At 65.7% G+C, this 110,278-nt stretch carries 114 protein-coding genes and 1 tRNA gene (1 of these 115 cut by a window edge); 76 read left to right on the forward strand and 39 right to left on the reverse strand.

Annotation, left to right across the window (positions count from 1 at the left end; all coding sequences use genetic code 11):
- Positions 1-129: 129 nt before the first annotated feature.
- From RBB46_RS07225 to RBB46_RS07270, 10 genes are all read left to right on the forward strand, one after another.
- Positions 130-1,269, forward strand: coding sequence for a transporter substrate-binding domain-containing protein (locus tag RBB46_RS07225; protein ID WP_306028235.1), 1,140 nt, complete (start codon positions 130-132; stop codon positions 1,267-1,269).
- 62 nt (positions 1,270-1,331) lie between these two features.
- Positions 1,332-1,991 carry an ANTAR domain-containing response regulator gene (locus RBB46_RS07230; RefSeq protein ID WP_306028236.1) on the forward strand — a complete coding sequence of 220 codons (660 nt, stop codon included), beginning with the start codon at positions 1,332-1,334 and terminating at the stop codon, positions 1,989-1,991.
- A 267-nt stretch (positions 1,992-2,258) separates the two neighbouring features.
- Positions 2,259-3,500: a transporter substrate-binding protein gene (locus RBB46_RS07235; protein WP_306028237.1), complete on the forward strand. Its 1,242-nt coding sequence runs from the start codon at positions 2,259-2,261 to the stop codon at positions 3,498-3,500.
- Positions 3,501-3,578: 78 nt separating this feature from the next.
- Positions 3,579-4,448 carry an urea ABC transporter permease subunit UrtB gene (gene urtB / locus RBB46_RS07240; RefSeq protein WP_306028238.1) on the forward strand — a complete coding sequence of 290 codons (870 nt, stop codon included), beginning with the start codon at positions 3,579-3,581 and terminating at the stop codon, positions 4,446-4,448.
- A gap of 4 nt (positions 4,449-4,452) precedes the next feature.
- Positions 4,453-5,601, forward strand: coding sequence for an urea ABC transporter permease subunit UrtC (gene urtC / locus RBB46_RS07245; protein WP_306028239.1), 1,149 nt, complete (start codon positions 4,453-4,455; stop codon positions 5,599-5,601).
- Positions 5,598-6,350 (forward strand): urea ABC transporter ATP-binding protein UrtD, encoded by a 753-nt coding sequence (gene urtD, locus RBB46_RS07250; protein WP_306028240.1) that lies wholly within the window; start codon positions 5,598-5,600, stop codon positions 6,348-6,350. Before urtC ends, urtD begins: the two co-directional genes overlap by 4 nt.
- Complete coding sequence (gene urtE, locus RBB46_RS07255; RefSeq protein ID WP_306028241.1) at positions 6,343-7,041, forward strand: urea ABC transporter ATP-binding subunit UrtE; 699 nt, start codon at positions 6,343-6,345, stop codon at positions 7,039-7,041. The genes urtD and urtE overlap by 8 nt, the downstream gene beginning before the upstream one ends.
- A 53-nt stretch (positions 7,042-7,094) precedes the next feature.
- A complete protein-coding gene (locus RBB46_RS07260) occupies positions 7,095-8,135 on the forward strand; it encodes an aliphatic amidase (RefSeq protein ID WP_306028242.1) in 1,041 nt (346 codons plus the stop codon).
- A gap of 122 nt (positions 8,136-8,257) precedes the next feature.
- Entirely contained in the window at positions 8,258-9,055 is a 798-nt protein-coding gene (locus tag RBB46_RS07265) for a CbbQ/NirQ/NorQ/GpvN family protein (RefSeq protein WP_306028243.1), read from the forward strand.
- Positions 9,056-9,064: 9 nt separating this feature from the next.
- Positions 9,065-10,852, forward strand: coding sequence for a nitric oxide reductase activation protein NorD (locus RBB46_RS07270; RefSeq protein ID WP_306028244.1), 1,788 nt, complete (start codon positions 9,065-9,067; stop codon positions 10,850-10,852).
- Positions 10,853-10,874: 22 nt separating this feature from the next.
- Here RBB46_RS07270 and RBB46_RS07275 read toward each other — a convergent pair whose 3' ends face one another.
- Positions 10,875-11,498, reverse strand: coding sequence for a TetR/AcrR family transcriptional regulator (locus RBB46_RS07275; protein ID WP_306028245.1), 624 nt, complete (start codon positions 11,496-11,498; stop codon positions 10,875-10,877).
- Positions 11,499-11,694: 196 nt separating this feature from the next.
- On the opposite strand from RBB46_RS07275, the gene RBB46_RS07280 reads away from it, so the two are divergent.
- The 14 genes from RBB46_RS07280 (at position 11,695) to RBB46_RS07345 (ending at position 26,078) form a co-directional block, all read left to right on the forward strand.
- Positions 11,695-12,540 (forward strand): xanthine dehydrogenase family protein subunit M, encoded by an 846-nt coding sequence (locus tag RBB46_RS07280; protein ID WP_306028246.1) that lies wholly within the window; start codon positions 11,695-11,697, stop codon positions 12,538-12,540.
- The gene (locus RBB46_RS07285) at positions 12,533-13,045 is read left to right on the forward strand and encodes a (2Fe-2S)-binding protein (protein ID WP_306028247.1); all 513 of its coding nucleotides are present in this window, start codon (positions 12,533-12,535) and stop codon (positions 13,043-13,045) included. Before RBB46_RS07280 ends, RBB46_RS07285 begins: the two co-directional genes overlap by 8 nt.
- Positions 13,042-15,417, forward strand: a complete 2,376-nt coding sequence (locus RBB46_RS07290) for a xanthine dehydrogenase family protein molybdopterin-binding subunit (protein ID WP_306028248.1) — start codon at positions 13,042-13,044, stop codon at positions 15,415-15,417. The genes RBB46_RS07285 and RBB46_RS07290 overlap by 4 nt, the downstream gene beginning before the upstream one ends.
- A gap of 72 nt (positions 15,418-15,489) precedes the next feature.
- Positions 15,490-16,548, forward strand: coding sequence for a C4-dicarboxylate TRAP transporter substrate-binding protein (locus RBB46_RS07295; protein ID WP_306028249.1), 1,059 nt, complete (start codon positions 15,490-15,492; stop codon positions 16,546-16,548).
- A 106-nt stretch (positions 16,549-16,654) separates the two neighbouring features.
- The gene (locus RBB46_RS07300) at positions 16,655-17,215 is read left to right on the forward strand and encodes a TRAP transporter small permease subunit (protein WP_306028250.1); all 561 of its coding nucleotides are present in this window, start codon (positions 16,655-16,657) and stop codon (positions 17,213-17,215) included.
- Positions 17,212-18,537, forward strand: a complete 1,326-nt coding sequence (locus RBB46_RS07305) for a TRAP transporter large permease (protein ID WP_306028251.1) — start codon at positions 17,212-17,214, stop codon at positions 18,535-18,537. Before RBB46_RS07300 ends, RBB46_RS07305 begins: the two co-directional genes overlap by 4 nt.
- Positions 18,538-18,728: 191 nt before the next feature.
- A complete protein-coding gene (locus RBB46_RS07310) occupies positions 18,729-19,541 on the forward strand; it encodes a class II aldolase/adducin family protein (RefSeq protein WP_306028252.1) in 813 nt (270 codons plus the stop codon).
- A 166-nt stretch (positions 19,542-19,707) separates the two neighbouring features.
- Complete coding sequence (locus RBB46_RS07315) at positions 19,708-20,625, forward strand: LysR family transcriptional regulator (RefSeq protein ID WP_306028253.1); 918 nt, start codon at positions 19,708-19,710, stop codon at positions 20,623-20,625.
- Between the two features lie 125 nt (positions 20,626-20,750).
- Positions 20,751-21,119, forward strand: coding sequence for a DUF2946 family protein (locus RBB46_RS07320; protein WP_306028254.1), 369 nt, complete (start codon positions 20,751-20,753; stop codon positions 21,117-21,119).
- Positions 21,120-21,208: 89 nt separating this feature from the next.
- Positions 21,209-22,633, forward strand: a complete 1,425-nt coding sequence (locus tag RBB46_RS07325) for a PepSY domain-containing protein (protein ID WP_306028255.1) — start codon at positions 21,209-21,211, stop codon at positions 22,631-22,633.
- A gap of 109 nt (positions 22,634-22,742) precedes the next feature.
- Positions 22,743-23,210, forward strand: a complete 468-nt coding sequence (gene queF, locus RBB46_RS07330) for a preQ(1) synthase (RefSeq protein ID WP_306028256.1) — start codon at positions 22,743-22,745, stop codon at positions 23,208-23,210.
- A 28-nt stretch (positions 23,211-23,238) separates the two neighbouring features.
- A complete protein-coding gene (locus RBB46_RS07335; RefSeq protein WP_306028257.1) occupies positions 23,239-23,691 on the forward strand; it encodes a TspO/MBR family protein in 453 nt (150 codons plus the stop codon).
- A gap of 210 nt (positions 23,692-23,901) precedes the next feature.
- Positions 23,902-24,306, forward strand: a complete 405-nt coding sequence (locus RBB46_RS07340) for a cupin domain-containing protein (protein WP_306028258.1) — start codon at positions 23,902-23,904, stop codon at positions 24,304-24,306.
- Positions 24,307-24,347: 41 nt separating this feature from the next.
- A complete protein-coding gene (locus tag RBB46_RS07345) occupies positions 24,348-26,078 on the forward strand; it encodes a peptidase M14 (protein WP_306028259.1) in 1,731 nt (576 codons plus the stop codon).
- A 13-nt stretch (positions 26,079-26,091) separates the two neighbouring features.
- On the opposite strand, the gene RBB46_RS07350 is transcribed toward RBB46_RS07345, so the two are convergent.
- The 5 genes from RBB46_RS07350 to RBB46_RS07370 form a co-directional block, all read right to left on the reverse strand.
- Positions 26,092-27,783, reverse strand: a complete 1,692-nt coding sequence (locus RBB46_RS07350) for an ABC transporter permease subunit (RefSeq protein ID WP_306028260.1) — start codon at positions 27,781-27,783, stop codon at positions 26,092-26,094.
- Complete coding sequence (locus RBB46_RS07355; RefSeq protein ID WP_306028261.1) at positions 27,780-28,823, reverse strand: putative 2-aminoethylphosphonate ABC transporter ATP-binding protein; 1,044 nt, start codon at positions 28,821-28,823, stop codon at positions 27,780-27,782. Before RBB46_RS07355 ends, RBB46_RS07350 begins: the two co-directional genes overlap by 4 nt.
- A gap of 261 nt (positions 28,824-29,084) precedes the next feature.
- A complete protein-coding gene (locus RBB46_RS07360; protein ID WP_306028262.1) occupies positions 29,085-30,092 on the reverse strand; it encodes an ABC transporter substrate-binding protein in 1,008 nt (335 codons plus the stop codon).
- Between the two features lie 136 nt (positions 30,093-30,228).
- Positions 30,229-31,023, reverse strand: coding sequence for a DeoR/GlpR family DNA-binding transcription regulator (locus tag RBB46_RS07365; RefSeq protein ID WP_306028263.1), 795 nt, complete (start codon positions 31,021-31,023; stop codon positions 30,229-30,231).
- 188 nt (positions 31,024-31,211) lie between these two features.
- On the reverse strand, positions 31,212-32,222 hold the full coding sequence (locus tag RBB46_RS07370; protein WP_306028264.1) for an AraC family transcriptional regulator: 1,011 nt from the start codon (positions 32,220-32,222) through the stop codon (positions 31,212-31,214).
- Positions 32,223-32,401: 179 nt separating this feature from the next.
- Between RBB46_RS07370 and RBB46_RS07375 the strand changes: the two genes are divergently transcribed.
- The 5 genes from RBB46_RS07375 to RBB46_RS07395 all read left to right on the forward strand — a co-directional run bounded on the left by RBB46_RS07375 (position 32,402) and on the right by RBB46_RS07395 (position 36,783).
- Positions 32,402-32,842 (forward strand): cupin domain-containing protein, encoded by a 441-nt coding sequence (locus tag RBB46_RS07375; RefSeq protein ID WP_306028265.1) that lies wholly within the window; start codon positions 32,402-32,404, stop codon positions 32,840-32,842.
- A 30-nt stretch (positions 32,843-32,872) separates the two neighbouring features.
- Positions 32,873-33,730, forward strand: a complete 858-nt coding sequence (locus tag RBB46_RS07380) for an alpha/beta hydrolase (protein WP_306028266.1) — start codon at positions 32,873-32,875, stop codon at positions 33,728-33,730.
- 35 nt (positions 33,731-33,765) lie between these two features.
- Positions 33,766-34,233, forward strand: a complete 468-nt coding sequence (locus tag RBB46_RS07385) for a cupin domain-containing protein (RefSeq protein WP_306028267.1) — start codon at positions 33,766-33,768, stop codon at positions 34,231-34,233.
- Positions 34,230-35,465, forward strand: coding sequence for a flavin-dependent oxidoreductase (locus RBB46_RS07390; RefSeq protein WP_306028268.1), 1,236 nt, complete (start codon positions 34,230-34,232; stop codon positions 35,463-35,465). The genes RBB46_RS07385 and RBB46_RS07390 overlap by 4 nt, the downstream gene beginning before the upstream one ends.
- A 136-nt stretch (positions 35,466-35,601) precedes the next feature.
- Positions 35,602-36,783, forward strand: coding sequence for an ABC transporter substrate-binding protein (locus tag RBB46_RS07395; RefSeq protein ID WP_306028269.1), 1,182 nt, complete (start codon positions 35,602-35,604; stop codon positions 36,781-36,783).
- 80 nt (positions 36,784-36,863) lie between these two features.
- Here the strand turns inward: RBB46_RS07395 and RBB46_RS07400 are convergent, their stop codons facing one another.
- Positions 36,864-37,457, reverse strand: coding sequence for a TetR/AcrR family transcriptional regulator (locus tag RBB46_RS07400; RefSeq protein WP_306028270.1), 594 nt, complete (start codon positions 37,455-37,457; stop codon positions 36,864-36,866).
- Positions 37,458-37,589: 132 nt separating this feature from the next.
- Between RBB46_RS07400 and RBB46_RS07405 the strand changes: the two genes are divergently transcribed.
- Positions 37,590-38,813, forward strand: a complete 1,224-nt coding sequence (locus RBB46_RS07405) for an MFS transporter (RefSeq protein WP_306028271.1) — start codon at positions 37,590-37,592, stop codon at positions 38,811-38,813.
- Positions 38,814-38,915: 102 nt separating this feature from the next.
- On the opposite strand, the gene lsrK is transcribed toward RBB46_RS07405, so the two are convergent.
- From lsrK to RBB46_RS07420, 3 genes are all read right to left on the reverse strand, one after another.
- Positions 38,916-40,481 carry an autoinducer-2 kinase gene (lsrK, locus tag RBB46_RS07410; RefSeq protein WP_306028272.1) on the reverse strand — a complete coding sequence of 522 codons (1,566 nt, stop codon included), beginning with the start codon at positions 40,479-40,481 and terminating at the stop codon, positions 38,916-38,918.
- Positions 40,482-40,512: 31 nt separating this feature from the next.
- Complete coding sequence (locus tag RBB46_RS07415) at positions 40,513-41,772, reverse strand: LVIVD repeat-containing protein (RefSeq protein ID WP_306028273.1); 1,260 nt, start codon at positions 41,770-41,772, stop codon at positions 40,513-40,515.
- Between the two features lie 87 nt (positions 41,773-41,859).
- Positions 41,860-42,096 carry a hypothetical protein gene (locus RBB46_RS07420; RefSeq protein ID WP_306028274.1) on the reverse strand — a complete coding sequence of 79 codons (237 nt, stop codon included), beginning with the start codon at positions 42,094-42,096 and terminating at the stop codon, positions 41,860-41,862.
- On the opposite strand from RBB46_RS07420, the gene RBB46_RS07425 reads away from it, so the two are divergent.
- From RBB46_RS07425 to RBB46_RS07455, 7 genes are all read left to right on the forward strand, one after another.
- Entirely contained in the window at positions 42,095-43,027 is a 933-nt protein-coding gene (locus RBB46_RS07425) for a sugar-binding transcriptional regulator (protein WP_306028275.1), read from the forward strand. The genes RBB46_RS07420 and RBB46_RS07425 overlap by 2 nt on opposite strands.
- Before the next feature lie 177 nt (positions 43,028-43,204).
- Positions 43,205-44,236, forward strand: coding sequence for an ABC transporter permease (locus tag RBB46_RS07430; RefSeq protein ID WP_306028276.1), 1,032 nt, complete (start codon positions 43,205-43,207; stop codon positions 44,234-44,236).
- Between the two features lie 41 nt (positions 44,237-44,277).
- A complete protein-coding gene (locus tag RBB46_RS07435; RefSeq protein ID WP_306028277.1) occupies positions 44,278-45,417 on the forward strand; it encodes a substrate-binding domain-containing protein in 1,140 nt (379 codons plus the stop codon).
- Positions 45,418-45,488: 71 nt separating this feature from the next.
- Entirely contained in the window at positions 45,489-46,214 is a 726-nt protein-coding gene (locus RBB46_RS07440) for an ATP-binding cassette domain-containing protein (protein ID WP_306028278.1), read from the forward strand.
- A 31-nt stretch (positions 46,215-46,245) separates the two neighbouring features.
- Complete coding sequence (gene rbsD / locus RBB46_RS07445) at positions 46,246-46,737, forward strand: D-ribose pyranase (protein WP_158193677.1); 492 nt, start codon at positions 46,246-46,248, stop codon at positions 46,735-46,737.
- A gap of 8 nt (positions 46,738-46,745) precedes the next feature.
- Entirely contained in the window at positions 46,746-47,057 is a 312-nt protein-coding gene (locus RBB46_RS07450; RefSeq protein WP_306028279.1) for an antibiotic biosynthesis monooxygenase, read from the forward strand.
- Between the two features lie 19 nt (positions 47,058-47,076).
- Positions 47,077-48,345, forward strand: coding sequence for a class II aldolase/adducin family protein (locus tag RBB46_RS07455; protein WP_306028280.1), 1,269 nt, complete (start codon positions 47,077-47,079; stop codon positions 48,343-48,345).
- A gap of 117 nt (positions 48,346-48,462) precedes the next feature.
- On the opposite strand, the gene RBB46_RS07460 is transcribed toward RBB46_RS07455, so the two are convergent.
- Positions 48,463-49,200 carry a GntR family transcriptional regulator gene (locus tag RBB46_RS07460; protein WP_306028281.1) on the reverse strand — a complete coding sequence of 246 codons (738 nt, stop codon included), beginning with the start codon at positions 49,198-49,200 and terminating at the stop codon, positions 48,463-48,465.
- Positions 49,201-49,415: 215 nt separating this feature from the next.
- Here RBB46_RS07460 and RBB46_RS07465 point away from each other — a divergent pair, with 215 nt between their 5' ends.
- The 14 genes from RBB46_RS07465 (at position 49,416) to RBB46_RS07530 (ending at position 62,428) form a co-directional block, all read left to right on the forward strand.
- Positions 49,416-49,928 (forward strand): TRAP transporter small permease, encoded by a 513-nt coding sequence (locus RBB46_RS07465; RefSeq protein ID WP_306028282.1) that lies wholly within the window; start codon positions 49,416-49,418, stop codon positions 49,926-49,928.
- The gene (locus RBB46_RS07470) at positions 49,925-51,199 is read left to right on the forward strand and encodes a TRAP transporter large permease (protein ID WP_306028283.1); all 1,275 of its coding nucleotides are present in this window, start codon (positions 49,925-49,927) and stop codon (positions 51,197-51,199) included. The genes RBB46_RS07465 and RBB46_RS07470 overlap by 4 nt, the downstream gene beginning before the upstream one ends.
- Positions 51,196-52,125, forward strand: a complete 930-nt coding sequence (locus RBB46_RS07475; RefSeq protein ID WP_306028284.1) for a 3-hydroxyacyl-CoA dehydrogenase NAD-binding domain-containing protein — start codon at positions 51,196-51,198, stop codon at positions 52,123-52,125. Before RBB46_RS07470 ends, RBB46_RS07475 begins: the two co-directional genes overlap by 4 nt.
- A 130-nt stretch (positions 52,126-52,255) precedes the next feature.
- Positions 52,256-53,224, forward strand: coding sequence for a TRAP transporter substrate-binding protein (locus RBB46_RS07480; RefSeq protein WP_306028285.1), 969 nt, complete (start codon positions 52,256-52,258; stop codon positions 53,222-53,224).
- Between the two features lie 71 nt (positions 53,225-53,295).
- Positions 53,296-54,159: a VOC family protein gene (locus tag RBB46_RS07485; protein WP_306028286.1), complete on the forward strand. Its 864-nt coding sequence runs from the start codon at positions 53,296-53,298 to the stop codon at positions 54,157-54,159.
- Complete coding sequence (locus tag RBB46_RS07490) at positions 54,156-55,037, forward strand: VOC family protein (protein ID WP_306028287.1); 882 nt, start codon at positions 54,156-54,158, stop codon at positions 55,035-55,037. The genes RBB46_RS07485 and RBB46_RS07490 overlap by 4 nt, the downstream gene beginning before the upstream one ends.
- Positions 55,037-55,729 (forward strand): class II aldolase/adducin family protein, encoded by a 693-nt coding sequence (locus RBB46_RS07495; protein ID WP_306028288.1) that lies wholly within the window; start codon positions 55,037-55,039, stop codon positions 55,727-55,729. The genes RBB46_RS07490 and RBB46_RS07495 overlap by 1 nt, the downstream gene beginning before the upstream one ends.
- Positions 55,726-57,180 carry a 2-hydroxymuconic semialdehyde dehydrogenase gene (locus tag RBB46_RS07500; protein ID WP_306028289.1) on the forward strand — a complete coding sequence of 485 codons (1,455 nt, stop codon included), beginning with the start codon at positions 55,726-55,728 and terminating at the stop codon, positions 57,178-57,180. Before RBB46_RS07495 ends, RBB46_RS07500 begins: the two co-directional genes overlap by 4 nt.
- A 15-nt stretch (positions 57,181-57,195) precedes the next feature.
- A complete protein-coding gene (hpaH, locus tag RBB46_RS07505) occupies positions 57,196-57,978 on the forward strand; it encodes a 2-oxo-hept-4-ene-1,7-dioate hydratase (RefSeq protein ID WP_306028290.1) in 783 nt (260 codons plus the stop codon).
- Positions 57,975-58,745 (forward strand): HpcH/HpaI aldolase/citrate lyase family protein, encoded by a 771-nt coding sequence (locus tag RBB46_RS07510; protein ID WP_306028291.1) that lies wholly within the window; start codon positions 57,975-57,977, stop codon positions 58,743-58,745. The genes hpaH and RBB46_RS07510 overlap by 4 nt, the downstream gene beginning before the upstream one ends.
- Positions 58,746-59,062: 317 nt before the next feature.
- Positions 59,063-59,953 (forward strand): helix-turn-helix domain-containing protein, encoded by an 891-nt coding sequence (locus RBB46_RS07515; protein ID WP_306028292.1) that lies wholly within the window; start codon positions 59,063-59,065, stop codon positions 59,951-59,953.
- Between the two features lie 194 nt (positions 59,954-60,147).
- The gene (locus RBB46_RS07520; protein ID WP_306028293.1) at positions 60,148-60,720 is read left to right on the forward strand and encodes an NADPH-dependent FMN reductase; all 573 of its coding nucleotides are present in this window, start codon (positions 60,148-60,150) and stop codon (positions 60,718-60,720) included.
- 71 nt (positions 60,721-60,791) lie between these two features.
- Complete coding sequence (locus RBB46_RS07525) at positions 60,792-61,742, forward strand: DMT family transporter (protein WP_306028294.1); 951 nt, start codon at positions 60,792-60,794, stop codon at positions 61,740-61,742.
- Between the two features lie 17 nt (positions 61,743-61,759).
- Positions 61,760-62,428 (forward strand): NAD(P)-dependent oxidoreductase, encoded by a 669-nt coding sequence (locus RBB46_RS07530; protein ID WP_306028295.1) that lies wholly within the window; start codon positions 61,760-61,762, stop codon positions 62,426-62,428.
- Between the two features lie 182 nt (positions 62,429-62,610).
- On the opposite strand, the gene RBB46_RS07535 is transcribed toward RBB46_RS07530, so the two are convergent.
- Positions 62,611-62,684: transfer RNA gene (locus RBB46_RS07535), tRNA-Gln, on the reverse strand.
- A 563-nt stretch (positions 62,685-63,247) separates the two neighbouring features.
- Entirely contained in the window at positions 63,248-63,466 is a 219-nt protein-coding gene (locus RBB46_RS07540) for a hypothetical protein (RefSeq protein ID WP_306028296.1), read from the reverse strand.
- 141 nt (positions 63,467-63,607) lie between these two features.
- On the opposite strand from RBB46_RS07540, the gene RBB46_RS07545 reads away from it, so the two are divergent.
- From RBB46_RS07545 to guaB, 3 genes are all read left to right on the forward strand, one after another.
- Entirely contained in the window at positions 63,608-64,918 is a 1,311-nt protein-coding gene (locus tag RBB46_RS07545) for a Ppx/GppA phosphatase family protein (protein WP_306028297.1), read from the forward strand.
- The gene (locus RBB46_RS07550) at positions 64,915-65,619 is read left to right on the forward strand and encodes an RlmE family RNA methyltransferase (protein ID WP_306028298.1); all 705 of its coding nucleotides are present in this window, start codon (positions 64,915-64,917) and stop codon (positions 65,617-65,619) included. The genes RBB46_RS07545 and RBB46_RS07550 overlap by 4 nt, the downstream gene beginning before the upstream one ends.
- Before the next feature lie 173 nt (positions 65,620-65,792).
- On the forward strand, positions 65,793-67,295 hold the full coding sequence (gene guaB, locus RBB46_RS07555; RefSeq protein ID WP_306028299.1) for an IMP dehydrogenase: 1,503 nt from the start codon (positions 65,793-65,795) through the stop codon (positions 67,293-67,295).
- Between the two features lie 186 nt (positions 67,296-67,481).
- Here guaB and RBB46_RS07560 read toward each other — a convergent pair whose 3' ends face one another.
- The gene (locus tag RBB46_RS07560; protein ID WP_306028300.1) at positions 67,482-67,712 is read right to left on the reverse strand and encodes a hypothetical protein; all 231 of its coding nucleotides are present in this window, start codon (positions 67,710-67,712) and stop codon (positions 67,482-67,484) included.
- 370 nt (positions 67,713-68,082) lie between these two features.
- Between RBB46_RS07560 and RBB46_RS07565 the strand changes: the two genes are divergently transcribed.
- Positions 68,083-69,381: an RsmB/NOP family class I SAM-dependent RNA methyltransferase gene (locus tag RBB46_RS07565; RefSeq protein ID WP_306028301.1), complete on the forward strand. Its 1,299-nt coding sequence runs from the start codon at positions 68,083-68,085 to the stop codon at positions 69,379-69,381.
- Positions 69,382-69,527: 146 nt separating this feature from the next.
- On the opposite strand, the gene RBB46_RS07570 is transcribed toward RBB46_RS07565, so the two are convergent.
- Positions 69,528-70,772 carry a lipopolysaccharide assembly protein LapB gene (locus RBB46_RS07570; RefSeq protein WP_306028302.1) on the reverse strand — a complete coding sequence of 415 codons (1,245 nt, stop codon included), beginning with the start codon at positions 70,770-70,772 and terminating at the stop codon, positions 69,528-69,530.
- Between the two features lie 250 nt (positions 70,773-71,022).
- Here RBB46_RS07570 and guaA point away from each other — a divergent pair, with 250 nt between their 5' ends.
- Positions 71,023-72,588: a glutamine-hydrolyzing GMP synthase gene (gene guaA, locus RBB46_RS07575; protein WP_306028303.1), complete on the forward strand. Its 1,566-nt coding sequence runs from the start codon at positions 71,023-71,025 to the stop codon at positions 72,586-72,588.
- 280 nt (positions 72,589-72,868) lie between these two features.
- Here guaA and RBB46_RS07580 read toward each other — a convergent pair whose 3' ends face one another.
- The 4 genes from RBB46_RS07580 to RBB46_RS07595 are packed head-to-tail and all read right to left on the reverse strand — an operon-like array spanning position 72,869 to position 74,858.
- On the reverse strand, positions 72,869-73,411 hold the full coding sequence (locus tag RBB46_RS07580; protein ID WP_306028304.1) for a nucleoside deaminase: 543 nt from the start codon (positions 73,409-73,411) through the stop codon (positions 72,869-72,871).
- Complete coding sequence (locus tag RBB46_RS07585) at positions 73,411-73,785, reverse strand: multidrug efflux SMR transporter (RefSeq protein ID WP_306028305.1); 375 nt, start codon at positions 73,783-73,785, stop codon at positions 73,411-73,413. The genes RBB46_RS07580 and RBB46_RS07585 overlap by 1 nt, the downstream gene beginning before the upstream one ends.
- A 54-nt stretch (positions 73,786-73,839) precedes the next feature.
- Positions 73,840-74,160 (reverse strand): multidrug efflux SMR transporter, encoded by a 321-nt coding sequence (locus tag RBB46_RS07590; protein WP_306028306.1) that lies wholly within the window; start codon positions 74,158-74,160, stop codon positions 73,840-73,842.
- A gap of 29 nt (positions 74,161-74,189) precedes the next feature.
- The gene (locus RBB46_RS07595; protein WP_306028307.1) at positions 74,190-74,858 is read right to left on the reverse strand and encodes a DsbA family protein; all 669 of its coding nucleotides are present in this window, start codon (positions 74,856-74,858) and stop codon (positions 74,190-74,192) included.
- Between the two features lie 136 nt (positions 74,859-74,994).
- On the opposite strand from RBB46_RS07595, the gene RBB46_RS07600 reads away from it, so the two are divergent.
- A complete protein-coding gene (locus RBB46_RS07600) occupies positions 74,995-75,909 on the forward strand; it encodes a LysR substrate-binding domain-containing protein (protein WP_306028308.1) in 915 nt (304 codons plus the stop codon).
- Here RBB46_RS07600 and RBB46_RS07605 read toward each other — a convergent pair.
- Positions 75,902-76,543 carry a transcriptional regulator gene (locus RBB46_RS07605; protein WP_306028309.1) on the reverse strand — a complete coding sequence of 214 codons (642 nt, stop codon included), beginning with the start codon at positions 76,541-76,543 and terminating at the stop codon, positions 75,902-75,904. The genes RBB46_RS07600 and RBB46_RS07605 overlap by 8 nt on opposite strands.
- A gap of 109 nt (positions 76,544-76,652) precedes the next feature.
- Between RBB46_RS07605 and RBB46_RS07610 the strand changes: the two genes are divergently transcribed.
- The 4 genes from RBB46_RS07610 to RBB46_RS07625 all read left to right on the forward strand — a co-directional run bounded on the left by RBB46_RS07610 (position 76,653) and on the right by RBB46_RS07625 (position 80,266).
- Positions 76,653-77,033, forward strand: a complete 381-nt coding sequence (locus tag RBB46_RS07610) for a RidA family protein (RefSeq protein WP_306028310.1) — start codon at positions 76,653-76,655, stop codon at positions 77,031-77,033.
- Between the two features lie 10 nt (positions 77,034-77,043).
- Positions 77,044-78,180 (forward strand): pyridoxal-phosphate dependent enzyme, encoded by a 1,137-nt coding sequence (locus tag RBB46_RS07615; RefSeq protein WP_306028311.1) that lies wholly within the window; start codon positions 77,044-77,046, stop codon positions 78,178-78,180.
- 202 nt (positions 78,181-78,382) lie between these two features.
- On the forward strand, positions 78,383-79,633 hold the full coding sequence (locus RBB46_RS07620; RefSeq protein WP_306028312.1) for a dicarboxylate/amino acid:cation symporter: 1,251 nt from the start codon (positions 78,383-78,385) through the stop codon (positions 79,631-79,633).
- Between the two features lie 237 nt (positions 79,634-79,870).
- The gene (locus RBB46_RS07625) at positions 79,871-80,266 is read left to right on the forward strand and encodes a GFA family protein (RefSeq protein WP_306028313.1); all 396 of its coding nucleotides are present in this window, start codon (positions 79,871-79,873) and stop codon (positions 80,264-80,266) included.
- Positions 80,267-80,585: 319 nt separating this feature from the next.
- Here the strand turns inward: RBB46_RS07625 and RBB46_RS07630 are convergent, their stop codons facing one another.
- The 11 genes from RBB46_RS07630 to RBB46_RS07680 all read right to left on the reverse strand — a co-directional run bounded on the left by RBB46_RS07630 (position 80,586) and on the right by RBB46_RS07680 (position 92,535).
- Positions 80,586-81,524 (reverse strand): nitronate monooxygenase family protein, encoded by a 939-nt coding sequence (locus tag RBB46_RS07630; protein ID WP_306028314.1) that lies wholly within the window; start codon positions 81,522-81,524, stop codon positions 80,586-80,588.
- Between the two features lie 37 nt (positions 81,525-81,561).
- Positions 81,562-82,356: an enoyl-CoA hydratase/isomerase family protein gene (locus RBB46_RS07635; RefSeq protein ID WP_306028315.1), complete on the reverse strand. Its 795-nt coding sequence runs from the start codon at positions 82,354-82,356 to the stop codon at positions 81,562-81,564.
- The gene (locus RBB46_RS07640; protein ID WP_306028316.1) at positions 82,353-83,735 is read right to left on the reverse strand and encodes an enoyl-CoA hydratase-related protein; all 1,383 of its coding nucleotides are present in this window, start codon (positions 83,733-83,735) and stop codon (positions 82,353-82,355) included. The genes RBB46_RS07635 and RBB46_RS07640 overlap by 4 nt, the downstream gene beginning before the upstream one ends.
- A 10-nt stretch (positions 83,736-83,745) precedes the next feature.
- Positions 83,746-84,954, reverse strand: a complete 1,209-nt coding sequence (locus RBB46_RS07645) for an acetyl-CoA C-acetyltransferase (protein WP_306028317.1) — start codon at positions 84,952-84,954, stop codon at positions 83,746-83,748.
- A gap of 45 nt (positions 84,955-84,999) precedes the next feature.
- Positions 85,000-86,805, reverse strand: coding sequence for a long-chain fatty acid--CoA ligase (locus tag RBB46_RS07650; RefSeq protein WP_306028318.1), 1,806 nt, complete (start codon positions 86,803-86,805; stop codon positions 85,000-85,002).
- A gap of 12 nt (positions 86,806-86,817) precedes the next feature.
- Positions 86,818-87,627 carry an ABC transporter ATP-binding protein gene (locus tag RBB46_RS07655; protein ID WP_306028319.1) on the reverse strand — a complete coding sequence of 270 codons (810 nt, stop codon included), beginning with the start codon at positions 87,625-87,627 and terminating at the stop codon, positions 86,818-86,820.
- 5 nt (positions 87,628-87,632) lie between these two features.
- Positions 87,633-88,802, reverse strand: a complete 1,170-nt coding sequence (locus RBB46_RS07660) for an ABC transporter substrate-binding protein (protein ID WP_306028320.1) — start codon at positions 88,800-88,802, stop codon at positions 87,633-87,635.
- 35 nt (positions 88,803-88,837) lie between these two features.
- Positions 88,838-89,881 (reverse strand): branched-chain amino acid ABC transporter permease, encoded by a 1,044-nt coding sequence (locus RBB46_RS07665; RefSeq protein WP_306028321.1) that lies wholly within the window; start codon positions 89,879-89,881, stop codon positions 88,838-88,840.
- Position 89,882: 1 nt separating this feature from the next.
- Positions 89,883-90,764: a branched-chain amino acid ABC transporter permease gene (locus tag RBB46_RS07670; RefSeq protein WP_306028322.1), complete on the reverse strand. Its 882-nt coding sequence runs from the start codon at positions 90,762-90,764 to the stop codon at positions 89,883-89,885.
- Entirely contained in the window at positions 90,761-91,630 is an 870-nt protein-coding gene (locus tag RBB46_RS07675; protein WP_306028323.1) for an ABC transporter ATP-binding protein, read from the reverse strand. The genes RBB46_RS07670 and RBB46_RS07675 overlap by 4 nt, the downstream gene beginning before the upstream one ends.
- 128 nt (positions 91,631-91,758) lie before the next feature.
- A complete protein-coding gene (locus RBB46_RS07680) occupies positions 91,759-92,535 on the reverse strand; it encodes a FadR/GntR family transcriptional regulator (protein ID WP_306028324.1) in 777 nt (258 codons plus the stop codon).
- Positions 92,536-92,844: 309 nt separating this feature from the next.
- Between RBB46_RS07680 and RBB46_RS07685 the strand changes: the two genes are divergently transcribed.
- The 3 genes from RBB46_RS07685 to RBB46_RS07695 all read left to right on the forward strand — a co-directional run bounded on the left by RBB46_RS07685 (position 92,845) and on the right by RBB46_RS07695 (position 95,097).
- Positions 92,845-93,852 (forward strand): hypothetical protein, encoded by a 1,008-nt coding sequence (locus RBB46_RS07685; RefSeq protein WP_306028325.1) that lies wholly within the window; start codon positions 92,845-92,847, stop codon positions 93,850-93,852.
- An 83-nt stretch (positions 93,853-93,935) separates the two neighbouring features.
- A complete protein-coding gene (locus tag RBB46_RS07690) occupies positions 93,936-94,406 on the forward strand; it encodes an Rrf2 family transcriptional regulator (RefSeq protein ID WP_306028326.1) in 471 nt (156 codons plus the stop codon).
- A complete protein-coding gene (locus RBB46_RS07695; RefSeq protein ID WP_306028327.1) occupies positions 94,390-95,097 on the forward strand; it encodes a class I SAM-dependent methyltransferase in 708 nt (235 codons plus the stop codon). Before RBB46_RS07690 ends, RBB46_RS07695 begins: the two co-directional genes overlap by 17 nt.
- 44 nt (positions 95,098-95,141) lie before the next feature.
- Here the strand turns inward: RBB46_RS07695 and RBB46_RS07700 are convergent, their stop codons facing one another.
- Together RBB46_RS07700 and RBB46_RS07705 are read right to left on the reverse strand one after the other, a co-directional pair.
- The gene (locus RBB46_RS07700; RefSeq protein ID WP_306028328.1) at positions 95,142-95,468 is read right to left on the reverse strand and encodes an antibiotic biosynthesis monooxygenase; all 327 of its coding nucleotides are present in this window, start codon (positions 95,466-95,468) and stop codon (positions 95,142-95,144) included.
- Between the two features lie 144 nt (positions 95,469-95,612).
- The gene (locus RBB46_RS07705) at positions 95,613-96,086 is read right to left on the reverse strand and encodes an Lrp/AsnC family transcriptional regulator (RefSeq protein WP_306028329.1); all 474 of its coding nucleotides are present in this window, start codon (positions 96,084-96,086) and stop codon (positions 95,613-95,615) included.
- 149 nt (positions 96,087-96,235) lie between these two features.
- On the opposite strand from RBB46_RS07705, the gene RBB46_RS07710 reads away from it, so the two are divergent.
- Complete coding sequence (locus RBB46_RS07710; RefSeq protein WP_306028330.1) at positions 96,236-97,237, forward strand: nucleoside recognition domain-containing protein; 1,002 nt, start codon at positions 96,236-96,238, stop codon at positions 97,235-97,237.
- A gap of 35 nt (positions 97,238-97,272) precedes the next feature.
- Here the strand turns inward: RBB46_RS07710 and RBB46_RS07715 are convergent, their stop codons facing one another.
- Positions 97,273-98,193, reverse strand: a complete 921-nt coding sequence (locus RBB46_RS07715) for a LysR family transcriptional regulator (RefSeq protein WP_306028331.1) — start codon at positions 98,191-98,193, stop codon at positions 97,273-97,275.
- A 117-nt stretch (positions 98,194-98,310) separates the two neighbouring features.
- Between RBB46_RS07715 and wrbA the strand changes: the two genes are divergently transcribed.
- From wrbA to RBB46_RS07745, 6 genes are all read left to right on the forward strand, one after another.
- Positions 98,311-98,949, forward strand: coding sequence for an NAD(P)H:quinone oxidoreductase (wrbA, locus tag RBB46_RS07720; RefSeq protein ID WP_306028332.1), 639 nt, complete (start codon positions 98,311-98,313; stop codon positions 98,947-98,949).
- The gene (locus RBB46_RS07725) at positions 98,946-100,124 is read left to right on the forward strand and encodes an MFS transporter (RefSeq protein WP_306028333.1); all 1,179 of its coding nucleotides are present in this window, start codon (positions 98,946-98,948) and stop codon (positions 100,122-100,124) included. The genes wrbA and RBB46_RS07725 overlap by 4 nt, the downstream gene beginning before the upstream one ends.
- Positions 100,125-100,270: 146 nt before the next feature.
- A complete protein-coding gene (locus RBB46_RS07730) occupies positions 100,271-100,687 on the forward strand; it encodes a MarR family winged helix-turn-helix transcriptional regulator (protein WP_306028334.1) in 417 nt (138 codons plus the stop codon).
- 122 nt (positions 100,688-100,809) lie between these two features.
- Positions 100,810-102,078 (forward strand): beta-ketoacyl-ACP synthase II, encoded by a 1,269-nt coding sequence (gene fabF, locus RBB46_RS07735; RefSeq protein ID WP_306028335.1) that lies wholly within the window; start codon positions 100,810-100,812, stop codon positions 102,076-102,078.
- A 138-nt stretch (positions 102,079-102,216) separates the two neighbouring features.
- The gene (locus RBB46_RS07740; RefSeq protein ID WP_306028336.1) at positions 102,217-102,975 is read left to right on the forward strand and encodes a glutaredoxin family protein; all 759 of its coding nucleotides are present in this window, start codon (positions 102,217-102,219) and stop codon (positions 102,973-102,975) included.
- A 275-nt stretch (positions 102,976-103,250) separates the two neighbouring features.
- Positions 103,251-103,523, forward strand: a complete 273-nt coding sequence (locus RBB46_RS07745; protein ID WP_306028337.1) for a hypothetical protein — start codon at positions 103,251-103,253, stop codon at positions 103,521-103,523.
- Here the strand turns inward: RBB46_RS07745 and RBB46_RS07750 are convergent.
- Both RBB46_RS07750 and RBB46_RS07755 read right to left on the reverse strand, forming a co-directional pair.
- Positions 103,520-104,440 carry a cyclase family protein gene (locus tag RBB46_RS07750; protein ID WP_306028338.1) on the reverse strand — a complete coding sequence of 307 codons (921 nt, stop codon included), beginning with the start codon at positions 104,438-104,440 and terminating at the stop codon, positions 103,520-103,522. The genes RBB46_RS07745 and RBB46_RS07750 overlap by 4 nt on opposite strands.
- On the reverse strand, positions 104,437-105,015 hold the full coding sequence (locus RBB46_RS07755) for a CGNR zinc finger domain-containing protein (RefSeq protein ID WP_306028339.1): 579 nt from the start codon (positions 105,013-105,015) through the stop codon (positions 104,437-104,439). The genes RBB46_RS07750 and RBB46_RS07755 overlap by 4 nt, the downstream gene beginning before the upstream one ends.
- A gap of 103 nt (positions 105,016-105,118) precedes the next feature.
- On the opposite strand from RBB46_RS07755, the gene RBB46_RS07760 reads away from it, so the two are divergent.
- Positions 105,119-105,667 carry an AAA family ATPase gene (locus tag RBB46_RS07760; RefSeq protein ID WP_306028340.1) on the forward strand — a complete coding sequence of 183 codons (549 nt, stop codon included), beginning with the start codon at positions 105,119-105,121 and terminating at the stop codon, positions 105,665-105,667.
- Between the two features lie 104 nt (positions 105,668-105,771).
- On the opposite strand, the gene RBB46_RS07765 is transcribed toward RBB46_RS07760, so the two are convergent.
- Positions 105,772-106,173: a helix-turn-helix domain-containing protein gene (locus tag RBB46_RS07765; RefSeq protein ID WP_306028341.1), complete on the reverse strand. Its 402-nt coding sequence runs from the start codon at positions 106,171-106,173 to the stop codon at positions 105,772-105,774.
- Between the two features lie 100 nt (positions 106,174-106,273).
- On the opposite strand from RBB46_RS07765, the gene RBB46_RS07770 reads away from it, so the two are divergent.
- Together RBB46_RS07770 and RBB46_RS07775 are read left to right on the forward strand one after the other, a co-directional pair.
- Positions 106,274-106,849, forward strand: coding sequence for an NADPH-dependent FMN reductase (locus RBB46_RS07770; protein ID WP_306028342.1), 576 nt, complete (start codon positions 106,274-106,276; stop codon positions 106,847-106,849).
- A gap of 27 nt (positions 106,850-106,876) precedes the next feature.
- A complete protein-coding gene (locus RBB46_RS07775) occupies positions 106,877-107,245 on the forward strand; it encodes a putative quinol monooxygenase (protein WP_306028343.1) in 369 nt (122 codons plus the stop codon).
- Between the two features lie 2 nt (positions 107,246-107,247).
- Here RBB46_RS07775 and RBB46_RS07780 read toward each other — a convergent pair whose 3' ends face one another.
- Positions 107,248-108,324, reverse strand: a complete 1,077-nt coding sequence (locus RBB46_RS07780) for a tartrate dehydrogenase (RefSeq protein WP_306028344.1) — start codon at positions 108,322-108,324, stop codon at positions 107,248-107,250.
- A gap of 322 nt (positions 108,325-108,646) precedes the next feature.
- Between RBB46_RS07780 and RBB46_RS07785 the strand changes: the two genes are divergently transcribed.
- Together RBB46_RS07785 and RBB46_RS07790 are read left to right on the forward strand one after the other, a co-directional pair.
- On the forward strand, positions 108,647-109,162 hold the full coding sequence (locus RBB46_RS07785; protein WP_306028345.1) for a DUF1697 domain-containing protein: 516 nt from the start codon (positions 108,647-108,649) through the stop codon (positions 109,160-109,162).
- Between the two features lie 40 nt (positions 109,163-109,202).
- Positions 109,203-109,781, forward strand: coding sequence for a helix-turn-helix domain-containing protein (locus tag RBB46_RS07790; protein WP_306028346.1), 579 nt, complete (start codon positions 109,203-109,205; stop codon positions 109,779-109,781).
- Here the strand turns inward: RBB46_RS07790 and RBB46_RS07795 are convergent.
- Positions 109,765-110,278, reverse strand: partial view of an aspartate/glutamate racemase family protein gene (locus RBB46_RS07795; protein ID WP_306028347.1) — the 3' portion only. The gene runs 206 nt beyond the window's last position; the window shows 514 of its 720 coding nt (coding positions 207-720); its start codon lies beyond the right edge, outside the window; its stop codon occupies positions 109,765-109,767. The genes RBB46_RS07790 and RBB46_RS07795 overlap by 17 nt on opposite strands.

Below are 110,278 nucleotides of genomic sequence, written 5' to 3' on the forward strand. Positions count from 1 at the left end.
GCGCAAGGGGCGGGAGGAGATACACCAGGGACGAAATATCGTCAATTCTCGCGAGGGGAGTGGTAGTGTCAGGGCGCGCAAAAAACGGCGGCAAAAGCCGGCGCCATCCAGAATGAGGGAAAGCCTGTGGTGAGTTCAGGTCAGACATCCGAACCGTGGCGTGTCGGGGTGCTGTTTTCGCAAAGCGGCTTCATGGCCGTGATCGAGGAAACGCAACTCCGGGGAACGCTCACGGCCATAGACGAGATCAACGCGAACGGGGGCGTCAACGGCCGGCCGCTGGAGCCGGTCATCTACGATCCCGGATCGGAAGCGCGCGCCTTCGGGCGCTATGCGCGCAAGCTGATGATCGAGGACGGCGTCAGCACGATGTTCGGCTGCTACACGTCCTCGAGCCGGCGGGCGGTGCTGCCTGTCGTCGAACGGCTCAACGGACTGCTCTGGTATCCGACGCTCTACGAGGGGTTCGAGTTCTCGCCCAATGTCATCTACACGGGGGCCGCGCCCAACCAGAACAGCGTCGAATTGTGCCGGTTGCTGATGGAGGCCTATGGGCGGCGCTTCTTCTTCATCGGCTCCGACTACGTCTATCCGCGCGAATCCAACCGCATCATGGGCGAGCTGGTGCGTAACAGCGGCGGCGAGGTGGTGGGCGAACGCTACCTGCGGCTCAATGCGGACCGCTCCGAGTTCCAGCCATTGATGCGGGAGGTGAAGGCGGCGCAGCCGGATGTGATCTTTTCCACGGTGGTCGGCGACAGCACCGTCTTCCTCTACCAGACCTATCACGATTTCGGCTTCAACCCGAAGGTTGTGCCGATCGCCAGCCTGACAACCACGGAAGCCGAGATTCAGGCGATGGGCTTCGACGTGGGCGAGGGGCACCTGACGGGCGCGCCCTACTTCCAGGGCATCGGAAACGACCGGAATTCGTCCTTCGTCGAGCTCTACAAGAAGCGCTATGGCGACGATCAGTCGACCAACATGTGCCTGGAGGCCGCCTATTTCCAGGTTCACATCTTCGCCAAGACGCTGGAGCAGACCAACTCGATCGACACGGAGATCATGCGGACGTCCGTGATGGGGTCGGAGTTCGACGCGCCGCAGGGCAACATCGCGGTCAACCCGGTCTGCGGCCACACCGACCTTTGGACGCGTGTTGGCCGGGCCAACCGGCAGGGGCAGTTCGACCTGGTTTATGAATCGTCCAGCCGGGTCAAGGCCGACCCCTACCTGATCGGGTATTCCCGCAATCTCGCCTATGCGTGACAGCTGCCCGGACGACACCGGCCGCAAGAGCCGGCTCCGGGAACCTTGAGGACAGATTTCCGATGCGCAGGATGCAGAACGACATGGCAGGCCAGGCCGGTGCGCGGACACAGCGCGCGACGCTTCCACAACGCGGCGCGCGGCCGGCCCAGGCAAGCTTCCCCTTCGCCGACATGTCCATCGCGGTGATCACGGATCGCGACCGGGATGGCGATGCGTTCATTCGCGAATTGCAGAAGCTGCGCACCAATCCGCACCATATCTGGCCGGCACCGCCGCATCTGCCGCTGGGGTTCGACGCCATCTTCTGCGATCTCGTCGAGGACCTGCCGCGACGGGTTCCGTGGCTGCCCGGCGAGCCGGAGGCGGCCCTCATCGTGATGCTGAAGAAGCAGGCGGCCTTCCGCCCGGACCTCATCCGCGACTGCGCCGCGCATGGCGTTCTCGTGCTGCCGGCGGAGCCCTTGTCCGTGCAGTGCACGCTGGCACTGGCACGCGACCATTTCCGCTACGAGCAGCGCCTGCGCGGGCGGATCGACAAGCTGGACGAGAACCTGCGCAACATGCGCAGCGTCGAACGGGCGAAGTCGATCGTGATGCACAAGAACAAGTTGAGCGAGGAAGAGGCTTACCAGTTCCTGCGTCGACAGGCAATGTCGAGAAGGGTTTCAATCGGGGCTGTTGCAAATGCAATTGTTGACTCTCAGGAACTTCTTGGGTAATTTTTTGATCAAGCGTTGAGGAGCGCTTGATAGGTGGCAACGAAGCCACCTGAAATGCAGGCATTGGTGCCCCGCGACTGTCCGTGAAAGCGGCTTCGCGGGTTTTTTGCGTTCGCGCACCGTAGTGTGCGGCACCGAATACTTGCGTGCTAGCGGCCGGATGGTCGCCCACAAACAAAAACGCGTTGGCAGTGAAGCCCCGCCGTCGTCCGCCCGCCAGGCGGCCGCGCGGGGTTTTTGCGTTCGACCAGAGGGTGAGAGATGACAATGAAGAGACGCAGTTTCCTGAAAGGGGCGGCAGCCACAGGCGCGATCGTCGCCACCGGGTTCCCGCATATCTGGAACAAGAACATGGACCTGGCCCGGGCGGCCGACGGCGAGATCAAGGTCGGGGTCCTGTTTTCGCTGACCGGAACGACGGGCATCATCGAGGAATCCCTGAACAAGGCGACGTTGCTCGCCATCGAGGAGATCAACGACGCGGGCGGCATCAACGGCATGCGACTGGTGCCCATCGTCGAGGACCCTGCGTCCGATCCCGCGACCTTCGCGGAGAAGGCACGCAAGCTCGTCGTCGGCGACAAGTGCGTCTCGGTCTTCGGCTCCTACACCTCGGCCAGCCGCAAGGCGGTGCTGCCCGTCTTCGAGCGTCGCGACAACCTCTACTGGTACCCGACGCTCTACGAGGGGCGTGAATGCTCGAAGAACGTCATCTACACCGGCGCCGTGCCGAACCAGCAGCAGAACGAGTTCATTCCCTGGCTGGTGCAGAATTTCGGCAAGAAATTCTACCTGATCGGCTCGAACTACATCTATCCGAAGGAAGAGAACAACTACTGCAAGAAGATGCTGGAAAGCCTCGGCGGCGAAGTGGTCAACGAGGAATACGTGCCGCTTGGCCATTCGGAATTCTCCTCGGTGATCAACAAGATCCGTTCCAGCGAGCCGAACGTCATCTTCTCCACCGTCGTCGGCGATTCCGTCGTGGCGCTGCATCGCCAGTACCGTGCGGCCGGCCTCGATCCGCAGAAGATGCCGATGGCAAGCCTCACAACGTCGGAGAACGAGGTCGCGGCGATGGGCGGCGAGGCGGCCGCCGGCCACTTCACCTCCGCCCCCTACTTCATGGTGCACGACTCGCCGGAGAACGAGCGTTTCGTCGCCGCCTACAAGCGCCGCTGGGGCGATGACAAGGTGACCCATTTCGTCTCCGAGCCGTCCTATTTCCAGGTGCACCTGTTCAAGCAGGCGGTGGAGCAGCTCGCGCCCAGCGACATCACCCCGCCGACGATCCGCGAGGCGGTGAAGGGGCAGGAGTTGATGGCCCCGCAGGGCCGTATCCGGGTCGATCCGGAAAGCCTGCATACCTGGCTCTGGCCGAAGATCGCGATGGCCCGCGCCGACGGGCAGTTCGAGGTGCTGACCAGCTCGTCCGACTGGCTGCTTCCCGAACCCTACGCCGCCTATCCCGGCCAGTCCTGCACCGAGGCGGGCCTCGTCCAGAAGTGACGAATGCCTGTCTTCCGCGACCCGGCGCATGCGCGCCGGGTCCCATCCCCTGCCGCCGTCATCGCGAGGGAACGTGACGTGGACTTCTTCATTCAACAACTGATGACCGGCCTCAGCATCGGCTCGATCCTGCTGCTGGTCGCGCTGGGCCTGGCGATCATCTACGGCTCGATGGGCGTCATCAACATGGCGCATGGCGAGTTCGTCATGCTCGGGGCCTATGGCGCCTGGGCGATGAACGCCTATTTCGGTCTCGGCCTGCTGGCCAGCCTCGCCTTCGTGTTCGTCGGCGTCGGCGCCTTCGGCTTCGCGGTGGAACGCGGCGTGATCCGCTTTCTCTACCGGCGGCCGCTCGACACGATCCTCGCCACCTGGGGCATCGGCGTTATGCTGCAGCAGGCGGTGCGGCTCTTCGCCGGCGGCGAACTGCGTTACGTCGAGATGCCCTCGCTGCTGAGCGGCACGGTGTCCGTGTTCGGCGTCATCGTGCCCGGATACCGGGTGTTCATCTTTCTCTTCGTCGCGGCGCTCTTCCTGGTCACCTGGTTCTTGATGTTCCGCACTTCGTTCGGCACGCGGCTGCGCGCAGTGGTGCAGGACCGGCAGACGGCGATGTGTTTCGGCGTCAACGCGGACCGGGTGTACAGCCTCACCTTCGCCTACGGCGCCGGGCTTGCCGGGCTCGCCGGGGCCCTGGTCGCACCGCTGAAGAGCGTTTCGCCGGAGATGGGCGGCGCCTATGTGGTCGACGCCTTCTTCGTCGTGGTGCTGGGCGGCGTGCAGAGCCTGTTCGGCACGGTGGCAAGCGCCGCGCTGCTCGGCCAGATGAGCGGCTCGCTCGCCTATCTCGCCAACGACACGATCGCCAAAGCCCTCGTCCTGCTCGCCATCATCGTCCTGATCCGCTTCCGGCCTCAGGGCCTGTTCGCCACCAAGGTCCGGAGCTAGTTCCATGACACGACCGATTTCCGCCTTGCGCGGCGCCGGCGAGGCGAGGCTGCAATTTGCGCTCTACGCCGCCGTCTGCCTCGCCATCTTCCTGGTTCCGCTCGCCGTCGGCGACGATTTCCTGCTCAACCGCTATGCCCGCTATCTGGTGCTCGGCATGGTCGCCATGGCGCTCAGCCTCTCCTGGGGCTATGCCGGCATTCTCAACCTGGGCCAGGCGCTGTCCTTCGGCCTCGGCTCCTACTGCATGGCAATGGCGCTGAAGCTGGGCACGGTGCCGGTGCACACGGGCTCCGACGGGCTGCCCGACTTCATGGTCTGGAACAATGTCGAGACGCTGCCCTGGTTCTGGGTGCCGTTCCACTCGACCGCCTTTGCCATCCTGGCCGGCATTGCGGTGCCGGTGCTGGTCGCCTGCGTGCTCGGGTGGTTCATATTCCGCGGCCGGGTCACCGGCGTCTTCGTGGCGATCATCACGCTGGCGACGCTGGTCGTTGCCAACCTTCTGATCATCGACCGCCAACCCTATACCGGCGGCTTCAACGGCATCACCGATCTGGCCCAGTTGTCGCTGTTCGGTTTCACCTTCGATGCCTATTCGAAGTCGACCTACTATCTGGTCGCCGCCTGCCTCACCGTTTCGCTCTTTGCCTGCCTGGCGCTGACCCGCTCCAAGGCCGGCCTCATCCTGCAGGCGATCCGCGACGACGAGCGGCGGGTGCGATTCTTCGGCTATGACGTTGCCGCCTACAAGATGCTGGCCCTGGCCGTCTCGGCCGCCGTCGCCGGGCTTGCCGGCATGCTCTACACGGTGGTGATGGAGTTCGCCTCGCCGACCTTCCTCGATGTGTCGCTGTCGCTGTCCATCGTCATCTGGTGTGCCGTCGGCGGTCGCCAGAGCCTGCTCGGCGCGATGCTGGGGGCGATCCTGATCGCCGGGATGCAGGGTGCGCTTTCGGAATCCGAGGCCTTCCTCGACACCTGGATGCTGGTGATGGGCGCGATCTTCGTAACCGTCGTCCTGGTGCTGCCCAACGGTCTCGCCGGCCTTGTCTCGGCCGGCGCGCATCGGCTGGCCGCGATGCTGGCGAGCCGCGATCCTCGCCGCGGCGAGACGGTTCATCTCGGCAAACCCGCGGAGGACCGCCCGTGAGCGCGCATCTCCAGCTTTCCGACATCCGCGTCAGCTTCAACGGCTTCCTCGCCGTCAACGGGCTGAACCTTTCCATCTCGAAAGGCGAGCTACGCTGCCTGATCGGACCCAACGGGGCCGGCAAGACCACGGCGCTCGACCTGATCTGCGGCAAGACGCGGGCCGATAGCGGGTCCGTGCGCTATGCCGGGCGGGAGCTGTCGCACATGGAGGAGCACCTGATCGCCCGGGCCGGGGTGGGGCGCAAGTTCCAGGTGCCGAGCGTCTTCCGCCAACTCAGCGTGCGCGACAACCTGGAAGTCGCCATGTGCCGGCATACGGGCGTCTTCGCGACCCTCCTGCGTCCGGCGCGCGGCCGCGGCGGCGAGGGGCTGGAGACATTGGCCGAATTCGTCGGACTGGCCGATGCGCTCGAGGAACCGGCCGCAAACCTCTCGCACGGCCAGACCCAGTGGCTGGAGATCGCCCTGCTGCTTGCCCAGGACAGCGAGCTGATCCTGCTCGACGAGCCGACGGCCGGCATGACCCAGCAGGAGACGGTGAAGACCGCCGACATCTGCAACCGGCTGAAGGGCAAGCACACCATCGTCGTGGTCGAGCACGACATGGGTTTCGTGCGCGAGATCGGCGACGTCATCTCGGTGATGCATCAGGGCCAGCTTCTCGCGGAAGGAACGGTGAGGGAGGTCTCGCAGCACGAGAAGGTGCGTGAGGTCTACCTCGGATCGATGGGGATCGGCGGTGCTTGAGATCAGCGGACTGAACGGTTTTTACGGCAACTCGCGCGCGCTCAGCGATGTCTCGCTCGGCGTTGCTTCGGGAGGCTTTCTCTCGGTGCTGGGACGCAACGGGGTCGGCAAGACGACCCTGATGCGCGCCGTGCTCGGCCTGCTCGACCGCACGGACGGGGCAATCCGCCTGAACGGGGCCGATCTTGCGGCCCTGCCGACCCATGAAAGGGCGCGCGCCGGGATCGGCTACGTGCCGCAGGGCCGGGGCATCCTGCCGCGCTTCACCGTGGAGGAGAACCTGCAACTCGGCGGTTTTGCGCGCACCAGCGGGCGCGGCGCCGAGCTGGAGGCGCTTGTCTACCAGATGTTCCCGGTCCTGAAGGAGTTCCGGGGGCGGGCCGGTGGCAACCTGTCCGGCGGACAGCAGCAACAGCTGGCCATCGGCCGCGCCCTGATGAGCGACCCCTCGATCATCCTGCTCGACGAGCCGGCGGAGGGCATCCAGCCCAACATCGTCGAGCAGATCGAGCAGGCGATCGTCTCCCTCAACAAGGATCTCGGCATCGCCATCGTGCTTGTCGAGCAGGACATCCAGTTTGCGCGCCGTGCCAGTTCCGCTTTCGCGATCCTCGAGAAAGGGCACGTCGTTGCATCCGGGCCCGTCGCCGATCTGACGGATGAACTGGTCCACCGGCACATGGCGGTGTGATCGCCGCCGGCCCAACCGGGACCGAACGCCTTTCAAACGGAGGAAACTGACAAATGCTACATGGCGATATTTCCAGCAGCAACGACACGGTTGGCGTCGCGGTCGTCAACTACAAGATGCCGCGCCTGCACACCAAGGCTGAGGTGCTCGAGAATGCCCGCAAGATCGCGGACATGGTCCAGGGCATGAAGGTCGGCCTGCCGGGCATGGATCTGGTGATCTTCCCGGAATATTCGACCCACGGGATCATGTACGACCCCAAGGAAATGTACGAGACGGCCTCCGCCTGCCCGGGCGAGGAGACGGCGATCTTCGCCGAGGCCTGCCGCAAGGCCAATGTGTGGGGCGTGTTCTCGCTGACCGGCGAGCAGCATGAGGAGCATCCCAACAAGGCGCCCTACAACACGTTGATTCTGATGAACAACGAGGGCGAGATCGTCCAGAAATACCGCAAGATCATGCCCTGGGTGCCGATCGAGGGCTGGTACCCGGGCAACTGCACGTATGTCTCGGAAGGGCCGAAGGGGCTGAAGATCAGCCTGATCATCTGCGACGACGGCAACTATCCCGAGATCTGGCGCGACTGCGCCATGAAGGGGGCGGAACTGATTGTGCGCTGCCAGGGCTACATGTATCCGGCCAAGGAGCAGCAGGTGATCATGTCCAAGGCGATGGCGTGGGCGAACAACGTCTATGTTGCGGTTGCCAACGCGGCCGGTTTCGACGGCGTCTACTCCTATTTCGGCCATTCGGCCATTGTCGGCTTCGACGGGCGCACGCTCGGCGAATGCGGCGAGGAGGATTACGGCATCCAGTACGCCCAGCTGTCGACCTCGCTGATCCGCGATGCGCGCAAGAACATGCAGTCGCAGAACCACCTCTACAAGCTCGTCCACCGTGGCTACACCGGCATGATCAATTCCGGCGAAAGCGACAAGGGCGTGGCCGCGTGCCCCTATGACTTCTACCAGAAGTGGATTTCCGATCCGGAAGGCACGCGCGAAATGGTCGAGGCTATGACCCGCTCCACCGCCGGCACCGACGAGTGCCCGATGGAGGGCATCCCGAACGAGAAGACCAAGGTCCACCGCTAGGGTTCTCCCGGCGTGGGCCGGTTCCGGCGCGGGGGCGGGCAATGTTTGCCCGGGCCCGCACCGCGCGCCGGAACCGGCATTCCCCGCAAGTCCCGCCCGTCTCCAAACCGTGAAGTCAGATCATGCCGCTTTCCGCCTATCAGATTGCCGAGGAACCCTATTTCGAACCCCAGGGTGGGGAGGTGGCGCTGTTCTCGGCCGCCCATGCCCTCCGCCAACCGGTGATGATCAAGGGGCCTACGGGCTGCGGCAAGACCCGTTTCATCGAACACATGGCCTGGCGGCTCGGTCGGCCGCTGATCACTGTCGCCTGCCACGAGGACATGACGGCCTCCGACCTTGTCGGCCGCTACCTGCTGGATGCCGGCGGCACCGCGTGGCATGATGGCCCGTTGACGCTTGCCGTGCGGCACGGGGCGATCTGCTATCTCGACGAGATCGTCGAGGCGCGCCAGGACACGACCGTCGTCGTCCACCCGCTGACTGACGACCGGCGCATCCTGCCGCTGGAAAAGAAGAACGAACTGGTCCGGGCCCATCCCGATTTCCAGCTCGTGATCTCCTACAATCCCGGCTACCAGAGCGTGCTGAAGGACCTGAAGGAATCCACCAAGCAGCGCTTCGTCGCACTCGACTTCGCCTATCCCGATGCGGAGCGAGAGGCGCAGATCGTCGCGCGCGAGGCCGGTGTGGCAAAGGACGTGGCGGTGCTGCTGGTGCGCATTGCCGAGCGCACCCGCAACCTCAAGGGGCACGGCCTCGACGAGGGTGCCTCGACGCGCATGCTGATCCAGGCCGGACGCCTGATAAAGCAGGGGGTCGGGCTTGCCGAGGCCTGCCACGTCGCCCTTGTGTTGCCGATCACCGATGACATGGGCGTGCGCGAGACGCTGAGCGATGTCATAGCTGCCTGCGCCTGAGGCCGTGCCATGACCCTGTCGTCGCCAGCGAAGCTGGACACCTCCGTCCTCTTGCCGCTTGAGCCTGAGGAAGAGGAAGAACGGCCGCTTTCCGAGCGGATCCCGGGGCTGCGGCGCTATCTGGCGGGGCTCTACGGGGCGCGGGCGAGCCTTCGCGCCCTGCCGGGCGAGGGCGGGACACAGGTGGCGCGTCGTACGAGCTTCGACGGGCGCGTGCTCTTCCTTCCAGAGGCCTATCGCGGTTTTCGCGACGAGACCGCAGACCGGCTCTATCTGGCGGCCGTTGCCCATGCCGGCGCGCATCTCGCCTTCGGCCGGGCACGGTTCGAGCCGAAATCACTCAAGCCCTTGCAGATCGCGCTGATCTCGCTGCTGGAGGATGCCAGGGTCGAGTGGTTGGCGATGGAGGCGCTTCCCGGGCTTCGTCGGCTGTGGCGTCCCTTCCATGACGCGCTGGCGCTCGACAAGGACGGGGCGACGGCCACCGCCGAGGTGTTGATGGCGCGCCTTGCGCTTGCGCTTTTCGATCCGGCACGGCCGCTCGACAATCCCTGGCTCGCCAAGGGGCGCGACATGTTCTTCGCGGCGATGCCCGAATGGGACGACCCGGGTGCGCTGAGGTTGCTCGGCAGTCTGCTGGGCAACGATCTCGGCCAGATGCGTGTGCAGTTCAACTCCAAGACCTATGTCGTGCAGCCGGTCTATCGCGACGACAATGCCGGCCTGTGGGAATTCGACCGTCCGCCGCCGCCCGAGGAGGACGACACCAGCCTGGCGGAGGCCGTGCGCATCGAGACGCGGGAAAAACCGCCCGAGCCCGGCGAGCGTGAGCGGCGGGAAGCGGGAGGAGAGAGCGATCCGCGCCCGGCAAGCCTTTCCCCGCTCGATCCAGACCAGTGGATCGCGGTGGCGCGGATGCCGGAATGGGATCACGGAGCCGGCCGGTTGCGGCCGGACTGGGCCACCATCGTCGAGGCGACACCGCGCACCGCGCCGGCCGCGCTGGTCGAGCGCTGGCTGGAGGCGCGGCCGGATGTCGCCAGGCGCACCGCCGGCCTGATCCGTCAGGCGAAGGTCGGGCGGCCGGCACGTCTGCGGCGACAAGGCGAGGGCGACCGGCTCGATCTGGATGCGGCTGTCAGGGCCGCGATCGACCTGCGCGCCGGCTTCGATCCGGACACGCGCGTCTTCGAGCGCAGCGCCTTGTCGGAGCGGGATCTTGCAATGCTGGTGCTGCTCGATATCTCGGAGTCCACGAAGGACACGATCGGCGGCACGGCGACCTCCGTCTTCTCCGTCCTGCGCGAGGCGGTTGCGCATCTTTCAGCGGCCCTGGCCGAAACGGGCGACCGTTTCGCGCTGCATGCCTTCTGCTCGAACGGCCGGGACGAGGTGCGCTACAGGCGGGTGAAGGAGTTCGCGGAACCGTTCGGGAACGCTGCAAGATCGCGCCTTGCAGGCCTTCGCCCCGGACTTTCGACCCGCATGGGCGCAGCGCTCCGCGTGGCGACGCGCGAGGCGGCGCGGCAACTCTCCCATCGCCGGCTGGTGCTGGTCGTCACCGACGGCGAACCCTCCGACATCGACGTCACCGATCCCGCCTATCTGGTCGAGGACGCCCGCAAGGCGGTGCAGGAGGCGGCGGGCGCCGGTGTCGACGTCTTCTGCGTCGGTCTCGACAAGACCGGCGAGACTTATCTGTCGCGCATCTTCGGGCGCGGCAACTTCGTCCAGATCGGCAAGGTCGAGATGCTGCCTGACCGGCTGCCGCAGATCTATGTGCGGCTGACGCGGTGAGGGGTCGCGCTCCGGGTCCTTGTCAGTCCTGGCAGGGAATGTCGAAGGCGGAAAGAAAACGGCCGACCGCCGCACGGATCTCCGGCCCGGAATCCTCCGGGCAGGGCACCTGATAGATGTATCGGCGGATGCCGATATAGACGATGCCGCCATGCAGGTTCCAGATGTCCTCCATCTCCGGCTTTTCCGGACCGGGAGCGGCAAGACAGACCTCCTCCATGAGCGGGCGCAGCAGGAGCCCGCTCACGAATTCCAGATAACGCCGGTTCAGCTCGGCGCCGGCAAGGCCGGAAAACATGAAGATGCGCATCCACTCGTAGCTGAAGATCGCGTGCGTGTACTCGCGGTAGAAGGTCAGCGTCCGGTCGTGGATCGAGCGGGACCTGTCGCCGATCAGCGCCGGCCAGTCCGGCGAGATGCGATCGAGATAGACGGCACGGTAGACCGCCTCGATCAGGTCCGTCTTGGTGTTGAAATAATTGAAGATCAGCGATTGCGTCACACCCAGGCGCTTGGACAGTTCGCGGGTGTTTCCCTCCAGGCCCACTTCGGAGAAATAGGCGGTGGCGCCGGCGATGATCATCGCCCGCCGCTCCTCCGGCGACAGGCGCTTGCGGTCGCCCGAACTCGTCTCGCTTTTCGTCATCCCGCCCGCTCGTTGTGGCCCAGACCGCTGGAAAACCTTCTTGTTCCGGTCGGCATCGCCGTCGTCAAGTTTTCTCTTGCTTTTCGATAAACCATAATAGATCATTTGATCAATAAAGAAAGACGCCGTTGCCCCATCCGCTCCTCCGCGCAGGAGCATCCGGACAGGAACGCGGCCGTCGGGGAGGAACATCGACATGAAAGCCGCAGCGGCCGGATACGTCCGGGCGAACGATCTCTCTCATGCCATTTCCCTGCTTGCCGCCTCCGAGGGACAGGCACGGGTGCTGGCCGGCGGACAGAGTCTGATCGCCTCGCTCAACCTGCGTCTTGCCGGCGAGACGGCGCTGATCGACATCAACGGCGTCACGGAACTTTGCGGCATCGCGCTTGACGGCGATGTGCTGCGTATTGGGGCGCTTACCCGTCACCGCGAGCTAGCGACATCCGATCTTGTTGCCCGTCATGCGCCGGCCATTTCCCAGGCCGCGCCGCTCATTGCCCATGCTGCGATCCGCAACAGGGGCACGATCGGCGGGTCGCTCGCCTATGCCGATCCGGCGGCGGAATTGCCGGCCTGCATGATCGCGCTCGATGCGACCATCGTCGTGCAGGGGCCTGCCGGTCGGCGTGGGGTGAGGGCGACCGACTTTTTCATCGACCTGTTCACCACCGACCTTGGCGAGGACGAGATGATCGTCGCGATCGAGGTGCCCGCATGCGCGCCCGGCGAGCGGCAGGTGACGATGGAGCTTGCCCGGCGCTCCGGCGACTACGCGCTTGCCGGCATCGTGCTGGTCCGACGCGAGAATGGCGCGCGGGTGGCCTTCTTCGGTGTCGGTCCGACAGCGGTCCTGGCGCGCGCCGCGATGGCCGTGATCGACCGCGAGGGTTCGCCGGACGAGGCTGCAGCCGTCCTTGATCAGGATATCCAGCCGCTCGACGACGTGCATGCTCCCGCTTCCGTCCGTCTTCATCTGGCGCGCGTGTTGCTGCGCCGTGCCCTCAACGCGACCCTTGCCGCGGAGGTCGGTCATGTCTGATATCGCAGGGTTTCCCACCAAGGTGGACATCTCGCTCACGGTCAATGGCGAAAGGGTCGAGGCGCGCGTTGACGTCGCCCGGCATCTCGTCGATTTCCTGCGTCTCGATCTTGGTCTGAGCGGCAGCCATGCGGGTTGCGAGCATGGTGTGTGCGGCGCCTGCACGCTGCAGGTCAATGGCGAGGTGGTGCGCGGCTGCCTGACGCTTGCCGCCCAGCTCGACGGGGCCGAGGTGTGGACCGTGGAGGGTCTGACCGACACGGGCAGCCTTGCCGATCTTCAGGCGGCATTCGTCTCCCGCAACGCCTTGCAGTGCGGCTTCTGCACGCCGGGCATGCTGTTCGCCGCCGCCGACGTGCTGGCGTCGGGTAAGGTTCCGAGCCGCGCGGAAATCCGTGAGCACATCTCCGGCAACTATTGCCGCTGCACCGGATACGAGGCGGTGGTGGACGCCATCGAGACGGTCGCAAGGTCGCGTGCCGGTGGCGGGGAGGCTTCGGCATGACCATCAATTTCGGCAATCCCGATCGTCCCAACAGCTATATCGGCCGCACCGTTCCCCGTCCCAATGCCCGCCGGCTGGTCGAGGGGCGGGGCCGCTATGTCGACGACATCGTGCTGCCGCGCATGCTGCATGTCGCCTTCGTCCGCAGCCCCCATGGCCATGCGCGGATCCTGGCCATCGACACCGGGGCGGCGTCTGCCGTGCCGGGCGTGCGCCGCGTCTTCACGGGCGCGGATATCGCGGAGTTCTGCAGCCCCTGGGTTGCCGTTCTCGCCCATCTGAAGGGACTGAAGTCGGCGCCGCAGCATCCACTTGCGATGGAGCGAGCCACATGGACCGGAGAGGCCGTCGTCGCCGTCGTTGCCGACACGCGCGCGGCCGCGGAGGATGGCGCGGCGCTGGTGGAGGTGGAGTACGAGACGCTTCCCGTCGTCACCGATATCCGCACCGCGCTCGACGAGACGACGCCACTTATCCATTCGGAACTTGGCGACAATCTCGCCTTCCGCCGCCTGCACGAGCACGGCGAGGTGGATGCGGTTTTCGCCGGGGCGCACACGGTGGTGGAGGCAAGTTTCAAGACGGCGCGGCACACCGGTGTGTGCGTCGAGCCACGCTCGATCCTCGCCGACTACAATCCCGCCGAAGGGCAGATGACGGTCTACCACTCGACCCAGGCCCCGCACATGATGCAAAGCGTCATCGCCCAGCATCTCGACATGCCGGAAGGCAGGGTTCGGGTGATCTGCGGCGACGTGGGCGGTTCCTATGGGATCAAGGTGCATGTCTACCCGGACGAGATGGCAACAGTCGCCATCTCGCGTGCCATGGGGCGACCGGTGAAGTTCATCGCCGACCGGATCGAGAGCTTTGCCACCGACATTCATGCCCGTGACCACGAGATCGACGCGCGCATCGCGGTCGACGGGGATGGCCGCATTCTCGGCATTGACGTTGATGACTGGACCGGCATCGGCCCCTATTCGGTCTATCCGCGGACCTCGGCGATCGAGGGCAACCAGGTGGTCAACCTGTGCGGCGGTCCCTATGACTTTGCCGCCTATCGGGCCCGCACCACGGTGGTGCTGCAGAACAAGGCGCCGACCTGCCAGTATCGGGCCGTCGGCCATCCGATCGCGGTGGCGATCACGGAAGGGCTGGTCGATTTCGCCGCCGAGGCGCTTGGCCTCGATCCGGTCGAGATGCGTCGCCGCAACCTGATCAGGGACGATGCCTATCCGTGCACCTCTCCGGCCAACATGCGCTTCGAGGGCCTGTCGCATCACGCTTCGCTCACCAAGCTTCTGGAGCTGATGGACTATGACGGCCTGCGGGCCGAGCAGGCGGCTCTGAGAGAAAAGGGCATCCATCGCGGCATCGGCATTGCCAGCTTCATCGAACTGACCAATCCGAGCCCGTTCATGTACGGCATCGGCGGTGCGCGGATCTCCGCGCAGGACGGCTGTACCGTGCGCATGGACCCGGATGGCAGCGTCGTTGCCATGTCGGGCGTCACGGAGCAGGGGCAGGGCACCGAAGCGATGCTGTCGCAGATCGTCGCGGAGGCCGTCGGGGTTCCGGTGACGCGGGTAAAGGTGGTGACGGGCGATACCCAGACGACCCCTTATGGCGGGGGAACCTGGGCCTCGCGCGGGGCCGGCATCGGCGGCGAGGCGGCGCTTCAGGCGGGCCTGGCGCTGAAGGACAGCATCCTGACGGTTGCTGGCTCGATGCTGCAATGCGCGCCGGACGGGCTCGACATCGTCGATGGCCAGGTCTGCGACAAGGCCGGCGGCGAGGCGCGCATGCCGCTCGAGGAGCTTGGCCGGATCGTCTATTTCCGCGGCGACACATTGCCGAAGGACCTGCCGCGCGAACTGGTGCAGACGCGCCACTTCATCACTTCGGACTATCCGTTCGCCTTCACCAACGGCGTGCAGGCGAGCTACCTGGAGGTCGATACCGAGACCGGTTTCGTCAAACTCCTGAAGCACTGGTGCGTGGAGGATTGCGGCCGGGTGATCAATCCGCAGCTCGTCGACGAGCAAATCCGCGGTGGCATCGTCCAGGGGCTCGGCGGTGCGCTCTTCGAGGAGTGCCACTATGACGAGGACGGCCAGCTGCTGAACGCCAACATGGCCGACTATCTCGTGCCGATGGCAGCCGAAATGCCCGACATGGTGATCGGCCACGTGGAAACGCCGACGCAGGAATCGCTGCTTGGCGCCAAGGGAGCCGGAGAGGCCGGCACGGCCGGCGCACCGGCCGCGGTGATGAACGCCGTCAACGATGCGCTTCGCCCGCTGGGAGGGCGGGTGACGCAGATGCCGTTCACGCCGGCCCGGATCCTGGCGTCGATCGGAGTTGAATGATCCGCATCCGGGAAGGATGCGCATGCCCCCGGAGAAGGGGAGCGAACTGGGAAGCGAACTGGGAGGAAAGTCATGAACATGAAGCATCTCTTCGTGGCCGCCACGATGCTCGGCACGGCCTTCGCCATGCCGGCGGCGGCACAGCAGTCGATCACGGTCAATATCGGCTCCAGCCATCCGGAGGCGAATATCTGGGTGTGGGCGATGAAGAACGTCTTCCAGCCGGAGGTCGACCGCCTGCTCGCCGAGAAGGGCGAGTACAAGGTCAACTGGGTCGAGGCCTATGGCGGCACGCTCTACAAGTTCACAGACACGCGCGAGGCTGTGCGTGACGGCATCGTCGACGTGGGAATGGTGGGCACGGTCTGGGAAGGCGCCACCATGCCGCTCCAGAACGTCACCTATTTCACGCCGTTCGCGACGTCCGACCATCTGCTGCTGATCGACATCTTCGACAGGCTGTCGGACGAACTGCCGGAGCTGCGCGACAGCTGGGCGGAGCAGAACATGGTGCACCTGTCGTCGCTGATCACGGACAGCTATGATGTCTACGCCAATTTCGAGATCGACACGCTGGCGGATCTGCAGAACCGCAAGATCAATGCACCGGGCACCTCGGCCAACTGGCTGCGCGATACCGGCGCAACGCCGATCGACGGAGCCTTGACCACCTACTACACCAACATCCAGACCGGTGTTTCTGAAGGAGCCCTCTCGTTTGCCTCCGGCATCCTGCCGACGCGGGTCTACGAGGTCGCGCCGAAGCTGACGCGCGTCGGCATCGGCGCCATGTATTTCGGCGGCATCGCGGTCAACAAGAGCTTTTTCGACGGGTTGCCGGCCGACGTCCAGGCCGTGTTCCGTGCCGCCGGCAAGGAGACGTCCAGGCGCCACGGTGCCTACGTGACCGACAAGGCCAACACGGCGATCACCGAGATGCAGGCAGCAGGCCTGGAGATCACCGAACTGTCGGCCGAGGAAAAGCGCAAGTGGGTCAGCAACCTGCCGAACATCGTCGAGCCGTGGCTGGAGACCGGCGGCGATGCGGCAAAGACCGTGCTCAAGGCCTATTTCGCGGCCCTTCGCGAGGCAGGTGTCGAGCCGCTGCGCGACTGGGACGCCGGTCTCTAGGACGATAGCCGTTTCCGAACCGGACCCCGCCCGGATAGCATCCGGGCGGGGTCCTTGCGCCGCGCGAATACGGTGCAGCAGGCACGAAGCCGGGGAGAGTGGGTGAATGGCCGAGGAGATCGATCTGGAGACGAGCGTCGAGGCGCCGACCTCGCGCACGGTGGCGCGTGGTCCCTTCGCCCTGGCGGCCAACGCGCTGGCGGCAATCGGCACGATCTGGATCTTCGTGATGATGCTGGTCATCGTCGCCGACGTGCTCGGCCGCAATCTCTTCAACGCCCCGATCACCGGCGTGGCGGAAGTCTGCGCCCGCTCCGTTGTCGCCATCGTCTTCCTGCAGGTGTCCTCGGCGGTGCTCAGCGGACGCATGACGCGGGCGGACTTCTTCGTGCGCGGCCTTGAACAGGCAAGCCCGCGCGTCATGCGCCTTGTCGACGCGCTGTTCGCGCTTGTCGGCGCCGCCGTCTTTCTGGCAATCCTCTACGCGACCTGGCCGGACACGGTGGCCGCCTGGCGGGGCAGCGAGTATTTCGGCGTGCAGGGCGTCTTCACCATCCCGACGCTGCCGTTCCGCGCCATCATTGTCATCGGCTCCGCCTTCGCCGCCGCCGCCTATCTCGCGGTTGCAGCCTCGCATCTCGTTTCTCAACCGAAAGACGACGCATGACCGCCCTGACCATCGGCGTCCTCCTGATCCTCGCCCTGATCTTTTTCGTGCTGATGGGCATGCAGATCGCGGTTGCGCTTTTTGCCGTGGCGTTTGCCGGCGTGTGGATCATCCGCGACAATTTCGAGCTTGCGATGCGGCTCCTCTCTCTCACCGCCTATAACGGAATTGCCGATTATCTGTTTGCCACCATTCCGCTTTTCGTCCTCATGGGGCTCTTGGTAAGCATCTCCAATGTCGGGCGCGACACGTTCGAAGTGGCCGAGGAGCTGTTGCGCCGGGTGGCGGGCGGACTTGGCGTTGCAACCGTTGCCGCCAACACCGTCTTTGCCGCCGTCACCGGCGTTTCCATCGCCTCGGCAGCAGTCTTCACGCGCGTCGCGGTGCCGGAAATGCGCCGGCACGGCTACCGGGCCGGCTTTTCCGCCGGCACCGTCGCCGGAAGTTCGGTGCTCGGCATGCTGATCCCGCCGAGCCTTCTGCTGATCATCTATGGCGTCTTGGCGGAAGTCTCGATCGGCCGCATGTTCGTTGCCGGTGTCATCCCCGGCCTGATGCTGGCGCTCGGCTTTATTGCCATGATCGTGCTGCTTGCCCGGTTCCGCCCGGGCTTCGTCTTCACCGATCCGGCGGCGCACTCGCTGGCTGCCGCGGACGGGGGGCCGCGCCTGAGCGGACGCGAGATCGCCGTCAAGCTGCTGCCGATCCTCGCGCTCGTGGTGCTCGTCCTCGGCGGGCTCTACAGCGGCTTCTTCACGCCGACCGAGGCTGGCGGAGTGGGTGCGTTCGGCGCGCTGCTGATTGCGCTGGCGCGGCGCAAGCTCGATCGCCACCGCATCTGGGAAGTCCTGAAGCAGACCGGGACGGTCTCCGTGGGCATTCTCATCTTGCTGATCGCGGCGGGATTCTACAGCCGCATGCTGTCGGTTGCCGGCATCCCCAACGCGATCGGCGACATGGTGCAGACGAGCGGCTTTGGTCCCTACGGCTTTCTGGCACTCTACGTGGTGCTGCTGCTCCTGCTCGGCATGATCCTCGACAGCAGCTCGATCCTCCTGATCATGGTGCCGATCGCCGCCCCCATTGCCCAGTCCATGGGGTTCGACCTGATCCATTTCGGCATCGTCACGGTGATCGCAGTGGAGATCGGCCTTCTGACGCCGCCCTTCGGCATATCGGTCTTCACCGTCCACAACACGCTTGCCGATCCGGATGTCGGGGTGGAGCAGATATTCCTGGGCACGATGCCCTACATGGCCGTGATGCTCGCCTCACTTGCCGCGATTGCCGTCTTTCCCGCCCTGGCGCTCGCGCTGTTGTGAGTTTTCCCGCGTGGGCGCGATAACTGTTATTGCGCTGGTGCGATTGACCCTCCCGTCGCCCGCATGCGACCGAAAAGACAACGCCCGCACTGCATGGCGACCCGGCGCGGCAGCCGGGAGCAGGCGCGGGAACCCGGGGGTCACCGGCCGCGAGAAGACCGGCCCCGGTCATTCGTCAAGGAGGGAGTGAAATGCTGGATCTCAAGGGCCGCGTATCGATCTACCAGCCGGAGCAGGAGGGGCTTCAGTTTCCCTATGAGCCGGCATTCGAGAGTGTCGAGCAGGAGCGGCGCCACCGCAAGGAGCGCCTGGTGGCGGCCTGCCGCGCCTTCGCCCAGCAAGGGTTCGACTACGGTTTTGCCGGCCATCTGACAGTGCGCGATCCGGAGCGTCCGGAGCTCTACTGGACCAATCCGATGGCGGTGCATTTCGCCAAGGTGAAGATGTCCAACCTGATCCTGGTAGACCACGAGGGCACCGTCGTGGAAGGCACTCACGCGGTGAACCGGGCCGGCTTCGTGCTGCACGCCAATGTGCACGAGGCGCATCCCGACATCATCGCCATGTGCCATGCGCACACGGTCTACGGCACCGCTTTCGCAGCGCTGGCCCGTCCCATCGAGCCGATCACCCAGGATGCCTGCGCCTTCTTCGAGGATCACGTCATCATCGGCGACGAGGCCGGCGCCGTCGCGGTCGAGAACCATGCGGGTTCCAATGTCGCGGCAGCCTTCAAGGGCGTGAAGGCGGCCATCCACCAGAACCACGGGCTGCTGACGGCAAGCCGCCACAGCATCGAGGCGGCGGCCTTCTGGTTCATCGCGCTGGAGCGCTGCTGCCAGCAGCAGCTGGCCATCGCCGCCACGGGCATCCAGCCCACCTATGTCAAGCCCGACCGGGCCCGCTACAGCCGCGAACATGTCGGCAGCGAATATATCGGCTGGCTGCATTTCCAGGCGATCTGGGAGCAGCTGCGCGAGGACAGCCCCGACATGTTCGACTGACAGCTGGCTTTCTATTCGGGTTGCCCAAACTGGCGGCCGGTGCGTCATGCGCCGGTCGCCGCTTTTTTCAAGGCTGGCTGACGAACGTGTGCGGTGTTGATACCATTCCCTTTCGAGGGACAGGTCGCCCGACGCTGTCCGGCATCACGCCTTGCGACGGGACTTCATGAAAGACAATCGCCTGCTTGAAATGCGGGTCTTCCGGGCGGTGGTGGAGGCGGGCGGTTTTCGCCATGCCGCCGACCTGCTGGGCGTCAGCCAGCCTTTCGTCAGCCAGAGCGTCTCGGGCCTGGAGACGCGTCTCGGCGTCAAGCTGCTGCACCGCTCGACACGCGGTCACCGGCTCACAGGGGAGGGGCAGACCTACTACTCCGCCTGTATCAAGGCGATCGAGACCGTGGATGCCGTCGAGGGCGAGGTGGCGGCCGCGACGCGGCAGGTGGCTGGCGATCTCCGCGTCAGCGCTCCGATCGCCTTCGGCACCGACCAGATCGTGCCACGTATCCCGACCTTTCTCGAGCGCCAGCCAGGGGTAAACGTGGTGCTGTCCCTGACTGATCGCTACGCCAACCTGATCGAGGAAAATATCGATGTCGCGGTACGGATGGGGCGCCTTGACGATTCCTCCCTGATGAGCCGCAAGCTTTGCGATCTGCAGCGTGTCGTCGTTGCTTCCCCGACCTTCCTCGCCGCGCATGGCCCGGTCGAGCATCCCCACGACCTTGCCCGCTTCAACTGCCTGACATGGGAAGGCCGCAGAGGTCATCTCAACCGCTGGCCTTTCGTCATCGACGGGGCGGTGGAGACCATCTCCGTCAGCGGCAATTTCCGCAGCGCCAACGGGTTGTCGCTGGTGCAGCTCTGCCTGGCCGGTGTCGGCATCATGCGGATGGCCGAGCATCTTGCCAATCCAGCGATTGCCCGTGGCGACCTGGTGCGCCTGCTTGTCGATTTCCAGGCAAGGGACGAAACCGCGTTTCATGCCGTCTACCTGCCCGAGCGGCGGCTTCTGCCGCGCGCTCGCCTGTTCATCGACTATCTGGCGGAGGCCTTTCGCGATCCGCCCTGGTATCCGACGGGTTGAGGCGGATCGGCGACTGGCGAATTGTGAGCGGTGCGAAACCGCGCTAAAGAGCATCAGGCGTCACGATGCAGGGCAGAATGAGCGGGCAGTTTCGCGGACAATCCCGGAAAGGGGAGGAACAGGCATTGAGGAGCGCGGTGTCCGCGCTGATGATGCTTGTTGTCCTCGTCACCGGTCTCATTCCTTCCGGGATGATGCCGACCCGCGATGCGGACGGCCATCTCACCGTCGTGATCTGCACGACCGAGGGCTTGCGCGCCGTCACGCTCGATGCGGCGGGACGGGAAGTGCCGACGCAGGATGACGACGACCGGTCGTCCGCGCCCTGCCTCTTCGCCACCACCGTCGCGCTTGCCACCGGCTCCCCGGATCCCGTCTGGCAGCCCTTTCTTGAGGTTGCCGTCGTGCCTCGCCGGCCAGCCGGCTACGGTGCGCCGGTCTCCCGGCTTCAACCGCTGCCGCTGGGCGCCCGGGCACCACCCGTCACTCTCTGAGCCACGTCTTTCGTTCCTGACACGGCCGCGTCGCGCTTCCCCGGACGGGAGCAGGCGTTGAGCCTGTCGACATGTGCTGGAGAGTTTTCATGAGCGTTTCATCCGAGGGGGCGAGTGCCCCCGCGCGGACGGTTTCAGGCGATGCCGACCGCCGCTTCTACCTTGCCGCCTGGCGCTGGCACTTCTATGCCGGGCTTTATGTGGCGCCTTTTCTGGTCATGCTGGCCATTACCGGTCTTGCGATGATGTATATCGCGGTCTTCGACGGTCGCGACGGCGAGCACATCGCCGTGGCCGTACCGCCTTCCGCGACGCAGCTGAGTGTCGTCGAACAATCGGAAAAAGCGCTGCAGGCGGTCACCGGCGGCACCTTGGTCGAGTGGATCAGGCCGGCGGCGGCCGACCGGGCTTCCGTCTTCCGCATCGCCACCGGCGATGACCAGTCGATGGTTGCGGTCAATCCCTATACCGGCGCCATTGTCGAGACCTGGGACCGGCGTGCCGGTTGGTATGACTTCGTCAACGACATCCACGGAACCCTGTTGATCGGCACGGTCGGCGACCGGATGATCGAGATCGCGGCCGGCTTCGCCGTCGTTCTCGTCGTGACGGGCCTTTACCTGTGGTGGCCGCGCGGCACGGGCGTGTTGCGGGCCTTCGTGCCGAACTTCGCGGAACGGGGACGGGCGCTCTTCAAGAGCCTGCACGTCACGGTCGGCGTCTATGTGTCGCTGATCCTGATTGTCTTTCTGCTCTCGGGCCTCTCCTGGGCGGGCATCTGGGGCGAGCGCTTCGTCCAGGCCTGGAGCACCTTCCCGGCGGAGAAATGGGACAATGTTCCGCTGTCCGACGACATCCACGCCTCGATGAATCACGGCGCGGTCAAGGATGTGCCTTGGGCATTGGAACAGACGCCGATGCCGGCCTCCGGCTCGGATGCCGGTATTGCCGGTATTGCCGACGGCGTGCCGGTCGATGCGGATTCCGTCGCCGGGCTTGCCGGCGAGCTTGGCTATCGCGGCCGTTTCCGCATGTCCTTCCCGCGCGGCGAGACAGGCGTGTGGACGATCAACCAGGACACGATGAGCAACGACGCGCAGAACCCGGTGTCCGACCGGACGGTCCATGTCGACCGCCATACCGGCCGGGTGCTCGCCGATGTCCGCTTTGCCGACTATTCGGCCGCCGGCAAGGCGATGGCCGTCGGTATCGCCTTTCACGAGGGCGACATGGGCCTGTGGAACCTCGTGCTCAACACGGTGTTCTGCCTGTCGGTGATCTTTCTCGTCGTCAGCGGCGTCGTCATGTGGTGGCTGCGCCGGCCGAAGAAAGGGGCGATCCGTCTCTTCGCCCCGCAGGTGCCCGAAGGCCTGCCACATTGGCGCGGGGCGATGCTGGTCATGCTGGCACTGTCGCTGGCCTTCCCGCTGGTCGGGTTGACGCTCGTTGCCGTCATGGCGCTCGACGTGCTGGTGCTGTCGCGCCTGCCTGTCTTCCGGCGGGTCTTCGCCTGAGGCAGGTTCGTTTCCGGAGCCGGTCGCAACCGGCTCCGGACGGCACTCTTTCATGCCGCCGCGCACTGGTGTAGCAGGAACGGACGGATGGAGCGAAAGGCGGCGCGGCATGAGCAGGGACGACATCTATTCCGGGCTGACGCAGCTCGGCAAGGCGACGGAGATACCTTCGGATCCGGAACAGGCGGTGCTCGAGCGGGTGCCCAATCCGCAGGCCGGGACGCGCTATGCGGTGCGCTTCACCGCACCGGAGTTCACCTCGCTCTGCCCGATGACCGGCCAGCCGGATTTCGCCCATCTGGTCATCGACTACCTGCCGGCCGGCTGGCTGGTGGAGAGCAAGTCACTGAAGCTCTATCTCACCTCCTTCCGCAATCACGGCGCCTTCCACGAGGACTGCACCGTCTCCATCGGCCGGCGGCTTGCCGAGCTTCTGGAGCCGGAATGGCTGAGGATCGGCGGCTACTGGTATCCGCGCGGCGGCATTCCCATCGACGTCTTCTATCAGACCGGCCCGGCACCGGCCGATGTCTGGATCCCCGACCAGGGCGTGCCGTCCTATCGCGGGCGCGGCTGACAAGGCCCCGGCTGCAAAGGCGGACATGATGCAAAGATTTGTTGTTCTGGCGGTTTTTCTCGTACTCGTTGTCGGTGGCGGGTTGCTGCTGGGCGGGCTGAGTGTCGTTGGCGACTGGTATGGGAACCTCGCCAAGCCGGCCTTCAATCCACCACCCTGGCTGTTCGGACCGGTCTGGACCATCCTTTACGTCTTCATCGCGATTGCCGGCTGGCTTGTCTGGCAGAGGGACCGATCCGGCTGGCCGATGCGGCTTTGGGCAGTGCAATTGCTGCTCAATTTTCTCTGGACGCCGGTCTTTTTCGGCGCCCACCGGATCGGGGTTGCGCTTGTCATTATCCTGCTGACGGTCGTCGCCATTTTCTCGTTCGTGGTGTCGGCTTGGCACAAGCACCGTGCCGCCGCCGTGTTGTTCCTTCCCTACGCCGCGTGGGTGGCGTTTGCATCCGTGCTGAACGCGGCGATTTTCCTGCTGAACTGATGCCGTGGTTTCAGGGCTCGTTGCATCGGCGACGGCGAGCCTTGCGAGGAATTGTCCGATCCGGACGACCGGGTTGCATTGACCATCCAGGTTTCGGGTCCGGCGGCGGTGACGCGGTCGCGCGAAATGATAAGCTTGCGGCGACCGGCCGGACCGAACCGAACTGAACCGGCGGAAACGCAGTCCCTGAACCGCCACCGGAGCGAGGCCATGAAGATCATCCGAGCCAAAGACAACCCGTCGACGACGCCTCCGGCGGCGTATTTCACCGGCGAGGTCGGCATGGCCTCCCGCTTCACCACGGAGGCGCCGGCGCGCGTCGGCGGCGCGATTGTTACCTTCCAGCCGGGTGCTCGCACCGCCTGGCATACCCATCCGCTCGGCCAGACGGTGATCGTCACGGCCGGCAAGGGTTGGGCCCAGTGCGAGGGCGAACCGAAGGAAGAGATCCAGCCAGGCGACATCGTCTGGTTTCCGCCGGACGTGCGCCACTGGCACGGCGCCACCGACACGAGCGCCATGACCCACATTGCCATCGCCGAGGCGCTCGACGGGGTCTCCGTCGACTGGATGGAGCATGTTGGCGACGATCAGTATCTCGGGCCTCTGGGCTGAGACGAAGGGCACGGGCGTGTGGTGAGGAATGGAGCGGATGCGTGACGACGGTACTGTTTGAAAGGACGTTCGAGCGGACACTGGACCGGCTTGTCGCTGCGGCCGTGCCCGGCCAGGCATTCGAAGCCTGGACATTCGACGATCGGGACAGCCGCGCCGAGGCGGAAAGGCGTCTTGCGGCCAAGGGCGTGCAGGCCCGTATCCGCAGCGCCTACAAGCCCCTGCTGCACGCCTTCCTCGAGGAAATCGACCTTGCCGGCGTCATGGCGATCGAGATCGCCTATCCAGTTCTTCCGCACACGCCCGAAAACCGCTTCCGGCTGGAGACCTATCCGCTGGCCGCGCTGGTCGGGGACCGGGAGTTGCGTTTTTGCGCACGCGCCGACGGGAACCCTGACTATGCGGTCACGCTCACCGGCTCCGACGGTCATGCACGGCATTGCCGTGTCCGTGCGCCGAACCGGGTGCATGTCGATGTGGCGGGGGCGACGAACCTCTCACCGACCGGTTGGTACGCAAGCGGTTCGGACGAGATCGGCGAGCGGCTGGAAACCGATTACGAGGCGGTGTTCGAGGCTGTCATCAAGGCGGTTTCGGATCATGACTGGGGCACGAGCGAACCGTTCTTCGACGAGCTCAACATTCGTGTCGAGCTCCCCTCGGCCGAGGAGGATCTCGCCCATCCGGGCGAGCGGGTCAGCCTCAGGGAGGCCTTGCACGAGGATCTTTATTTTTCGCTGCTGGAGGTTTTCCTGCGCAAGACGGGGCGGCCGATCGGCGACCGGGGCCTGAGGCCCGGCCAGATCGTGCCGGAAGTGGTCGCGAGCGACGGGCGCATCGCCTTGCGCATCGAGATGCGTGCGCTGTCGGGAGACCCGGAAGAGTGTGCCTTCCAGCCGCTCGATGCGGCGCGCGAACCGCTTGCCATGGCGCAGATTGCCGCCGAGCTGGAGGAACTGGGCGGCAAACCCCTGCTGGCGGCAAGCCGGGCGGGCCGGAAGGTCAGGGCACGCCATGTGGCTGGGTCCGACGCGGCGGTCATGATCAGCGCCGGCCAGCATGCGAACGAGACGACCGGCGTCGTCGGTGCCCTTCGCGCAGCGCGACGGCTTCTTGCGCGCGCGGGCGCCCATTTCACCGTCTCGCCGCTGGAGAACCCGGACGGTTACGCCCTGCACCGGCGCCTGCGGCACGACAACCCGCACCACATGCACCACGCGGCGCGGTTCACCGCGTTCGGTGACGATCTCGAATACCGCCCGCGCGGCGTCGGCACTCTCCACGAGACGGAAATTCGGGTCGGAGCCGAGCGAGTGAGCGGTGCGCGCCTGCATGTCAACCTGCACGGCTACCCCGCCCATGAATGGACGCGGCCGCTTTCCGGCTATGTTCCCGCTGGCCACGGAATGTGGACGGTGCCGAAGGGGTTCTTCCTGATCATGCGGTACCATGAGAGCTGGTCGGGCCCGGCGGAGATCCTGCTCGACAAGGTCACGAAGCGGCTTGCCCGCGTTCCCGGCCTGATCGAGGACAACAGGCGCTGGATCGCCTTGTTCGAGGCCCATGCCGGCGACACCGGCCTGAGGCTCGTCAACGGCATTCCCTGTCTGTCAGCCGTCGACGATCGTCATGCAGTGCCCCTGACCCTGATCACCGAGTATCCGGACGAGACCATTTATGACGCGGCTTTCGTCGCCGGTCATACCGCACAGATGGAGACCGTGCTCGCGGCCTATGACGCCTGGCAGGAGATCGCGCCGGCCGTGGCGTAATCCTGGCGCGGCCTTACCGGATCAGCGTCACGTTCTTCGCGCCGGCGAGCCACAGGATGGTGCGCACGAGCAGCAGGCAGGCGATGACGATGGCCATGATGCAGACCGAGAAGGCGGCCGCCTGGTTGACGGCGCCGCGATCGGAGAGCTGCAGTACCGAGACCGCCGCGAGCTGGGTCGAGGGTGTCACCAGGAAAATCACGGCCGACAGCGAGACCATGGTGCGCATGAAGTAGAACACGCCGACCCCGAGCAGCGTCGGCCAGAGGAGGGGCAGGGTCACTTTGCGCAGCGTCGTCACGGCGCTGCCGCCAAGCGTGGTCGAGGCCTCGTCGAAGGTGGAGCCGATCTGCTTCAGGCTGGTGGAGGAGATCAGGAAGGCGTGGGCGTGGTTGTAGTAGACGCTGAGGATGACGATCAGCGCGAAGCTTCCATAGAGCACGTTCAGCGGATTGGACGGCTCGTTGAAGGTCAGCACATAGCCGAGGCCGAGCACCATCCCCGGCACCGCCGCGGGAAGGATGGCGAGGAGCGAGAGGGGACCGGTCAGCGGGTTCCTGAACTTCTGAACGACGATTGCGGTGAGGCCGGTGATCGCGACGCCGACGATGGCGGTGGCAAGCGAGACGCCGACGCTGTTCCACAGCGGAGCGGTACCGTTCTGGACGTCGAACTCGTAGTGCTTGAGCGTGAAGCTCATGTTGTAGGGCCAAAGCCGCACGAAGCTGGCGACGACGACGATGGCCAGGACGCTCAGGATGAGTGCGACGACGACATAGGCATAGACGGAGAACGCCACGTCCCTGCGCAGCGAGGGCTTCACCACGAGCGGCTTGGACTGCGCCGTCACCGAGGCGTGCTGCTTGCGGGAGATCCGCTTCTCGATGAGCTTGGCGAGAATGGCGGGTACCAGCAGGACAATGCCGATAACCGCGCCGAGCCCGAATTGCGCCTGGCCGATCACCTGGTTGTAGACCTCGGTCGCAAGCACGCTGAAGTCGCCGCCGATGACCATCGGGTTGCCGAAGTCGGTCATCACCAAGGTGAAAACGACGAAGATCGCGGCGGCGAGCCCGAAGCGGGTGGCCGGCAGCGTCACGTCGCGGAAGATGCGCAAGGGGCCGGCACCCAGGGCCTCGGCGCTTTCGTAGAGACGCGCATCGGCGACGGCGAGCGCCGCCGACAGGATCAGATAGGCGTAAGGAAATGCGTAGAGCGCGTTGGCGATCGCCGTTCCCCAGAAGCCGTAGATGTCGATGTCGAACCCGAGAAACCGGTTGAGCACGCCGTTGCGGCCAAGCAGGAGGATCAGCCCTTGCGCCTGCACCAGGGAGGGCGCGAAAAGCGGGGTGAGCACGGCGATGCGCAGGAACGGCTTGAAGGGGATCTTCGCCCGCTGGAGGGCGTAAGCGTAGAAATAGGCGAGTCCGACCGCGGCAAGTGTCGCCGTCAGGGACATGGCGATGCTGTTGTAGACGAGCTTCCAGAACCGCTCCGCGCCGAACGTCTCCGTGAAGTTGCCGATACCGAATCCGTCCGGCGTCTCGAACCCGCGCAGCAGGATGCCGGTCAGCGGCAACAGCAGGAAAAGGAGGATCGGAAGCGCCGCCAGGGCGGACAGGCCAAGGGTTACGCTGCGGTCGCCCGTCAGGCCGCCGCCGCGTCTTGCGGCGGGCGGCGCGGTGGTTTCGGCGGCCAGGCTCATGACAGGACCCTCAAGGCCTCGGCGGGAATGGAAATGGCGAGCTGTTCTCCCTGTTCGGGAACCTTCGAGGTCCCGTGCAGCTCGACCATGATGCTTGTCTCCCGGCGCGCGTCCGGTTCGACCTCGACACGGGTGACATTGCCGAGGAACGAGACCGAGCGCACCGTTGCGGGGAGGATGTTGGCGCCGGTTCCGTCCCGGGCGGTGAGCGAAACCGCCTCCGGGCGCACGCCGAGCATTGTCGCGCCGTCGCGTGCCGGGTGGTCGATATGCAGCGGCGTGCCGCCGAAACTCATGGCGCCCTGCGCACCGGCCTCGACCGGCAGCACGTTCATGCGGCCGATGAAGTCGGCGACAAAAGCGCTGGCAGGCTCGCGATAGAGCTGCTGCGGCGTGCCGATCTGTTCGATGCGTCCCTTGTTCATCACCACGATGAGGTCGGCCATGGCGAGCGCCTCCTCCTGGTCGTGGGTCACCATGATGGTGGTGATGCCGAGACGCTTCTGGACGGCCCGGATCTCGATGCGCAACTCCTCGCGCACCTTCGCATCGAGCGCCGAGAGCGGTTCGTCGAGCAGGAGGGCGGAAGGGTCGGGTGCGAGCGCGCGGGCGAGCGCGATACGCTGCTGCTGGCCGCCCGACATCTGCGCCGGAAGCTTTTCCGCCTGGTCCGAAAGATGGACCAGATCGAGCATTTCGGCGATGCGGGCCCGGGTCCTCTCCTTTTCCCAGTGCCGGCACTCCAGGCCGTAGCCGACATTGCGTGCCGCGGTCATGTTGGGAAAAAGCGAATAGGACTGGAAGACGACGCCGAAATTGCGGGCCCTTGCCGGGATCGAGGAGAGGTCCGCCTCACCCAGGCGGATGCTGCCGGCATCGGCCTCTTCCAGTCCCGCGATGACACGCAGCAGAGTTGTCTTGCCACAGCCTGAAGGCCCCAGGAAGCAGACAAAGGAGCCGCGCGCCACGTCCAGCGAGACATGGTCCAGCGCCGTGATACGGCCGAAGCGCTTGACGAGATCGTGGATCGAAAGGTCCATGGAAGGTTCCCCTGCTGCGGACGCAGCCTTCAAGAATGCAAAAAGCGGGAGGCCGCGTTCTCGCGGCGCCCGTCAGGCGATGGCGCGCATCCACGCAGATCGTTCGCCGCGAAAGCGCGGCAGGCAGGCGGCCCCGCGTTGACGGGGCCGCCGTGACTGGAGCGGTTGAGGGCGGCCGGCGGAGACCCGCCATGTGGCGCCGTGAGATGCGCGAGAGGGCATCCGGTATTCAGGTGCCGGCGTCGCTCCGTCGGACGCGGCTCAACGCTCGTATTTTTCCTGCCAGGTCTGGATGATCCGGGTCCGGTCCTCGGCAGCTGCCTTGAAGTCGACCGGGAACAGAACCTGAGACACATCCTCCGGGAGGCCCGCCTTGGTGAAGCGCTCGGGCATGGTGCCGCCGGGAACCGTGACGATCGCCTTCCAGGAGAAGTAGGCGTTTGCCGCTTCCTTGCTCACTGTCCAGTCGAGGAACCGCTTGGCGGCGTCCTTGTTCTTCGAGGCGGCGACGAGCCCGTTCGCCTCCAGCTCGTTGCCGGCCCCTTCCGAGGGCACCACGAGCGTGATCGGGTAACCTTCCTCGATGTTCTTGACGGCGCGCAGCCCGAAGGAGGCCCCGACCGTGTATTCGCCGGCCGAGGCAGCGTTGCAGGGGCGGGAGCCGGACTTGATGTACTGCGCAACGTTCTTGTCGAGCTTGTCGAGGAAGGCCCAGCCTTTTTCCTCGCCCATCATCTGCAACAGCGAATCGATCTGGATGTAGCCGGTGCCGGAACTCGCCGGGTTGGGCATGACGACCTCGCCCTTGAAGGACGGGTCGGTGAGATCGGCCCAGGAGGTGGGCATCTTCAGGCCCTTGTCCTTCAGCCGCTCGTTGTTGACGCAAAGCGCGGCCATGTAGCCGGTGACTGCAAACCACTTGCCGTCGGGATCGCGGAAGCGGGCGGGGATCGCATCGAGGCCCTCGGGCTTGTAGGCCTCCAGACCCTCGAGGATCTGAGGGTTGACCATCGACGTGACCGCGAAGCCCCACAGGACGTCATGTTGCGGGTTGGCCTTCTCGGCGATGATGCGTGCCGCCAGATCGCCGGTAGACAGACGCAGCAGGTTCACGTCGACATCGGGAAGCGCCTTCTTTGCCTCCTCCAGGAACGCGGCGGCCTCGTCTTCTTCGTAGGCCGTGTAGACCGTGATGGATTCGGCCATCGCCGTGCTCGAAAGCATCAGTGCTGTCAGGCCGCCAAGGGCCCACCTCATACCCAGGTGCATGTCCGTTCTCCTCTGTTGGAAAGGCAACATTTGTCCTTTTTCGACATTTAACGCGCAAACGCGGTGCCTTCACAACAGTCTAAATGAAACTTGCGAGATTTTTTAGCCGTCGAAGGGCATGTGGAGGCGTTTACGCCTAGGCGATGTGCAGATTGACCTGCGATGCGGCAAGGGTGTGCTGCAGCGCACCTTCGGGCTTCGCGTCGGTGACGAGGTCGTCAACCTCGGTCACGTTGCCCAGATGCACGAGCGCGGTGCGGTAGAACTTGCTGGAATCGGTCGCAAGCAGCGTCGAGCGGGCCTGGCCGATCGCGGTGCGTACGATCGAAACCTCGTTCTGGTCGTCGTCGCCCATTGCGCCGTCCTCGTCGATGCCGCTGACGGCGATGATGGCCGTGTCGAAGCGGAACCGGCGAATGAACTCGGACATGCTTTCGCCCATCACGCTGCCGGCCACGTTCTTCACGAAACCGCCGGGAACGGCGATTGTGAAGTCGGTCCTGTCGGTCAGGATCACGGCCGCGCGCAGACTGTAGGTGACGACTTTAAGCTCCTTGCGCTCGCAAAGCGCCTCCGCCACCGCTTCGCAGGTCGAGCCCGCATCGAGGAACACAGAGGCACCGTCCGGCACGAGCTCGGCCACCCGCCGCGCGATGCGGTGCTTGATGGTGAAGCGTTCCACCCGCCGTTGCCGGTAGGTCTGGGCGTCGATGGGGCTCGTCAGGGCAACGCCGCCGTGATGCCGCCGCACCCGTCCCTGCATGGCAAGGTCGGCAATGTCGCGCCGGATGGTCTGCGAGGTGACAGAGAACCGCGTGGTCAGTTCCTCGACGGAGGCGTAGCCCGATTTTTCGAGGAACCCCATCAGATCCAGTTGCCGCAACGTTTTTTTCTTGGGGCTTTCGTCCATCAGGAAGTGTGCCGCTTTCATCGCCCGGCCTGCCTTACCGGCAGCGCCGTCGTCCCGAACCCGTGTCCGTGTTTCAATCATATGTTGAAAAACCGACATTTCAGCCGGGAATAGGGACACGGACCGGCAGCCAAGGCAAGTCCACCTTCTCCGGTCGTGGCAAACATGGCTGGCAGCGGGGAGGCGGGCCGTATCGGAACAGTGTCGCCTCAGGCGCCGGACGAGGCGGTCCGGCGCCGTTCGCTTGGCGAATGGCCGAAGCGTTCCTTGTAGTCGCGCGAGAAGCGTCCGAGATGCGAGAAACCGCAGGAATAGGCGGCCTCGGTGACGCCTGGGGCATCCTTGTGCGCCATCAACTGGTAATGCGCCGTGTCCAGCCGGGCGTTTCGCAGCACCTGCATCGGCGACAGGCCGAAGATCCGCTGAAACCCCTTTTGCAGGGTCCGCACGTTGATCCCGGCTGCCGCCGCGATGTCGGCCAGCGTGATCGGTTCCGAGAGATTCGCATGGATGTAGTCGAGCGCCTGACGGATCGCCCTCGGCTTGGCCTGCTGGTCGGAGCGCTCGATGATATGCGAGATGTTGCTGTGCTGCAGCGTCAGCAGAGCATGGGCGAGGTCATGCTCTGCGCGCAGATCACCGCCGCCCAGCGGACGCTGGAACAGGTCTCCGTTCTCGACCGCATCGACGCATGCGTTGACGATCCGCTGCAGGCGCCGTCCGGGCGGTGAGGCGAGGTCGACCTTCATGTCGAACCGGATCGGGCCGGGCAGCGGCGCCCCCACCAATGCCTGCGCCACGCTCTCCAGGTGCGCGCGGTCGATCTGGATCAGCAGCTTGCTGCAGCCTTCTCCCCAGTGCAGCCGGGCATTGCGGTCGGGATTGAGAATGGCGGCCATCGACGGGCTTGCCGTCATCTCCTCGCAGCGATGCTGCACGCGGGCCATGCCCGCCAAAGGAATGTGAAACAGGTAGAACGACCCCAGCAGTCCGGGATCGACGATCACTTCCGGCCCGTAAGCAAGGTAGTTGACCGACAGGTTCAGGCCCCTGACCGCGTTGTGTCGCACCGACAGGCTGGCGCGGCGGCTCTGGATGTCCAGCCGGTGATCGCAGAACTTCTGGCCGATGCGGTGACGGGCCTCGTCGAGGTCGGTGGTGCGCAGCACGGGATGGCTCGCGAAATACTCGCGCGGCGGCAATGTCCGTTCGGCGGTCATGGCACCTCCCGTGGCTACAGGCTCTCCGGTCACGATGAACGCAAGAACCGTATTTTATTTCAAGCCTAAAATATTTCGCCGCAACAGGCGTTCGTTTTTTGGATAAGCGGTTCTGCGTTTTCAGGGCAGGCTCGCATCACAACAGCCCAACAATAGCGGATCTAAGTGGAGTGCGCGCAATGGAACCTGGTGTGACCAAGGCCGATGCCGGCCTGAACGGACATGCATGGAACGTGGTGGGGCATACCTACGTGCCCAAGCTGTGGAACGAGGATGCCTTCGTCTGGCATGCCACCCTGCCGGCGGGGACGTTCGTTCCGCCGCATATCCATCCCACCCAGGATGAGTGGATCTACATGATCGACGGCGAGCTGGAGGTCGAATTCGGCGAGGAGAAGGTTCTTGCCCGGGCGGGCGACACGGTGAAGATGCCCCGCGGCATCGCCCACGGCATCTTCAACCGCTCCGGCGCGACGGCCCATTGCGTCTTCGGCGTGGCGCCTTCGCGCAAGCTCTACGACCTCTTCATCGCACTGGACGGCGTCACCGATCCGGCCGAACTGGTGCGCCTGTCGGCCCTGCACGAGGTTGACTTCCTGCCGCCCCCGGGCGCTGCCTGAGAGCACCCGCAACCTTCCATGGCAGGGATCATGACGAGCATTCTTTCTCCTTCCCGCGACTGGCCTTCCCGAGATTGGGACGATGCCTTCGCGAACATGGCCCATGTGGCAAACTCGCACGAGCTCCCCGGCTTCTGGTCGGCGCGGGCCGCCGAGTACCGTGCGCGGATGCAGGCCGAGGGGCACCGGCTCGAACTCGACATCGCCTATGGCGGGCACCCGCGCGAGGCCTATGACATCGTCTGGCCGCAAGGAGAGGCGCGCGGGCTCGCCGTCTTCGTTCATGGCGGCTACTGGATGCGGCTCGACAAGTCCTTCTGGACGGACTTCGCCGAGGGCGCACGGGCGCGGGGCTGGGCGGTCTGCCTGCCGAGTTACACGCTTGCTCCGGAGGCGCGGATCTCGCAGATCACCGCCCAGATCGGGCGCGCCATCGAGCACGTCGCGGCCCGCGTTGCCGGTCCGATACGGCTTTCGGGTCATTCGGCCGGTGGCCATCTGGTCAGCCGGATGGTTTGCGCCGACAGCCCGCTCTCGGAAGGCGTTCGCGCCCGTATCGCGCATACCCTGTCGATCAGCGGGCTGCACGACCTGCGACCGCTGCTTCACACGCAGATGAACGAGACCCTGCGTCTCGACCTTGCCGAGGCGCGCAGCGAAAGCGCGGTGCTGGCGCAGCCCGGCCTTCCGGCACCGCTGACATGCTGGGTCGGCGGCGGCGAGCGGCCCGAGTTCATTCGGCAGGCGCGGTTGCTCGCCGATGTCTGGGGCGGGCTCGACGTGCCGGCCACGGCCCATGTCGAGGGGGATCACAATCACTTCACGGTGCTCGAGGGGCTGAAGGATCCGGCCTCCGCGATCACCGCCGCCTTCGCCGGCGAGGCCTGACCCGCCCCGGCCAACCCCGCATGAAAGGACAGACCATGACCGCAATGGCCCCCGGTATCGTGAAATCCGGCGAGAGCCTTCAGCAGATCCGCTGGAACATTCTCGGGCAGACCTATGTGCCCAAGCAGATGACCGAGGAGTGTTTCTCCTGGCATGCGACCCTGCCGCCAGGCACTTTCGTACCGCCGCATATCCATCCCGACCAGGACGAGTTTCTCTACATTCTCGAAGGGCGCTTCACGTTCCTGCTCGACGGGGTCGAGGCGATCGGGGAGCCGGGCGATCTGGTCAAGTTGCCGCGCGGCGTGCCGCACGGGATCTTCAACAAGTCCGAGAGCGCGATCAAGACGCTGTTCTGGGTGACGCCGGCGGCGCAGCTCTACGACCTGTTCTGGGCGTTGCACAACATGGGGCCGGAGGCCGACCCGGCCGAGATCGTTGCAGTCTCGGCGGCGCACGCCATCGATTTCCTGCCGCCGCAAGACAGCGAGACGACGCAATGACGGTCCTGATCGCGGGCGCGGGCATCGGCGGGCTGACCACCGCGTTGATGCTGCACGCGCGAGGCATCCGCTGCCAGGTGGTCGAGCAGGCGCCGGAGGTGCGCGAGGTCGGCGTCGGCATCAACACGCTGCCCCACTCGATTGCGGAGCTGGCCGAGCTGGGGCTTCTGGAACGGCTCGACGAGGTGGGCCTGCGCACGCGCGAGCTGCGTTACCTCACCCGCCAGGGCCAGGAAGTCTGGCGCGAGCTGCGCGGCCTGCACGCGGGCCACAAGCACCCGCAGTTCTCCATTCATCGCGGGCGGCTGCAGAAACTGCTTTACGATGCGGTCATTGAGAGAATGGGTCCCGGAGCGGTTGCGACGGGGCTCAGGCTGTCCGGCTTCGTGCAGGACGAGGCCGGTGTCACTGCGCATTTCACGGATGCGCTCGACGGGCTCTCCTCGCGCACACTGCGGGCCGAGGTGCTGGTTTGCGCCGACGGCATCCACAGCATGGGGCGCAAGCGTTTCTACCCGGGCGAAGGCTCGCCGAGCTGGCAAGGCGTTGTCATGTGGCGGGGCGCGGCCGAGTGGCCGGTCTGGGAAGACGGCGAGACCATGGCGATCGCTGGCGGGCTGTGCGGCAAGCTGGTGCTTTACCCGATCGCGCCGGCGAAAAACGGCCGGCAACTGATGAACTGGGTGGTCAACGTCCGCGTTGCCGATGCATCGGTGTCGCCACCTCCGCCGGAAAGCTGGTCCAAACAGGCGCCGCTTTCCAGGGTACTGCCCCATGCCCGGCGGTTCACCGTGCCCGGCTTCGATGTGGAGGCGCTGGTGCGCGCCAGCGGCACGATCTTCGAATACCCTATGGCGGACCGCGATCCGCTGCCGCGCTGGACGCACGGACGGGTGACGCTGCTCGGCGACGCGGCCCATCCGATGTATCCGGTCGGCTCGAACGGAGCGGCACAGGCGATCCTGGACGCGCGCTGCCTTGCCGATCACATGGTTCGGGCCGAACATCCCCGCGAGGCGCTCTACCGCTACGAGCTCGAGCGGTTGCCGAAGACGGCCGAGGTGGTACGCACCAATCGCAAGGGCGGGCCGGAACGCGTCATCGACGAGGTGGAGCGGATCAGTCCGCGCCGCTTCGACAATATCGAGGATGTCCTCAGCCACGCGGAGCGCAAGGCGATCGTCGAGGGCTATGCAAAAATGGCGGGTTTCGCCGCGAAGAAGACCGGCTGAGAGCAAGCCGGCGACAGGAAGGACCGGCGGACGGGAGACCGGTACGACGGGCCAGGCCGGGGCGGTGCGCCGTGCCAGGGCTGGCCATCTTGCAAAGAATCCGACCCCGGTACGGGGCGTGAAGAGGGGAATAATCATGACTTCCAGATGGACACGGAAACTTGCGGGACTGGCAACGGGCGTCGCGCTTGGCGCGCTCGCCACCTCCGCCGCCCTTGCCGAGGATATCAAGATCGGCATGGTGGTCACGCTGTCCGGCCCGCCGGCAGCGCTGGGCCAGCAGATCGTCGACGGCTTTCAGCTGGCGCTGGAGCAGAATGGCGGGATGCTGGGCGGGCAGCCGGTGGACCTGATCGTCGAGGATGACGAACTGAAGCCCGACGTCGCGCTGGTCAAGGCGCGCTCGCTGCTCGAGCGGGACCAGGTCGATTTCGTGGTCGGTACTGTGTTCTCCAACATGCTTCAGGCGATCTTCAAGCCTGTCGTGCAGTCCGAAACCTTCCTGATCAGCCCGAATGCGGGGCCCTCGACCTTCGCCGGGCGCAACTGCAACCCGTATTTCTTCGTGACCTCCTACCAGAACAACCAGCCGGCCGAAGTCAGCGGCATGATCGCCAACGAGGAAGGTTTCAAGAACGTCATCGCCATGGTGCCGAACTACCAGGCCGGGCGCGACAATATCGAGGGCTTCAAGCAGACCTTCAAGGGTGGCGTGGCGGACGAGATGTTCACACCGCTCGGCCATCAGGATTTCTCGCCCGAGCTAGCGCGGATCGCCACGTCGGGTGCCGACGCGCTGTTCACGTTCATGCCGGGCGGCATGGGGGTGCGGCTGGTCAGGCAGTTCGATGCGGCCGGGCTTTCCGACAAGCTGAAGTTCCTGTCGGTCTTTACCACGGACGAGTCCACGCTGCCCGGCCAGCAGGATGCCGCGCTCGGTTTCCTCTCCGCAGGATCTTGGGCGCCCGACATGGACAACGAGGCCAACAAGGCCTTCGTCGCCGCTTTCGAGGAGAAATACGGCTATGTGCCGGGATCTTTCGCGGCCCAGGCCTATGATGCGGCCCAGTTGATCGGCAGCGCTCTGGAAAGGACCGCCGGCAATACCGAGGACAAGGAAGCCATGCGGGCAGCGCTCGAGGCCGCGCAGTTCACCTCGGTGCGCGGCGACTTCTCCTTCAGCAACAACCACTATCCGATCCAGGATTTTCACATGCTGAAGGTGGCCAAGCGCGAGGACGGCAAGTACTGGACAACGGTGGTGAAGACCGTCGTCGAGGACTATGAGGACAGCTTCCACCAGGACTGCAAGATGTAGGATCCGCTACCCGCCGGACCCGACCGCGCTGTCGGGTCCGGCGGTAAACAGGAAATATCCCCTGCTGGGGTGTTGGGAATTCATCGACCGCTCTCTAGCCCCGACAGCAACAGTCCGAGCGTGTCGACCGCATTGGCCAGACGGGCTTGCGGATCGTCTCCATCCGCGATCCACAGCGCCGCATCCACCAGCGCGCCGTTGATCATCCGGGCGAGCGTCTCGGGGTCTCCCGCCTTTGCCCGTCCCTCGGCCATAAGCCGCGAGAGCAGGGACGACAGGGAGACAAGACACTTGCGTTCACTGGCCTGGGTATAGGCTGCGCCGAGGATCGAGGGGGCGTCGCGCAGGACAATGCGCTGGATCTCCGGTTCCAGCGCCATTTCCAGATACAGGCGGCAGCGCCGCCCGAGAGCCTCCCACAGGTCGTGCGACCCGTCGGCGGCGGCCTCCAGCCTCCCGTCCATCTCACCTTCGACTGTCTCCACAACGGCACGCAGCAGGCCCTTCTTGTCGCCGAAATGGTGATAGAGCGCGCCGCGGGTCAGGCCTGCCGATCCGGTGAAATCCTCCATGGCGGCGTCCGCATAGCCTTCGCGGGTCAGTATGACGCGAGCAGATGCGATCAGCTTCCGCCTTGTTTCCTCGATCATTTCCTGCCGGGTTCGGCGAACCATGCTTGGCCCCTTATTCACATACATAATGCATGTCAATTGACATACAGATTGCATGCCAATATCACTCACATGCACTTTGTATGTCAATTACGGGCGAGCAACCATGCCTTCGCCCTCTACAGGATACCCAACATGGCCAATCCTTACCGGGACCTCTTTCGCGTTTCCGGAACGGCGAACTTCGCTGTCGCCGGCTTCCTGGCGCGCTTGCCGCTGCCGATGACCGGCATCGGCATCATCACCATGGTTTCCCAGCTTCGCGGCAGCTACGGGCTGGCCGGGGGTGTGGCGGCGGCCTTCGTCTTCACCTATGCGCTGGCCGCCCCGCAGATTTCCCGTCTGGTCGACAGGAGGGGGCAAGGGCGTGTGCTGCCTGTAGCGGCCGGAGTGAGTGTTTCCGGACTGCTGATCCTGCTGGTCTGCTCATACTGGCGGATGCCGGACTGGACATTGTTTGCCGCGGCCATGCTTGCCGGTTTCATGCCCAGCATGTCCGCCATGGCCCGGGCCCGCTGGACAGAACTCTACAGCGGGCAGCCACAACTGAAGGCGGCCTACTCCCTCGAGACGGTCCTCGACGAGATGTCCTTCATCGCCGGTCCGCCGCTGTCCGTCGGTCTCGGCGTTGCTCTTTTCCCTCAGGCGGGGCCCCTTGCGGCGGCGGTTCTTCTGGCAGCGGGCGTTGCGCTTTTCACCGCCCAGACCGCGACGGAGCCCGAGGTGAAGCCTGTTGCTCCGCTCTTGGGCGAGAACACCGCCGTCTTTCGCAATCCGGTGGTCCTTGCCCTGACCCTGATGATGGTTGCCATGGGCGGCGTCGTCGGTTCGATCGATATCGGAAGCGTGGCGTTTGCCGAACAGCAGGGCCGGCCGGCCGCCGCGAGCTTCGTTCTGTCGTCCTATGCCATCGGCTCCTGCGCTGCCGGCCTGCTTTTCGGCGCCTTCCGGGTCGCCGCCCCGCACCGTCACCTTCTGGTGCTCGGGGGACTGGCAACGGCGGCGGCGACCGTGCCCCTGCTGCTTGCGGGCAACCTTCTGGCGCTGTCGTTGGCCGTGCTGGTCGGCGGCTTGTTCTTCGCCCCGACGATGATCGTGGCGATGGAAGTGGTCGAACAGACGGTGCCGGGGGCAAAATTGACGGAAGGGCTGACCTGGCTTCTCGCCGGTCTCAACACGGGAACGGCACTGGGTGCTGCGCTGGCCGGGCAGATCGTCGATGCCTTCGACGTGCGAGCCGGCTTTTTTGTCGCGGTCGGAGCGGGCCTCGCCATCGCGGTGTTCGCGGCTCTCGGCTCTCGGCTGATCTCCCGCAAACCCATCGGCCGCCAACCGGAGATATGCCCGAACGTCTGTTGAGCGGGAGGGACGTGGTCGCCTGCGGGCGTGCACAACCCGTTGCGGTCCTTCCTCGTGAACCGGGACATGTCTCTTGATGCCGGTTTTCACAGCCTTGCGGGTTTACACGCCGGGCGCGCGCCACATGGCGGAGGTCACGCCCGCATCTGTCAGGGCCTTTTGCTGGGGGTAGGCGCGCTCCCAGCGACCGCGCGCGGCGAGATAAGTCTCGGCCATCGCCGGATCAGGCGTCACGATCCGTTCCACTTCGGACATTTCCGACCCGGCCTCCGCCAGCGAGGAGAAGTTGCCGATGCCGAAGGCGGCGACGGCGGCGCATCCCAGGGCCGTTGCCTCGCGCACCTTGGGGATGGCGACCTCGCGGCCGAGCACATCGGCCAGGATCTGCGCCCAGAGCGCGCCCTTGGAGGCACCGCCGGCGAACACGACCGGCTTGTCGATGCTCACCTTGGAGAAGCTCATCACCCGCTCCAGGTTGATGCTGGAGACGATGGCGGCGTTCTCTTCCAGCGCCCGGAACAGGCTCGCCTTGGTGGTGTGTCCCGGCTCGATCGACATGTTCAGGAAGGAGGGCGCTGCATGGTACCAGTGCCCGAAATCCATCGCGTCGGAAAAGACCGGTATGATCCCGTTGCTGCCGGGGGGAACCCCGGCAGCCATTTCCTCCAAAAGGGCATAGACATCCATGCCGCGTCGGGCGGCCTCTCCTTTTTCCGCGTCGCAGAACGTGTCGCGAAACCAGCGCATGGTCAGGCCGACGAAAAAGGAGATGCATTCCGCCTGGTTGAGTCCGGTCACCACATGCGGATTGATGCGCACGCGCCTGGTGTCGTCGGTGCGTCCCGTGGGGATGTTGATCACCTGCTGCCAGAACGTGCCGCCGAGAATGGCGGCATCGCCGTCCCGGGTGACGCCGAGGCCAAGCGTTCCCATCTGCACGTCGCCACCACCACAGATCACCGGCGTACCGGGTTTCAACCCGGTTTCCTCGGCAGCCTTCGCCGTTACGCCGCCGATGGCCGATCCGGGTTCGACGACTTGCGGGAACAACTCGCGCGGCAATCCGGCCCTGGCGATGAGCGCGTCCGACCATTGCCGGGCGCTCGGGTCCAGCAAGCCCGTGGTTCCCGCATTGGAGGGCTCGACCACGATCTCGCCGCTCAGGCGGGCGGCGACCCAGTCGTTGATCATCGACAGGCTGGCTGCCTTTTCGAAGATGCGAGGGCGGTTGCGGCGCAGCCATTCCAGGCGCGGCCAGACCCCGAGCGCGAAGGTCTGCCCGCTGACGCGGTAGAAATGCGCTTCCAATTCCTCGTCGCGGGCCTTCAGGTCGGCGACTTCTGCCGTCGCCCGCCCATCGACATTGGCACAGGCCCACAGTTCGGTTCCGGCCGCGTCGTAGACGACAATGCCTTCGCGCATCGATGTCGAACTGATCGCCGCGACCTCGTCGGCGCGGATGTCGGCATCGGCGAGGGCGCGGCGGATGCAGCGGGAGAGCAGCCGCCAGTTCGCCGCGCAGTCGAAGCTCATCGAGCCGGGAACGCCTGCCTCGCTGATATGGGTCCATTCCTCCTGGCTGAGACCGCATTGCCGGCCCGTGTGATCGAAGACCACGGCCCGGCCGCTGCCGGTGCCGGCATCGATGGCGAGATAGTATTGCGGCATTGAGCTCTCCTCGTCGTGTTACCGGCCGGTCTCAGCCGTTGAACTCGGCGATGTGCAGGCCTCCGCCACTGAAGTCAGTAAAATAGACAAGGCCGGCCGAGTCCACGAAGACGTCGGTGGTGTTGATAACCAGTGGCCGGCCGGGACGGTGGTCGACGTGATGCGTCGGTGCCTGGGGAACGAGCGCACCGACCTCCCTGGGCGCATAGGGATTGGAAATGTCGTGCACGCGCAGGCCGGCATTCTGCCAGGTGGAGAAGATCAGCGTTGAACTGACGAAGCTGCCCGGCCGGTTTTCATGCACGTTGTGCGGTCCGAAATGCCCGCCGACGGCCTTGTAATCCCGGTCGTCGGGCTTGGGGAACGTGGCGATCGAGACCGGGTTGGCCGAGTTGCGAATGTCGAACACCCAGATCGGCTTGTCGCCATCTTCCTCGTTGTCGAGGACCGTCTCGTCAACCACGACAAGCAGGTCGCGGTCGGGCAGGGGCAGGCAGTTGTGAGTGCCGCCGCCAAACGGCGGCGCCCAGTTGCGATGCGCGATCATCCTGGGATCGGTGCGGTCCTTCACGTCGACCACGACAAGGCAGGCGTCGCGCCAGCCGCAATAGGCGGTGTCGCCGTGAACGATCGGATGATGCAGGCTGTAGCGTCCCTCGGCGAGCGGCCAGTGCGGCACCTCGCCGGCTGCAACGTTCATGCCCGGCAGCCAGAACCGGCCGGCGATCTCCGGCCGCGTCGGGTCGGACATGTCGATCGTCACGAGAATGAAATCGGTGAAGCCCTCGATCTGGGCGGAGGCATAGGCCCAGCGCCCGCCAGTGTACCAGATCCGGTGCAGGCCGACGCCGTCGACCGGCATGAACCCGATCTGGCGCGGGGTGACCGGATCGCTCAGGTCGTAGACGGCCATGCCGGCGGAGTGGTTGCGGGCCGTCGACCGGACCGCCTTGGAGATGTCGCGCGTGTCCGCCTTGTAGTAGTTGCGCTCGTCGTCGCTCTCCGGCTGGGCGAACTGGTCCTGCGCATGCACTGTCAGCAACAGATTGTCATGCACCTGAAGATGCAGAGACCACGTGTTGGCCGGGGAGGGGACATAGTTCACCGTGCGAGGCCGGGCCGGGTCGCGAACGTCGATCACGCTGAAGCCCTTGGAGAAGATGTGGGCGACATAGGCATAGCCGTCCCGCACCATGATCTGGGTGCCGTCGGACCGTCCTCCCTGGGTGCAATGGCCGATCAGCCGCATGTTGGAAGCGTGGGCGGGCGAGCGCAAGGCGGTGGTCGTCATGATGTTCCTCTCCGGGGGAAGGTCCGGCTGTCCGGCCCGCTTCGTCCGAGGCCTGAATGGTGGATGCCAGATCGCTTTACGAATAGATCAATTGTTGTTATAAAAAACATATGAACATGAGCGCTGCGGGCCGTCAAGCGCCCTGGCCCGCATTTCACCTTGACTGCCCGGTTCGCCCCGGGGCAAACGCGCCAGGCCAAGGGTGGCCGCTTTCAGCTTGAAGTTTGGCGAGACCTGAGTTCGTAATGCCGTCGAGTTCTTGCCTGGAAGCCCCTGCGTCAGAAAAGGCCCGCCGTCACGGTGCGCGCCTGAGAGATCGTCCATGAATGCTTTTGAAACGCCCATCATTTCCGAGGAAGACGCGCTGCTCGCCAGGGTTGCCTGGTATTACTACCATGACGGTCTGACGCAGCAGGCGATCGGCGAGAAGCTGGGATTGCCGCGCATCAAAGTCTCGCGGATGCTTGAAAACGGCCGCCGCAGCGGCATGCTCGAGGTCCGGATCAATTCCGCATTGCAGGGCTGCCTCGAGATCGAGCGGCGCGTGCAGGACCGTTTCAAGCTGGAGGAGGTGCGGGTCATTCCGCATCTGTCGGGGGAGCCGCGCAGCGAACGGCTGGGCCAGGCCGCCGCCCAGTTCCTGATGCAGCGCCTGGAGGAAGGCGGGCTCCTGGCCGTCGGCTGGGGGGAAATGGTCGGCGCGGCGATCCGCCGCCTGGGTCATCTCGTCAATGACCGGCGGATCGACCTTGTCGGCATGACCGGCGGTGTCCAGGCCTATGTCGACGGGCTTCGGGTCGTCAGTGCCGATTGCAAGATGTTCCTCGTGCCGGCCCCGCTTGTGGTCGAGGACGCCCAGATCGCCAAGGCGATGCTGCGCGATGCCAGCGTGCGAAACACGTTGCAAATGGCCCTGAAGGCCGATTATGCGCTGGTCGGCATCGGCGCGGTTGACGAGACCGCCAGCGTGATACGACGCGGTTATGTCCATCCCGCGGAGGTCGAGGCTATGCGCCGCAGCGGCGCGGTGGGGGACGTTTTGTGCCGCTTCTTCGATGCCGGGGGCAACGAGATCGACCTGCCCTTGCACGAAAGGGTGATCGGCCTGCCGCTGGAGAGCTATCGCAAGGCGCCGCGGATGATTGCCGCCTCCGGTGGTCTCGACAAGGTGCCCGCGATCCGGGCTGCCCTCCAGGGCGATTTCATCAACATTTTCATTACCGACGAGCAGACCGCGAACGCGCTCGTGGAGTGATCCGTCTCCTTTCCAGGCCTGTCTGAATGCGTTTCACGCCCCGTTTTCGGGGCGCGCGACGACGTGCGTTTGCGCGTGTCGCTGCGCATGGAAATGAGCCTCTTGACACCTTCCTGAAGCTGTGTGTTCAATTGATCCAACAAAAAACAAATGAACATATTCTTCTGGGAGAGAACATTGGCACTCGTACAAGACGACGGTTCCGCGAAGGCCGCGCGGCAACGCCAGGCGCTTGAGACCCCGAGCTGGCGGGGCAACCTGCCTCCCCTGTTCGGGCCGACCAAGGTTCCGCTCGCCGCGCCGGCGGTGATGCTGGTGATCATCGCGCTGCTCATGGCTGTTACCACGCCGAACTTCTTTTCCGCCGGCAACATGCGGGCGATTTCCCTTGATGCCTCGCTGATCATGCTGCTTGGCATCGGCATGACGGCGGTGATCACCGCGCGCGGCATCGATCTGTCCATCGGCGCGATCCTGACGCTGTCGAGCGTTGCCTTCGCGGCCGCGCTGAAGGATTTCGGCCTGCCGCTGTGGGTCGCGATACTCGTCGGCTTTGCCACCGGCGGCCTTTGCGGCCTGGTCAACGGTTTGCTGATCACGCGGCTCAGGATGCCGGACTTCATCGTCACCCTGTCGACGGAGCTCGTGTTCCGCGGTCTCGCCCTTGTCTATGCCGGTGGCGGCGTCTTCTTCGGGTTTCCGGAGGTCATCACCTGGCTCGGACGCGGGCGGCTGCTCGGAATTCCCATGCCGCTGATCATCGCCCTGACCCTGATCGTCGTGGCGCATTGCATCTTCGCCTACCACAAGATCGGCGCCCGGCTGCATGCCGTCGGCGGCAATCCGGTCGCGGCCCGGCGGCTCGGCATCAGCGTTCTCAACTACCGGGTCGGCGTCTACGTGTTCATGGGCCTGATCGCGGCTCTGGGCGGCATCATCCTGACCGGTCGTCTCGATGCGGTGGTCGCCTCGGGTGCGGTAACGATCCTGCTGAACACGGTTGCCGCGGTGATTGTCGGCGGCACCAACCTGTTCGGCGGACGCGGCTCGATCATTGGAACGCTGCTCGGCGCCTGGCTGCTGGCCACCATCACCAATGCCGTCGTGATGCTCGGCTTCGAGGCGTTCTGGCAGCATGTCGCCGCCGGCGCCGTCATCCTGATCACCATCGGCCTCTACTCCCGCAGCAACAGCCGCAGCGAGGAATAGGTTTACCCGGATACCAAAAAAGCAAAGAGGAGGAGACGAAAATGACCAAGAAGACATTCGCAAAAACGATCCTGCTGACAGGTGCTGCAGTCCTTGCCCTGTCCTTGCCGCTCGCGGCCCAGGAGGTGCCGGCAGGGGCCAAGGAGCGTGGCTACTTCCTGCTGCCGGAGCTGCATGAAATGGTGCCGGCCGAACGGGTCGCCATGGATGCGTTCATGAAGTCCGTGGTTGCCGAGCCGGTCGCCAGCACCAGGACGTTCGACAAGCCGCTTCGCATCGCCTTGATGTTCCCGAGCCTTGAAACCTCGGACGCGTGGGCCCGTCTCAACATCTCGACCCGCAAGCGGCTCGAGGAGCTCGGCGTACCTTTCGAGATCACCGAGTTCATGATCAAGCCGGACGAGCACGACCGCCAGGGCGCGCAGGTCGAGCAGGTGCTGGCCGGCAACTTCGACTATGTCGTGATAGGCCCGTCCGAGTACCAGGTGCAGAAGTCCAACATCTCCCGTCTGGCAGAGAGCCTGCCGACGCTGGTGATGAATGTCGTCAATCCCTTCGTGGATACCTACGGCACCGAAAAGCAACCCATCACCCATGTCGGTTTCGACCACACGATCGGCGCCGAGGCGCTGTGCCGCTGGGTGATCGGCGAGACGGGCGGGGAAGGCACGTTCGCGCTGGTTCGCTACATTCCCGGGCTCATCGACGGCCAGCGTTCGGATCACTTCGCCGACTGCGTCACCAAGAACTCCAACATGAAGCTGGTTGGCGAATTCGAGGCGAACGGCGACCGTGAACTCGCCTTCAGCGGCGCCAACGCGCTTCTGAGCCGCTATCCCGACATCAAGATGCTGCACGCGGGCAACACCGCCGTGGCGCTTGGCGTGCTGGCCGCCGCAACGGAACGCGGCGTTCTGGACGAGGTCATCATCAATGGCTGGGGCGGCGGTGCCGACGAGCTGAAGTCGATCAAGGAGGGCGGTCTGAAGGTGACGGCGTTCCGGGTCAATGACGACTGGGGCGTTGCGGTCGCCGAAGCCATTCGGGCCCATGCGCAGGGAGATCCCGTGCCGGTGGTCCTGGCCGCGACGATCAAGCCGCTGGACTACAAGATGTCGAGCGAGGCAATCGACGCGGAAACCGCGCATGCCTTCCGCTACTCGGGCCAGCTCGACCGCTGAGCGCCGCCTCCTGCAGGGGCCGCGTCGCGGCCCCTGCCTCCAACGTTTCTGCGAACACTGGATGGCATGACATGAGCGTGGTTCTGCGCGGAATTTCCAAATCCTACGGGCAGGTCAAAGCGATCGAGGGCATCGACCTGGAAGTGAAGGCCGGCGAGGTTGTCGGCCTGCTGGGGGACAACGGCGCGGGCAAGTCCACCTTGATGAAGGTGCTTGCCGGTGCGGTGACGCCGGACAAGGGCGTCATCGAGGTGGATGGCGAGACCTGTTCCTTTTCCAGCTCGCTGGATGCGCGCGATGCGGGCATCGCCATGCTGTACCAGGACCTGGCCCTGTTCGACGACATGCCGGTCGTGCACAACATCTTCCTCGGTCGCGAGATCACCAACCGCTTCGGTTTCCTGAAATACGGCGAGATGCGAAAGCGCGCCCAGGAGATCGTCAACAGCTTCTCCGTGCGCCCCTTCGATGTGCGGACCCCGTCCGGGCACCTGTCGGGCGGGCAGCGGCAGGTGTCGGCGCTGGCGCGGACCACCGCCTTCGGCAGCCGCTACATCATCCTCGACGAGCCGACATCCGCCCTGAGCCCGAGTGCCAGGGACGAGGTTCTCTCCGTCGTGCGCGAACTCGCCGACAAGGGCATCGGCATCGTCATGGTCAGTCACGACCTTGGCCATGTGCGCAAGGTCTGCGACCGGGTGGCCATCCTGCATCTGGGCGGAATGGCCGGTGTGCGCGACATGGCCACCACCTCCCAGGACGAAATCATCTCCCTCATCGTTCAGGGACATGCCTGAACGACTTCTTCCCAAGCGAAAGGACAGTGCCATGCGGCGCAACGGAATTCTCAACGTGAAACTGAGCCGGGCCATCTCCGAGATGGGTCATGACGACATTCTCCTCGTCACGGATGCCGGCTATCCGATGGCCTATGACGACCGGGTCATCGACCTGGCACTGTGCCCGGGCGTGCCGGATCTGGTGACCGTGCTGCGCGCGATCCGCCAGGAAATGTGGGTGGAAGAGTACCACATGATCGAGGACGCCAAGGAGAACAACCCGAATGCCTGGAACGGCGTTGCGGAGGTCTTCCCCGATGCCAAGGCCAGCACGCGTCCCAACAGCTGGTTCCACGAGGACGGCTATCGCGGCGCGAAATACATCGTTCGCACCGGCGCCTGGATGCCATGGGGCAATGTCGCCCTGGTCTCGGGCATTCCCGTCCAGGAGTGGTTCAACAACACCGGTGCGCCCGTGCCGGAAAGCTGGACGGAGCGCCACGAGCTGAACGTCAAGTTCGGCAAGACCGGCGTGGAGTGAGCCCCAAGATGTTCGTTCAGCTGGTTCACATCCATGTGAAGCCGGATCGCATCGGGGATTTCCTCGATGCGTTCCGGATCAACTACGAAGGCACGATCCGGGAGCCGGGCAATCTTCGTTTCGACGTTCTGCAGGATCCGGAGGACGAGACGCGGTTCACCATCGTCGAGATATTCCGCAGCGCGGAGAGCGTCGACGACCATCGCCGGACCGATCACTACAAGAAGACGGTGGCCTTGCTGGAGGACATCATGACCGGTCCGCGCAGCAAGGACATCTACCGGCTGGTGATGTCGGATCTGGCGGACGAGCGGGTTTGAGACGATGGGCGACGTGCGGATGATCAACAGATGGAACGACGACGAGGCGCATGCCTGGTTGCGCGAGGCGGGGGAGGAGGAAGCCGAGCGCGACCTGGCCTTGCGCATCTACACGTCGCGGCTGATCGGCGGGGAGACGGACCTCGTCCTGCATGGCGGCGGCAATACCTCGGTCAAGACGCGGCGGCGAACGGCGGGGGGCGATCTCCTGCCGGTCCTGCACGTGAAGGGCAGCGGCTGGGACCTCGGTTCCATCGAGGCTCCCGGCCTGCCGGCGCTCGAACTGGCCCCGCTCTGCGAGGCCCGTTCGGGAGCGGCTCTTACCGATCCGCAGATGGTGGCGCTGCTGCGGGCCAACCTGCTCGATCCGGCGTCGCCCAATCCGTCCATCGAGACCCTGCTACACGCCTTCCTGCCGGCAAAATATGTCGACCACTCCCATGCCGCGGCAGTTCTGGCGCTGGTCAACCAGCCTGATGCGGCGGCGATCGGCCGGCGTCTTTACGGACGGCGTCTCGCCATCGTGCCCTATGTGATGCCGGGCTACGACCTGTCCATCGAGGCGGCCCGGATCTTCGATGCCCATCCGGACTGCGAAGGCCTCTGGCTGGTCAATCACGGCCTCTTCACCTTCGGGGAAACGGCGCGCCAGTCCTATGAGCGGATGATCGAGTTCGTGAACATTGCGGAGGTGCACCTGGCCGAGCATGGCGTGCGTCTCGTTCCGCCGCTTGCCCCGCGCGGCGATACCGCCGAGAGCCGGGCCTTTCGCGATCGTCTGTCGGCGCGTATCCAGGCGGCCGGCCCCGCCTTCGCTTCTGGCGTTTCGCTCGATTTTCGTGCGGATGCGGCCATCGACACCCTCCTGCAGCAGCCGGACCTGGTGGAGATCACCGGCCGCGGTACGATCACCCCGGATCACGTCATCCGGGTCAAGCCGTTCCCCCTGGTTCTCGAGGGGAGCGAAAGCGCGGAGGAACTGGATGCCGCCCTTGCGGACTTCGCCAGGCGCTATGAACGTTATTTCGAGGTTCATGCGGCGCAGGCCAGCGAGCCGAAGACCATGCTCGATCCGCTGCCACGGGTGATCCTCGTGCGGGGCATGGGCCTGTTTGGTGCGGGAAAGAGCGCCGGGGAGGCGAAGATCGTCGCAGACCTTGCGTCGCAGACCGCGCGGGTCATCCAGGCGGCGGAAGCCTATGGCCGGTTCACGCCCTTGCCGACGCCGGATCTCTTCGACATGGAATACTGGTCCCTGGAACAGGCGAAGCTGCAGGGCAAGGGCTGAGGCGGTATTGCGCCTCCCACGCGGAAACCGCCCCCTTGGCTTGGCGTCCGTGCGGAAGGCGGGACCTGACGGCTTCTGATTTCAAGATGCGACCGCCAGGGCAGGGCATTGGCTGCCCTATGGCTTTGCATCCGCCAGCGCCGCGTGGCCTGCTGTGGCCGTCACGTCATCGCCAGGACCTGCCGGCGAGAGTGCCGCGATGACGGCATCGGTCGTCCGCTGGACATGCACGGAAATGATGCCGGCCGCCCGTTCCACGTCCCTTGCCATGGCCGCCTCGAACAGCGCCTCGTGCTCGGCATGGATGTTTCTGGTCCAGACCGTCTTGATGCGGCTGAAGCGGCGGTAGCGCTCGTGCTGGCGGAAGAGCTGTTCGCGCAGCCTCAAGAGCCACGCCGAACCGCAGGCCGAGACGGTTGCATCGTGAAAGGCCGAGTTGTGCTTTTCCCACAGGTCGAGTGCCTTGATACCCTGGTCCTCGCCGGTCTCGAGCCGCGAGAGGCGGTGATAGGTGGTGATCAGCCGCTCTTCCCACGCCGTGTCGCCGCGTGGAATAGAGCGCGACAGCGCCTCGACCTCGAGCAGCTTGCGCAAGTCGCCGATCTCCGCCGCATCATGCACGGAGATCGGAGCCACGACGAAACCGCGCTGGCCGATGACGTTGACGAGATGATCGCCGGACAGGCGCGAGAGCGCCTCGCGCAGGGGTGCCGCGCCAAAGCCGTAGCGCTTGCGCAGGATGTCGATCTTCAGCTTCTCGCCCGGCTTGAGAATGCCGGATACGATATCTTCCCGGATCGTGCGATAGGCACGTTCCGCGATGGTCTTCTCCGGACCCTGTGAATCAGCGCTCAAGCCCAAGCCTCCTGCCCATTATTTTGATAGCCTTTCGCAGAGGATACGCCAATCTGGCAAAAGTGCAATAATATCGATTTTTTGTTTGACAGTGTAAAAATATCGATATTCACTCGCGCTCCGATCGCCAACAGCGAGTTGAGGCAAGGGAGATGCGTATGGCTGCGCCGGGGAAGGCTGACGAAAGCAATGGATTTCGCGCCCGGTTGATGCGGATGAGCGATGCCGTGGCCTGGGTCGAGGCGCGTTTCGCCGGCGCGATCGTTGTCGCCATTCTGGGGCTTCTGCTTGCCAATGTCGTGTCCCGCGCCTTCGGCCGTCCGTTGATTTGGACGGACGAGCTCGCCGTCTACCTGATGGTTCTCGGTGCGTTTGCCGGTGCGTCGCTGGGCCTTGCCAACCGACAGCACATTGCCGTCACGCTTGTGTCCGATGGACTGGGGGAGCACGTTCGCAAGATACTGGCGCGCGTCGTCGATACGGTCCTCCTCGCCCTGTTCGCGCTTTTCGCCTGGATGCTGTGGAACTGGTTCGATCCGCTTGGCGTGCTCGCGGCGGAAGACCTCCAGGCCTATTCGCTGAAGAGCTTCAACTTCCTCTATCAGGAGCCGACGACGACGCTTGGTATGCGCAAGGTCTGGTTCTGGCTCATTCTCCCCGTCTTCTGCCTGACGGGGATCGTCCATGTACTCGCCCGTTTCGGCGCCGTTTCGGAGCGCGCGCAATGATCGGCGGCGGTTTCTTTCTCGCGTTCCTGATCGCCGGTGTGCCGATCGCCTTCGCGCTGATGGCGCTTGCCGTCGTCATCATTCTCGCGAGCGGCAATTACATCCTGTTCCAGAGCTTCCCGCAGCAGTTCTTCGGCGGGCTCGAGAACTACGGATTGCTGGCGCTGCCGCTGTTCATCCTCCTGGGCGAGTTCATGAACGAGGGCGGCATCGGCCGGCGGCTGATGGCCTTCGCCATGGCGCTGCTCGGCCCGGTGCGCGGCGGGCTTGCCTATGTCAATCTCGTTGCCAACATGATGATGGCCTCGATCCTCGGCTCGACAGTGGCGCAGATCACCATCATGTCGCGTATCGCCGTTCCCGAGATGGAGCGGGCGGGCTATCCGCGCGATGTTTCGGTGGCGATCACCGCGGCCGGGGGCATGCTGGCGCCGATCATCCCGCCCTCGATGATGTTCATCATCTTCGGCGTCATTGCCCAGCTTCCGATCGGCGACCTGTTTATCGCCGGCATCGTGCCGGGCGTCATCCTGTTCCTCGCCTTCCTGGCTGTTATCGCCTGGCTCGGGCACCGGTACAACTTCCCGAAAAGCGGGAAACTGGAACTGCGCGAGCGCGCCGTCGCGGTGCGCGACGCGCTGCCGGCGGCGGCCATTCCCGTCGTCATCATCGGTTCGATCCTCGGCGGCATCGCGACGCCGACGGAAGCGGCCGCCGTCGCCTCGGTCGCTGCCGTCATCGTCGGCATGTTCGTTTATCGCGAGATGTCGGTGAACGACATCTGGCCCGCCTTCATGCGGGCCGCCGCGTCCTCCGCCGTCGTCCTGTTCCTGATTGCCGCCGCGGGACTGTTCTCCTGGGTCATCACCTTCGAGAACGTGCCGGCGATCGTGTCTGCCTGGGTGCAGTCGCTGACGACATCGCCGATCGTCTTCCTGCTGACGATCAACCTGATCCTGCTCTTCCTCGGCATGGTGACGGATCCGATCCCGGCGATCATTCTCGTCGTGCCGGTGTTCCTGCCGGTGGCGACGGGCGTCTACGGCATCGATCCGTTCCAGTTCGGTGTCATCGTCTGCCTCAACCTGACGGCGGGCCTGCTGACGCCGCCTGTCGGCACGGGCCTGTTCACCGCCGCGCTGATGGGCAATGTGCGGGCCGAGCGGCTGGCGCGGCTGATCCTGCCCTTCTTCCTCGCGGTCGCGCTCGTCATCGTCGCCCTGTCGCTGTTTCCGATGCTCTCGACCGGCCTTGGGGCCGCGCTGCAATGACCCGCGTTGCGGTCATCGGAGGGGGGCTGATCGGGGCGGGCTGGGCCGCAGCCTTCGCCGGTGCGGGCCTGGAAACGCGGGTCGTCGATCCGGATCCGGGAGCATCCGACCGCGTTGCCGCCACCTGGGAGCAGGCGCGTGCGGTGCTCGCCCGGCTCGGCAATCTCGCAGACGGGGCAGGGCCGCCGGTGGTGGTCGCGACATTTCCGCAAGACGGCGCCGACCTTGTCCAGGAGGCCCTGTCAGAGAGCCTCGATCTGAAGCAGCGTGTTCTTGCCGATGTCGAGCAAAGGGTCGGGCCGGAGACGGTCATCGCCTCGTCCTCTTCCAGCTTCACTGCCGATGCCATCGCGGCTGGGCTGGCGCGACCGGACCGGCTTCTGATCGGCCATCCCTGCAATCCGCCTTATCTGATGCCGGTGGTCGAGATCGCCGGTGGCACCGCCACCTCGGCCGATGCGATGGCGAGGGCGCGCGCGATCTACGAGGCGATGGGCAAGACGGTTCTGGCACTGAAGAAACCGGTCGCCGGGCATCTGGTCAACCGGCTGCAGGCGGCCTTGTGGCGCGAGGCCGTGCATCTCGTCGCCACCGGGGCGGCGAGCCTTGAGGACACCGAGCGTGCCGTGACCGAGGCGCTGGCGCCGCGCTGGTGCCGGCTTGGCCCGATGAGCGTCTTCGCGCTGGCCGGCGCCGAGCGTGGCATGGCGGGCTTTCTCGAGGCACTCGGCCCGCAGTTCCAGGCGCTGTTCGACGATCTCGGCGCGCCGGTTCTCGATGCCGACACCTGCAGGACCATCGCCGAGGCCTACGAGGCGGCGGACCTGCCGCCGCTTGCCGGAATCGCCGCCGACCGCGACGCGACCATGCCGGTCCTGCTCGAACAGGTGGCGAGGATGAACCGCGAGCGCGACAGCGCCCTCTAAAATAACGAGAAAATTTCTTTCTTTGCAGAAATATCGATTTTTTGTTGATCTCGGAAAAATATCGATATTTTATGAAGCCACGGCCGGCGACCTCTTATCTGCACGGCTGAGCAAAACGGGGAGGTAGGACATGCAACGCTTCAAAGGCGCCGCGCTGGCGGCATCCATCCTGGCAATGACCGCCGGTTCGGCGACCGCCGAGCAGTACCGGCTCGGATTGATCACGCCGCCGCCGCACCAGTGGACGGTGACCGCGACCGCCGCCGCCGAGGAAATCAAGGCCCGCACCGAGGGCCGGGTCGAGATCCTGGTGTTCCCGTCGGGCCAGCTCGGCAACGAGGCGCAGATGCTGCAGCAGCTGCAGACCGGCGTGATGGACTTCGCGTTCTTCACGCTTGGCGAGTTCGCCAACCGCGATCCCAATTACGGCATCTTCCTTGCCCCCTATATCGTCAAGGACGTGGCCGGCGCGCGCGAGCTGCTGAAGGGCAAGACCGCGACGAAGCTGCTGGATGGCATGAGCAATTTCGGCCTCGTCGGTCTCGGTTGGGGCATGGCCGGCATGCGCATGATCGTCACCCGGGGCGAGACCGCGACGGTCGAGGACCTGAAGGGCAAGAAGATCCGCACGATCCCCTTCGCGCCGGAACTTGCCTTTTGGGAGGGGCTTGGCGCGGCGCCGACGCCGATGCCGTTGCCGGCGCTCTATGACGCCTTCGCCAACGGCCAGGTCGACGGCATGCAGATCGACGTCGAAGGCACCTGGAACTCGAAATATTACGACCATGCCGGATCCATCGTGATCTCCGACCACATGATGTTCCCGATGGCCGCCATCGCCTCGGGGCGCAAGTGGGGCACGATTGCGGAAGCCGACCGCGCCGTCGTCGAGGAGGTCTTCGCGGAGCGGCTCGACACGCTGGTCGCCGGCTATGCCGGGATCGACGCCGACTACCGCGCCAAGCTGGAAACGACCGATGTTCCGGTCATCCAGGTCGGCCGCGAGTGGTTCGGAGATTCCGTGGACCAGTGGTACGCCCGCTGGCGCGAGGAAGCACCGCTCCTCAAGGAGCTTGAAGCCGAAGCTTCCGGGATGTGACGTTCGCATTTCATATCCCGCACACGGGCGGCGCTGTCGCCCGTGCGCACCCAGAACGCAAGGAGCCGACGATGAAGTACCGTGACCTCAGATACCTGCGTGTGGCCGTCGACAATCTCGACGAGGCCGCGCGTTTTGCACGGGACGTGTTCGGTCTCCAGGCGAGCGATCGTGACGACGAGCGTGCCATGTTCCGCTCCGACGACCGCAATTATTCGCTCTGTCTTTCGACGGCGGGCGACGGCGAGGCGATCGCGCTCACCGTGGCGCGCGAGGAAGACCTCGGTGCGCTCGGGGCACGGCTCGAGGCTGCCGGATACACAGCGCGCATGCTGTCTGCCGACGGGGCGCGGGTGCGTCAGGCAAAGGCGGTGCTCGCCACCGAGGCGCCGAACGGGGTCATGGTCGAGATCGTCTGGCGGCCGCTGACCTCCGGCTGGCGTTATCACGGTCCGCGCGATGCCGGCATCACCGATTTCGGCGCCGTCCAGCTTGCCTGCACCGACGTCGCCGCCAACGAGACCTTCTTCGTCAAGGGGCTGGGCCTGACGGTGTCCGACTGGGCCGGCGATGCCGCCTATCTGGCGCTCGACGAGGCGCATCACCGCATCGCGCTCTACCCGTCCGCCCGCGACGGCATTCTCGGCGCGGCCTACGAGGTCGACGCCAAGGACAGCCTGATGCGCAACTGGTACTTCATCCAGAAAAGCCAGCTTCCCGTTGTCGCCGGCCCGGACCGGCAGGCTGCCTCAGGCGCCATGTACGTGACGACGCGCGGCCCCAGGGGTCTGCTGCTGAGCTATACAACCGGCATGGAGAAGGGTCCGCAGATCGAGGCGCGCGGCCCGCGCCAGTTTCCCGATACCGCGCTGAGCCACGGCCAATGGGGCTCGGTGACCGAGCAGCCGGAATTCCTGGGAGGAGAGGCGCGATGATCGAGCTCAAGGATGTCGTCTACTGTCGCCTCGGCACCACGGATCTTGCTGGAGCGGAATGGTTCGCCACCAACATCCTCGGCCTCGAGGTGTCCGAGCGCCGTCGCGGCGCGACCTATTTCAAGTCCGATGAGCGCGCCCACACGCTTTGTTATGTCGAGGGAGATCCGGCCGACCAGGTGACCGCCTTCGAGCTCGGACGCGGCGAGGACCTGCAAACGGCGGCCGCCACGTTGGAAGCGCTCGGCCACCATGTCCACTACGGCACGCGCGAGGAATGCGAGGCGCGCCTCGTGCGCGAGTTCATCCGCTTCCGCGACCCGACCGGAAATGCCATCGAGTTCGTCGTCCGTCCCGAGACGACGGGCCTGCGCTATCACGGCACCCGCGATGCCGGCATCACCGGCTTCTCCCATGTCGGGCTCTGCACCACGGACGCGGCGCGCGACGAGGCCTTCTGGACGAGTGTCTGCAACGCACGGGTCTCCGACCGCATCGGCGATGCACCGTTGATGCGGCTTGGCACGATCCATCATTCGATCGCGCTCTTCCCCTTCCACAAGGCGGGAATCCAGCACATCAACCACCAGGTCGGCGGCACGGACGACATCCAGCGTTCCTTCCACTTCGTCTCCGACAACCAGGTCAAGATCACCTTCGGTCCCGGCCAGCATCCGACCTCGTCGGCCGAGTTCCTGTATTTCACCGGACCGGACGGCATGACCTTCGAGTATTCGACCGGGGTCTGCGAGATCCACGACGAGCCGCTTTGGCGCGACCGGCAGTTCCATTTCGAGCCGAAGGGCTTCTGCAAGTGGGGTTCCGCCCCGCGCATCGCCGCCTTCGACAATGCCAAGGGCGGCGACGGGCAGGACTGATGAGCAATCTCTCCCTTACCGTTCGGCTGGCGGCGCGCGCGCTGGCCCGGGCCGGCCTCGTTCACGCCTACGGGCATTGCTCGGCGCGCATCGACGCGGAACGCTTTCTCGTCTGTCCAGCCGAGCCGATGGGCTTGATCGCACCGGGTGCCGAATGCACCGAGGTGCCGGTCCACGGGCCTTTGCCCGAGGGCGTGCTCGGCGAGGTGCGGCTGCACCAGCAGATCTACCGGCGCCGGCCGGAGGCGGGCGGCGTCGTGCGCTTCATGGGCCCGAGCGCGATGGCGCTCGGCGCGACCTCGACCGTGCCCGCCATGCGCCACGGCTTCGGCACCTATTTCGCTCCCGCCGTCGGTCTCTGGGACGACGTCCAGCTCATCCGCGACGATGCCCGTGCCCGGGGCGCGATCGACGCGATGGGGGAGGGCGCGGGCCTGCTGATGCGCGGCAATGGCGCGGTGACGGCGGGCGCCAGCCTTCAGGAAGCGACGGTGCTTGCCTGGTATCTGGAGGACATGTGCCGGGTGGAGCTGGCCGCGCGCGCGGCCGGGCTCATCGAGGCCCCCGCGATATCGCAGGCGGAGGCAGCCGAGCGTGCGACCCGGGCCGGGCGCATCGTCGAGCGCATGTGGGATCATCTGACAGCGGCGGATCCGGAGACGGCTCCCAAGGAAAAAGGCGGCGCAACGTGACCGAATTCAGGAACTTCATCGATGGCCGGTTCGTTTCCGGCCGGGGCGACGGCTTTGCCAACCACTTTCCGACCACCGGCGAGGTGATCGGCGAGATCCGGGCCGCCGACAGGGCGCAGGTCGACCAGGCGGTCGGCGCCGCGCGCGCGGCGCTGAAAGGCCCCTGGGGCCGGATGAGCGTGGCCGAGCGCACAGGCCTCCTGCGCAAGCTTGCCGATGGCATCAACGCGCGTTTCGACGAGTTCCTCGCCGCCGAGATCCGCGACACGGGCAAGCCGCGTTCGATCGCCAGCCATATCGACATTCCGCGCGGCGCCGCCAATTTCAACGTCTTCGCCGACCAGGTCGCGACGCTCGGCACCGAAAGCTTCTCCATGCCGACGCCGGATGGCCTTGGCGCGCTGAACTATGCGGTGCGCACGCCGCGCGGCGTCATCGCCGTGATCTGTCCGTGGAACCTGCCGTTGCTGCTGATGACCTGGAAGGTCGCCCCGGCGCTGGCCTGCGGCAACACGGTTGTCGTCAAGCCGTCCGAGGAAACGCCAGCAACGGCAACGCTTCTGGGCGAGGTGATGAACGAGGTCGGCATTCCCGCCGGCGTCTACAATGTCGTGCATGGGCGCGGCCCCGGCTGCACCGGCGAGTTCCTGACCACCCATGCGGATGTCGACGGCATCACCTTCACCGGCGAGACCCGCACCGGCGAGGCGATCATGGCGGCGGCCGCGCGCGGCGTCCGTCCGGTTTCGCTTGAGCTCGGCGGCAAGAATCCCGGCATCATTTTCGACGATGCCGATTTCGACAAGACGATGGAGGGCATCGGCCGCGCCTGTTTTGCCAATACCGGCCAGGTCTGCCTCGGCACCGAGCGGATCTACGTGCAGCGCGGCATCTTCGACAGGATCGCGGAAGGCCTTGCCGACAAGGCCCGGAGCTACCGCTTCGGCGATCCTTTCGACACGGCGACGACGATGGGTCCGGTGATCTCGGCAGAGCACCGCGCCAAGGTGCTGTCCTTCTACGACAAGGCCCGCAGCGAGGGCGCCAACATGATCGTCGGCGGCGGTGTGCCGGAGCTCCAGGGCTACGAGGACGGCTACTGGGTCGAGCCGACCGTCTGGACCGGCCTGCCCGAGACCTCGCCGGTCATCACCGAGGAGATCTTCGGCCCCTGCACGCATCTCACCCCCTTCGATACCGAGGAGGAGGCGGTCGCGCTTGCCAACAACTCGCCCTACGGGCTTGCCACTTCGATCTGGACGGAAAACCTGACGCGGGCGCACCGCGTGGCGGGCCAGGTCGAGGTCGGCATCAGCTGGGTCAATTGCTGGTTCCTGCGCGATCTCAGGACCCCGTTCGGCGGCTCTAAGGCGAGCGGCATCGGCCGCGAGGGCGGCATCCATTCCATGGAGTTCTATTCCGAACTCCGCAACGTCTGCATCAAGCTCTGAGGATCCGAGGACATCATGCTGACTGAAGCCCAGCGCGCGGAGGTCGTCGCCTCCCTGCTTGAAAGCCATCGCACCAAGGTGCAAGGCCGACGCCCCTCCGAAATGTTCCCGGAGATCGTGATCGAGGATTCCTATGCGATCTCCTCCGCCGTCGCCGCTGAGCGGGTAAAGGCCGGCCGGAAGATCGTCGGCCACAAGATCGGCCTGACCTCGAAGGCGATGCAGGCCTCCTCGAAGATCGACGAGCCGGACTACGGTTATCTCTTCGACGACCTTGTCCTTTCCGACGGCGCCAAGGTTCCCTTCGATGCCTTCTGCGTGCCGCGCGTCGAGCCGGAACTGACCTTCATCCTCAAGGAGCCGTTGAAAGGTCCGGGCGTCGGCCTCGTCGACGTTCTGCGCGCCACCGAATGGGTTGTGCCCTCGATCGAGATCATCGACGCGCGCGTCACGGAGCCGCGCCGGATCTACGACACGGTGGCCGACAACGGCGCTGCCGCCGGCATTGTGCTCGGCGGCCGCCCCGTGCGCCCGGATGCCGTCGATCTGCGCTGGGTCGGCGCGGTGTTCTACCGCAACTCCGAGATCGAGGAGACCGGCCTTGCCGCCGGCGTGCTCGGCCATCCGGCGATGGCGATCGCCTGGCTCGCCAACAAGGTCGGCCCCTTCGGCACGACGCTGGAGCCGGGCCACCTGATGCTGTCGGGCTCCTTCACGCGGCCGGTCTGGGCGGCCAAGGGCGATACGCTGCATGCCGATTTCGGCCCGCTCGGCTCGGTCGCAGTGCAGTTCGTATGACCATGCCGCAGAACCGCTTCAAGGCACGCCTTGTGTCCGGCGAGCTGCAATGGGGCCTGTGGAGCTCACTCGCGAGCCCCGTCGCGGCCGAGGCCCTGTCGCTGACCGGCTTCGACTGGATGCTGTTCGATACCGAGCACTCGCCGGTCGAGATCGCCGCCCTGCAGCCGATCCTCCAGGCCGCCGCCACCGGCACCGCCTCCGCCGTGACGCGGCCCGCGTGGAACGACAAGGTGCTGATCAAGCGGCTGCTCGACATCGGCGTCCAGACCCTGCTCGTGCCGTTCGTCGAGACGGTGGAGGAGGCGGAGGCCGCGGTGCGCGCCACCCGCTATCCCCCCGACGGCATTCGCGGTGTCGCCGGTTCCACCCGCGCCAGCCGCTACGGTATGGTGCCGGACTACCTGCAAAAGGCGAATGCCGAGATCTGCGTGCTCGTCCAGATCGAGACCGCGCAGGCGATGGCGCGGCTTGAGGACATCGCGGCGGTCGAGGGCGTCGACGGCGTCTTCATCGGCCCGTCCGATCTCTCCGCCTCGATGGGTCATCTCGGCAATCCGGGTCACCCGGACGTGCAGGAGGCAATCCGCGCGGCGGCACAGCGGATCACGGCTGCAGGCAAGGTCCCGGGTATTCTCGCGACCCGCGCGGAAGACGCGCTTCGCTACCGCGACTGGGGCTATCGCTTCGTTGCCGCCGGTGTCGACACCGGCCTGCTTGTCGGCTCGGCGCGCGCATTGATGCAGGCCGTTTCCGGCCGAGCCTGAAAGCCTGCCTGCCGGAGCATGCTGCTTCCGGCGGGCGATGGCGTCTTCGCGCAAGAATGCGAAGATTGTATGCAATAACCATCCGTTTCGACATTCAGGCCTGATTTCGCGGGCGAATGCCCTGGTCCGCAAGCACCCTCCGGGCAGTCTTCAACAGCCTCTTCCAGATCGTGTCATGCTGTCATTTGATCGCGGCACGACGCGATGACTACAATCTTCTCGACGGCCGCCTGCCTCGGCTCTCTCATGCGCCAACGGCCTCGCCGACCTGCAGGCGGAGGCTGGCGGTTGAGACGGTCAGGGGAGGAAGAAGCCAGATGGGCACTGTGATCACGCCGGAAGAGTTGCCTCAATGGATGGACGGCGATCTGGTGCAGGACAGCGCGCCCCTTGGCTGGAACGGCCTCAAGCTGAAGCGCTACCATACGCCGCCACAAGAGGTGAACCTGCCCATGGTCTGCGATTTCGCGGTCGTGGCTTATGTCAACCGGCATGCACTGAAATGGCGCCGTTATGACGGGCCATGGGAGACCGGACGCGTCGGGCCGGGTCTTGTCTCCGTCCTGACGCGCGCAGAAGTGTCGCACTGGCGCTGGGACAGCCCCGTTGAGGCCCTTCACGTCTACCTGCCCTTCGAGGCGATGGCCGCGACGGCCGAGGCCGTGTTCGAGCGGGACATTGAAGACATACAACTCAGGAATATCCTGTCCGCCGAGGATCCCGTCCTGACCGAAGCGGCGGCGCGGCTGGCCAGCGAGGTTGGCGTTGGCGGCCTTGGCGGCCAGCTTTACGTCGAGGCGCTGCGCTGTCAGATGTCCGTGCATATTCTTCGAAACTACGCGGCGGTCGCCTTCCGCGAACACCTGCCCAATGGCGGGTTGTCGCGGCCCCAATGCAGGTTGATCCTCGAGTTCATCGAGGAGAATATCGGCCGGAATATCTCCCTTGCCGAACTTGCCGGCGTCCTGCAACTGAGTGTCTTTCACTTCAGCCGCAAGTTTAGCAAGGAATTCGGCTGCTCGCCCTATGCCTATGTTCTGCGGAAGCGTGTGGAGCATGCCAAGCAGCAACTGCGCAGCGGGAGTGCTCCGTTGAAGGTTGTCGCGGCCGATTGCGGCTTTGCGGACCAGAGCCACATGACAAGACTGTTCCGGCGCTTCCTGAACGTGACGCCGGCCGAATACCGTTCCCGGTCGCTTCCTTTCTGATCCCCAAAGCGGAAAGCATCGCTGCTGACGCAGGCGAGACCCGCCGCGCGGCCGCATCAATGCAGAACGGGTTGCAGCAAGAACGTCCAATCGATCGGTCGCGGATGTTCTATATCCGGCCTGCCCGTCCTTCCTAACGTTCCTCGTCATTGATCCCGGTTGGTCGTGACGGTTGCAGGAGCAGGAGGCAGGATATGACAGAAGCGCGAATTCGCACCGCCGTGATTGTCGGGAGCACGCGGGAAGGGCGGTTCGGGGAGACGGTCGCCCGTTGGTTTGTTGCGCGCGCGGCGCTGCACGGCACGCTGGACATCGATCTGATCGACCTGGCCGAAGCACAACTGCCGTCCGTCATGACCGCCACGCCTTCGGCCGAGGTGACGGCGGTGACGGCGAGGTTTTCGAAAGCGGACGCGTTCGTGATCGTCACGCCCGAATACAATCACGGGTACCCGGCCTCGCTGAAAACCGCTCTGGATGCCGCGCGGGAAGAGTGGAGGGCAAAGCCGGTCTCGTTCGTGTCCTATGGCGGCGTTTCCGGCGGCCTGCGGTCGGTCGAGCAACTTCGGCAGGTCTGCGCCGAATTGCACATGGTTTCGCTTCGCGACTGCGTCAGCTTGCACAATTGCCGGGAGCTGTTCGACGAAACCGGCGAACTGAAGCAACCCGAGGGCCCCAACGTGGCGGCCAGGGTCATGCTCGATCAACTCTCATGGTGGGCCGAGGTGCTTCGGGATGCGCGCGCAAAGCGACCCTATGCGGCATAGCGGGGCTTTCTCCCGCAAGCCAGAACGGGCGGCAGATCCGGCTATCCAGGATACGACAGGAGGTCACGACAGTGTCGTCTGAAGCGAAGGGCGCGGAAGGCGCGCATGCCGGAATGTTCTTGTGGGCGCTGATTGTCGGGCTGTCCTTTCCCGCGGTGGGACTGTTGAGCGAGGGGCTGCCGCCGCTGTTTCTGACCGCGATCCGTTTCGCCATTGCGGCCGTTGCGCTGGGGGCGATCGTCTGGCGTGCTCCCGATCGCCTGCCCGGTCTTGCCGGGCTTGTCCTTTATGCGGCGATGGGGCTGTGCCTTGCCGGTTTCTTTGGCGCGATGTTCTGGGCGGCGCATCAGGTTACGGCGCTGTCGATGGCCACGCTCTATGTCAGCGTTCCCCTGCTTGCCTATGCGCTCGGCCGCGTGTTCGGCGTGGAGCGGGCGGACGTGGTGCTGCTGGCGACGCTGGCGGTCGGGGCCGCGGGAGCGCTGGGGCTCGCCTGGGCCGGCAATGCCGATACGGGTGCAAGCCTGGAATTCGGCCTTGCGGAGGGACTGTTCTTCCTCGGCTGCCTCGCCTCCGCGTTTTATCCGGTCCTGAGCAAATGGGGCCTGCAGCGGGGTTGGCTTTCGCCGAGTTCCGCGCTGCGCACCTTCTGGAGCCTCGTGGCCGGCGGCGTGCTTATCGGGCTTCTTGGCCTTGCCCTTGAGCCGGTGCGGGCACTGGCCCGCATGACGGTGTCCGACTTCCTGTTGGTTGCCTATCTGGGCATCTTTTCAAGCGGCGTCACCTTCTGGCTGATGCAGCGGGGAACCGGGGTTCTCACGCCAGGCACGGTGACGGCCTACACCTATCTCGTTCCCTTCATCTCGATGTTTCTCATTTTTGCGATGGAGCCCGGCAGGATCGGTTGGCACTGGCTGCCCGGCTCCGTGGCGGTGGTGCTGGCGATCGTCTTGCTGCTGCGCCGTTCCGCGAGCGGGCGAAACAGGTCGCCGACACCGCAAAAGCGGACCGCGGCAGGTTGAACAGGTACGGGACATCTTTGCGTCTGATTGGAAAAGGGAGCCTTCAAATGCGAATTCTTGTTTTTGGAGCGGCCGGAAACGTCGGCCGCCGCGTCGTCGCCGAAGCCGTGGAGCGAGGGCACACGGTCACCGCGGTGACGCGGGATCCGGCCCGCGTGAGAGAGCCGCTTGCCGCCACCGCCATCCGGGCCGGCAACGCCGCGAATGCGCAGGATGTCGCCGAACTGAGCGTGGGCCATGATCTGGTGATCAGCGCCACCCGTCCGACGCCTGGCAGCGAACGAGATCACGTCAGGACGGCCAGGGCCTTGCTGGAAGGTCTCCGGCCCAGCGGCGTGCGGCTCCTGCTTGTCGGTGGGGCCGGCAGCCTGCTTGCGCCGGATACCGGCCAGCCGATTGTTGACGATCAGCGGTATGTCTCGCCGGAATGGCGCGATATCGCCGTTGCCTGTTGCGAGCAATACGCCGTCTGCCGGGCCGAGACCGAGGCGGACTGGACCTATCTGAGCCCGCCCGCGCTGTTGCAACCCGGCCTGCGCACGGGCCGCTACAGGACGGGCGACGATCACCTGCTGGTCGATGCGGACGGCACCTCGATGATATCGATGGAGGATCTTGCGGTTGCGCTGCTCGATGAGGCTCAGCAGCCCAGGCATCGGCAAGCCCGGTTTACCGTCGCGTATTGAACGCTCCAGTTCGTTCGACCTGCGCCCGTGATGTTCCGGACCGTCTTGACGGCGGTCCTGTCACCGGGGCAGGTCGCATGTCTTTTGGGAAACGGCTTGATACGGCGGAAACGATCGCTGCTGCGGCAGGAACTGGCCGCGGCACCTGCAGGGGCCGTTGTCTGAATTTTCAGGAAAAGAGTTGGCTGGGGAACCTGGATTCGAACCAGGACTAACGGAGTCAGAGTCCGCGGGTCTACCGTTAACCTATTCCCCAATGCCGAACGGTGCGCCTGATTTTCCGGCTTTCGACGCTGCCAAGACGGCCGCGTGATGCGAAAACCGGAGCGTCGCCCGCCGCGTCGACGGCAGCGCTTCCGTGTGCGCGTTGTATGAATCGTCGCCTGCTCTGTCAAGTGCGACGGTACAAATTCTCGCTTTCCTCCTGTGCAAATCCATGTCGCGCAAAACGGGAAGGCCGCGTCTGGCGGCACTGTTTCCGTTGGGTTCAGCCTGCGCATTGCGGGGCGCGCATATGATGGTAAACTTGGCCCAACGGAAAAGCGCTCCAGGCCGCGACGCCACGAGGCGGTCGCCCTGGAGGCGGAGGCGCGAAAGCGCCGGCAAGGATCGAGTGTGAGCGAATCGGGACCAATGGGGCCGGATGGTATCCGGCCGCATTCCGGCGCGACACCGGGGAACGGTGACAAGGCAAGGCCCGCGGCAGCGGGCGCCAAACGCCGCCGCTCCCGGAAGAAACGCAGGCAGCACGGGGCCGGAGGGGCCTCGGCTGCGACCGAGGGGCAGGCCGCGCAAGCGGCAGCGTCTGGGCGGAATGCGTCAGAACTGGCGAGTGGCGGCTTGCGTGCTGCCGGCGGCAGCGTGCGGACAGCGGCCGGCGGGAGCAGCGACGCCGGCGACCGGCGCCCGGGTGATGCACCGGGCGGCGGCAAGCGGCGCGGCAAGAAGCGCCGCCGTCCCAATCGGGCCGAACGCCGCGCGCAGGTCGGGAAACCGGACCTCGGTCGGTCCGCTGGCGAGACGGCTGGCGAGGACCATGCCGGGCCGGATCAGTCCGGACACGGCCAGGCAAGAGATGATCAGGCAAGACACGACCAGGCAAGGCACGGCCAGGCACGGCAGGGCCGGGCAAGGCAGGGCGGGGCTGGAAACGGTCGACGCGGAAACGACAGATCCGACATGGACCGCTCGGGAAGGAGCGAGGCAAGAGCGCTGCCGGAGGCTACCCGCGATGCGCTTCAGCGCAGGCCGGCAAATGCGGATACCGTCACGGCAGTGTCGGAGGCAAACCGCCCCGGCACGGTCGGCCCCTCCCTGGAACGTGCGGCCTCGGGTCCGGCGGCCACCGCCGGGCCGGCTGCCGAACGGTCGTCCGGTGATCCGCGCCCGGGAGCCGCAAGGGACGTGCGCTCGCCTCCGGCGCGCGAGGGGCGCCACGGGTCTGCTGCGGGTGCGGTGCCTGACCGCCTTTACGCCGCGCTCGATCTTGGCACCAACAATTGCCGTCTGCTCGTTGCCCGGCCCGAGCAGCGCGGCTTTCGCGTCGTTGACGCCTATTCGCGGATCGTGCGGCTGGGCGAGGGGCTCGGCCATGCCAACCGGCTGGGCGAGGCGGCGATGGACCGGGCGCTCGAGGCGCTTGTCTGCTGTCGCGACAAGATGCGCGATCGCGGCGTGGAGCGGGCGCGCCTGATCGCGACGGAAGCGTGCCGCGCGGCGGAAAACGGCCCGCAATTCATCGAGCGGGTGCGGCAGGAGACCGGCATGTCGCTGGAGATCGCCTCGCGGGAGACCGAGGCCCGTCTGGCTGTCGCCGGCTGCGCCTCGCTTGTCGACCCGGATGCCAATGGCGTGGTGCTGTTCGATATCGGCGGCGGCTCGTCCGAGATCGTCTGGCTGGATCTTCGCAATCGCTGCGGTGCGCGCGGTGTCGCGCTGACGCGGTTCATCCGCGCCTGGATCTCGCTGCCCGTCGGCGTGGTCAACCTGGCCGAGCGCCATGGTGGGCGGCACGTCACCTCCGACACGTTCGAGGCGATGGTCAATGATGCCCGCGAGCATCTCGAGGCGTTTTCGCTCGGACGCGAGCTGAGTGCCGCGATCTGCGACGGAAAGGTCCACATGCTCGGCACATCCGGCACGGTGACGACGCTGGCCGGGGTGCATTTCGGCTTGAAGCGCTACGACCGTCGCCGCATCGACGGCGTATGGATGGATGACGAAGACGTCACGGCAATGATTGAGCGGCTGCGCGCGATGCCCTATGAGGAGCGCGTCGGCAATCCGTGCATCGGCGCGGATCGGGCCGATCTGGTGCTTGCCGGCTGCGCGATCCTGGAATCGATTCGCCGACGCTGGCCCTGCCAGCGGCTGCGTGTCGCCGACAGGGGGCTGCGGGAAGGCATCCTCATGGAACTGATGGCCGCCGACAATGTCTGGCGCCGCAACGCACCGCACCGTCACCGGCCGCGGTCAAGGAAACAGCAATGAGCACATCGGGCCGCGGACGCGGCGATCGTGGCATGTTCGAACGGGTGAAGACGGCCCGGCGGCGGAGCAATTCCTCCACCCGCTGGCTTCAGCGCCAGCTCAACGACCCTTATGTTCGCCGGGCCAAGATCGACGGCTACCGCTCGCGCGCCGCATACAAGATTCTGGAGATCGACGACAAGCACAACCTGCTGAAGCCGGGCCTGCGAATCGTCGACCTGGGCGCCGCTCCCGGCGGCTGGTGCCAGGTGGCGGCCGCCAGGACCGGTTCCACCGACCAGGATCCGCGTATCGTCGGCATCGACTATCTCGAGGTGGAACCCTTGCCCGGCGTGACGCTGTTGCTCAAGGATTTCCTCGACGATGATGCGCCCGATGCCCTGCGCGCCGCGCTTGGCGGACACATGCCCGACCTGGTGCTTTCGGACATGGCGGCGCCGACTACCGGCCACCGCCAGACCGATCACCTGCGGACCACCCATCTGTTCGAGGTGGCGGCGCTTTTCGCCAGCGAGAATCTGGCACCTGGCGGGGCTTTTCTCTCCAAGGTGTTCCGGGGCGGCACCGAGAACGAACTGCTTGCGGGTCTGAAGCGCGACTACCAGACGGTGCATCACATCAAGCCGCCGGCAAGTCGCAAGGAAAGCCCGGAGCTTTATGTGCTTGCCAAGGGATTTCGTGGTCGGCGGGGTGGCGACTAGCGCGGTACGCGCGCCGTCCCGGCCGGAAATAGCTGCGGTGCATGGCGCGATGCCGCTTCCCTTCCTGTCATGCCCGTGTTAATGACCCGCGCCAACTTCTCCCATCCGCGACCGCCCGCCGGCCCCTCCTGGCCGGGTGACGGAGCGTCCTTTCCTGAAAGGGGAATTGGCCAATGCCCGCATTCTACGAGTCCATTCACGGTGCGGAAGCGCTGACCTTTGACGATGTCCTGCTGATGCCGGGCCATTCGGAGGTGCTGCCGGCCGAAACGAACTTGCGCACCCGTGTCACCCGCGGACTGGAACTGAATTTCCCGATCCTCTCCAGCGCCATGGACACCGTGACCGAAGGCAAGCTGGCGATCGCCATGGCGCAGGCCGGCGGCATCGGCGTCATCCATCGCAACCTGACCATGGACCAGCAGGCCGAGCAGGTCCGCCAGGTGAAGAAGTTCGAATCCGGCATGGTCGTCAATCCGCTGGTGATCGGCCCGGACGCGACGCTGCAGGATGCGCTCGACCTGATGCAGCGCTTCGGCATTTCCGGTGTGCCTGTGGTTGAGAATGGCGGCCCCGGCGGCCAGCTTGTCGGCCGTCTTGTCGGCATCCTCACCAATCGCGACGTGCGCTTTGCGTCCGATCCGAGCCAGCGGGTCGCCGAGTTGATGACCCGCGAGGGGCTGATCACCGTGCGCGACACGGTCAATCAGGCCGAGGCGAAGAAGTTGCTGCATGCTCATCGCATCGAGAAGCTGGTTGTCGTCGACGACCAGCAGAACTGCATTGGCCTCATCACCGTGAAGGACATGGAAAAGGCGCAGCTCAATCCGAACGCCTCGAAGGACGACCAGGGCCGGCTGCGCGTCGCGGCGGCGACGACCGTCGGGCCGGAGGGCTTCGAGCGGGCCGAGCGCCTCATCGATGCCGGTGTCGACCTGCTCGTCGTCGATACCGCGCATGGTCATTCCGAGCGCGTGCTGGAGATGGTGCGCCGGGTGAAGACCCAATCGAATTCGGTGCAGGTGCTGGCCGGCAATGTTGCCACGGCCGATGGCACGCGCGCGCTGATCGACGCGGGCGCGGATGCGGTCAAGGTGGGCATCGGACCGGGCTCGATCTGCACCACGCGGATCGTCGCCGGCGTCGGGGTGCCGCAGCTTACCGCGATCATGGAAGCCTGCTCGGTTGCCGACAAGGAGGGGGTGCCGATCGTCGCCGATGGCGGCATCAAGTATTCCGGCGACCTGGCCAAGGCGCTGGCCGGCGGCGCTTCGGCGGCGATGATCGGCTCGCTTCTGGCCGGCACCGACGAAAGCCCGGGCGAGGTCTATCTGCACCAGGGCCGTTCCTACAAGTCCTACCGGGGCATGGGCTCGGTCGGGGCGATGGCGCGGGGCTCCGCCGACCGCTATTTCCAGGCCGAGGTTCGCGATGCGCTGAAGCTGGTGCCGGAAGGCATTGAAGGGCAGGTGCCCTACAAGGGGCCGCTTGCCAGCGTGCTGCATCAGCTCGGTGGCGGATTGCGGGCGGCGATGGGCTATGTCGGGGCTCGTTCGATCGCCGATTTCCAGGACAAGGCGCGGTTCGTGAAGATCTCGGGCGCGGCGCTGCGCGAGAGCCATGCCCATGACGTCACGATCACCCGGGAGAGCCCGAACTATCCTTCCAATGTCTGAAATGGCGGGAACGCGGTTCGTTCGAGGTTGATCAAAAAAACGCGAGCGGCGCTCGACGCTCGCTTCGGACTGCACGGCTCCGACGTTCTGACGGGAGCCGGAAACGAATACGGCAAGGCCGGCGGGTGCCGGCCTTGCGCTGTCAGGAAAGGCGAATGCCGGACACCGCAGGCGCGGGGGCGCGGTTCACTCGGCCACCGGTGCCGGCATGCGCCGCCGTCCGCCCTTGCGATTGCCCTTCTGCTCTTGTGTCATCTCCAGCAGGCGATGCGCGCAGGCGACCAGGATTTCCGGCGATTCCCCTCCCAGATCTTGTGCGGCATAGGCGAAATAGGCTTTCCAGGCCCTGATTTCCTTTGCCGGGTCCATGGTTGTAGCTGCTTGCGTATGATTTCCGTTTTTCTGCATGACATCCACCTCCGGTTCTTAAGATGAAACGTTGATGAACGTTATGGAAGCGTTATTCTTCATCTAGGGAAATACACGCATCGGTTGAGTGAAAGTTGTATGCTGTAAATAATACTTACTAGTATCTACTTTTAGTTGACTTCATCTGCAATCACTACGCGAGAACACCTGACGTAATTGACATGTGGCATTTCCGGCCGGGCGTTGGCAAGCGGCGACGGATCGGATAAAGCAGCCGGAGACAGGCTTTTCCGCAGGCGCGGTATTCGCCCGCCTGCCACCAGTGCGCGAACCCGTGACCAGTCCGGCTGCCTCGTTGAGTGCTGGACGGCCGGGGGCGGGCGATCCCTGCGGGCATGAACATTCGGGGACAGGGAATATGAAGGACGGAGGCCGGCTGGCCGCTGCGATCGAGATTCTGGGCGAGGTGGAAAGCGCCCGCCGTCCGGTGCAGGACGCGCTTCGAGACTGGGGGCGGGCACATCGTTTCGCCGGGTCCGGCGATCGCCTTGTCATCGCCAACCTGGTATTCGACGCGCTGCGCCGGCGCCTGTCGCTTGCCGCGCTGATGGGGGAGGACAGTCCGCGCGCGCTCGTGATGGCCACCTATGTGCGCATCTGGGGGCTTGGCCTCGACGGGCTGGCCGCAGCCCTTGACGGGGACCGCTTCGCGCCGCCGCCGCCCAGCGAGGAGGAGGCCGCCAGGCTCTCGGCGACGGAGCCGGTCGACATGATCCCGCAGGTGGCGGCCGACATTCCCGACTGGCTGTGGCCGCAATTCGAGGCGGCGTTCGGCGCGGACAGCGTTGCCGAGGGACAGGCGCTCGCCGCGCGCGCGCCGATCGACCTGCGTGTCAATCTGCTGAAGGGCGACCGCGAGCGGATGTTGCGCAAGCTGTCCCACCTGACGCTGCACGAGACGGCGGTGTCGCCGGTGGGGCTGCGCATCGAGCCGCCGCAAGGCAAGGACCGGGCGCCGCACGTGCAGGCGGAAGAGGGCTTCCGCAAGGGCTGGTTCGAATTGCAGGATGAAGCGAGCCAGGTCGCTGCCCTGGTCGCTGCCTCGGTCGAACCGACGCAGGTGCTGGACTATTGTGCCGGCGGAGGGGGCAAGACCCTGGCGCTGGCCGGCGCAATGGGCAATCGGGGGCAGATCTACGCCCATGACGCCAGCAAGCTGCGGCTTGCACCGATCTTCGAGAGGCTGCAGCGCGCCGGTGCCCGCAACATCCAGGTACGCGATCCGGAGACGGCCGGGCTCGACGATCTCGAGGGGCGCATGGACCTCGTCTTCGTGGATGTGCCCTGTTCGGGCACGGGCGTATGGCGCAGGCGCCCGGATTCCAAGTGGCGGATCACGCCCAACGCACTTGCCGCGCGCACCCGCGAGCAGCGCGAGGTGCTGGATGCCGCGAGCCGCTACGTACGGCCTGGCGGTCATCTGCTCTACGCCACCTGTTCGCTCCTGCCTTGCGAGAATACCGACCAGGTCGGAGCCTTCCTCGAAACGCATGAGACATTCGAGGTGGTGCCGCTGGAGCCGCGTTGGGAGGCGCTGTTCGGGGAGAGTGCCCCGCGTCCGCGGTTCGACGCGGCCGGCCTTGCCACGCTCAGCCCCGCGCGGACCGCGACCGACGGGTTCTTCATCGCGCTCCTGAGGCGGCGCGAGGACGGTTGATCCGGCCCATTGCGCCTCTCGCATCCCGCCGGAGCAGGGGTCTGGCAGAATGCCGGCTGCCATCGGCGCGACATGCCCCTTTCTGTCGCCGCGGCTGGTTCATCCGCGACCGGGACGCAACTTAAGGGTTCTGGCTGAGCGCTGCCTCAAAATCCGGGAAAGAGCGGCATGGAGGGTGTTTCCTCCTGCCCGTCGCCCTCGTCTTGCGCAGCTTCTCCGTCCGGAGCCTGCGGCAGGGGGCTGTCGGGTGAACCCTCCTGCGCCCTGGTATCCTGGTCCGTCCCGGATCGGGACGCGGTCTCGGCGGAGACCCCGTCCTGCCCCCTGCCGGAAGCGAGCAGCCTCTCGGCGCGTTCCGACGCCTGGCTGGCGATGGTGTCCGCCTGATCGCGCGCCTGTTGTTCCAGTTGCGGGATAAGCATGTCGAGGTCGCGCCACACGCTCACCGTCACCTTGTCGCGACTGCCGGCCGCCATCAGCACACTGCGGGCCTGCAGGCCGGCGCCGGCCGCCGCCAATGCGGTTCCAAGGGCATTGCCCGCCGCCCTGTTTTCGCCATCCAGTTCCCAGGCGGCGCGCGCATGCGACAGGGCGCCGGCAAGGTCGCCGGACTTGCGGCAGGCATGGCTGAGCTGGATGCTGTGGACGGCGTTGCCCGGTTCGCTTTCCTGCGCGGCGGCGAAGACCTCAATGGCCTCGGCCCAGTGCTCGGCGGCGAGGTGGATCGTTCCGGCCAGGGCCAGGATGGTTGCATCGGTGGGCGCGCGGGCGGCGGCGCGCTCGACGGCCTCGCGGGCCTCGTCCAGCCGGCCCTGGCGATAGAGAATGTCGGCCAGGCCCTTCAGCGCCGGTACATAGCCCGCGTCCAGCCGCAACGCGTGGCGGTATTGGGCGATGGCGCCGGCGACATTGCCGAGCGGACCTTGTGCGTCCGCATCGAGCGTCAGGGCGGCGGCGCTTTCCGGCATGGCCTTGAGCAGCCGCCTGGCGTGGGGGGCGGCCTCTGCATGGCGTGCAAGGCGATTGAGGATGGTGGCCAGTCCGAAGAGCGCGTTGCGATTGTCCGGGTCTTCCTCCAGCACCTGCTGGAAGGTTTCGCTGGCCTGCTCGTCGCGCCCCATCAGCAGGAAGGCATTGCCGAGATTTGCGCGCGCGGCGCGATGTTCGGGCTGTGAGAAGACCACCTGACGCAACAGCGTCACCGCTTCCTCCAGATCGCCCTTGCGCATCAATGCGGTGCCGGCCCGGTAGCGCGCCTCGAGATCGTCCGGATCGCGGGCGACCAGCGTCCGGTATATGTCGAGCGCCCCGGCAAAATCGCCGGCAGCCTCGCGCGTCGCCGCTGCGAGCAGGGCGTCGGAGGCTTCGGGCGGCGAGAGGAATGACGCCATGGATCTGCTGGCTCCTGAGCCGCTCTGGCGCCTGAGATCAGGGATGCACGGACGATTCTTCGTCCATGCCGACTCAGGCTGCCTCTTGAGAAAAAGCGTAGGGTGCTTCGTCCTTGCGGTCAAAGTCCCGGCGCGGTCCGTGAAGCTTATCCGCAGCCGTCCGGCGAGATTGCGGCACGCAGGCGGATATCCCGCACGGGTCAAGCAGATTCCTGTTCAAAACCCGGGCCGCTTTGGGTATTAGCTGCCCATGACCGACCAACTCCTCATCATCGATTTCGGCTCGCAGGTAACCCAGCTCATCGCGCGGCGTCTGCGCGAGCTGAATGTCTATTGCGAGATCCACCCCTTCCAGAACGTCACCGACGCGTTCCTGGCCGAGTTTCGGCCGAAGGCGGTGATCTTTTCCGGCGGACCCGACAGCGTCACCCGCGAGGGCTCTCCGCGACCTCCGGCCTCCGTCTACGAACTCGGCGTGCCGATCCTGGGCATCTGCTACGGCCAGCAGGTGATGATGCAGGACCTGGGCGGCAAGGTCGACGGCGGCAAGATCTCGGGCGGCGGCGGCACGGCGGAATTCGGCCGCGCCTACGTGACCCCGTCGGAGAGCCGCATCCCGATCCTCGACGGATGGTTCGAAGGAGGGCGCGAGCAGGTCTGGATGAGCCATGGCGACCATGTCAGCCGGCTCGCACCGGGTTTCGAGGTGCTCGGCACCTCGCCCAATGCTCCCTTTGCCATCACCGCCGACCTGTCGCGCAATTTCTACGCGGTGCAGTTCCATCCCGAAGTGCATCACACGCCGAACGGCAAGCGGCTCTACGAGAATTTCGTCAGGCTTGCCGGCTTCACCGGCGACTGGACGATGGGGGCCTATCGCGAAGAGGCGATCCGCAAGATCCGCGAGCAGGTCGGCGACAAGAAGGTCATCTGCGGATTGTCCGGCGGCGTCGACAGCTCGGTCGCCGCGGTTCTCATCCACGAGGCGATCGGCGACCAGCTTACCTGCGTCTTCGTTGACCACGGTCTCCTGCGCCTCAACGAGGCGGACGAGGTCGTCACCATGTTCCGCGACCACTACAACATCCGCCTCGTCCATGCCGACGAGCAGGAGCTCTTCCTGGGAGCGCTGGAAGGGGTGTCCGACCCCGAGGTCAAGCGCAAGACCATCGGCAAGCTGTTCATCGACGTCTTCCAGAAGCATGCCAACACGATCGAGGGCGCCGAGTTCCTGGCGCAGGGCACGCTTTATCCCGACGTGATCGAGAGCGTCAGCTTTTCCGGCGGGCCCTCGGTGACGATCAAGAGTCACCACAATGTCGGCGGTCTGCCGGAAAAGATGGGGCTGAAGCTGGTCGAGCCCTTGCGCGAACTGTTCAAGGACGAGGTGAGGGCGCTTGGCCGCGAGCTCGGCCTGCCGGCAAGCTTCATCGGTCGCCATCCGTTCCCCGGGCCGGGCCTTGCCATCCGTTGTCCGGGCGAGATCACCCGCGCCAAGCTCGACATCCTGCGCAAGGCGGATGCGGTCTATATCGACCAGATCCGCCGACACGGGCTTTATGACGAGATCTGGCAGGCCTTCGTCGCCATCCTTCCCGTGCGTACCGTCGGCGTGATGGGAGACGGGCGCACCTACGATTATGCCTGCGCGCTCAGGGCGGTGACCTCGGTCGATGGCATGACGGCCGACTACTACCCCTTCACACACGAGTTCCTTGGCGAGACCGCGACGCGGATCATCAACGAGGTCGAGGGCATCAACCGGGTGACCTACGACATCACCTCCAAGCCCCCGGGAACAATTGAGTGGGAGTGAAAGGCGAGCGCTGCCGGGTGAGGCTCATCGTCTTTACCGGACAACGCTGACTGTGCTTCCGGGGCTTTGCCCGCCTCTTCGTCGCGACGCGCTATGATGACCCGATCCTGAGCCGCCCTTTCGGGGATGTGCAGGTCCTGAAGCGGTTCGTCGGCAGTCATGCTGCCGGTGCAGACGGCGGGCAGCATCCCACGAACCCGAACAGGAAAGAGCCCCGCTCGACGAGCGGGGCTTTTGCATGACCTGGCCGGCCTTGTGCCAGTTGCGGGGAAGCCGTGCCTCACCCAGGATCCTGGCGTTCGGCTTGCGAGGCGGTTCTTGCAACGCGCGAGACCTTCTGGAGCGCGTGCAGTTGTGAACGGAAAGCCTGGAATGGCTCCAGGCGCTTGGGGAGCGGGAGCTTTTCGACGGATGGCGCTGACCAGTGCAGCGGATCGTCGGCGAAAAGCCGATACGTGCTGCGGTAGTCGAAGCCGTGTTCGGCGGCCTCATTGCGATCCGCTGCGAAGAGCACCTGTGCTATTCCGGCAAAGCGCGCGCTCATGTAGCACATTGCGCAGGGCTCGCCCGAAGCCAGGAGCGTGGCGCCCGACAGGCTGGGTGTGCCGCATGTGCGGCAGGCGTCCCGTATCGCCTCGACTTCGGCATGCGCGGTCGGATCGTGGCGCTCCCGGACGCGGTTGACGCCGCGTCCGAGAATGTTGCCGTTGCGGTCGACCACGAGAGCGGTGAACGGAATGCCGCCTTCGTGAACATGATCCGTGGAAAAGGCCACGGTATCCTCCATGAGTTTCCGGTAGCGGGACGCTGATCCGGCGCACATCAGTGCTGCCCCTGGAGCTTCGCGCTGTCGGCAAGCTTGAGCCAGACGACACCGCCGATGATGACCGCAAGCCAGACTGCCTGCGCGATGGTGAGCTGCTCGCCGAGAAGCACGCTGCCGAACGCGGCCGCGCCGACGGATCCGATGCCTGCCCATACCGCGTAGCCGATGCCCACATCGATGGTGCGCAAGGCAACGCTGAGGAAGTAAAGCGTCAGCAGGAAGAAGACGATGGCTGCAACCGACCAACCGAGGACGGTGAAGGCCTCACTGCCGCCGACGCTGAGCGCGTATCCGATCTCGAAGGCTCCGGCGAGGAGCAGGCTTATCCATGCGCGTGTGCTGCTTGCGGTGTCCTGATTTGACTTCGTCATGTCGAAAATCCTTGAAACTGGTGGAAACTGGGGAGGTTCTGGAGGTTGGTTTCGTTACGCCGCGCCGCTGAGGCGCAGGCCGACGACGCCACCGACAACAAGAAGAATGCCGAGGGTCTTCTTCCAGTTGAGCGTCTGGCCGAAGAACAGCACGCCCAGGACGACGATCCCGACGCCGGCCGCGGAGGTCCAGATGGCGTAGCCCACGCCGACATCGAAGGTGAGAAGGGCAAGGCTGAGGAAGAATGTCGCGACAGCCCCGCTGACGAGGGTCGCGGCGGTCCATCCGACATGGGTGAACCCCTTTGCCTTGCCCGCGCTGATTGCAACCGCGATCTCCAGGATCACGGCAATTCCAAGATAGAGCCAGCTCATCGTATTTTCCTTTCAAGGGTATGGTGTGGTCAGGCGTTTGCCTGCTGTGGTGCCAGGGGTGTTTCGAGGTCCTGGATTGCCCGCCGCAATTCATCCAGCGGCGGCGTTCCGCGGAAAATCCGCTCGCCGACGACGATCGTCGGAACCGAGGTAATGGCCATGTCTTCGCGGGCGTGGCGGAGGGCTTCGCGATGACGCGCCGCATAGGCGCCGCTCTCCAGCGCCGCACGGGCCTCTCGCGCATCGAGACCGGCCTCGACCGCAAGTCCGATCAGAACTTCGGGGTCGCCGATGTCGCTGCCTTCCTGAAAGAAGGCGCGCAGCACCCGCATGGAGTAGGGGTGGTCGAGACCCTTGTCCTGCGCCATGGCCAGAAGCTCGAACGCCTTTGCCGTGCGGGGCTGGGGCGAGATCGAGGGCAACTGGATGCGCACGCCCAGCTGTTCTGCACGCGGGTAGACAGCGTTTTTCCAGACTGCCGGCAGGTAGCCGTCTTCCACGCGCAAGGTGGGAACCGGTTCGGGGCGCAGTTCGAAAGCGCGCCAGTTTATGGAGATGTCCCTGCCGCCGATCGCCTCCGACAAGACGTTCTCCGCCAAAAGGCAGAACGGGCAGACATAGTCGGAGTAGACGATTACTTGGGGCCTTTGCGCACGGTCCGCCTGGGCGCTTTCAGCAACTCCCGGCAACGTTGTCATGTGTTTCTCCTTGCTGGTGGATGACTGTTGCCATTGGAGATATCAGCCGTGGAAAAGCCTGGCCAAAGCGGATATCTCAGGTCCACGATGAATCAGATTCATCGTGACGGCGTGACTGATCCAGGAGATCGTGACCTTGCGAAAGCTTCCGCCACTTCACGGCCTGCGGGCCTTCGAAGCCGCCGCGCGGCATCTGCATTTCACGCGCGCGGCCGAGGAACTGCACCTCACGCCGACCGCGATCAGCCATCAGGTGAGGCAATTGGAGGAAATCCTGGGCGTCGAGCTGTTTCGGCGCTACCCGCGCCCGGTGAGGCTTTCGCCCGCGGGCGAGAAGCTGTTTCCGGTGCTCAGGGATTCCCTCGATCGCATTGCCGCTGCCATCGGGCAGCTTTCCGATGCCCAGGACGGACCGCTGCGCCTGTCCGTGACCATGGCCTTTGCCAGCAGATGGCTGATGCCCCGGCTTCCGCACCTGCGCGAGCAGACAGGGCTCAGCCTGGAGATCGAGGCGAATGACGACGTGGCGGACCTGCACGCCTCGGGTGTCGACATGGCGATCCGCTATGCCGAGCGACCCGGTGCGGACGCCGAGTGGCATCGGCTGTTTCCCGACCGCATCATCCCGGTCTGTGCGCCCGGCCTGTTGTCAGGCCGGGAACAGCTTTCACCGGATGAGATCCTCGCATTGCCGTTGCTGCACTATCGGTGGAGGTCCGGGTCAGCCAATGCGCCGAACTGGGAGCGATGGCAGGCCCGCGCACAGGCGGATCCCGGCCGACCGTACATCACCCAGACGTTTTCCGAGGAAGTCCACGCGCTTGACGCAGCCGTAGCCGGCCAGGGAGCCGTGCTGGCCTCCGAGCTGCTCGTCAGCGACCAATTGAACACAGGCACGCTCGTCCAGCTTTCAGATGTCTCGCTGCCCGGCCCGACATACTGGGCGGTGTTCCTGACCAGCCACCCGGCGAAGGAGCGCTTGCGGCTGTTACTCGACTGGTTTCGAGAGCAAGCTGTTCTTTTTCAGTTCAGCCGCAATTCTGCTACTTGATATAGTAGTAAATACTGCTGCGCGATGCGCCGAGTGCCTTCGCGACCTCATCGATCGAGCCTTTCAGCGACATCATTCCCAAGTCTTGCAGGTGGGCCATCAGGTCGCGCTTCTCGGAAGTGTTGAGCGATCTGGGGTCCTTGTTTCGTGCAAGCGCAAAGTCGCGAACACATTTGATGATGTCATCGGATCGCGGTGCCTGGATACGTTCAGAGACGCCCTCAATATCGCGGATCTCAGTCAATCTTCCAATGTAATCGGCCATTCCATTCAGGTATGAGACGTCAACGTTCAAGCAGATTGCCGCGACATAGGCGCCTTTGCTGTCCTTCAATCCAATTGACGTGCTCTTAACAATCCGGCCGTCGGACAGCGTATTTGCGTAGTTGACCAGCTTGTCCGGAAAATTTGAGTCGGAGATGCGGGCAAGTCCCAACTCGGTCGCCGGATCGCCGACCGATCTACCTGAAATATTGTTCTCAATCTTGACGATCGCATGCGACGGATTGGTGAGGTCGTGCAGCACGACCTCGCAGATCGGCGCGAAGGTTTCTGCCAAAGCATCGGCGATCTTGGACGCCTCGCGAAGAATGAGGTCGTGCTCGGTCTGTTTTGACATTTCGTCCGCTTTCAACATTTTGTCATTGACATATGATCAGTTTTTGACATTTTGTCTAAAGGGTCAATAGGCGCGATGTCGCGAGGACCGGATATTCCCAAGGCGGCACAAGGAAAGCGAGCGAATGGCAATCGATCTCATTGAAACTCCCGAAGCGGCACTTCCGCTCGGGCACTACTCCCAGGCCGTCGCGCATCAAGGCACTCTCTATCTGTCGGGTATCCTGCCGGTGGCGATCGACGGCGACCCCTTCGCCGTTCGGCCGTTTGACGAACAGGCCGACCTCGTCCTCGCCCACGCCGGGGCGATCCTCGCGAAAGCCGGCGCGAGTGTTGCCGACATCGTCAAGGTCTCGATTTACGTCACCGACATTTCCAACTGGGCGGGTTTTGACGCGCGCTATGCCCGGTTTGTCGGCGACCACAAGCCGGCACGCGCGGTGATCCCGGTTCCCGCGCTCCATCATGGCTTCGACATCGAACTCGAGCTGATCGCCGCCGTCTAAGGATAGAACCATGCTCCACTCAACACCCCCGGCCTTCGTCGATCCTCGCACCGGCGCCCGTCTGCCCATCGATACGCTCGCCTGGCGTTCTGACGATGGAAATCCACTCATGACGAGCGATCTGGGGGGACTCAAGCGCGCGGACATTCGCGCCGAGGTTCGTACGATTTGGCGCTACGCTGCCGCGCTTCCGGTAGAAATCGCGGAGCCGGTGTCGCTGGGCGAGGGAATGACGCCACTCGTTGAGGCGGACATCGACGGCATCTCGTGCCGGCTGAAGCTCGAATGGTTCGCACCAACCGGCTCCTTCAAGGATCGTGGTGCTTCGGTTCTCATCTCCCACCTGCGTTCCCTTGGCATCACCTCGGTGGTGGAAGACAGTTCCGGCAATGGCGGCGCAGCCATTGCCGCTTATGGCGCGGCAGCCGGCATGGCGGTGGGCATCTTCGTGCCGCACTACACGCAGCCGGCCAAGATCGCCCAGCTTCGCGCATACGGGGCCGAAGTGACGCTCGTGCCCGGCACGCGCCAGGACACGGAAACGGCCGCGATCCAGGAGGCGGAGCGCACCTACTACGCCAGCCACAACTGGCACCCGATGTTCCTGCAGGGCACCAAGACGCTCGGCTACGAGATCTGGGAAGACCTCGGCTTCCGTGCGCCCGACAACATCATTATTCCGGCCGCGGCCGGCAGCAACGTGCTCGGGTGCCATATTGCCTTTCGTGAGCTTCTTGCCGCCGGGGAGATCGCGAAGATGCCCCGGATATTCGTCACACAGCCCGGGAATTGCTGTCCGGTCCATCACGCTCTCCATCCGGAAATCCTGGGTGGCCGAGCGCCGGACTATTCCTCGACGGTTGCCGAGGGGACGGCAATTCGCAATCCGATCCGGCTTGGCGAGATGGTCGCCGCAATTCGCGGAACCGGAGGGGACAGCACCGCGGTGGCGGAGGCCGATATCATCGCGACGGCCAAGCGCCTCGCCGCAAAGGGGTTCTACACGGAGCCGACCTCGGCCCACGCGGTGGCCGGGCTGAGACAGTTCGTTGAAGCCGGCCGGATTGGACGCGATGAGGAGACGGTTGTGATTCTGACCGGCTCCGGGCTCAAGGCGACGCAATTCTACGCCGATCAGTTCGGCTGACCGCAGCCGCTTTCTTCGCCAGGTACTTCGACAGGTTCGTTTGAACGCTCCGCCACATTCGGCGAGGCGCGGACCTGCTTGTGCCGAAAACCGCCGGTTGCAGGGGAGTGCGGCCGGCGGCGACTGCAGTGAACGCCATCAAGGGAGGAACCAAATGGCAACGCAATCAAGACGCGCGCACCCGTTCTCGGTCTGGACACGCATGCTTTTGTGGAAGCAAATCGCCGTCGCTCTCGGTCTCGGATTGGCGCTCGGCGTGGCGCTCAACATGACCGGGAATGCCGCTGTCGCGGGCACGATCAAGCTTGTGGGCGACGCTTTCATAGCGGCGATCAAGATGCTCGTCGTGCCGCTGGTCTTTGTGTCCCTGGTGTGCGGGATGACTTCGGTCGCCGAGATCGGGCGCATGGGCCGCATCGGCGTCAAAACGCTCGCCTTCTATCTCGGCACAACGGCTTTCGCCGTCGCAATCGGGCTGCTGCTCGGGATATTGCTTGAGCCTGGTGCCGGTGTCGCGCTGGTTGCCGACGGAATGGTCGACGCCAAACAGGCCCCGCCGTTCGGCAAGCTTCTTGTCGGCATCATCCCCTCCAACCCCATCTCCGCAGCGGCCGATGGCAACGTTCTGCAGATCATTTTCTTTGCGATCATCTTTGGTCTCGCGATCAACCTCGCCGGCGCGGCGGCGCAGCCGATCCGTGGCTTCTTCGAGGCGCTCAACGCGGTCATCATGAAGCTGGCCGAAGTCGTCATCTCCTTCGCGCCCTATGGCGTCTTCGCGCTGATGACCTGGGTCGCGGGTACCTACGGACTCGAGATGCTCCTGCCGCTCGGGCTGATCATTCTGGCTGTTTATCTCGGCTGTCTCATACATGCCGTGGTCGTCTACGGATCGATCGTGGCATTCATGGCCAGGCTCAACCCCGTGCGCTTCTTCCAAGGAGTCATCGAGCCCGCGATCGTCTCGTTCACAAGCACGTCCAGCGCCGGCACCCTGCCGGTGACGATGGCGGCCGCGACGCGAAACCTTGGCGTGAAGAATTCGGTGGCAAGTTTCACCCTGCCGCTTGGCGCCACCATCAACATGGATGGCACGGCGCTGTATCAGGGCGTCACCGCCGTGTTCGTCGCGCAGGCCTTCGGCGTGACGTTGTCAGGCGCCGATTACGCGACAATTGTCGCCGCCGCGACACTCGCGTCGATCGGCACGGCCGGCGTTCCCGGTGGGGGCCTCATCATGCTTTCGATGGTGCTCACCTCGGTGGGACTGCCTTTGGAAGGTGTGGCGATCATCGCAGGCATCGACCGTATCCTCGACATGGCCCGCACCACGCTCAATGTGGTGGGAGACTGCGCCTGTACCGTGCTTGTCGCCAAGTCCGAGGGAGAGGTTGATCTCGATGCCTTCAACACTCCGCACGTGATGGCGGCGCCGAAACTCGGAACTGGCTGAGGGCGACCGGGGCCGAACCGAGCCAGTCGAGCGAAGGCAACACTCTCGTTCGGGAAAACAGGCCGCCCCGCGTTGCCGGGGCGGATCATTCGTCAGAATCCGAGGTAGATGGCAGCCTAGCGAGCCGGAGAGAGGTTCCCCGCAGCTCAACGGGTGCGCGAAGGTGAACATTCTGACATCACCCATCAGCAGCCCTCGCTTATGATCCCTTCTTACGGAATCACACAGGAGTGAACTATGCCTCACAAAGGAAGCTGCCATTGCGGCGCAACGCAGTTTGAGATCGACTTTACGCCTGAAACCGCAACCCGCTGCAATTGCTCATTTTGCACCAAGCGCGGGGCGCTCTGGATCTATGGCGCCCCCGATCAGTTTCGGCTTCTCACGCCGATGGAGAAAAACGCGCGCTATTCACCGACTTGGGAAGAGAACAGACACTATTTCTGCGCCACATGTGGCTGTACAACGTTCTCGGACAACCCCGACTATTCAGTTTTCGCCACCGATCCTGAGAACGCCGAAGCGCAATTCGATCCGACGAAGCGCCGAATTTCGGTCAATCTCTGGCTGCTCGATGATTTCGACATCGAGGCGGTTCCTGTCGAGCAGGTTGACGGGCGCAGTGGCTGGTAATCACATTGAGCCGGCTTTGACCTCGGTGAGGTCCCAAACGATGCATCTTGGCGACAGCGCATGCTGCGGTGGAAAATTGCCGCGCCTCTCAATACGATGGTGGTGCCGTTGGCCAGTGTGTTTGAACTGCCAGAAGGTGCAAATCAGCCGCCGAGCCGCTTTGCGAGCGGATGTTGAGAGCGCCTGTAATCAGAGAGAATGTCACTCCCGAACGGTTCGGTCACCGTTTACTAAGCGCCCGTCAAGCGCCAGGCGATTGCGATGAGAATGGCGCTGCGGCAGCTCCACTATCTTTCAATCGCCGCGGAGGCAGGAAGTTTCAGGCGTAAGGGTCGGCGGCAAGTCCGGCGCAGGCGGCACGATATTCGGCGACGAGCCGGTCGCACAGTTCGGCTGCGGGCGGCAGGTCGGTGATCGTGCCGGTGCCCTGGCCGGCGGACCAGATGTTCTTCCACACCTTCGCCTCGCTGCCCATGTCGAGCGATCCCGCATGTTGCAGGTTGTCCGGGTCGAGGCCGGCGCGCTCGATACTCGGGCGCAGGAAGTTGGCGTTCACGCCGCTGATCGCCGGCGTGTAGAGGATGTCGGCGGCGCTTGCATCCAGGATCATCGTTTTGTAGTCGTCGACGATCATGGCCTCGCGCGTTGCCAGGAAACGGGTGCCGAGATAGGCGAGGTCCGCGCCCATGGCGCGGGCGGCGGCGATCTGCGCGCCGGTATTGATGGCGCCTGCCAGAATGATGGCGCCGTCGTAGAAGGCGCGGATCTCGGACACGAGGGCGAAGGGGCTCATCGTGCCGGCATGGCCGCCGGCCCCGGCGCAGACAGCGATGATGCCGTCGACACCGGCCTCGGCCGCCTTTTTCGCGTGACGCGGGTTGATGACGTCATGGAACACCAGCCCGCCATAGGAATGCACGGCGGAGACGACGTCCGGATTGGCTCCGAGCGAGGTGATGACGAGCGGCACCTTGCGCGCAACGGTCACCTCCAGATCGGCCTCGAGCCGCGCATTGCTGCGATGGACGATCAGGTTGACGCCGTAAGGAGCGGCACCGGGATGCGCGGCAAGGCGATCCTCGATCTCGGTAAGCCATTCGCCGTAGCCCTCGCTCGTGCGCTGGTTGAGGGCGGGGAAGGTGCCGATCACGCCGGAGCGGCAGGTCTCGACGACGAGGTCGGGCCCGGAGGCGAGGAACATCGGTGAGGCGATCGCCGGCAGTTTCAGCCGACCCTCGAGTGCTTTCGGCAGGCTCATGCAACGTCTCCTGTGCCGGTCTCTGCGTACGATCCGTTCATTCGCCGCGGAACTGCGGTTGGCGCTTTTCGAGGAAGGACGCAACGCCCTCGCGGAAGTCGCCGGTCTCGGTCATGCGGATGAAAGAGGCGCGCTCCGCCTCCAGGTGGGCGGCAAACGGATGGTCGAATGCGGCGTCGACCAGCTTGCGATAGGCGCCATAGGCGCGGGTGGGTCCGCTGGCGATACGCCGCGCCATCGTCTCGACGTGGGCGTCGAGCTCGTCCGGAGCGACCACCGCATTGACGATGCCCGCCGTTCTTGCCTCGTCCGCCGAAAGCGTCTGGCCGAGCAGCATCAGTTCCATCGCCTTTGCCCGTCCGACCTTGCGCGGCAGGGCCCATGTGCCGCCGCAGTCGGGCGTTGTGCCGATGCGGTCATAGGCGATGACGAAGCGGGCGTCGGTTTCGGCGACCACCAGGTCGGCGCCGAGCACCAGGCTGAAGCCGGCGCCGGCGGCAACGCCGCGCACGGCGGCGATCACCGGGGCAGGGGCCTCGCGAAGCGCCACCAGAGCGGGGTGCAGCGCATCGAGCAGTTCGTGGACGACCTCGGCGGCGCGGTCGGGATCGGAGCCGAAGGCGGCGACGTCGCCGCCGGCGACGAAGGCACGCCCTGCGCCGCGCAGCACGATGCAACGAACGTCCTTGCGTGCCGTGACGTTGCGCACTGCCTTCAGGAAGGCGCGCGCCGTCGGCACGTCGAGGGCATTCAGAACCTTCGGCCGGTTGATCGTGATCGTCGCAACGCCGGTCCCGGCATCGATATCGGCAAGCACCAGGTCGTCGCTCATGCGGCCGCCTCCTCGTTCGGGTGGAACCGCCCGCCGTCGCGGGCCATGGCGGCAAGACCGACGGGGATCTCCAGCCCGTCCGCCCGGCAGGCCTCGATAAAGGCGGCAGCGCCAGCCGTGTCGATCATCGACAAAGGTCCGCCGGTCCAGACCGGAAAGCCGGCTGCATCGATGGCATGCACATCCGCCTCGACCGCCGAGGCGACGTCGCCGCGCTCGAGCGCCGCTACCGCTGCAAGGGCTGCGGCGCGCAGCAGCCGAAGGCCGGTCGGGCGCAGGCTGGCGCGGTCGCGTTCATGTGTCGCCCCGTCCTCGCCTGGCAGGTGCGGCGGCCGGGCAAGGCCGACGATGCGTGCCGCGTTGCCGACAAAGGCCGGGCTCATGCCCTCTGTGAGCATGCGCATGGCCTGTGCGTCCATTGCACTCCTGCAGGCCGAAGCAAGCGCCCCGTCGGGATCGGGTCCGGCCCGCCCCACGCGGGCAAGCCGCTGGCGGGCGAAGAACTGGGTGCGGATCATCGCCTGGGCGACGTCGCCATGCACCAGATGGCCGAAATACTGCCGCTCGACCTTGAGTGCCTTGTCGATGGGAAGCCGCAGTCCCTCGTAGACGCAGGAAAGGATCGCCTCCAGTGCGGGGTAGTTTCTCTGGCCGGCGGCGCGAACCTTTGCATTGGCAAGGAGGAAGATGTTCGAAGCGGCTTCGGAGGTGATGGCCGGGCCGGGCAGGGCGAAGCCCTTGCGGTCCCAGGGCGCGGAAGCGTCGACGCGCCCCTCCTGGAGCGCCCGCTTCGCCGCCGCGACGAGATCCTCCGGCTCGGCCAACTCGTCGAGAATGCCGAGCGCCAGTGCCTCGTCCGCGGTGAGGCGGCGGCCTTCCAGCAGCAGGGGAAGCGCGGCCTCGATGCCGATGACGCGGGGCAGGCGCTGGGTGCCCCCGGCGCCCGGCAGGATGCCGAGCGTGACCTCGGGCAGGCCGAAGCGGGCCTTGTCGTTGCGCGCGGCGATGCGGCAATGGCAGGCGAGCATCAGTTCCAGCCCGCCGCCGAGCGCGGTGCCGCTGGCCGCCGCCACAACCGGCTTGCCACAGGTCTCGATCGCGCGGAAGGCGTCGGTCATGGCGCGGATGCGTTCCGATGCGCTCGCTGGCGAGGTGCCGGGGCCGCTCATGCCGTTCATGATGGCGAGGTCCGCGCCGGCGATGAAGCTCGTCTTACCCGAAGAGAGGACGATGCCGGTCACCGCCGGATCGGCGGCAAGCCGGTCGATCTCGGCGCGCAGCGCGTCGGTGAAGGCCCAGTCGATGACGTTCATCGATCGGCCGGGCATATCGATGGTCACCAGCGCGATGCCGTCCTTGTCGATTGCGCTCGTCAGCACGGGCACCTCCTCAGATCCGTTCGATGACGGTGGCGACGCCCATGCCCGCGCCGACGCACAGGGTGACGAGCGCGGTCTGCTTGCCCGTGCGCTCCAGTTCGTCGAGTGCGGTGCCGAGGATCATCGCGCCGGTGGCGCCGAGCGGATGGCCCATGGCGATCGCCCCGCCATTGACGTTGACCGCTTCCGGGTCGAGGTCGAGCGCCTCGATGAAGCGCATGGCGACCGCCGCAAAGGCCTCGTTGATCTCGAAGAGGTCGATGTCGGAAACGTTCATGCCGGCGCGCTTCAGCGCCTTTTCGGCGGCAAAGGAGGGGGCTGTCAGCATGATCGTCGGCTCGGAGCCGATTTCGGCGAAGGCGCGGATGCGCGCACGCGGCGCAAGTCCGGCGCGCTTGCCGGCCTCGCGCGTGCCCATCAGCACGGCGGCCGCGCCGTCGACAATGCCGGAGGAATTGCCGGCGTGGTGGACATGGCGGATCCCGGCGAAGTCCGGATAACGCTCCAGCGCGATCGCGTCGAAGCCTGCCTTCTCGCCGAGCGCGGCAAAGGAGGGCTTCAGCCGTGCCAGATCCTCGGGCGTGGAGTTGCCGCGAATGGTCTCGTCGCGGGCGAGCAGCACCTCGCCGACCCGGTCGTGGACCGGAACGATGCTGCCGGCGAAACGATCTTCCGACCAGGCGCGCGCTGCGCGGCGATGACTCTCCACCGCATAGGCGTCCACATCCTCGCGCGAGTAGCCCCACTTGGTCGCGATCAGGTCGGCGGAAATGCCTTGCGGCACGAAGGACGTGGCGGCTGCCACTTGCGGATCGGTGCCCCATGCCCCGCCGTCGGAGAGGATCGGGATACGCGACATGGATTCGACCCCTCCGGCGACCATCATGTCGGCCTGTCCGGCCATCACCTTGGCCGCCGCCACGTTGCAGGCCTCCAGGCCGGAGGCGCAGAAGCGGTTGATCTGCACGCCCGCCGTTTCCTCAGCATAGCCGGCGGCGATGGCGGCCACCCTCGGCAGGCACTGGCCCTGTTCGCCCACCGGCATGACGATGCCCATCACCACGTCGTCGACAAGACCGGTGTCGAGCGCATTGCGGTCGCGCACCGCCTCCAGCACCGTGGTCGCAAGGCGGATCGGCGTCACCTCGTGCAGGGCGCCGTCCGGCTTGCCCCGGCCGCGCGGCGTGCGCAGGTGGTCGTAGATCAGGGCATCAGGCATGGCGGGTGCAGGGCTCCGTTCGAAGGGCAGGGCACGTCCGGCCTGTCAGCCGGCGGCGTAGAGGCCGGCGATCTCGCCGGCATATTTCGTCTGGATGCTGGAGCGACGCACCTTCATCGTCGCCGTCACCTCGTCGTCGTCGTGGTCCAGCTCCTTGGTGAGCAGGTGGAAGCGGCGGATGTGGGAGACCTGGGCGAGCTGGCCGTTGGCGGCGCGGATCTCGCTGTCGACCAGTTCACGCACTGCGGGGTTCTCGGCCAGGCTGCGGAAATTGGTGTAGGAAAGCCCCTTCTCCTCCACCCATTTGGCGACGGTCTCGAAGTCGATCTGGATCAGCGCGGAGACGTATTTGCGCCCCTCGCCGATGACGATGCATTCCTTGATATAGGGGCTGCCCTTGACCGTGTTCTCGATCTCGGACGGGCTGAGGTTCTTGCCGCCGGCAGTGATCATGATGTCCTTCAACCGGTCGACGATGCGGAACTCGCCGCCCTCGGTCGCGACCACGTCGCCGGTATGCAGCCAGCCGTCCTTCAGGGTCGTCTCGGTCGCGGCCGGGTTCTTGTAGTAGCCGACGAAGACCGTATCGCCCTTCAGCTGCAACTCGCCATGTTCGCCCATGCGCGCCTCGACGCCCTTCACTGCCGGGCCGACGGACCCGGGAACGAGCCTGTCCAGGGTCTGGCCGAGGGCGATGCCGCTCGATTCCGTCATGCCGTAGACCTCGACCAGCGGCACGCCGATGGTGCGGAAGAAATGCACGATCTTCGGCGAGATCGGCGCCGCGCCGGTCATCGCGATGCGGGCACGGCGCAACCCGATATAGTTCTGCAGGGCGCGGAAGACGAAGAGGTAGCAGAGCGCGAAGGTGATCCGCTCGGCGATGCTACGCGCGGCCTTCGGCTTTTCGGCGAAGGGCTCGCAGGCGCGATAGGCCCGCTCGTAGAGCGCCCGGCGATAGCCGCCGGCCTCCAGCATGCGGATATGGATCGAGGAATGCAGCTTCTCCCAGATCCGCGGTACGCCGAGGAAGGAGGAGGGGGCGACCTCGCGCAGGTCCTCCTGCACCGTGCGGATGGATTCGCCGAAGCAGATTCGCGCGCCGAGATAGACCGGCGCCATCACGGTCACCATCTGCTCGGCGACATGGCACAGCGGCAGGTAGGAAAGATGCACGGTGTCGGCGTCGAGGCCGATGCGGTCGGCGACCGCGATCGCCTGGGCGCGCAGGTTGCGATAGGAGAGCATCGCGCCCTTGGGCTTGCCGGTCGAACCCGAGGTGTAGATCATCAGCGCGACGTCATCGAGGCCGCGCGCGGCAAGGCTTTCCCCGGCCAGGGCGGGATGGGCCCTGCGGTGAGCCCGCCCCATCTCTTCCATCGCGGCAAAGGAGATGACGAAGTCGCCGGAATATCCGCGCAGGCCCTTGGTCTCGACCACGACCACCCGGCGCAGCCGGGGCAACTGGTCGCGCATCTCGATCACCTTGTCGAGCTGCTCCTGGTCCTCGCAGACGATGATCTCGCTGTCGGAATGCTCCAGCACGTAGCCGACCTCGTTCGCCGGGCTGGTCGGGTAGACGCCGATGGTGACGCCGCCGACGATGCCGGCACCGAGCTGGGCGAGCACCCATTCGACACGGTTTTCCGACAGCACCGCCACGTGGCCCGCCTCGCCGAGGCCAAGGGCACGGAGCCCGTGGCCGACGTCGCAGGCACGCTCGTGATACTGGCGCCAGGTGAGCGGGTTCCAGATGCCGAAGTCCTTCTGCAGCACCGCGACCCGGTCCGGCGTCTTCTCGGCATGGGCGCGCAGCATCTGCGGCAGGGTGAGTTCGGGGAAGTCGGCCATGGTCGTCTCGCCTCAGGACAGCCAGCGCTTGCGGCGCTTGTAGTGCTTGATGTCGCGGTAGCTCTTGGTGCCCTCGCCGCCGCTGGCGCCGAGATAGAACTCACGCACGTCGTCGTCCTTCACCAGCCGCTCGCTCGGTCCGTCGAGCACGATCTTGCCGGTCTCCATGATGTAGCCGTAATGGGAGACGGCGAAGGCGACGGCCGCGTTCTGCTCGACCAGGAGCATCGACACGCCGAGATCGCGGTTGATCGAGGCGATGATGGTGAAGATCTCCTCGACCAGCACCGGGGAGAGCCCGAGCGAGGGTTCGTCCAGCAGGATCAGGGAGGGCTGGGCTATCAGCGCCCGGCCGATCGCCAGCATCTGCTGCTCGCCGCCGGAGAGATAGCCGGCCCGGCCCTGACGCCGCTCGAAGAGGCGCGGGAAATACTGGTAGACGAGGTCGAAGGAGGTCGGCTTCAGCCCGCGTCCGGACAGGGCGAAGGTCGCCGCCGTCAGGTTTTCCTCCACCGTCAGGTCCTCGAAGATGCGGCGCCCCTCCATCACGTGGAAGAGGCCGCGCCGCACCAGTCCGTGCGGTGTCAGGCGGGAGATGTCGTCGCCGTCGAAGCGGATCGCGCCGGCGGTGACGGCGCCGTTCTCCAGCGTGAGCAGGTTCGACACCGCCTTCAGCGTCGTCGACTTGCCGGCGCCGTTGGAGCCGAGCAGGGTCACGATCTTGCCCCGCTCGACGCTCAGCGACAGGCCGCGGAGCACCTGCACCGTCTTGTTGTAGACGACCTCGATGTTGTTGATGTCGAGGAGGATGTCCGCGGCCATCTTGCTTACTCCTGCACGCTGATCCAGTCGGAAGCCGGCTGCATCTTCTGGGCGCTCGCGTCGTAGCGATAGATGCGGCCGACCGGGATGGAGTTGCCCGGGATCGAGATCGGCACGCCGATGATGCCGCCGGTGTCGAAATTCTCGATCGAGTTGAGGGCGGCCTTCAGGTTGGTGCCGTTCAGCTCCTTGCCGGCCTCGAGCGTCCGCTTGGCCGCTTCGGTGAACAGCATGGCGGTGAGAAAGCCCTGCATGTACGGGGTCGACTGGTACTCGGGGCGCATCTCGCGGATGCGGTCGAGCATCGGCGCGTCGCCGGCCTCGTCATAGTAGTAGCGGTAGGGCATGACGCCCATGAAGCCGTCGGCGGCCTCGCCGACCTTGGCCCAGATGCTGGAATCCATCGACCAGAACGTGCCCATGAACTTGGTTTCCAGGCCCAGCTGCTTGGCCTGGCTCATGAACTCCGGCAGGGGCGCCAGCACGTAGCCGTGGAAGATCGTGTAGTCCGGCCGGGCGCGGCGCAGCTTGAGGACTTCCGTCGAGACGTCGACGGCGGTCGGCGGGGTGATGATCTCCTCGACGACCTCAAGGCCCAACTCGCCGGCCCGTGCCTTGGTGGCGGCGATCGGGTCGCGGCCGAATTCCGTGTCGGAATTGACCAGCACGATCTTCGCGCCCGGCTTCTCCTTGGCGATGTATTCCAGCAGGATGCCGGTCATCTCGGAATAGTCGGGCCCGGCCATGAACTGGTGCGGGAAGGCCTTGGGATCGTTCAGTTCGGTGGCGAAGGACGCGCCGGCCATCATGATCGAGCCGAGCCGGTCGAGCTCGCCGTTGATCGTCTTGGCGAAGCCGGTCGAGTCTCCGTAATAGAGATGGATCTCGTCCTGGCTGGTCAGCTTGTTGAAGACGGCGACGGAGGCGTCGACCTTGTAGCCGGTGTCCTCGTAGGCAAGGCGCACCTTGCGTCCCTGGATGCCGCCGGCTTCGTTGAGGATCTTGATATAGTCCTGCATGCCCGCCTCGATGCCGATGCCGGCAAAGGCGAAGACGCCGGTGAGGGGGATCGAGCCTCCGATGACGATGTCGTCCGCCGCGGCCGCGGGCAGCGAGGTGGCTATGGCTGCCGATGCCGAAAGGGCGATCAGCGTTCTCCTGGTGATGCCAAACATGGTTTCCTCCGGTTTTGTCGTGACTTTTCGGTCATTCACTTCTTGAAGGGCCAGAGATGGAAGTAACGCCGTGTTCTCTGGACGATTTCGGCAAGTCCCTTCGGCTCGAAGATGAGAAAGCCGACGATCAGCAGGCCGAAAACGATGGTGCGCACCGGCGAGAGCATCGCCGCCGCGTTGGGAAGGACGGGGGTCAGCCAGTCGATGCCGAAGCGCAGCAGCTCCGGCACCAGGGTCATGAAGACGGCTCCGAGGATGGCGCCGAGAATGGTTCCCATGCCGCCGACGATGATCGCGGCGAGGAAGAAGATCGAATAGACGAAGGGGAAGCTCTCCGGCGTGACGACACGGAAGAAATAGGCCCACATGCCGCCGGCGACCCCGGCATAGAAGGACGAGATCGCGAAGCTCATCAGCTTGGTGCGCAGCAGCGAGATGCCGAGCACCTCGGCCGAGATGTCGCGGTCGCGGATGGCGATGAAGGCGCGCCCGATGCGGGTGCGGAAAAGGTTGGCCGCGCCCAGCACCATCAGCGCGGTGATCGGCACGAAGACGAAATAGAGCTGTGAGTAGTCCGTCAGCGGCGTGCCCAGGAAGGTGGCCGGCGTCAGCGTCAGCCCGCTGTTGCCATTGGTCACGCTCTCCCAGTTGACGAAGACGAAATGCAGGATGAAGGAGGCGGCGATGGTGGCGATGGCCAGGTACAGCCCCTTGACCCTCAGGCTCGGCAGGCCGACGACAAGGCCGACCAGGGCCGCGGTGAAGCCGCCGGCAAGAAGGTTCAGCAGGAAGGGCGTCGGCAGGTTGAGCTGCATCCAGCCGACCGTGTAGGCGCCGACCGCCATGAAGGCCGCCTGGCCGAGGCTGACGAGGCCGGTATAACCGGTCAGGATGTTGAGGCCGGTGGCGCTCGCCACGTTGATGGCGACGAGGCAGGCGAGATAGAGCCAGTAATTGTCGAGCAGGAAGGGCGCGGCGCAAAGGCTGAGCGCGAACAGCGCCATCCACAGGCGCTGTGGCCGTGTCGTCAGCAGCGCCTCATCGGCCCGGTAGCTGTGTTTGGCGGTTCCGATCTGCATGTCAAAGACGCTCGATTTCGGTCGTGCCGAACAGTCCGTAGGGACGGATCATCAGCGCGACGAGGAGAAGGCCGAAAGTGGTGACGAGCTTGTATTCGCCGCCGAGATACGTGCCGGCCCAGGCCTCGATCAGGCCGATGACCAGACCGCCGACAAGTGCTCCAGCGACCGAATCCAGCCCTCCGACGATGACGACGACCAGCGCCGACAGGCCGAACACGCCCATGGCCGGCGAGATGCCGCCGATGGAGCCGAGCAGCACTCCGGCGCCGGCGGCGGTGCCGCAACCCACGATCCAGGCAAGCGAGAAGACGCCCGGCACGTTGATCCCGCAGGAATAGGCGGCCGCCTGGTCGGTCGCCGTGGCGCGCAAGGCGACGCCGCCGCGCCAGAAGCGGAAAAGGGTGAGGAAGACGGCGATGACGACCGCCGCGACGACGAAGGCGATGGCGATCTTGCGCGACACATAGGCCTCGCCGATGAAGACCGGCGTCGTCCCCATGAAGGCGGGCAGGGCGCGCGGATCGGTGCCCCAGACGAGCTCAACCAGTCCGACCAGCACCGAGCCGAGGCCGATCGTCACCATGAAGACGGAGATCGGGTTCTCGCCCAGCATCGGGCGGATCAGCCCGCGCTCCACGATGGCGCCGACCAGCCCGCCGCCGGCAACGGCCAGCGGGATCGCGGCGAAGGCCGGCAGGCCGAGACCTGCGGCGAAGGCGAAGAACAGGTAGCCGCCGAGCATCAGCATCTCGCCGACGGCCAGGTTGATGACGCGCGTTGCCTTGTAGATCAGCACGAAGGCAAGCGCGGTCAGCGCCAGCAGCGCGCCGGAGCCGAGACCTGCCAGCGTCACCTCCGTGAAGAACAGGAGATCGCTCATGCCACTTCCTCCCGGTTGCGGCCGGTATCCGGCCCTTCGCCCCTGAGCCGCGCCATCAGGGCGGCCGGGTCGCCGCTGCCCAGATAGGCTTCGGTGACATGCGGGTCGGCCTGCACTTCGTGCGGCAGGCCGCTGGCGATGACCTGGCCGAAATTCAGCACGACCACATGGTCGGAAATGTCCATCACCATGCCCATGTCGTGCTCGACCATCAGGATGGTGGTGCCCCACTCTTCCTTCACATCGAGGATGAAGCGGGCCATGTCCTCCGTCTCCTCGCGGTTCATGCCGGCGACGGGCTCGTCGAGAAGCAGGATGCGCGGCCGCATGGCCAGCGCCCGGGCAAGCTCGACGCGCTTCTGCAAGCCGTAGGAGAGGGCGGCGACCGGCATGTTGCGGATGTGGTTGATCTCGAGGAAGTCGATGATGCGCTCCTCGACCTCGGCGCGCAGAGCCATTTCCTCGCGCTGTGCCGGACCCCAATAGGCGAGGGCCTGCAACAGGTTGGTCTTCATGTGGGCATGGCGGCCGAGCTTGATGTTGTCGAGCACGGTCATGCCGCGGAACAGGGCGATGTTCTGGAAGGTGCGGGCGAAGCCGAGCGCGGCGCGCTCGGGCGGATGCATGCGCGTCACGTCGCGGCCGTCAAAGCGGACGGCGCCCTGCTGCGGGTGGTAGAAGCCGGAAATGCAGTTGAACATCGACGTCTTGCCGGCCCCGTTCGGACCGATCAGGGCCGTGATCGAACCCGGCTCGGCCGCGAAGGAAACGGTGCTCAACGCCTTGAGGCCGCCGAAGGAGAGCGACAGGCCCTCGACCTCGAGACGCGCCGCGCCGCTGGCGCCGGTTTCGCTTTGGCCCGTCATCCGCGATCCTTCCGGATGCGGGCGCGCACGGTGATGCCGGTCGTCGCCGACCGGGCGTTGAGAACGTCCGACATGTTCCTCCCCGATATTGTCTCCGGCCCGCCTCCACGGGCCTTGCGGTCAAGTTCTCACGAGTACTGCCTGGCCGTGGACAGGCGCTCGAAAATCCGTTCCACCGGCTCGTCGATGTCGCGCCCGGCGCGCTCGAAGCCCTTTCTCCAGTCGACGAGGTGGCGCCGGGTCCAGACCCGCGCCGCCTCCTTGTCGCGCGAGGCCACCGCGTCGATCATGTGACGGTGCGCGGTGACCATGCGCCCCGCGCCTTGCGGGACCCTGCGGCAGATCAGTTCCGAGGTCGGAAAGAACAGCAGGGCAGCGGGTTCGCGCGCCAGTTCAAGCACCCGGTTGCCCGAGGCGCGGGCGAGCAGCGCGTGAAAATTCGTGTCGATCTCGGCAAGCCGCACCGGGTCGTCGACGGCGGCCTCCGCCTGCTTCTGGTTGGCTTCCAGCGCGGCGAGGTCGTCGGCGTCGGCGTTGTCCACCGCAGCCTCGATGACGCCGAGCTCGAGGATCATCGAAGCGTTGAACAATTCGCGGAACGTCACCTGGTGCAGCACCAGGGCGCGGCTCATGCGGTCGGAGAGCTTGCGGTAATGCGGCAGGCAGACATAGAGCTTGCGGCCGGCCTCGCGCTGGACCAGCCCGCCCTGTTCGAGCAGGCGGATGCCCTCGCGCACGGTTGAGCGGTTGACGCCGAACTGGCGCACCAGTTCCGCCTCGGTGCCGATCTCGTCGCCCGGGCGCAGCCTGCCGGCCATGATTTCCCGTTCGATGGCCTCCGCCACCATCTGGTAGGCGGACGGCACCTTGATCTTCTCGAACCGGCCACTCTCCGCCACCGACATGTCGAAAGCCTCCCCCGGACGACCCGCCGACGCCTCTTGCTTGTGCGCCGTGTCAGTTCGTCCCTTTGTCGGACAAAGATTGCACACGGACAAACGGACCGTCAAGCGACCTTTTGTTGCTGCACTGCGGCGCAGAAGCCCGCCAATGTCGGGCCAGCTCACCTGTCGTAGGGGGATTGCCGGTTTGTCGGACAAAGTCAGGCAGGGCATTTGCCGAAGAAAAATTCGGGGGGCTCTCCCATGCGTCGATTTTTTGGCCGAAGGGGAGCCGGATCGCCTATCCTTGCCCGTGGCAAGGAGCACGAACGCATGGCGAAAGAAACGCTGGCGGTGGAAATCAGGGCGGCACGGGACGCGGACATCCCGTCGATGACCGACCTTCTTCTGGAGGATGCGGGCGAGCGCCGCGCGGAAAATCCCGGCCTGTGGGGGCTGGCCGGCGATGCCGGAACCAGGGTCGGCGCGGCGCTTGCCGCCGCCATCGCGGGCGAAGGGCATGGGCCCCGGCATGCCTGGCTGGTTGCCGAGGTCGGGGGCGAGTTGGTCGGGATGGCCCATTCCCTGGTGCTGCCGGTGCCGCCGATCTATGCCGGAAACTGGGGTGATCCCGGTCTCCTGATGCCTGAATGTTTCGTGACGAAGACGGCGCCGGAAGGCACGATGCAGGCGCTTGTCGAGGCGGCGGAGGCGGATCTTCGCGCCGTCGGGGTGCAGTTGCACCTTGCGTCCGGCATCGGCGTGCGGCAATGCGCGATGCTTGAGCGGGCGGGGTATCGGCCGATCACGCTTTATCTTGCAAGATCCGGCTTGCGGGCGGTTCCGGTATCCGGTGCAGTTCGCCCGGCGGGAGCCGGCGACATTGCCGGGATCGTTGCCCGCAGTGCCGAGCACAGGCGCGTGATCGCCGCGCTCAACGAGCGGTTCTGGGCTCCGCATCAGGAGGCTGACATCCGCTTCGACGCCTGGATGCGGCGCAGTCTCACCCTTGAGGACAGGGACATGCTGGTCGCAGGCGAGGGCGAGGCGCTCGAGGGCTACGCGATCGCCCAGCCGGCCTCGCGCCTGCATTTTCCGCCCGCCCATGACATCGCCGCGACCGGAATTCTGGACGACTTCTTCCATCGGGACTTTGCCGATCCGGTCCGGCTTTCGCATGGCGGGCAAGGGGCCGCCGCGCTGCTCGGGGCGGCGGAAACCGCTTTCGCCAGGCGCGGGATCGCAGCGGCGGTGGTGATCTGCCCGGCTGCGTGGCCCTCGAAGATCGAGACCCTGGAGGCAGCCGGCTACCGGACCGCGATCACCTGGATGATCAAGTAACGGCGGCGCAGGCCTTGCTTTCCTCCGGCTGCCGGTGCGGTGGCGGATTGACATTTCCGTTGTCACGTAACATATAAAGTTCCATGAAAAGAGACAGCCGACTGTCCGGCGTGCTCCATGTGCTGCTGCACATGGCCGAGCATGACGGCCCCGTGACCTCCGAGGTGCTGGCAAAAGCCATGTGCACCAATCCTGTCGTGATCCGCCGGATCATGGCGGGGTTGCGTGAGCGCGGCTATGTGCGCTCGGAAAAGGGCCATCGCGGCGGCTGGCGCATCGCCCGCGACCTTTCCGGGATCACCTTGCGCGATGTCTACGACGCGCTGGGCCGGCCGTCGCTCTTTGCCATGGGCAATCGCAACGAATCGCCCGGTTGCCTCGTCGAGCAGGCCGTCAACACGGCGCTCGACAGCGCCTTTCAGGAGGCGGAGGCCTTGCTGCTTGCCCGCCTCGGCGAGGTGACGCTCGCCGCCCTCAGCGCTGAGTTTCATGCGGGGCTTGTCGCGCGCCAAGGCGTGCTGGAGACGGAGATCGACATTGAAAACGTCCACTGAAGACAGCAACAACCGGTTCCTCAAGTCGTTCCAGGACCCGCAAGCGGTCGCGGATTATGTCGATGGTCCGCGCCGCTACGTGCCGGGCCTTGCCGACCTGCACCGCATGACCGGCCTGCTGCTGGCCGAACGGGCGCCGGAGGATGCCAGGGTTCTGGTTCTGGGAGCGGGCGGCGGCCTGGAGTTGAAGGCGCTTTCGGATGCCCATCCGGGCTGGCGTTTCGTCGGCGTCGATCCGGCCGAGCCGATGCTGGATCTGGCGCGGGAGGTGCTCGGTCCTTCCATGACCCGGATCGAGCTGGTGCAGGGCTATATCGACGACGCGCCGCAAGGCCCGTTCGACGCGGCCGTCTGCCTGCTGACCCTGCATTTCCTGTCCCCCGACGAGCGGCGGCGCACGGCGGGGGAGATTCACCACCGACTGAAGCCGGGCGCGCCTTTCGTCGCCGCTCATTGCAGCTTTCCGCAAGGGGCGGAAGAACGCCGGACATGGTTGTCGCGCTATGCGGCTTTCGCGCTGGCGTCCGGCGCGGACCCGGAGCAGGTAGGTGCGGCGCGGGCGGCGATCGAAGCCAGCGAGATGACCCTCGATCCGGGCCATGACGAGGAACTGCTGCGCGAGGCGGGGTTTGCCGATGCGAGCCTTTTCTATGCCGCCTTCACGTGGCGCGGCTGGACGGCGCATGCCTGAGCGGTCGCCTCCGGGAGGCCTGGCGCCGGTCTCGCTTCGGGAACTCAGTTCGCGATGATCTCGAAGACGCCGGGGTGGACGACGATCGGTTCGGGAAAGCCCTTGCCCAGCACTTTCATGCCGTCGGCGTTCAGCCCCTCGGCATTGCCGTAGCCCTCGTTGACGACCGCGTCATAGGCCGCCTGCGATTCCCACACGACAATATTGATGAAGTTGATGCGGCCCCGCGCGGTCGAGGCGCGGTAGAAGGTGGAGGAAACGAAGCCCGCCTTGCCGCGAAAATAGTCGACATAGGCGTTGCGCACGAGGATGGCGGTGTCCTCCATGCCATCGGGAACCTCGATGCAGTTGATGGCGCTGATCTGGGGCATGGTCTCTCCTGGTGTCCGGAGGCGCGGCCGGGGTGGCCTGGCTCCACCGCTTACACGGGCAGGGCTGGGCTGTCACCACTCCTGCAGGCAGAGGCGGAGAGGGGAAAAGTTTCCTCCACGGCCGCGCAGGCTTTCCTGTTTTCGCTACGGTTTCAGCGGTATGGCCGTCGTTTCCTTGCCGGTTCGGATCACGAACATCGTGTAGAAGCGCGCCACGTTGGTGTCGTCGCGGAAGTTCCGCTCGCACAATGAGTCGAATTCCTCCATGTCCGAAAGCCGCAGCATCAGCACCACATCGGTCTCGCCGCTGACGGCATAGGCCTGCACCACCGCCGGTTCTTTCTCGACAAGATCGAGGAAGCGGCGGGTCTGTTGCTCGCCATGACGTTCAAGCTCGACCGTGACAAGCGCCTTCAGCCCCTTGCCGGCGCGCGAGGGGTCGAGGATCGCCACCGTACGGTCGATGATGCCGGCCGCCTTCAGCCGGCGGATGCGGCGCAGGCAGCTTGACGGCGACAGCCCGACCTCCTCCGCCAGGGCCGCGTTGGTACGACCGGCATCCGCCTGCAGCAGGTTGAGCAGCTTGCGGTCGATGCGGTCGGTCTGCGTGTGGTCCATGGCTCCTCCGAAGGGAATATCCGTGCAGGTGTCAGTGTCGCCGACCCTTATGGCAGTGTGCAATAAAATTGCACAAGCTTGCAAAATTTGACCAAAAATTCCGTCGGTCCCGGGGTATTTCTGTCGGCGAACGCGATGGAGTGTTGAGGATGTCAGTGACTGCGCTGCTGGTTCGTCGGACCCGCGAAACGATTGAAATCTATTGGGAACTGGTGCGCATCATCGTGCCGGTCATGGTGGTGACCGAGCTGCTGGCCCAGTATGGCGTGATCCGTGCGGTGTCGCCGCATTTCGCGCCGCTGATGGAGCTCTTCGGCCTGCCTCCGGAGTTCGCGCTGGCCTGGCTGACAGGTCTGCTGGTCGGCATCTGGGGCGCCATCGTGATCGTGTTCGCGCTGGTACCGGCGTCGGAGCTGACGGTCGCCGACATCACGATTTTCTCGACCCTGCTGCTGTTTGCCCATGCGCTGCCGATCGAGCAGAAAATCATCCAGAAAGCGGGGCCGGGGTTCTGGATCACCACGGTGCTGCGCATTGTCGGCGGGCTTGCCTGTGCCGGGTTGCTGCATTTGCTGTTTTCGGTCACCGGCTGGCTGGCGCAGCCGCTGTCGCCGGTCTGGCTGCCGATGCAGGAAGCGTCGGGCTGGGGCGGCTTCGCACTTGGCATGGGCAAGATGCTGGCGGTCATGCTGGTCATCCTGCTCGGCCTCAGCTGGATGATGGAGATCCTGCGGATCACCGGCATTCTCGACCTTTTGAACCGGGCTTTGGTGCCACTCTTTCGCCTCGCAGGCATCGAGGCGCAGGCCGTTCCCTTCGCCGCGGTGGGGCTCCTGCTCGGCATCTCCTATGGTGGCGGGCTCCTCATTCGCGAGGCGCGGGCCGCGCGGGTCGATCCGCGTCAGGTGTTTCTCGCCTGTGCGTTCATGGGCTTTGCCCACAGCATCATCGAAGACACGCTGGTCGTCGTGGCGATGGGCGCCGATTTCACCAGCGTCTTCTTCGGTCGTCTCGCCTTCGCGGTCGTCGCCACGGCGCTGCTTGCCCGCCTTGTCGCGCTGATTCCGGACTGGATCCTTTTCACCGTGCCGCCGACCCGCCCGGAGCCGGTGGCCGTGGAAGCGGCGGAGGCGGAATCGGCGTCCAGCTGATTCCGCGTCGTCGGACGGGCCGGCTGTCGTTTCGCTCAGCCGGCCCCGGCCGCTTCGGCCAGGCGCAGGAGTGTCGCGCGCAGGGCCCGTGCCGCCGGCCCCAGTGCCACGTCGGTGCGGTGCATCAGGTAGATGCGGACACACGTCTCGCCGCGTTCGCCGACCTCGACCGTCGGCACGCGTTGCAGCCGGCCTTCGGCCAGATCCCGCTCGACCAGCCAGAGCGGCAGGTTACCCCAGCCGATACCGGCCAGGATCAGGGCGTGTTTGGTGGCGTTGTCGGCGACCCGCCACGTTCCCGGTGACAGCACGTCGAAATCCTGCCCCTTCGTCAGCGGCGAGGGATCCTCCACCACCACCTGGACATGCTCGGCCAGCTCCTCGGAACTTGCCGGCCGGCTTTCCGCGGCGAACCGGGCAAGCGGATGGCTCGCGGCGACGACCGCGGCACGCCGCACGAAAGTGAGGGTCTGGCGCTCGATGCCGGGGTCGGGAATGTCGACCCCGCTGACCGAGAGCGTGCAGCGGCTCTCGCGCAGGGCATGTACGGCTTCTCCCAGCGAGGCTGTCAGTATGCGCAGGGAGACCGAAGGCCAGGCCGTCTGCATCTCCTGCATCGCGCGGGAAACCAGCTCCTGGGGCGCCTGCGGATCGAGGGCCACCGTCAGGCCCAGTTCGACGCCGTCGCCCAGTCCGCGCGCCCGGGCACGCATCTTGTCGACCTTCAGCAGGATGGCGCGCGTGTCGGCCAGCAGCGACCGGGCTTCCGGTGTCAGCGCGGGGCGATGGCCGGAGCGGTCGAAGAGCTCGACCCCGAGCTGGGCCTCCAGGTTGCCGATGGCGTGGCTTACCGCCGACTGGACCCGGCCGAGCCGGGCCGCCGCCGCACGGAAGCTTCCGGTCTCCGCGACAGTGGCGAAGACCCGCATCTGGTCGAGGGTCAGGGCGTCGATCATGATCGATTTCTTAGATCAGGTTGAGCTAATTTTCCTCAGTTACATCGATATGTCCAGCCTGTCATCAGTGTTGCGGACGGCGAACCGCCGACAACAGCAGTGAGACAGGAGACGGTCATGACCAGGGTACTGGTGCTTTATTATTCCTCCTACGGCCATGTCGCGACGATGGCGCAAGCGGTCGCCGAAGGGGTCAGGGAGGCCGGCGCGGAGGTGACGCTGCGCCGCGTGCCGGAGCTGGTGCCGGAGGCGGTCGCGCGCAAGTCGGGCTATGTCCTTGACCAGGAGGCGCAGGTCGCAACCGTCGCGGAACTCGCCGAGCATGACGCGGTCATTTTCGGCACGCCGACCCGCTTCGGCAACATGGCAAGCCAGATGAAGAACTTCCTCGACCAGGCCGGCGGCCTGTGGGCGAGCGATGCCCTGGTCGGCAAGCTGGCCAGCGTCTTCACCTCCACCGGCAGCCAGCATGGCGGCCAGGAGAGCACGATCCTTTCCACGCATGTGGTCTTGATGCATCTGGGCATGATCGTCGTCGGGCTGCCCTACACGTTCAAGGGCCAGATGCGGATGGACGAGATCACCGGCTGTTCGCCCTATGGCGCTTCGACGCTGGCCGACGACGGGGAGGGCGGCGACCGCAGCCCGAGCGCCAACGAGCTGGCCGGTGCGCGGTTCCAGGGCGCGCATGTCGCCCGGCTGGCCACGGACCTGCGCCTTGGCCGGACGCAGCGCACGGGTGAGGCGGTACGGTGAGCCTTGCCGGGACGCGCGGCGACGCCGGCCTGTGGTCGTCCATCCTGCTGGTCGTTTCCGCGGGCGTTGCCTCCGCCATTCAGGTCGGCAAGGCACCGGCGGTGCTTTCCTCGATCCAGGCCGACCTCGGTCTTTCACTGGCGGCAGTCGCCTGGCTGATGTCGGCCTTTGCCGTGACAGGCGCGCTCGCCGGCCTGCCGGTCGGCTTTCTCGTCGACCGTCTTGGGGCGAAACGGATGGTGATCGGCGGGCTGCTGGCGCAGGCGGGGGGATCGCTGCTCGGGGCGCTTGCCGGCGGCGGCACGGCGCTGGTCGCGACGCGGTTCGTCGAGGGGGCGGGCTTTCTCGCGGTGATCGTCGCGGCGCCGGCCATGGTGGTGGCGATCGCTCCCGAACGGCTGCGGGACCGCGCGATGGCGCTTTGGGCGACCTTCATGCCGGCCGGGTTGACGATTGCGCTGCTGTCGGGGGCGCTTGCCGGGCTGCTTGGCTGGCGCGGCCTTTGGGGCGCGAACGCGGTGCTGCTCCTGCTCACCGCAACCTGCCTTGGCGTCGGGCTTCGTCTGGCCAGGGCTCCCGCGAGGCAAGGGGAAACGCCGGCACACGCGATCGGATTGACGCTGCGCGCGTCCGGTCCATGGCTGCTTGCGGGCCTCTTCTGCGCCTTCTCGGCCGCCTTCTTCTGTGTCTTCACCTTTCTGCCGGCCTATCTCACGGCGCACTTCGGGATGGGTGCCGGGGCGGCGGGTGCCGCGAGCGCGCTGGCAGTGGCCGCAAGCGGTGTCGGCAACCTCGTTTGCGGCCGCCTGCTGAGCGGCGGCGCAGGACCGCGCCGGCTGCTTGTCCTGGGCTTTTGCGTGATGGCGGCAAGCGGTGCGATGATCTTCGCGCCCTTCATGCCTGTGCTGCCGGCTCTTGCGCTTGCGATGATTTTCGCCTTTGCCAGCGGGCTCGTTCCCGTCGTTCTCTTCGACGCCGCGCCTCGCGTGGCGCCAGAAGGCCAGGTCGGAGCGACCCTCGGCCTTGCCATGCAGGGCAACAATGTCGGGTTGCTGGCCAGTCCCGCCATCGGCGGCATGGTGGCCGAGACCTGGGGCTGGCCCTTTCTCGCGCTGCCGCTGCTGGCAATCGCGCTGGTGGCGCTGGGTATTGTCGCGCTGGCCAACCGGATCTGACGCCCGCGCCGCGGTTCCATGTTGCCCCCGGGCCTGCTATCGGTTGGCTCTTGCGCACCATCCGTCGCAATCGGCTGGTCCCTGCTCGCCAGGGCCCGGCCAGACCGGCAAGAGCCCGGCCGGCGGGACCCATTCAGGCGAAGGCCATGCTGTCAGACGATTTGTCCCGATGCGTCGTTCTCAACATCGTCGTAGCCGCTCGCACGCTGTTGCGCCGCTATGATGCGAAGCTGAAGCCCTACGGCGTGACCGTCCAGCAATTCGCCCTGCTGGGCGCCTTGCGGGCCTATCCGTGCGCGCCGGTCGCGGTGCTGGCCGAGCGGATCGTGCTCGACCGTACCAGCCTGACCCGCAATCTCGACCTCATGGAGCGCAAGGGACTGGTGCGGCGGGTTGCAGCGGCGGGGAACCTCCGCCTGTGCGAGCTCACCGGGAAGGGCGAGGCCCTGCTGGAGGAACTCATTCCGCAATGGCAGGCGTCGAAAGCGGATCTTCTTCACGGGATCAGCGAGCGGGACGCCGACACGTTCTTCAAGGTGGTCCGGCATATCGCGCGCGATTGACGCGTGGTCGGGGTTTCCGCTTCGGTGACCGGTGTGGGTGCCGCTGGCGCGGAACGGGTGAAGGGATTGAATCGGGCTCCTTATGTGTATATGCACAGTGCAGATACACATAAGGAGCGGACATGTCTGAACCCATCGTTGTCACCGGACTGGGCGCGGTATCGCCCCTGGGCGCCGGCGTTCCGGCCACCTGGGAGAGATTGATCGCCGGCAGGAGCGGCGTCGGTCAAAACACGCGTTTCGACACCGAAGGCTGGAAGTGCCGCATCGCAGGCCTCGTTCCGGGCCATGAGGACGATCCGGAGGGCTTCGATCCCGAGGCGGCGATGGATCCGCGCGAATTGCGCCGCACCGACCTTTTCATCCACTACGCGATGGCGGCGGCGCGCGAGGCGCTCGACCAGGCGGGCTGGCAGCCGGAGGATCCGGACGCGCGGCTGCGCACGGCGACGGTCATCGGCACCGGTGTCGGCGGTGTGCCGGCGATCACGGCGGCGAACGAGACGATCCGCACAGCCGGCGTGCGCCGCCTGTCACCCTTCGTGGTGCCGTCCTTCCTGCCGAACCTTGCCAGCGGCCAGGTCTCCATCCGCTTCGGCTTCCACGGTCCGTCCGGCGCGCCGGTCACGGCCTGCGCCGCTTCCGCCCAGGCGATTGGCGATGCCATGCGGATGATCCGCTGCGGGGAGGTCGATATCGCGCTGTGCGGCGGTGCCGAGGCTTGCGTCGATCCGGTTGCGATCGGCGGGTTCACGGCGGCGAAGGCATTGTCCCTCGGCTTCAACGATGCGCCACAGCGCGCCTCAAGGCCTTTCGATGCCGGCCATGACGGCTTCGTGCTCTCGGAAGGGGCGGCGATGCTGGTGATCGAGCGGGCGAGCCATGCCGAGCGGCGCGGCGCGGTTCCGCTGGCGGTCCTGTCCGGCTATGGCACCACCACGGATGCGCATCACGTCACCGCCGGCTGGCCGGACGGGCGCGAGGCGGCACGGGCGATGGAACTGGCGCTGGCGTCGGCGAGGCTCAATGCCTCGGCGATCGGCTACGTCAACGCGCATGCGACCTCGACACCGGTCGGCGATGCGGCGGAGCTCGCGGCGCTTGAACGGGTCTTCGGCCCTGGCGGCGGCGGGGTGCCCGTCAGTTCGACCAAGTCCGCGACCGGTCACATGCTGGGTGCCGCGGGTGCCATGGAGGCGGTCTTCTCGGTGCTTGCCCTCAAGGAGGGACGCCTCCCGGCCGGGCTCAACATCGAGGAGCCGATGGAAGGGGCCGGGCGGTTCGACCTGGTTCGCGGCACGGCGCGCACTGCCGCCCCCGAGCATGTGCTGTCCAATGCCTTCGGTTTCGGCGGGGTGAATGCTGCGTTGGTGTTCAGTCGTTTCACTTGAGGTTCGCGGGAACGGGTACCGGCATCTTGCTGCCACCTTCGGGGGATAGGGCGAAACGGATGGTGCTGTCTTCCGCCGGTCTTCAGACGGATCGGCCGGGACCGGGACAAAGGGGCTTGGGCGTACAGGAGACCGACGATGCCGTCATCTTCCCGCGACGCGATCCTCTATCGCATGGTCACCCGCGACCATGTCTGTCCGTTCGGCCTGAAGTCGCTCGACTTGCTCAAACGCGAGGGGTTCTCGGTCGATGACCGCCCTTTGACGACGCGGTCGGAGACAGACGCCTTCATGGCCGAACACGATGTCGAGACCACGCCGCAGACATTTATCGGCGACATCCGGGTCGGCGGCTATGACGCGTTGCTGGAGTATTTCGGCCGGGATAGCGCCGAGGAGGGTACCGCCGTCGGCTATATGCCCGTCATCGCCGTTTTCGCGATGTCGGCGCTGATGGCGCTGGCGGCAAGCTGGGCCGCCTTCGGCACGTTGCTGACGGCACGCTGCGCCGAGTGGTTCGTCGCAATCGCCATGTGCATGCTGGCGATGCTCAAGCTGCGCGACGTCGAGGGCTTTTCCAACATGTTCCTCGGCTACGACCTTCTGGCACAGCGCTGGGTTCGCTACGCCTATCTCTATCCTTTTGGCGAGGCGCTGGCCGGCGTGCTCATGATTGCCGGCGCGGCCATCTGGCTGGCGGTTCCCGTTGCCTTCGTGATCGGCGGCATTGGCGCGGTTTCCGTGTTCAAGGCCGTCTATCTCGACCGGCGCGAGCTGACCTGCGCCTGTGTCGGCGGCGACAGCAAGGTGCCGCTCGGCTTCGTGTCGCTCACGGAAAACCTGATGATGGTCGCCATGGCCATCTGGATGGCGACGGGCCGTCAGATGGCGGGCTGATTGCCGGACCGGCGAGGGTGAGCGATTTTTCTGCCCGCCATGTCACAGACGCGGTTTGCGGATCGTCATGTCCGTGACACGCACCTCAGTTCCTCACCCTCAAGGAGAATGATCCGTGACCATTGCAAACACGCAACCGACAGCCTTTGCTCTGTCCAATCCTGCCGGCCTTTATGATCCTTCCGCCAACGGCTATTCGCATCTGGCGGTTCTGGCCGCCGGTGCCAGGATCGTCTGCGTCGCCGGGCAGGGCGGGGAGACGGAGCAGGGCGAGCTTGTCGCCGACTTCCGCGCCCAGGTTCGCCAGGCCCTCGCCAATCTGCGCATTGCGCTGGAGGCGGGGGGGGGGTGCGCGCACCGCCGACGTCTTCAAGCTGACGGTGCTCATCGTCGATCACACGATGGAGCGGCTCGTCATCTTCGGCGAGGAGCTGGCGCGTGCCTTTGGTCCCGGCATGAAGCCGGCCTGCACGCTCATTCCCGTTCCGTGCCTGGCGCTCGAGGGCATGCTGTTCGAGGTCGAGGCGCTGGCGGCCGTTTCCCCCTAAACGGCCGCAAGCCTGGCATGGGCACCGACCGGAAAGGTGCCCATGCCGGCGATCTTCGGCGGCACGGCGGAAAAGCGGAACCCCTCGACGGGAAGCGCGGCAAGACCCGTCAGGTGCTCGACGATCGGAATTCCCGCGCCGAGCAGCACCGTATGCACCGGCCGCGTGCCGCCGGCCGTGTCGTCGATGTTGAGGCTGTCGATGCCGACCAGAAGGGCACCCTGGTCGCGCAGGTAGAGCGCCGCCTTTTCCGTCAGGAACGGATGGCCCTCGAAATAGCGCTCGCTGCCCCAGTTGCGGTCCCAGCCGGTGTGGACGAGAACCGCATGGCCGCGACACTCGACCGGCACGAAGTGATGCCAGTCGATGGCCCGTGTCGCCCCTCCCTCGACCCGCACGAGCACGGCCGGAAGGTCGGAGCAACGCTCCAGCGGCAGTGCGGCGAGGTCGTGCCCGTCGGCGTAGCGATGAAACGGCACGTCGATATAGGTGCCTGTGTTGCCGACCATGTCGATGCGACCGATCTGAAACTCGGTGCCCGGGGCGTAGTGCTGGCGCGAGGCCTCCCGCGACAGGTGATCGCACACGAGCGGCGCCGGCAGGCCCTTGTAGGTGACCATGCCGGCCTCGATCACATGACTGAGGTCGACGAGCCTGTCCCTTTGTGCCGTCACGCGGCCCTCGTCGAGGGCGGATCCGGTGCCGCCCTTGCGCTTGTGCGCTTCCTCGATGATATGTTTGTTGAGGATGCGCGCCTCGCCGACCATCAGCAGACGCATGTCGCGGATGATATAGGCGGCCAGTTCCTCGTCGCGGATGTCGTCGCCGTCGATGTCGAGGCGAAAGCCCTGTCCCTGGATGCCGCCGCCGTTTGAAAAGGCGATGTCGAAATCGAAGCAGACGCGCTTCTCGCTCATGTTGCATTCCCCCCGTTTTGTGCCGCCGCCTGTCTGGCGCGGAATTTCCTCACCTTCGCCCTGTTGCCGCAACCCTGCGCCGAGGAGCACCACAGCCGCTTTCCCGGACGCGATGTGTCGAGAAACATCATCCGGCATTCCGGACACTGCCTTAGCCGTTGCCGCAGGGGATCGACGAAGAGGGCGAGCGCGTCGGCGGCGAGAAGCGACAGCGCCGCGCGGACCGGCTCTCCGGCATGGTGGACGATCCGTCCGCCGATCAGTTGCGGCCGGAGCGGCATGGCCGAGGCCGCGCGATTGACGAGGGCGAGGTCGGCGGCGGGAAGGTCTTCGCCGACGATCACCGCCAGCCCGCAACGATGGATTGCCTCGCGCAAGGCCCGTGCCTCGTCAAGATCCTCCCGGTTCGCCGCATCGCTGGCCTGGGACGAGAGCCCGGCGGCGGCAAGCCACAAGTCGAGCGTGCCGGGATCGGGCAGGCGTTCGTTGCCTTTGCCACCCCGGTCACCGAGCGTGTCGACAAGGCAAAGCGCCGGGCTTCCGGCGATGAATTCGAAGGGCTGTTTGATGCTCATGTAACCTGTTTAACAGGTGTCAATGAACACGGCAAGCCGCCCCCTCGCTGGCGGGGCGGAAGCGCGCATATCCTCAAACCGCAAGAGTGAGAAGGTTACGCAGATGAATCGTTTCGTTGTCGTTTCCGGGTGTTCGGGCGGGGGTAAGTCGACGCTGGTCGCGGAACTGGCGCGGCGCGGATATGCAACGGTCGCTGAGCCCGGCCGGCGGATTGTCGCGCGGGAAAGCGCTTCGGGCGGCGCGGCGCTGCCATGGGTGGATCTTGCCGCTTTCGCCCGTGCCGCCATCGCGATGGCGCTGGACGACCGCACCGCCCTGATGGCGCGGGACGGGCCGGCGTCCGGCGCGGGTCCGGTCTTTTTCGATCGCGGGCTGGTGGATGCGGCGGCAGCGCTCGAGCAGGCCACAGGCGAGCCGGCCCTTGGCCAGCTCGCCGCGGCGCACCGCTACAACCCGCTGGTCTTCATGACGCCGCCCTGGCCGGAGATCTACACGCAGGATCCCGAGCGGCAGCACGGGTTTCAGGACGCGCTCGCCGAATACGAGCGCCTTGTCGCGGCCTATCCGGCGCAGGGCTACACGGTCGTGACGGTGCCGCGAACGTGTGTTGCGGTACGGGCCGATTTCGTGCTTGAGAGGCTGGGCCTTTGAAGGACGGCCGCCGCTCCGTTCCGGCCACTTGTTCCTGGAAACGGGCGGTACGCGTTCATGCCGCGCTCTCGACCTGAAGGCCGATGCAACCTGGCAGGTCGCGCCTACGGGCTGCCGGAGCCTTCCGCCGCATCGTGACTTGCGCGGGCCGCCTCCACGTCCGGCAGTCGCCGTGCGATCCAGCCTGTCAGCCCGTCCATTACCTCGATGAGTTCCGCGCCGACATCGGTAAGCGAATAGCTCACCTTCGGCGGAACCGTCGGCTCGACATGGCGTGCCAGCAGCCCGTCGCGCCGCAATGCCTTGAGATTGTGGGAAAGCACCCGTTCACTGATGCCTTCGACGTTGTTGCGAAGTTCGAAGAAACGCAGGCTTCCGCCCCGCAAGCTCCACAGGATGAGAAGGCTCCAGCGTCCGGTGATGGTTTCGAACACGGACCGCCCGGGGCATTCGGCATGGAGTGGGTCGTCCGATGCCCGGTGGATGTCGTCACGACTTACATTCATGTCTGTTCCCGATTTTCATGTCCGTACTTCTTTTCAGGAAGCGGCTTACATATTGTTAGCTCATGCAGAACGAAGACGCCAGCAACAGGGAGACAGCGACATGACCGGCAAGCTCAGGATCGCCGTTCTTTACGGCAGTGCCCGTGAGGGCCGCTTTTGCAACACGGTCGGCGACTGGCTGACGCCCCGGTTGTGGGAGATGTCGGCGTTCGAGGTCGACCTGATCGACCCTCTCGAACTCGGCCTTCCAGCCCGTCTGGAAGCTGAGGAGAATGCAGCGGTGAAAGGCTATCTGCGCCGCATCGATGCCGCGGACGGGTTCATCGTCGTCACGCCGGAATACAATCACGGCTATACGGCTGACCTCAAATATCTGATCGACAACGCGCGCGCCGAGTGGAAGCGAAAGCCGGTCGGTTTCGTCTCCTATGGCGGGTCGGCGGGCGGCCTGCGCGCGGTGGAACAGCTCCGCCTGGTCTTTGCCGAGTTGCACGCCGTCGGCCTGCGCGATGGCGTCAGCTTTGCCAACCCATGGAACGACCTCGACGCGGACGGCGCCCTTGCCTGCACGGATGCGTCGCAGAAGGCGCTGGAGCAGATGATGAGCGAGATGAACTGGTGGGCCGGCGCGCTCAAACGTGCCCGCGAGGCTGTGCCGGTCGCGATGGCCGGCTGACGACTTTCAACGAGGAACAGGATCGACATGCCCGACAAGCAAGCGCGTACCGGCTCAGGCGAAACGCCAGGCCAGGAAGCCGGCGGCGCCTGGACGCTGGTCAACATCTTCCGTCCCCATGCCGGACGGACAGAGGAGTTCCTCGCCCTGCAACTGGCGGAGACGCGGGAGATGCGGGCCGAGGCGGCGCGCGCCGGTTGGCTTGGCAACGAGGTCTATATCGCCCGCGACGGTGGCGAGGTCGTCGTCGTCACCAGCTTCGCTAGCCGCGCCGCGCAAGAGGCCTTCGCGGCGAGCGAGAGTTTCGCCCGGCACCGGGCGCGGATCGCACCGCTGCTCGATGACGTCCGCTCCATGCCGGTGCGGTTTGTCGCGCGTCATGTCGGCGCGGGCTGAGCTCAGAGCTCGGCGGCGATCGCCTTGCCGCAGTCCTGCGTCGACAGCGTTCCGCCGAGATCGGCGGTGCGGCCCGTGGGCTTTTCCAGCACCCGCTCCATCGCCGCGACGATGGCTGCGGCGGCTTCGCGCTCGCCGAAATGGTCGAGCATCATCGCCGCCGTCCAGATCTGCCCGACCGGGTTGGCGATACCCTTGCCGGCGATGTCGGGGGCCGAGCCGTGCACCGGTTCGAACAGGGACGGGTGCTCGCCGGTCGGGTTGATGTTGGCCGAAGGCGCGATGCCGATCGTGCCGGTGCAGGCCGGGCCGAGATCGGACAGGATGTCGCCGAAGAGGTTGGAGGCAACGACCACGTCGAAGCGGTCCGGGTTGAGCACGAAATGGGCCGCCAGCGCGTCGATGTGATACTTGTCGCGGCGCACGTCCGGATAGTCGGCGCCCATCGCCTCCACCCGCTCGTCCCAATAGGGCATGGTGATGGCGATGCCGTTCGACTTGGTCGCCGAGGTCAGGTGCTTTTTTTCCCGCGACTGGGCGAGGTCGAAGGCGTAGCGCAGGATGCGGTCGACGCCGACCCGCGTCATCACCGTCTCCTGGATCACCACCTCGCGCTCGGTGCCCTCGAAGGCGCGCCCGCCGACGGAGGAATACTCGCCTTCCGTGTTCTCGCGCACCACGTAGAAGTCGATCTCGCCCGGCTTGCGGCCGGCAAGCGGCGAGGGCACGCCCGGCATCAGCCGCACCGGGCGCAGGTTCACATACTGGTCGAAGCGGCGGCGGAACTGCAGCAGCGAGCCCCACAGCGAGATGTGGTCCGGCACCTTTTCCGGCCAACCGACGGCGCCGAAGAAGATGCCGTCATAGCGGCTCAGCGTCTCGAACCAGTCGTCGGGCAGCATCTTGCCGTGCTTGAGGAAATAGTCGCAGGAGGAGAAGTCGAACCAGTCCAGCGAGAAGTCGAGGCCGAAGCGCCCGATTGCCGCTTCCAGGACGCGCACGCCCTCCGGCATCACCTCGGTGCCGATGCCATCGCCCGGAATGACGGCGATGCGGCGGGCGGTGTTGGAAAGGCTCATGCGGGTCTCCGGGGTTTCGGCGTCGCCGGGGCGTGCATCGTGCCGGGAAAAGGCGCGCGCGGGCCGGGCGGCCGGGGGAAGGAAAGCGGGCAGGGACCGGTGGGCGGTCTCATTCGCCGCGCATGTTCGCGCCGCTCGCAACCGATTTCAAGAGGCGCCGGCCGGATATAGGTCCGGCCTATGGCAGGACGCCGCCCGGAACGACAGATGCTGGCTTCCGCCCGGTGTTGAATGGAGAGCTCGATCGGTCCTACAAGGTGAGGTAGCGATTCCAGGGGGCGTCGAAGGTCCCCGTGCGTTGAACCGGAGGATGCCGGCACCCATGCAGCAACTCGTCTTTCTCCTTCGTGCGGTCAATGTGGGCGGCACCGGAAAGCTGCCGATGGCGGAACTGCGGACGATGGCCGAAGCCTGCGGACTGCGCGATGCACGCACCTATATCGCCAGCGGCAATCTCGTTGCCCGCGTCGATGGCGCGCCCGAGGTCGCAAGGGCCGCGCTCGAGGCCCGGCTTGCCGATTATGCGGGCAAGCCCGTTTCGGTGCTGATGCGCACGGGCGGGGAGATGGCCGCGGTGCTTGCCGACAATCCCTTCCCGGATGCCGATCCCCGGCGTCTGTTGGCGGTGTTTCTCGATGCGCCGCCGCCGCAGGATGCGCTTGAGAGCGTCAGCGGGCGCACGAGCGAGGAGATAGCACTCGGCCGGCGCGAGATCTATGTCAATTACGGGGATGCCATGACGGGTCGTTCCACGCTGAAGATCCCGGCGGCGACGGCCGGCACGGCACGCAATATGAATACCGTGGCGAAGCTTGCGGAGATGGCGGGCAAGACGTGACGCCGTGCGTCCCGCACGCGGTCGAAGCGAAGGAGGCAGCGTGAGCGATCCTGGCGACAACCAACCGGAGCGGGACGGTTTGCGGGCGGCCTTCGCCGCCGCCTTGCGGAGCGAGCGCGACCTTGCCGGACTGTCGGCTAGCGCGTTGGCGCGTCGCGCGGGGCTTGCCAAGTCGACGCTGTCACAGCTGGAGGCGGGACAGGGAAACCCCGGCATCGAGACCCTTTGGGCGCTGGCGAACGCGCTCGCCATCCCCGTCGGCCGGTTGCTGGAGGCGCCGCGCCCCGAAATCGAGGTGATCCGCGCCGGCACCGGCGAGGGCTTGCGTTCCGGCCATGCCGACTATGTCGCAAGGCTGCTGTCCACCGCTCCGGCGGCGGGACGGCGCGACATCTACATGATCGAGGCCGAGCCCGGCGAGCCGCATCGCTCCGCGCCGCATGCGTCCGGGGCGCGCGAGCATGTCGTGCTGCTTGCCGGGCGGGCGCTGGTCGGGCCGCGAGGAAGCGAGGCGGAGCTTTCCGCCGGTGACTACATCGCCTATCCGGCCGATGTCGCCCATGCCTTCGAGGCGCTTGCGCCCGGCACCCGGGCGGTGATGGTCATCGAGCACCGTTGAGGACCGGCAGTCGCTCCTCGACCGCGTGGCGCAGCGCGGCGCGGGCCAGCAGACGGGTCGAATCGAGCACCGGCAGCAGGGCGTTTTTCTCGTTGATCAGCAGCGGGATCTCGGTGCAGCCGAGCACCACGGCATCGCAGCCCGCGTCTCCCATCCGTTTCATGATCCGCTGGAATGCCTGTTCCGCCTCGCCGGTGAAGCGGCCATAGACAAGCTCGTCCATGATGATCCGGTTCATCTCCCCGCGCTCGTCCGGTGTTGGCAGGGTGAGGGCGATGCCACGCCGGCCGAGGGCGTCCGGGTAGACGCCGCTCTCCACCAGCCAGCGTGTTCCCGTCAGCCCGAGATGCCGGAAGCCGCGCTGGTGCGCCTCGTCGGCCACCGTCTCGGCGATGTGCAGGAACGGCAGCGGCAGCTCCCGCGTCAGGGTGGGCAGCGCCTGGTGGATGGTGTTGTCCGGGCAGATGAGAAACTCGGCGCCCGCGCTGGCCAGCCGT

This window comes from Stappia sp. MMSF_3263, assembly GCF_030733745.1.
In the GTDB taxonomy this organism is placed as follows: Bacteria; Pseudomonadota; Alphaproteobacteria; order Rhizobiales; family Stappiaceae; genus Stappia.

Excerpts from the sequence above, each read along its gene's own strand:
- RBB46_RS07510 (WP_306028291.1), top strand. The coding sequence starts at position 57,975 with ATGACCATGCCGCAGAACCGCTTCAAGGCACGCCTTGTGTCCGGCGAG.
- RBB46_RS07550 (WP_306028298.1), top strand. The coding sequence starts at position 64,915 with ATGAGCACATCGGGCCGCGGACGCGGCGATCGTGGCATGTTCGAACGG.
- RBB46_RS07370 (WP_306028264.1), bottom strand. The coding sequence starts at position 32,222 with ATGACCGCCGAACGGACATTGCCGCCGCGCGAGTATTTCGCGAGCCAT.
- RBB46_RS07615 (WP_306028311.1), top strand. The coding sequence starts at position 77,044 with ATGCTCCACTCAACACCCCCGGCCTTCGTCGATCCTCGCACCGGCGCC.
- RBB46_RS07265 (WP_306028243.1), top strand. The coding sequence starts at position 8,258 with ATGCCGCTTTCCGCCTATCAGATTGCCGAGGAACCCTATTTCGAACCC.
- RBB46_RS07515 (WP_306028292.1), top strand. The coding sequence starts at position 59,063 with ATGGGCACTGTGATCACGCCGGAAGAGTTGCCTCAATGGATGGACGGC.
- RBB46_RS07300 (WP_306028250.1), top strand. The coding sequence starts at position 16,655 with ATGGCCGAGGAGATCGATCTGGAGACGAGCGTCGAGGCGCCGACCTCG.
- guaB (WP_306028299.1), top strand. The coding sequence starts at position 65,793 with ATGCCCGCATTCTACGAGTCCATTCACGGTGCGGAAGCGCTGACCTTT.
- RBB46_RS07610 (WP_306028310.1), top strand. The coding sequence starts at position 76,653 with ATGGCAATCGATCTCATTGAAACTCCCGAAGCGGCACTTCCGCTCGGG.
- RBB46_RS07765 (WP_306028341.1), bottom strand. The coding sequence starts at position 106,173 with ATGAATGTAAGTCGTGACGACATCCACCGGGCATCGGACGACCCACTC.
- RBB46_RS07440 (WP_306028278.1), top strand. The coding sequence starts at position 45,489 with ATGAGCGTGGTTCTGCGCGGAATTTCCAAATCCTACGGGCAGGTCAAA.
- RBB46_RS07675 (WP_306028323.1), bottom strand. The coding sequence starts at position 91,630 with ATGACGGGCCAAAGCGAAACCGGCGCCAGCGGCGCGGCGCGTCTCGAG.
- rbsD (WP_158193677.1), top strand. The coding sequence starts at position 46,246 with ATGCGGCGCAACGGAATTCTCAACGTGAAACTGAGCCGGGCCATCTCC.
- RBB46_RS07360 (WP_306028262.1), bottom strand. The coding sequence starts at position 30,092 with ATGCACCTGGGTATGAGGTGGGCCCTTGGCGGCCTGACAGCACTGATG.
- lsrK (WP_306028272.1), bottom strand. The coding sequence starts at position 40,481 with ATGCCGCAATACTATCTCGCCATCGATGCCGGCACCGGCAGCGGCCGG.
- RBB46_RS07325 (WP_306028255.1), top strand. The coding sequence starts at position 21,209 with ATGAGCGTTTCATCCGAGGGGGCGAGTGCCCCCGCGCGGACGGTTTCA.
- RBB46_RS07680 (WP_306028324.1), bottom strand. The coding sequence starts at position 92,535 with ATGTCGGTGGCGGAGAGTGGCCGGTTCGAGAAGATCAAGGTGCCGTCC.
- RBB46_RS07715 (WP_306028331.1), bottom strand. The coding sequence starts at position 98,193 with ATGATCGACGCCCTGACCCTCGACCAGATGCGGGTCTTCGCCACTGTC.
- RBB46_RS07565 (WP_306028301.1), top strand. The coding sequence starts at position 68,083 with ATGAAGGACGGAGGCCGGCTGGCCGCTGCGATCGAGATTCTGGGCGAG.
- RBB46_RS07380 (WP_306028266.1), top strand. The coding sequence starts at position 32,873 with ATGACGAGCATTCTTTCTCCTTCCCGCGACTGGCCTTCCCGAGATTGG.
- RBB46_RS07315 (WP_306028253.1), top strand. The coding sequence starts at position 19,708 with ATGAAAGACAATCGCCTGCTTGAAATGCGGGTCTTCCGGGCGGTGGTG.
- RBB46_RS07290 (WP_306028248.1), top strand. The coding sequence starts at position 13,042 with ATGACCATCAATTTCGGCAATCCCGATCGTCCCAACAGCTATATCGGC.
- RBB46_RS07750 (WP_306028338.1), bottom strand. The coding sequence starts at position 104,440 with ATGAGCGAGAAGCGCGTCTGCTTCGATTTCGACATCGCCTTTTCAAAC.
- queF (WP_306028256.1), top strand. The coding sequence starts at position 22,743 with ATGAGCAGGGACGACATCTATTCCGGGCTGACGCAGCTCGGCAAGGCG.
- RBB46_RS07690 (WP_306028326.1), top strand. The coding sequence starts at position 93,936 with ATGAAAAGAGACAGCCGACTGTCCGGCGTGCTCCATGTGCTGCTGCAC.
- RBB46_RS07485 (WP_306028286.1), top strand. The coding sequence starts at position 53,296 with ATGAAGTACCGTGACCTCAGATACCTGCGTGTGGCCGTCGACAATCTC.
- RBB46_RS07630 (WP_306028314.1), bottom strand. The coding sequence starts at position 81,524 with ATGAGCCTGCCGAAAGCACTCGAGGGTCGGCTGAAACTGCCGGCGATC.
- guaA (WP_306028303.1), top strand. The coding sequence starts at position 71,023 with ATGACCGACCAACTCCTCATCATCGATTTCGGCTCGCAGGTAACCCAG.
- RBB46_RS07405 (WP_306028271.1), top strand. The coding sequence starts at position 37,590 with ATGGCCAATCCTTACCGGGACCTCTTTCGCGTTTCCGGAACGGCGAAC.
- RBB46_RS07590 (WP_306028306.1), bottom strand. The coding sequence starts at position 74,160 with ATGAGCTGGCTCTATCTTGGAATTGCCGTGATCCTGGAGATCGCGGTT.
- RBB46_RS07730 (WP_306028334.1), top strand. The coding sequence starts at position 100,271 with ATGCTGTCAGACGATTTGTCCCGATGCGTCGTTCTCAACATCGTCGTA.
- RBB46_RS07340 (WP_306028258.1), top strand. The coding sequence starts at position 23,902 with ATGAAGATCATCCGAGCCAAAGACAACCCGTCGACGACGCCTCCGGCG.
- RBB46_RS07700 (WP_306028328.1), bottom strand. The coding sequence starts at position 95,468 with ATGCCCCAGATCAGCGCCATCAACTGCATCGAGGTTCCCGATGGCATG.
- RBB46_RS07620 (WP_306028312.1), top strand. The coding sequence starts at position 78,383 with ATGCTTTTGTGGAAGCAAATCGCCGTCGCTCTCGGTCTCGGATTGGCG.
- RBB46_RS07520 (WP_306028293.1), top strand. The coding sequence starts at position 60,148 with ATGACAGAAGCGCGAATTCGCACCGCCGTGATTGTCGGGAGCACGCGG.
- RBB46_RS07285 (WP_306028247.1), top strand. The coding sequence starts at position 12,533 with ATGTCTGATATCGCAGGGTTTCCCACCAAGGTGGACATCTCGCTCACG.
- RBB46_RS07650 (WP_306028318.1), bottom strand. The coding sequence starts at position 86,805 with ATGGCCGACTTCCCCGAACTCACCCTGCCGCAGATGCTGCGCGCCCAT.
- RBB46_RS07375 (WP_306028265.1), top strand. The coding sequence starts at position 32,402 with ATGGAACCTGGTGTGACCAAGGCCGATGCCGGCCTGAACGGACATGCA.
- RBB46_RS07545 (WP_306028297.1), top strand. The coding sequence starts at position 63,608 with ATGGACCGCTCGGGAAGGAGCGAGGCAAGAGCGCTGCCGGAGGCTACC.
- RBB46_RS07420 (WP_306028274.1), bottom strand. The coding sequence starts at position 42,096 with ATGGACGATCTCTCAGGCGCGCACCGTGACGGCGGGCCTTTTCTGACG.
- RBB46_RS07645 (WP_306028317.1), bottom strand. The coding sequence starts at position 84,954 with ATGCCTGATGCCCTGATCTACGACCACCTGCGCACGCCGCGCGGCCGG.
- RBB46_RS07230 (WP_306028236.1), top strand. The coding sequence starts at position 1,332 with ATGCGCAGGATGCAGAACGACATGGCAGGCCAGGCCGGTGCGCGGACA.
- RBB46_RS07770 (WP_306028342.1), top strand. The coding sequence starts at position 106,274 with ATGACCGGCAAGCTCAGGATCGCCGTTCTTTACGGCAGTGCCCGTGAG.
- RBB46_RS07670 (WP_306028322.1), bottom strand. The coding sequence starts at position 90,764 with ATGAGCGATCTCCTGTTCTTCACGGAGGTGACGCTGGCAGGTCTCGGC.
- RBB46_RS07350 (WP_306028260.1), bottom strand. The coding sequence starts at position 27,783 with ATGAGCCTGGCCGCCGAAACCACCGCGCCGCCCGCCGCAAGACGCGGC.
- RBB46_RS07435 (WP_306028277.1), top strand. The coding sequence starts at position 44,278 with ATGACCAAGAAGACATTCGCAAAAACGATCCTGCTGACAGGTGCTGCA.
- RBB46_RS07355 (WP_306028261.1), bottom strand. The coding sequence starts at position 28,823 with ATGGACCTTTCGATCCACGATCTCGTCAAGCGCTTCGGCCGTATCACG.
- wrbA (WP_306028332.1), top strand. The coding sequence starts at position 98,311 with ATGACCAGGGTACTGGTGCTTTATTATTCCTCCTACGGCCATGTCGCG.
- RBB46_RS07580 (WP_306028304.1), bottom strand. The coding sequence starts at position 73,411 with ATGTGCGCCGGATCAGCGTCCCGCTACCGGAAACTCATGGAGGATACC.
- RBB46_RS07425 (WP_306028275.1), top strand. The coding sequence starts at position 42,095 with ATGAATGCTTTTGAAACGCCCATCATTTCCGAGGAAGACGCGCTGCTC.
- RBB46_RS07660 (WP_306028320.1), bottom strand. The coding sequence starts at position 88,802 with ATGTTTGGCATCACCAGGAGAACGCTGATCGCCCTTTCGGCATCGGCA.
- RBB46_RS07310 (WP_306028252.1), top strand. The coding sequence starts at position 18,729 with ATGCTGGATCTCAAGGGCCGCGTATCGATCTACCAGCCGGAGCAGGAG.
- RBB46_RS07480 (WP_306028285.1), top strand. The coding sequence starts at position 52,256 with ATGCAACGCTTCAAAGGCGCCGCGCTGGCGGCATCCATCCTGGCAATG.
- RBB46_RS07655 (WP_306028319.1), bottom strand. The coding sequence starts at position 87,627 with ATGGCCGCGGACATCCTCCTCGACATCAACAACATCGAGGTCGTCTAC.
- RBB46_RS07625 (WP_306028313.1), top strand. The coding sequence starts at position 79,871 with ATGCCTCACAAAGGAAGCTGCCATTGCGGCGCAACGCAGTTTGAGATC.
- RBB46_RS07785 (WP_306028345.1), top strand. The coding sequence starts at position 108,647 with ATGCAGCAACTCGTCTTTCTCCTTCGTGCGGTCAATGTGGGCGGCACC.
- RBB46_RS07635 (WP_306028315.1), bottom strand. The coding sequence starts at position 82,356 with ATGAGCGACGACCTGGTGCTTGCCGATATCGATGCCGGGACCGGCGTT.
- RBB46_RS07495 (WP_306028288.1), top strand. The coding sequence starts at position 55,037 with ATGAGCAATCTCTCCCTTACCGTTCGGCTGGCGGCGCGCGCGCTGGCC.
- RBB46_RS07400 (WP_306028270.1), bottom strand. The coding sequence starts at position 37,457 with ATGGTTCGCCGAACCCGGCAGGAAATGATCGAGGAAACAAGGCGGAAG.
- RBB46_RS07595 (WP_306028307.1), bottom strand. The coding sequence starts at position 74,858 with ATGACAACGTTGCCGGGAGTTGCTGAAAGCGCCCAGGCGGACCGTGCG.
- RBB46_RS07260 (WP_306028242.1), top strand. The coding sequence starts at position 7,095 with ATGCTACATGGCGATATTTCCAGCAGCAACGACACGGTTGGCGTCGCG.
- RBB46_RS07335 (WP_306028257.1), top strand. The coding sequence starts at position 23,239 with ATGCAAAGATTTGTTGTTCTGGCGGTTTTTCTCGTACTCGTTGTCGGT.
- RBB46_RS07570 (WP_306028302.1), bottom strand. The coding sequence starts at position 70,772 with ATGGCGTCATTCCTCTCGCCGCCCGAAGCCTCCGACGCCCTGCTCGCA.
- urtC (WP_306028239.1), top strand. The coding sequence starts at position 4,453 with ATGACACGACCGATTTCCGCCTTGCGCGGCGCCGGCGAGGCGAGGCTG.
- RBB46_RS07685 (WP_306028325.1), top strand. The coding sequence starts at position 92,845 with ATGGCGAAAGAAACGCTGGCGGTGGAAATCAGGGCGGCACGGGACGCG.
- RBB46_RS07275 (WP_306028245.1), bottom strand. The coding sequence starts at position 11,498 with ATGACGAAAAGCGAGACGAGTTCGGGCGACCGCAAGCGCCTGTCGCCG.
- RBB46_RS07385 (WP_306028267.1), top strand. The coding sequence starts at position 33,766 with ATGACCGCAATGGCCCCCGGTATCGTGAAATCCGGCGAGAGCCTTCAG.
- RBB46_RS07540 (WP_306028296.1), bottom strand. The coding sequence starts at position 63,466 with ATGGTCCTCGCCAGCCGTCTCGCCAGCGGACCGACCGAGGTCCGGTTT.
- RBB46_RS07710 (WP_306028330.1), top strand. The coding sequence starts at position 96,236 with ATGTCAGTGACTGCGCTGCTGGTTCGTCGGACCCGCGAAACGATTGAA.
- RBB46_RS07665 (WP_306028321.1), bottom strand. The coding sequence starts at position 89,881 with ATGCAGATCGGAACCGCCAAACACAGCTACCGGGCCGATGAGGCGCTG.
- RBB46_RS07755 (WP_306028339.1), bottom strand. The coding sequence starts at position 105,015 with ATGAGCATCAAACAGCCCTTCGAATTCATCGCCGGAAGCCCGGCGCTT.
- RBB46_RS07760 (WP_306028340.1), top strand. The coding sequence starts at position 105,119 with ATGAATCGTTTCGTTGTCGTTTCCGGGTGTTCGGGCGGGGGTAAGTCG.
- RBB46_RS07365 (WP_306028263.1), bottom strand. The coding sequence starts at position 31,023 with ATGAAAGCGGCACACTTCCTGATGGACGAAAGCCCCAAGAAAAAAACG.
- RBB46_RS07390 (WP_306028268.1), top strand. The coding sequence starts at position 34,230 with ATGACGGTCCTGATCGCGGGCGCGGGCATCGGCGGGCTGACCACCGCG.
- RBB46_RS07235 (WP_306028237.1), top strand. The coding sequence starts at position 2,259 with ATGAAGAGACGCAGTTTCCTGAAAGGGGCGGCAGCCACAGGCGCGATC.
- RBB46_RS07280 (WP_306028246.1), top strand. The coding sequence starts at position 11,695 with ATGAAAGCCGCAGCGGCCGGATACGTCCGGGCGAACGATCTCTCTCAT.
- RBB46_RS07270 (WP_306028244.1), top strand. The coding sequence starts at position 9,065 with ATGACCCTGTCGTCGCCAGCGAAGCTGGACACCTCCGTCCTCTTGCCG.
- RBB46_RS07395 (WP_306028269.1), top strand. The coding sequence starts at position 35,602 with ATGACTTCCAGATGGACACGGAAACTTGCGGGACTGGCAACGGGCGTC.
- RBB46_RS07475 (WP_306028284.1), top strand. The coding sequence starts at position 51,196 with ATGACCCGCGTTGCGGTCATCGGAGGGGGGCTGATCGGGGCGGGCTGG.
- RBB46_RS07465 (WP_306028282.1), top strand. The coding sequence starts at position 49,416 with ATGAGCGATGCCGTGGCCTGGGTCGAGGCGCGTTTCGCCGGCGCGATC.
- RBB46_RS07455 (WP_306028280.1), top strand. The coding sequence starts at position 47,077 with ATGATCAACAGATGGAACGACGACGAGGCGCATGCCTGGTTGCGCGAG.
- fabF (WP_306028335.1), top strand. The coding sequence starts at position 100,810 with ATGTCTGAACCCATCGTTGTCACCGGACTGGGCGCGGTATCGCCCCTG.
- RBB46_RS07450 (WP_306028279.1), top strand. The coding sequence starts at position 46,746 with ATGTTCGTTCAGCTGGTTCACATCCATGTGAAGCCGGATCGCATCGGG.
- RBB46_RS07470 (WP_306028283.1), top strand. The coding sequence starts at position 49,925 with ATGATCGGCGGCGGTTTCTTTCTCGCGTTCCTGATCGCCGGTGTGCCG.
- RBB46_RS07295 (WP_306028249.1), top strand. The coding sequence starts at position 15,490 with ATGAACATGAAGCATCTCTTCGTGGCCGCCACGATGCTCGGCACGGCC.
- RBB46_RS07775 (WP_306028343.1), top strand. The coding sequence starts at position 106,877 with ATGCCCGACAAGCAAGCGCGTACCGGCTCAGGCGAAACGCCAGGCCAG.
- RBB46_RS07780 (WP_306028344.1), bottom strand. The coding sequence starts at position 108,324 with ATGAGCCTTTCCAACACCGCCCGCCGCATCGCCGTCATTCCGGGCGAT.
- RBB46_RS07415 (WP_306028273.1), bottom strand. The coding sequence starts at position 41,772 with ATGACGACCACCGCCTTGCGCTCGCCCGCCCACGCTTCCAACATGCGG.
- hpaH (WP_306028290.1), top strand. The coding sequence starts at position 57,196 with ATGCTGACTGAAGCCCAGCGCGCGGAGGTCGTCGCCTCCCTGCTTGAA.
- RBB46_RS07705 (WP_306028329.1), bottom strand. The coding sequence starts at position 96,086 with ATGGACCACACGCAGACCGACCGCATCGACCGCAAGCTGCTCAACCTG.
- RBB46_RS07585 (WP_306028305.1), bottom strand. The coding sequence starts at position 73,785 with ATGACGAAGTCAAATCAGGACACCGCAAGCAGCACACGCGCATGGATA.
- RBB46_RS07305 (WP_306028251.1), top strand. The coding sequence starts at position 17,212 with ATGACCGCCCTGACCATCGGCGTCCTCCTGATCCTCGCCCTGATCTTT.
- RBB46_RS07490 (WP_306028287.1), top strand. The coding sequence starts at position 54,156 with ATGATCGAGCTCAAGGATGTCGTCTACTGTCGCCTCGGCACCACGGAT.
- RBB46_RS07740 (WP_306028336.1), top strand. The coding sequence starts at position 102,217 with ATGCCGTCATCTTCCCGCGACGCGATCCTCTATCGCATGGTCACCCGC.